This window comes from Pedobacter nyackensis, from assembly GCF_032678475.1.
In the GTDB taxonomy this organism is placed as follows: domain Bacteria; phylum Bacteroidota; class Bacteroidia; order Sphingobacteriales; family Sphingobacteriaceae; genus Pedobacter; species Pedobacter nyackensis_A.
The window spans coordinates 1-115,343 of sequence record NZ_JAVTSF010000002.1; the positions used below are offsets into that span (position 1 = coordinate 1).

The window sequence follows — 115,343 nt, forward strand, 5'->3', positions numbered from 1 at the left end:
ACCAGTTGTTCTTTCTAATGTACCTGTAAACTCATCTGTTCCGATCAGTGCCGGAGCAACAGTATACGTCAGTTCAGGATCAGTCTCACCATATACTTTGGTTTTGGCAGCGGCTGTCACCGTAACCGCTTTAGCCGTAATGCTTAAGTTCGCTGGAACATAAGTCACCGCATAATTGCTGTTCAGTGCCAATGTACCCTGACCAATAGCATGGTTACCAATGTTCTCACCAGTTGTTCTTTCCAAGGTACCTGTAAACTCGTCTGTTCCGATCAGTGCCGGAGCAACAGTATACGTCAGTTCAGGATCAGCTTCGCCGTATACTTTGGTTTTAGCCGCAGCAGTCACCGTAACCGTTTTAGCTGTAATACTTAAGTTTGCTGGAACATAAGTCACCGCATAGTTGCTGTTCAGTGATAGGTTCCCCTGACCAATGGCATGGTTACCAATGTTCTCACCAGTTGTTCTTTCCAAGGTACCTGTAAACTCGTCTGTTCCGATCAGTGCCGGAGCAACAGTATACGTCAGTTCAGGATCAGCTTCGCCGTATACTTTTGTTTTAGCCGCAGCAGTTACCGTAATCGGCTTACTGTTTACAACTAAATCCTGGGTTACAGGAGTAGCTTCATTATATGCTGAATTTCCTGCTTGCGATGCTGTAATCGTTGTTGTTCCTGCAGTCAGAACGGTCACTGTACTTCCCGATACGGTAGCGACATCTGTATTGCTGGACACATAAGTTACAGCTAATTCCGAACTACTCGTTGCAGTCAGGTTAAAAGTAGGAACTCCATATGTTGAAGCTGCTACGGGGGCAAAAGTAATGGTTTGTGCCGCCTTAGGTGTAGCTCCAACATTATCTGACTTTAACCCTTCATTTCCAGCTAAATCTACCGAGGTTACGCGATAAAAATAAGAGGTTCCATTGGACAGTCCCGTATGCGTATAAGTCAAGGTTCCTGCCGGAATAGTCTGTACAGCTACAGTTGGATCATTTGTAGTTCCTGCATAAATGATGTATTTGTCTACATCTGTAGATACACTGGCATCCCATGTAATGACATTCTGCCTATCTCCGGCAGTCGCAATTATCCCTGTTGGAACAACAGGTGCAGTGCTATCAACGTTAACGGTTACCCCTACCGATCCTGCACTTATATTTCCTGCAGCATCACTTGTTTTTGCAGTAATGGTGTGAGGTCCTGTAACCAGCGCCGAAGCCGTCACGGACCAGCTACCGCTGATAAGATCCGCTATGCCAGTTCCCAGGACAATAGTACCATCTTTATATAGTGTAACAGTAGCACCTGCTTCTGCAATACCGGTAAAGGTAGGTGTCGTCACATTAGTGATATTGTCACCTAATATACCTGAATCACTTCCAGCAGCCAAAACTGGTACAGATGGAGCATTCGGAGCTTGCGTATCAATTACAATATTTTTACCTGCTCCTAATGAACCTACAGCTCCAGGTACTGGTAACGTAAGTATAGCGTCTGCCCCATTGCCCCTTATGGTACCGCCATTAAGCATTATTGCATTTATATTAAAATAATCCAGATCAGCACTGCTGTCCCCTGTTTGTATCGTATACCTAAAAGTAAGCGAACCGCTACCGCTGCCTGTACCTGAATAGTCAATTATCCGATCTGTTGTACCGGTTTCCAGTTTAAGTTGTGGTGTACCTGTTACATCTACTGCTGCAGAAAAGTTAACCTGTATGGAAATAATGTCACCTGCCTTAAAAGCACCATTCGGGGTATCTGAAGATACAGATGTCACTCTCGGATAAGCAGGTGCAGTGAACACTGCATCATTGCCATCATTGCCAATGTAAGAAGCTGTTAGCATCGTACCGTTACCTGCCGCTGTTAGCGTAGCTCCTTGAGCCAGACCATTAAATGTACCCGTGATCGCATTTGTTCCATTATTTTTGACGAGGATATAAGGATCTGCGTCACCAGCTGTATAACCATGTGATGCTAAAAGAGATACTCCTGAAACGTTTACATCCCCGTTCACAATTACCTGGTCATACAAGCTACCTGCAGTAATCCCATTAATTTCCACTTCAAGCGCACTGCCGGATACCATTGACAAATTTCCGTTGATAGTTAGCATACCAGGGCCATTACCCGGAGCCAGTTTACCGCCATTGCCCACGGTCAGTGTATTTATTGAACCCGTGCCAAAAATGCTACCAGTCCCTCCTAATATTGCACCACTCCCTACAGTTAAACTGCTACTGCCATTTAATGTACCATCAACTTTTAAAGTTCCCCCTGCTACGGAAGTACTGCCTGTATAGGCATTTATACCCGATAAAGTTAATGTCCCAGTACCTGTTTTATTCAGACTACCTCCATTACCACTTAAACCTCCGGAAAAAAGTGTACTTAAGTTATTTCCACCAGTAGTCAAGGTATAGCTTCCCAGAGCAACACTTCCTCCACCAGCCAGGGAAGCAAGTGTTTCATTAGCCCCCAGCGCGAGTATAGCACCACTCACGACATTAACTACACTCGCATCGGCAATCGCCAATCCACCATTAAGTATGAGCGTTCCGCCGTTAATATTAGTTGAGCCAGTATAAGTATTAGCACCTGAGAGCGTAAAGGTACCAGATCCATTTTTTGTAATACCACTGGTATTGAGCGAAGATATCACCCCTGAAAAAGTTGTACCCGTATTATTGTTGCCTGTTGTTAAACTGTAACCAAGAACCACATTTCCGGCACCTGCAAGAGAACCAATAGTTTCAGAACCGCCTGATAATGTCAGCGTGGCGCCACTAGCTAAGTCCACCAGGCTATTATCACCAATAGAATTACCACCGCTAATACTTAAGCTTCCTGCTGATATTAAGACATTTCCAGTATGTGTATTGATTCCCGTAAGTGTCAAGGTATTGGCACCGGTTTTTGTCAATGTACCTGCACCACTAATTACTCCACTTATCGTAGCATTTGCTGTGGTGCTAATAACCGAATTTCCCGAAAATGTAATGCTGTTATCGATATTGGTATTACTGGTAATTCCCAGCGTGCCTCCATTTAGTATTAAAGTACCCGTGCCCAGGTTAGCGTCTGATGAAATATTCAGACTTCCATTATTTACTGTAACAGGCCCCGAATTGGTATTGGTACCGGAAAGGGTTAAAGCTCCTCCTCCCATTTTAGCAAATGCTCCTCCACCGCTAATTACACCAGATAACGTCACGGCAGCAGGGAATTGTATAAAGCCTCCATTCACACCCAAAGTAATATTATTATCAATAATAGTGCCCACACTACCTACAAATAGGCCACCACCATTCAGGGTTAAAGTACCGGAAGACAGATGGCTATAGCCTGAAATGTTAAGTACACCTCCTACAACATCAATCATTCCCGACATACCGGTCGAATTGCTGGAATTCGTGAGCGCTAAGGTACCCTCTCCCATCTTTCGCAAATTTCCACTACCGGCCAGTGCACTTGAGATTGTTATGGTACCGTTGCTCTTGCTAAGGGTCAGGCTTGTGGATCCAGCTTGTGTAATTATATGATTGGAGATATTGAGATTGCTGGTCAGATCGGCGTTCAGCGTCAAGCTTTCATTTATAGCCAGGTTACCTGCCAGGTTCATCATTCCAGTAAAAGCACTGCTTAAAATAAGGGTCTGGATACCTGTTTGGTTATTAGAAATAGCCACTGCTTCGCTAAAACTAACCCCATCATTTAGGTCTATTGTTGCTACATCAATAGCATTTGTTACGTAAATATCATTTGAGGTTACATTTACATCTGCAACCGTGGTGGAGATACCGTCGCTCAGACTAAAACGAATAGTTGCATTACCCGCGGGAGTGCTATTCTCATACTTAATACTTCGGATAACGTTTTGTACTAAATCCGTTGTAGCATCATTTAAAAAGTTAATATAAAGTAAACCATTGTTGTTGGTAAAGGTGGCAAAATTAATGCTTCCCGATTTGAGATTGTTGCCATCGATGGTAAAACCTGCCCCGGGATTGTTGAAAGAGAAGACATCCGAAGATATAGCAGTAATGGAACGTTGAACAGTCAAACTACTACCAGCCCAATTACCTAAACCACCATTTAAGGCAGATAACTCATCATCAAAAACGGTTGCATTTGCACCTAGATCAAGGGAAATCGAACCGCCAGACAAGGCAACAATATCACCATCCAGGTTACCAATCACTGGGGGAACTACAGCCGCTAAAGTCCTTTGCGTCCCCGTACCTGAATTTGGTCCCGTACCACCTGAATTTACACCTCTAACCCTGAAATAGTAGGGCGTATTGGCACTTAAGCCGTTCACTAACTGTGATAAACCATTTACCACTAAGTCATTGTACAAAGGCAATTTATTGTTAAAGGCGCCATCAGTTGCTACATCCAGCAAATAGGATGCGGCGCCATTAGCGCCAGTCCAATTTACAGTAAATCCTGTTGTAGAAACAGTTGCAGCCGATGGTTGCGAGGGCGAAGGCGGAGGAGTGGTAAAACTTAGTATATTTCCGCGTGTCGTACCCGCGCTGTTGGTGGCGTTTACTCGATAGTAATAGGTATTTCCACCATAGATACTGGTAACATTCGCCGATACAGCAGTATTTCCTGAACCAGCATTAACCGCATTAGCCGACCATTGAGACCCCTCTCCATTATTTACATTAGCGCTATTAACATGGAGATTAAACGTCACAGTCGTTTGTGCACCATTAGCGTTAACCATACCGTTTATGGTCGCGGTATTAGTTGTTACGTTGGTCGCAGCCATAGTACTTACGGTTGGAACGGAAATAGGTACAACAGCGGCCCCTATCACTACATCATCGAAATAATTATAAAGTCCACCAGTACTTCCTTTTTTCCCCGTAATTTCAACACGTGTCACATTACCAAAATTCGCATTTTGTGTAACTGTGTTTATAGTAGTCATACTGTTCAGTGATGCTGCTGGTAAAGCAGGTAAGCTTGCTACCAACGTACTCCCATTATAAGCATTCACATAGATATCAAATCCCATAAAACCGGAGATTCGGAATGAATTTAGAGAAAACGGTGACTGATCGGGAAGCGAAATGATAAGCTTATCATTAGGCAAACCACTCATTACCGACAGGGCCCAAGAGGCACCAGGATAATCCATGGTAAAGTTCCCCATGTCAAATGGATCTGTAGTTGTAGCGGCATTGTTGAAATGGAATCGTACAGACTTCCCTCCTTCTACAAAATCAATAGTCGCGGGAAACTGCTCCTGATAATCAAATCCGGCTGGAGGGGTATTAAAATTTATCGTAGTTTGTCCAAAAACTGCCCCACCTATCAGAAGAAACAAGAAAGTGAAAAATAGTTTGTAGAAGTTTAAAATGAGTAGCTTTTTTTTCATACAGAGGGAGTAAGCGATTTTAGATTTTTGACAAGCGTTTTAATGGAATTGAACAGTTAAATAACCGTGGTCAAATTTACCCAACCTGTTACACCAATAGTTAAATTCGGGGTATACTTTCCTCTAACTATTCAATAGTTGTAAGTAAAAAACTGATAAAACATACAAAAAAACTACATTACGACACTTTCTTAGTTAAGAAGAAGGCTTTTGGCATCAAGCCTGTTTCCTTTTTAAAAGCATTATAAAACGTAGCCAAACTCTTAAAACCAGACTCGTAGGCTATAGCCTCTATGGTCATTTTATCCGACTTCAAAGGATATTGAATTATAAAAAAATCAATCCGATAGCCATTAATCCAATCACGAAAATTTTTCTCGAGGAATTTATTAATTACAAAGGAACAATGATGAACAGGGATATTAATTTCATTAGCCAGATCAACAATTTGAAAATTAGCTTGCAAATATGGCCTTTTACTCTCCATGAAAGATTTCATTAAATCAGCATAGACTGAGACCTGATCAGACATTAGATTCACCTTCTTCGCTGGTGCTTCAGTTTTCGGAAATTCTTTAACCTCTTCCTCAACCTCTTCTTTATCCTCCTCCATATCCACAGCCACAAACAGATAACCGTAAAACAACTTTGGCTGATGCATAATGAACACAACAATAACCAGGAGTACGACACAGTTAAGCATAATAAACAATGCATTGAACAAAGACCCTTCTAAGTCCCATATCAGCAATGGAACGAAGCTTGTTAACTGAAAAAAGGTTGCTGCCCTGACGAAGAAAAGAATCCACTTTTTACCATCAGCACCAACTTTCTCTTGAATAAACTTCGATTTCAATATTGCAACCCAGGTTGCCGTCAGGTAAGCCAGCAATAGAATAGGCCTACCCACATAATAAAACCAGGATGGAAACAATCCACTCCGTTCGGTTATAAAAAGCTGTTTATTCTCTAAAATCTGATCAGCTATAGCACTCCAGTTAACCGGAGGCGAAATAGGCCAGGGCAGTATATGAACAATTGCAAGGAAAAACGGAATAAAATGAAACCATTCAAATTTCCGTAGTTGACTACGCCCGTTAATAAAAGCCGTTACATACAAATAGAAACAAGCAGGAGCAAGGTAATAAACTGGAGTAAAAACCTGGTAAAAGAAAGAATAAACAGTCCTTTCATTAGAACCAACCAGCAGATAGACCAGCACCTGGCCAAATCTGGAAATAAAAATAACTGAGAGTAAACGATTTAATAACCTTACTCCTCGTTTTGCAAAAAACAAGTGCAACGAAAGTAAAAGCAAGAAAAAACAACTAATACTTGAAATAAAGCTCAAAACCCCCATATTTGAAAGCGCAAGATATACGTTTTTATTTTAAATGAATATAAACAATTTATAAATTCAAGCAAAAAACAGATTTTAAACTTAATTTAATCTAACGACTTTTGTACTCAGAGTTAAAGCTCACGATCAATCATTAGCCTATACAAAATGGACCTATTCAGCAACGAAACAAATGCATACAACAACTTATTACCAAACGATGGTACAGTAATTTATTACGGAAAGTTGATGTCATTACAGACCGCCAACGATTACTTTGCCATTTTAATGGAAACTATTGAATGGAAAAACGATGAAGCGATAATTTTTGGCAAACATATATTAACCAGGAGAAAGGTGGCGTGGTATGGAGATAAAGAGTTCGAATATACTTATTCCAACACTACAAAGAAGGCGTTGCCCTGGACTAAAGAGTTGCTGGAATTGAAAGCAATCGCAGAAAAAACACTAGGAGAAACATTTAATTCCTGCCTGCTGAATCTTTACCATACCGGAGAAGAAGGTATGGCCTGGCATAGTGACGGGGAAAAAGACCTGAAAAAGAACGGAGCAATTGGATCTATGAGCTTTGGCGCAGAAAGGAAGTTCGCTTTTAAACATAAACAAAGCAAACAAACGGTATCTTTAATTCTTGAACACGGAAGCCTATTGGTCATGAAAGACGACACACAGACCAATTGGCTGCATAGACTCCCTCCTACCAAACAGAAACACAAACAAAGGATCAACCTGACTTTTAGGACAATTATTGATTAAATATCTTTTCCTCCCGGAGTATACTCTAATACATCTCCCGGTTGGCAATTCAGGGCTTTACAAACGGCATCTAGAGTTTCTATGCGTATAGCTTTAGCCTTGCCCGTTTTTAAAATGGAAAGATTAGACATAGTAATGCCTACCTTTTCACTGAGCTCAGTAAGAGACATCTTACGTCGGGCCAGCATTACATCAATATTTATGATTATCGCCATCTTAAACTGTTAAATCCTGTTCATCTTTCAATTCTTTACCTTTTTTAAAAGCAAAATACAATGCAGCAAAAATAACACTTAAAACCGCAGGCTTCCAGAAAACCGCCCATGCATCTGCACTTAATTTAATATCATCGGTAAAATACTTGTAAAAAATCAACCGCATTAAAAGATTCAACAGAAATACCCCCAGAGGTATCCATAAAAAGCTCAATGCTATTATCTTTAATCTTAGCACATTGCCTTCCGAAAAAGGCGTCCCCCTCGCAATCTCCAGTAAAAATTTGATGAACCCACCAACAATAAAATAGAGAAAAAATAAGAAAAGCAATACCATAAAAACAAGACATACTATATTTAAGACATTAACAATATGGTTACTTGCAGGGATAAGCAGACTTTTAGTCCTTACATCATACCTGAAAGGGATAGCAACATCCACCTCTTTACAATTATACACCTTATGATTTTCACGAGAAGCCTGTTTGAGTTCACAAATCGTCTTTCTTAAATATGGCTTTCCATCTTTAACATAGTACTTAATCGGTTCCGGTCTGCCAACTGTATCTAAAGTCCACCAGTTAAGCTTAATAAAATGTTCTTTAGTCTTAAGCCGATCATCATCAGACATCGAACAGTTTTCGCACCTTTCCAGTGTCAATCCACCTATAAACATAGCCTGAGCAGAGCTCCCCGTTAACATCCCATTTTTCATATTTCGACGCTGTCTTACACTATCTGTCAATTTACGATACTTTTTATGTGGTAAAGTATCCGAGATTAAATCATCTATCGGCTCCAAAGAATTATCAATTGAATACGTAGCACTAGTAAATGAGCCATTTAAATCAATATTGAATGTAGAAGGCCCCGACTTGATCGTAAACGGAAAAAAAATGCTTACTATAAAAAAGACAAACAACAGTGCAAGCAAAATAACAAATATGTTAACGGTCATATTAACAGTCCGGGACTGGGGAAGGTTAAACTTCATAATTATAGATTAAGATCACAAACCTAAACATTATTCAATAATTATTTATTGATTTGCAATAAATAATTATTGAATAATGGAACATTTGGATTAACAATTATGTTTTCCTATTTTTAAATAATCATCCTTACCGCTCCATGGAAATACAATCTGGCTATGCCACGCGCAAGCCTTTTCTTTTTATTATTCTGATCTATCTTATTGCTGGACTGACCTGGCTATATCTAGGCGGCATCCTTATTGGTATAATTGATAAAAGCCATCCTGATACTGACCTTCGTTATTTATATGCCTTCAAAAACGTTTCCTTTATGTTTTTTACAGCTGTGGCGCTATTTTTTCTACTGAGAGCTTATCAAAAACGGCTATTGCGTGCAGAAAGTAATTATTTCAAATTGTTTGAAGCTTCACCGGGAGCAATATATGTAATGGAAAAGCTAAGCTTCAGGTTTCTTGCAGTAAATGACGTGATGGTCAGTAAATATGGATACAGCCGGACTCAGCTACTTAAAATGACCGCAATGGATATCCGGCCTAAACACGAACAAACAAAGCTAAGAAACTACATGAATTCGGATCATGCTGAAGGGCATGAAACGGGGATTTGGCTGCATCAAAAAAGAAATGGAGATGCTTTTTATGTACTGATTTCACATCATTCGATAAAATTCAAAGACAGCGATGCTTATATTGTTATTGCCATCGATATAGACCGGGACATAAGGAATGAACAAAGACTGAAGGAAATAGCCTGGACAAACTCGCATGAGATCAGAAAACCCATCAGTAATATATTAGGGTTAATTGAAATCATGAAAACTGAATCTCCCAATCAACCAACCGATCCAGAGCTACTCAAAATGCTGGTCAGTTCCGCCTATGAACTTGATGGGATCGTAAAAAAGATCAATTCACATGCGGCAGAACTAGATAGAATCTAGTCCTTAGGTTTAGATGTATCTTGCTTGGGCGGACGAGGTCCTCTTTTATAAATAACCAATCCATTTAAGAAATTACGCAAGATCTGATCCCCACATTTTTTAAAATTAGGATGATCATCAGCCCTAAAAATATCCCCAAGCTCACTTTTACTCACTTTAAACTGCACCAATTCCATTATCTTAATGATATCATCATTGGTGAGCGACAACGCTACACGTAGTTTTTTAAAAATATCGTTATTACTCATATTACATTGCTATTTCAATCTTTACCTTCTTGTTCTTTATTCTTTCATTAGACAAAGCGCCTAACACATTTTTCACCATCTTACGTTTTACCGCAACATAAGATGCCTGATCCTTCACCTCAATCAAACCCACATCTTCTTTTTGTAAGCCTCCTTTTTTCAAAAGCAAACCAACAATATCTATTTTGTTTACTTTGTCTTTTTTACCAGCAGCGATATACAAGGTTTGCCATTCGCTATCCTTCGGCAATTTAAAATCACCTTTAAGGCTTTCCGTTTCAATATCAGTTTTCAGAAAAGGATACTTCTCATCATCTGCAATAATCAGATATGCCGTTCCCTTTGCATTCATTCGCGCGGTACGCCCATTGCGGTGTAAAAATGCATCCTCAGTATAAGGCAATTGATAATGAATGATACAGGCCACTTCCGGAATATCCAGGCCTCGGGAAGCGAGATCAGTAGTAATGAGGATTTTGATACTTCCATTTCTGAATTTCAACAAGGCACGTTCCCGCTCATCCTGTTCCATTCCACCGTGAAAAATATCATGCGCAAGATCCTGATCTATTAGCAAGTCACTAATACGATCAACCGTCTCCCGATGGTTACAAAAGATAAGCATATTTGAATTGCCAATCTTACAGATTAGTCTTAACAAAGTACTTAACTTATCTTCAGCAGTGGTCAATACCTTCTTTAATTTTAAATCAGGCACAACTTCAACATGCTGCAAAAAATTGATCTCCACAGGCTTACTAAGTCCCGTAAACTCAGGAATATCTTCCATTGCCGTTGCCGATGTCAGTATTCGCTGTTTTAAGGAAAGTAACTTACGAATGATGTAAGACATATCCTCCTGAAAACCAAATTCCAATGCCTTATCAAATTCATCTAACACCAAAGTAGTGGTCACCGACTCGTCAAAATTATCATGTCTAAGGTGATAGGCTATCCTACCGGGTGTCCCGATCAAAACCGCAGGCGGTTCTTCAAAGTTGTTCCGTTCTATCTTAACCGGATGCCCGCCATAACAGCAATTGACTTTAAAGCCTGTCGACATCTGCCTGAATACCATTTCAATCTGCAATGCCAGCTCCCGGGAAGGAACCAATATCAATGCCTGCACACCCTGAACCTCCTTGCGCAAATTGTTTAATACAGGCAGAAGAAAACCTAAAGTTTTACCAGAGCCTGTTGGCGCTAATAAAACAATATCACTTCCTTTTTTACCAGCAGCCAAAGTATCCAGCTGCATTTGATTAAGGGAGGCAATCTTTAATTTCTCCAGTATCTTTTCTAGCATCATGCTGCAAAGATAGTGGAATTAAGGCATTAAAATTTCAGATACTTCTTTCTAAGAAACTTCAATGAACTGTTTAAGCGAACATCAAGGTTCATCAACATGTGCCCTCTTTCCGAAATCCATGTGGTCATCTTATTGTTTGCACGCTTAATTGGCACATACACACGCTCCTCCATCACCTCCTGATAATCAACAGGAGCCATGCTTCGCTGAAGCAAATAAAATTCATTTAACAATTCTATCTTCATAATGCTTATATTTAGTTAGCGATTCAATTATTTAACGAATAACGCAATGCCTTATTATAACAACTCTGAGTCTAAAGGGTTTCAACATATATCAAATCTGTTGACAACTAATTGATTGTTAGCAATTAAACAACAGTAAGTTAACACTTTTTTAAATTTATCCACCTATTTTTAAGAAACCTGAATACGGGTTGTTTAAATATTAACACCAATAACGTATGACCTGGAAGAAATTTAGCGGCGAAATCATCCACTCGCCCATCTTAGAAGAAGTTGAAAATGCCATTATCAGAGAAAATGACAATGGTTATCGGCTTAAAGTATGCATCGGCACCGACTCACAGGTAAAAGGTGCATTCACAGATTTTGCCACCGTAATTGTTTTGTTACGGGAACATCATGGCGGCTTTATGTACATCCATCAGGAAAGAACCAGTCAGAAAATGAGTATAAAAGAAAGAATGTTGGTTGAAGTACAGAAATCTATCGAAACGGCTTACTCAATTTGCGACCTGTTGGATTTGTACCGTGTTGACCTGGAAGTACACGCAGACATCAACACAAACCCAATGTTTAAATCTAATAAAGCCCTCAATGAAGCAATGGGATATATACTGAGTATGGGCTTCATTTTCAAAGCTAAACCAGAAGCTTTTGCCAGCTCAACCTGCGCAGATAAAATGGTGCATTAACTGGAGCTTTCTTACCATTTTTGTCCGGGACTTACAGGCAAAACCTTAGTTACCGGAGGAACAATTATTTTTTTCATCATCACATCTTTAAAGCGTTCAGCAAAAAGATTAACCTCTCTGGTTGTAGCTTTAACATAACCAGCCCACTCAGCAGCATTTAACTTTCCTGGCTTATTTTCAAGCGGCATGCCCACGGTAGTAAACGGGACAAAATTCCCATATCGATCTCTTTGATAGGGGATAAAATTAAAATCCGTTAACCAAAAACGATATTTACCATCCTTTGTTTCTACGTAAAAATTATAGCGTACTTCTCCAGAAGGACGGCTTAAAACCAACGCAGTTTTATTGATGACCAATTTTCCAGTTGCAGACATCAACGAATCGCTATCAGCCGATTTCGGCTTTAGAGATTTGGCAGACTTATTTAGAAAGCCACTCGCCCTTACCCGCAATGAATCTTTGGATACATCTTTTAACTCCACCACTTCATAATAAATCAGCTTACCCCGATCATCCGTAGCCAAGGGCTTCTCCTGCGCAAATCCGGTTCCTGTCAAAAACAATAAAATAACCAGGGTTAAAAGTTTCATAACATAAAGATAAAAAAAGCCACCGGATATATCCCGGTGGCTCAAGATAATATAATCGAGACTAAAATGCGTAAACAGCAGCCAGAGAGAACTGTGAAGCCGATTTAGTTAGTGTAACACCATCGCTTTTGAAGAAAGACTGTGAAAGATCTTTATCATTATCGAAACGAACTTCAGGAATAAAGGTCAAGCCGCCTGCTTTAATATTTGCAGATAAAGTTCCTGAAAGAATCCCTGCATCGGCACCACCTGCAACCCCTTTAATATTAAAATACTCACCTCTTAAGCCCAGAGAAACAGCTGGTGTAAATGCATACTGAGGATACAATGCACCGCCGGAATAACCGCCGTTATCATTTGACACAGAATAATCAGCTGCATTGATCCCTAATTTAAATTTATCTGTAACCTGGTAACTTCCTGTGAGATCGAAAATCGTTCCTACGCCACCTGCACCTTCCGAATATCCGGAAAGTCCATTCAGATAAACTGTCAGACCTTCAACAGGCGCCAGCATCAACTGACCGCCGACATGAGACACCCCATTGAAATCCTGATAAGTATTCCAGTCATTAAACAAACCCAGCATTAAACTAACTTTATCAGAAAAAGCATAAGTACCTTTGATGCCGGCATTCTGAAAAGGCCCCGCACCAAACAAATATGAGGTTGAGTAGTTAAAATTAGCAACAGGTGAAATCACCTCGTAACCAATGAACGTTCCCATATAACCCGCAGTCATACTAAACTTATCAGAGAAGGCATAGTTCACATAAAGGTTCTGGATATGAAAACTAGAGGCTGAAACATCATCTCCATTAGCAGTAAAGGCATAAGAACCATTAGGAATCGATTGCTCCTGCCCTCGTGGTCCAAAGGACAGCTCTCCAACAAACGATGCTTTACCGGTAGTTTTCTTTAAAGCCAGATCAATCATACCTATTGAGACTGAATTCTGCTCTGAAGCAAAATAAGTTTTAATATTAGGCGCTTTTGCAAAATCATATTTAAAATAAGTATCTACTGATCCTGAAATTTGCAAAGGCGCTTCTGCAGCTTCCTGCGCGTAGGTTGCAGAAGCGATTGTTAACGTGGCTGAGGTTAATAATGATCTTAATTTCATAATCTGGTTTTGGTTTTGGTTTGAGGTTGAGAATTTAGATGGTTAATTGGTTGAACTAATAGGCATTTTCAATTTCCTGGCCGGTTGAAGCCACAATCAAAGTGCCTTGAGTATATTTCTCGTTGTGCTGACTTGCATCAAGTCCTTCTTCTTCTTCTTCAGAAGTTACACGAATTGGCTGTACCAGATTAATAAGTTTGAAGATGACGAATGACATCACAAAACTGAAAATCACTGTAATTACCACACCTTTCAATTGAGTAATAAAGAATGCAGGATTACCATACAACAAACCATCCACACCAGCACCATTCACTGTTTTGGTAGCAAATACCCCAGTCAACAACATCCCTACAATCCCCCCTACACCATGACAAGGGAAAACATCCAAAGTATCATCCAATGAAGTTTTTTGTTTCCATGAAACTGCAAGATTTGAAATAACAGCTGCGATTACGCCAATGAATATAGCTGAAGGAATACTTACAAAGCCAGCACCAGGCGTAATGGCAACCAAACCTACAACGGCTCCGATACAAAACCCTAATACCGAAGGCTTCTTACCTCTCGACACATCAAAGAACATCCATGACAAACCAGCGGCACCAGCGGCAATGTTGGTCGTAATGAAAGCAGAAACAGCTAAGCTATTTGCACCCAATGCAGAACCTGCATTAAAACCAAACCATCCAAACCAAAGCAATCCTGTACCTATTAGTACATAAGGAATGTTGGCAGGAGGTACTTCCTGATGTTCCTGATGACTTTTTCTTCTTTTAAGAACAAGGGCTCCCGCTAAAGCAGCCATACCAGCAGAAATATGCACAACAGTACCACCAGCAAAGTCAAGCACACCCATTTTAAAAAGAAGACCTTCAGGATGCCATGTCCAATGCGCAAGTGGAGAGTACACAAATAAAGAGAACAGCACAATAAATAAGATGTATGAAGTAAAGCGGATACGTTCCGCAACAGCCCCCACAACCAACCCAGGGGTAATGATTGCAAACATCAATTGAAAAACAGCAAATAAAGAAAGTGGAATTGTAGCAGCAAGACTCCATGAAGGGCTTGAATTTACACCTTGAAAGAAGAAAAACGTTGCAGGATTTCCAATAAGGCCTCCAATCGAATCACCAAAGGCCAAACTAAAACTTACAACTACCCACATTACTGAAATTATACCAGCAGCCACCACACTTTTAATCATGGTAGAGAGCACATTTTTGCGATGAACCATACCACCATAGAAAAATGCAAGCCCCGGAGTCATTAAAAACACCAAAGCCGCTGCAATTAATACAAACGCGATATCTGGCGCGCTGTATTTTCCCTCGTCAAAATTAGGAAGCAAGGGAATAAATAGAGCAAGAATTGCAATTATTAATAAAACTGCAAACGGTCCCCACTGTTTAAACAAAACTTTTGCCATAATTTTAGATTTTACTTGTTATAATTATTAGTTTATCTGATTTTTTGATAAATCTATGAATTTATTTCAACAAAAATCAAAATAAACACAAACATTAATACAAAAACACATTAATTTTTATAGAAAAATCACTAAAAACATAAAATATTAATAATTATAGACTTAATATTTTACACATTTCTAATATTACAACCAAAAACATAGTTATTTTTTGATAAAAAAATAAAAATTACACATTTTAAAATAAAAAACAAACAAAACAACAACAAAACAGACAGCAAATAACACGAAATACAGAAAAACACAATAAAAAACAGAAACACTCAGAAAATCCGTACATTTAAGAGATATGAAAGCTTATCATCTCACTTTTTGTCAAAAAATCCCAATTCCTCTGGCTGAAGCCTGGAATTTTTTCTCGTCACCATTAAATCTGGCCAAAATAACGCCAGAAAACATGGCTTTTACCGTTACTTCAGTTATTAATGATCAGCAGAAAATGTATCCGGGAATGATCATTACCTATAAGGTAGCGCCAATAACAGGAGTAAGTCTTGATTGGATGACAGAAATCACCCAGGTAGCCGAAGGAAAGTATTTTATTGACGAACAAAGATTTGGCCCATACAAATTCTGGCACCACCAACACCATTTCAAACCAATAGAAGGCGGGACAGAAATGAATGACATATTAACCTATGGCTTGCCAATGGGCATATTTGGCAGAATAGCCAATACTATATACGTAGCGAAGAAACTACAGGAGATATTTGAATTCAGAAAGAAAAAGATAACTGAGTTATTTGGAACTTATCCGGAGATTAAAAAATAATCTCCGGATAAGGGGATTTTAATGAAAGAAAACAGAAGCATCTACATCTTTAAGACTTCCGGAAGGAGTCTTGTACTGCAACTGTAATGTATAACCACCCCCACCTTCAATGAATAGAAGTTCAAAAGGATGATAACCTTTTTCAAGCGCTATCTGCGCCGTTTTTTCAACCGAAGGATGTAAGCCGTCATTATCGATCAGCAAACGGCTCCCGAACTTCAGCACACTACCGTCATCCGAACGAAGCGCAAATGAATAAACCCCTGTTTCAGCAGCATAAAAATAACCGCTATGACGGGTAGCAAAACTTTCTACTTTTTTCACTACAGGAATTTCAATAGCCTGACTAATACTTACTACACCTAAATCTTTTTCCTGAATTGCATTTACAGTTTTATACGCTACAGGATAATAAGAGAAGTTTAAGCCTTTTTGAGCTGCAGGCAACTGCACCGGCTTCAGATAATTCTGCTGCTCATATTTAATGGTATAAATATCTCCTCTATTTCCATTGGGCCTAAATGCTGCTACTTTAAACTCCACAGGCTTAGTTACCGTCAGATCTTCAGTATAAACCCTGGAACTTAGTGTCGGCAATGTACCATCTGTAGTATATCTTACTGTCAAACCAGCAAGTGGCTTATTGATATGCAATTTACCTTTATCTACAAACACACTTTGCGTAATAAAGCCATCCAGATCAGGGAGACGATAATTAACATTCATGGCATCCAGCAAGGAGAAATGTTTTTGCACCCGCTTCTCAAATCCTGTCCAGTTTTCAGCGCCTTTATACCAGGCCACTTCAGCCATTGCCAACATCCTTGGAAACACCATATACTCCAACCTTCTTTCCGAAGGAATGTACTCAGTCCAAATATTCCCCTGTACACCTATGATAAATTTCCGCTCGTTTTCGGATATATTAAACTGAAACGGATCAAATGAATACACTTTCTTTAATGAGCCTCCATCCTGCTAGGCATCAAAATAGCAATACTCACCCGGGGTCATGATCACATCATTCCCTTTTTCCGCAGCATGCTTAGGCGCCTTAGGTACCCAGGTCCGCCAATACATCATAGTAGCAGTTGAAGAAACCCCACCATCCAAAATTTCATCCCAGCCAATTAGCTTTTTACCCTTACTGTTAAAGAACTTCTCCATTCTGCGCACAAAGTAACTTTGTAGCTCATCCACACTTTTCAACCCTTCCTTGTGCATCAAAGCCTCACACTCCGGTACATTTTTCCAGCTACTTTTTTCGACTTCATCCGCACCCAGATGTATATACTTACTTGGAAACAACGCAGCAATTTCCGTAAAAACATTTTCAGCGAATTCAAAGGTCGTCTCCTTGCAAGGACACAGAGGCTCAGAAAAATCTTTCGCATGTCCACCTTTACCACGAGAGGTTAACCATGGCATCAGATTGGTTGCCGCCATCATATGTCCCGGCATATCGATTTCCGGAACAATCTCTATCCCTTTCGATGTTGCATAAGCAATCAGCCCACGCATCTCTTCCTGAGTATAAAAACCACCATACATTCTTTTACCGTCTATTATTTTGAAATGTTTTTCAGGTATGGCATAATCAGGATTTGTTTTAGAACGAGCGATACATTCAGCATCCTGATCATTCATATTTCTCCATGCTCCTTTTTCTGTTAATTCAGGATATTTCTTGATTTCTATCCTCCAGCCCTGATCATCTGTTAAGTGTAAATGGAATTTATTGAATTTATAATAAGCCATCCGATCAATCATCTTACGAAGGTAAGGCAAATCAAAAAAGTGACGAGATACATCGAGATGAATCCCCCTCCAGGCAAAGCGAGGGGCATCTTCAATTTTCACACAAGGAACAACGATTGACTGCAACATTGCTTTTCGCAAAACAGCTGGTCTGGATGTAAGCCCTTTTGTTCCCATCAATTGCTTCAAACTGGCTACCGCCCAAAAAGCACCCTGTGCAGACGCAGCACTAATTACGATTGTATTTTTCTCTACTGACAACCTGTATCCTTCTTTTACTATGGAAGGATCAAGACTTAACTCAACTGTATTCCGGATAGATTTCCCTTCCCTAAGTTTTGCAGAGATAGATTTTAATTCATTTAAGGCCGGCATTAAGGCTTCCGAATTTTTAGCAAGAACCAACTTTGTAGCGCTAGTCCATTCAAAGGCACCTGCAACAGGTATCAGCTTTACTGGTTGTGGTATAATTGCATAAGTAGGAACTGCCTGCTGTCCGACGGCAGAAAGCACACACAAAGAGAGCACCAAAGTCATCTTTAGTGTCCAGGTCATTACATTATTCATAAAGTTTATATTGTCTTTTTAGGTTCGTATTCAGACCCCTGCACTACTCCTCTGCGCTCTATTTCCTTATCGATATAAGTTTGAATAGCAGATTTATTTAAACCCCAGTTAGGCGCAATCAGCAAATCCCAGTCAGATATACCAAACAAACGTTGAATAACAATATCCGGTCTCAACAAAGGAATCAGTTTACAAAGCAGATCAGTATACTCTTCCAGTGAGAATAGTTTGAAAGGCTCTTTTTTATATTTAACACCCATTATCGAACCTTCAACAATATGAAGGTGGTGGAATTTTACAAATTTAATCTGTGGAAAGCGGTTAATTTCATGAATATAACCTAACATCATCTCTTCTGTTTCCCATGGGAAACCAAAAATAGTGTGCACACAAAGATCTAGTTTACTATTCTCCAGCAATTTCACAGCCTCAACAAACTCTCCATGACTGCAACCTCTGTTAATCTGATTTAAGGTTTCATCATAAATAGACTCCATCCCCATTTCCAGGTCTACATCAAACCTGTCCGTATAGCTTTCCAATAACGCTACCTTTTCTGCATCTATGCAATCAGGCCTTGTACCTACTGAAAAACCAACGACATCTTCGGCGTTGATAGAAAGCGCTTCATCATACATCATCTTCAAATAATGTACGGGCGCATAAGTATTGGTATTTGGCTGAAAATAAACGATGAATTTATCCGCTTTGTAAAAACCTTTACCTCTTTCCATCCCTTGCTCCAACTGCTCACGAATGGTAGGGAGCTTACGGGAAAGTTCAGGAGTAAAGGAATCTACGTTGCAATAAGTACAACCTCCATAACCTTTACTACCGTCCCGGTTAGGGCAGGTAAAACCTCCATCAACAATTACTTTAAACACACGCTGCCCCTGGTACTTTTGTTTAAGGTGCGTACCGTAATTATTATATCCTTTAATACCTAAATCTAACAGAGTTCCCAATTGCTTATTTTTTCTGCAAAAGTAAGGGTTTTTAATTACTTATCTATCCGCATGGCTTCAATTTCACTCATATATCGGGTGAGGGCAACCTTATAAGTCAGATTTTCTGATGCCACACTTGTCAAAAAACCTTTAAAATCGTCCAGATCTCCTACAGTAAAGCCCATTCGCACAAATAGTTCTTTATCAGTCTCCCAATTGTCAAGGTTTACTTTTTTCATAGCCATCTCTTTATAAAGTACCAGTCCTTTTATAAAATCCTTGTAACCAATTGTTTTTTTAAACTCTGCGAAGTATTCAATCAATGTTCTATAGGTAGCAGGCTTCCCAAGTCTAACCTGATCAAGCATAAGACTTCCCAACATTTGTCCTTTAAAAAACACGCTGTCTATGCTTTCGAAATTCCCACAATGTTTAAGTATAGCAATATCCCGCTTCAGCAAACTGTCCTTTTCCGATGTTTTATGCTTTACAAAATAAGGCTCCTTGTCTAACTCCTTTTCACAGTCAATTGTACGCTGGGCATTAACAACAGCACTAAATAAAAAACATATAAAAAAGATCAGGTATCTTAGCATCATAACATTATATTGAACCACAAAGGTACAAGCTTTTGTCCGAGTTTGTATTTAGTTGAACATTAACTTATACTTAACAGGGCGTTAGTAGGGCCTTACTAGGGCAAGGGGGTAAAGCAAGGCCCTACTAACACCCTATTAAGGCCCTACTAACGCCCTAGTAACAGCGAAGGCTTACACCTAGAAAAATTAACCCTAAAGAAATTTTACCCTTTATGAAAAAACTAACATTTACCTTATTATTTACCCTCATTTTTACAGGTATAACGCTCGCCCAGTCAGAAAGTGATGCGAGTAAATATACTATGACTAAATTCCAAATGTTCTACAATTCCGGGCAACCTGACAGCATTTTTAATCTCTTTAGTCCGGAAAGCAAAACGGCATTACCTCTCGATAAAACGAAAGCATTCCTTACTCACCTTAAAAACAACTTCGGATTGATCAAACAAACTCATTTTGTCAATTATCAGGACCAGTTTGCAGTTTATAAGACGGATATGGAAAAAGAGACAATACTACTTAGCCTTCGGACCGCCCCAAACAAAGCAATTACAGGTGTTTATGCAAAACCTTACGAAGTACCTCAGGTACAAAAACCAAATACCACTAAAATGCAATTACCTTTTAAAGGTGAATGGACTGTATTCTGGGGAGGAGACACGAAAGAGCAAAATTATCACGTAGTTGCCAAAATGCAGAAGAATGCGTTTGACATGATCATCACCAATGCTGAAGGAAAAAGTTATAAAACTGACGGTAAAAAGAATGAAGATTATTATGCTTTTGGGCAAAATCTGACTGCTCCATGTGACGCTGAAGTAGTGTTTGCTGTAGACGGAGTAAAGGACAATACACCTGGTGTAATGAACACTCTGCTGACACTCGGCAACACTGTACTTTTAAAAACACAAAACAACGAATACATCTTGTTTGCTCATTTTAAACAGGGCACTGTAAAAGTAAAACAGGGCGAGAAAGTAAAAACAGGGCAGCTTTTAGGTCAATGTGGCAATTCAGGGAATTCTTCAGAAGCACATTTACACTTTCACATTCAGGATGTTGAAGATTTTAACCAGGCAACAGGCATTAAGTGTTTTTTCGACAAGGTTAAAGTGAATGGAGTTGTAAAATCTGACTACTCTCCCGTTAAAGGGGATAAAATTAGTATTCCGCTGAAATAAGTCTATAAACAACAAAACCATGTTTTATATAAAACATGGTTTTGTTGTTTATAATTCAAAAAAGTATAGGAACTAATATTCAGTTCTAATTACGTTTAACTTCAACACGTCTGTTCAACACCCTACCTTCTTCTGTACTATTTGGAGCAGCAGGCTGAGTAGCACCGTGACCTTTTACAGAAAGGTTAGCAGAATTTACACCTGCATTTACCAAATAAAGTTTCACAGAATTAGCCCTGTCAACTGACAACGACATATTATGTGCTGCAGAACCCTCAATAGATGAATGTCCGTTTATTACAAATTTTACTGAAGGATCTTTCTTTATTTCTGTAGCAATCCTGTCTAATACTTCAAAAGATTCAGTTTTCAGTACTCCTGAGTTAAATTCAAACTGAACATTATTAAAGCTGTAATTAGGTTTTTCCGCAACAGGAGCTGGTGCCGGCTTCGGTGCCTCTACTGGTTCAGGCTTTTTTTCTTCAACAGGTGGCGCTGGTCTTTCAACAGGAGTGGGCTTAGCAATAACTTTCTTGGTTTTGCATGATTGTACTGACATAGCAAGCAAACCTATGCCCGCCAACATTAAACTAGTTCTTAAAAATTTCATTTGTTTCTTTGTGTTTTTGTTTGTGCTCGTAATAATATAAAATAGTTTTCAGATCTTAAAAAGAATACCTCATTAAAACGAACTAATTACACAAATAGTGCAGGATATTTAATCTTGTCCAATTTTATAGCTACTTTGAGGTATTTTTTCCAGATTATTTTTGAGAAATTGTCATCAATAGCTTTTGGCCGTACGTAGCTGTTTAATTCCTGTTGGCTAAGTCTCAACACCTTAAAAACGCCTTTGAAAGTCCTCTCAAACACGATTGACACCTAGAAACATCTGAAAGTGTTATATAATGCTATGATTTATCAATTACACCGAAAACAGTGGTTTTCCATTTTATGTAACCAAGTTTGGCGCATTGATCGGCTACCTCGGCCTCTATTCCACCGGGTACATCGTTTACGATTTTCCAGCGGATACTGTATTTACTGTTATAACCTATGTAAATAACAACATCATCAAATAAAGGCTCAACTGTTTCCAGGCCTTTAAGGTGGGTATCCTGCAGCTCTTTGGCAAAGCGTACAAGTCTTTCGTTCATCACTTTTGCCAGTGGAGGTGCGGGCTTAACATCTGGTTCTATAATCGCAAGTACAGTTACAGTCATCGGCTAAAATCTCAGTAATACTACTATTTTTAGCAAAAGTAATTAATATTCGGGAATTAATAAACACTCCATTTGTTTTTCTATACTTCATTTCTAAAAAAAATGTCATCTTATTACTCTTTCTATAAGAATGAATATATAGACGCCATATACATTTCAACAATACTCCCTACAGCAAAAAAAATCGAGTAAATTTGCTGTATGAGTAATTCCGCTTCTTCCAATTCAATTTTCGACAAAGTCTTATCTTTTATTGACTACACCAATCAGAGTATTTTTCTTACCGGAAAAGCCGGAACAGGAAAAACGACATTACTCAAAAAAATTAAAGAAACGAGTTCAAAAAAAATGGCTGTTATCGCTCCTACCGGCGTTGCAGCTATGAATGCGAAAGGCACAACCATAAACTCATTCTTTCAGCTTCCTCCCGGATCATTTTTTCCCGGCGACATTAGTTTAGAGCATCTGCAATCTGGCTTTATTTCCATTCAGTCTATGGTTTCAGATCTTAGCTATAACAGGGAAAAACTGAGCCTTTTTAACGAATTAGAATTACTGGTAATTGACGAGGTGTCTATGGTACGTTGCGATTTACTGGACGTAATCGATGCCATCCTAAGGTCTGTTAGAAAAAATAATGCTCCTTTTGGCGGCGTACAACTACTTCTTATTGGCGATTTATACCAACTGCCACCAGTAACCAAGAGAGAAGACTGGAGCTTTTTGAGCAGGGCCTATCCTTCTCCCTACTTTTTTGATGCGCTTGTAATCAGAAGAAATCCCGTTTTGCAAATAGAGCTAACGACTGTATTTCGCCAGACTGAACCGGAATTCATTAATATATTAAATGACATCAGAAACAATCAGATCAATGAAAATGGGCTTCAATTGCTAAACAAACGATATAACCCCGAGTACAATATTGCTGATGAAATAAGTCCGATCATCATTACCTCACATAATGCAGAAGCCAATACCATCAATAAAGAGAAACTGGATGAACTTCCAGGCACAGCCTACACTTTTGAAGGCGAGATAAGTGGAGAATTCCGGGACCTGGGGCTGCAGGCAGAGCAAAGTCTGACGCTTAAGGAGGGTGCCCAGATCATGTTTATCAAAAATGACACTGGTGAAAACCGTAAGTTTTACAATGGAAAAATTGGAAAGGTCAAGTCTGTAAACGATGGTGAAATCTATATTTCTTTTCCAAACGAGGAAGACTTGTTATTGGAAAAGACTTCCTGGCAGTCGTTTGAATATAAAACAGATACAGAAGAAGCTATTGTTCAACAGCAGGTAGGTGAATTTTCACAATACCCAATTAAACTGGCCTGGGCGGTAACCATTCATAAAAGTCAGGGTTTAACGTTCGACAGCGCCATTATTGATGCCGGTAAATCATTTGTGGCCGGGCAGGTCTACGTAGCCTTAAGTAGGGTAAGAACATTAAATGGTTTGATTTTAAAATCGAAGATCGGTACCGACAGTCTACGATCAAATACAGAAGTCATCAATTACATGAAACCTGTAAAAGAAGAAGAATTGGACAATATTCTGATAGCTGAGCAGGAAAGTTTCATTCTGCAACTGGTGCTAAGCCATTTCTCTTTTAGCCGCATCCATAGCGGATTAGAAACGATGGCATCGAACCCGGAAGTTGTCAAATCAATCCTTCCTGAATTCAAGACATTAGTAGCTCAGCTTAATAAATCCGTTACTGATCTTTTAGGATTGTCTGATCGTTTCCAAAATCAGGTTAAACAACTTCACCAACAAAATGGCTTTAAGGACCAACAAGCACTCCAAGCCAGAATTGAATCAGCATTAACCTATTTCACTAAAGAGCTAAATCTTCAGCTGATCAATCAGCTCAATAAAAACATTAGGGTAAAACCGAAAAACAAAATACAGCAGCAGCTTCAACACCTGATGCAAAAATACAGACAGGTTATAGAAAACCGGATTTCCCTGATGCAATATGGTGCTGGCTTACTTAAGGAACCGATTCATCCTGCAAATTATGTGGCCTGGATCAGTAAACATAAGGCACCTAAAAATGCGAAGCCAAATTCACAAGCCAATGATCAGCCAACCATAAACCTCCAGTTGTTTTAGTGAACTATTAAACTGTTTCTTTTTGTCTGGTCAGGTAATAAACAGGAATCCCGATAAGCACGATAATAAGTCCCGGCCAGGTAAACTGAGGTTTGAACCAGATTAACAAAGAACAAAAACTAATACCAAGAATAATATATAGCGCAGGTAAGAGTGGGTATCCAAATGCTTTGTAAGGGCGCTCGGCATTGGGCAACCTTCTGCGAAGAATAAAAATACCACCGATAGTAAGTACGTAAAATATAACTACAACAAAGGAGATCATATCCAGCAGGTCACCATACTTACCGCTGAGGCAAAGAATCGCAGCAACCAGGCATTGCGCCCATAATGCCCATTCCGGCACACCATGCTTGTTTAATTTCCCTGCATTTTTAAAGAACAAACCATCCTGGGCCATGGTATAATATACCCTTGACCCCGCAAGTATAAGTCCATTGTTACAGCCAAAGGTTGAAATCATAATCATCACGGCAATCAATGCTGTCCCGATACCGCCAAAAATAACTGTAGAAGCTGTTACTGCAACTCTATCTTTTGTTGCATGTGCTATTTCATCCATAGGTAATACCGCAAGATAAACCAGGTTAGCACAGACATAAATAACAGTCACTATAAGCGTTCCCAGAAACAGGCTAAGTCCTATATTCCGTTTCGGATTTTTCATTTCGCCCGCAATAAAGGTTACATTGTTCCAGGCATCACTGCTAAAAACAGAGCCTACCATAGCCGCTGCAATACCACCTAACAGGGCTGTCCCTGCGATTGGCGCTACACTGAATCCTGCGGCAGGGTTACAGCTGTCTACCAATGCTGCCTTTGTGGCTATCCAGGTATTGGCCCAGTTGGCATGCCACACTTCCGGTTTAAACATGACCACTCCGGCTATAATCAAACCAAACAGCGCAAGTAATTTTGTAGAGGTAAAAATATTCTGTATCCACTTCCCTCCTTTTACACCACGGGTATTGGAATAGGTGAGCAATGCTATAACAGCTATTGACATGATCTGTGCAGAGCTCACTGAAAAATAAGTTGGAACATTACAACTATCCAATCCGGTCTGTATTTGAAGCAACTTATTATCTTCACTCAACGCCGGAATAAGGTAAGCCGCGAATTTAGAGAAAGCAACGCCTACAGCGGCTATAGTACCTGTTTGGATTACCGCAAAAAAACTCCAGCCATATAAAAAGGCAATCAGCTTGTTGTAAGACTCTTTTAGATAAACATACTGACCACCAGCTTTGGGATACATGCCACTCAATTCCCCATAACTTATTGCCGCAGTCATAGTCATCAGCCCGGTAATTACCCATACTGCTATCAGCCATCCGGCACTGCCTACATTGCGCACAATATCGGCACTGACAATAAATATACCGGAGCCGATCATTGATCCTACGACCAGCATTGTACCATCTAAAAGGCCAAGCTCCCGTTTAAAAGAGCCATCCTGATTTTCTTTTTCCATTATTTGTTGGTTGGTTTGGTTGGTTTTGTCAGGGACTTTATCATTTAAATCACGGTCAGCAATCACATCCCTTTCCAGAGCTAATATATTTAAAAATCGCTTTGTTGCGTAATGCTGATTTTTTTTATTTAAAATTCCGACTAAAATGGCTCCTCCATATCAATCAAAGCACATCAGTATATATTTTTAAAAAAGGATTGCAATCAATTGATTAAAAATTTGTTAATTACGTTTACACCGTTATTTTTGTTGTAAGCCAGATTGTGATAAACCACATAAACGAACCACTACTTATTACAAAAAGGAAAACCAAACAAAACAAATTAAACAATCTAAACGAGAAGAATTAAAGTATGGAGTTTTTACAAAACAATTTAATTTATCTGATCCCTTTGATGGGCTTAATTGGCATTCTGGTAATGGCCATTAAAAGTGCCTGGGTAAACAAGCAGGATGCTGGCGACAAAAACATGCAGGAGCTTGCCGGGTACATTGCAGATGGGGCCATGGCCTTTTTAAAAGCAGAATGGAGAGTATTGAGTATTTTCGTGGTATTTACCGCAGCCTTACTGGCGTATTCGGGAAGCATTCATGAAATAAATGGTGTAGTCCTGCATTCCAGCTGGATCATTTCCATTGCCTTTATTATTGGTGCTGTATTTTCTGCTACCGCAGGATATATTGGCATGAAGGCCGCCACAAAAGCAAATGTACGTACCACACAAGCTGCGAGAACCAGTTTAAAACAAGCTTTAAAAGTATCCTTTACCGGAGGTACTGTTATGGGACTTGGTGTTGCCGGACTTGCAATTTTAGGTCTGGGCGGTCTGTTCATAGTTTTTCTTCAGATGTTTAATGTTGTGGCTGCAAACAGCACAGAAATGAAAACAGCAATTGAAGTGCTGACAGGTTTCTCGCTGGGTGCAGAATCTATTGCACTTTTCGCACGTGTTGGGGGGGGGATTTATACCAAAGCTGCCGATGTAGGTGCCGATTTAGTAGGTAAAGTTGAAGCAGGTATTCCTGAGGATGATGTGCGTAACCCGGCTACGATTGCCGATAACGTAGGTGACAATGTGGGCGATGTTGCAGGCATGGGTGCCGATTTATTCGGTTCTTATGTAGCGACAATTTTAGCTACAATGGTATTGGGGCAGGAAATTGTTGCCATGGATAACTTTGGCGGCATGTCTCCAATATTACTCCCTATGGTGATCTGTGGAATGGGCATTTTGTTTTCTATTATAGGTACCTGGTTTGTACGTATTAAGGGAGAGGATTCCAATGTTCAAACAGCTTTGAATTTAGGAAACTGGGGTTCTATTGTAATTACAGCTATCGCTTCTTATTTCATAGTGATGTGGATGCTACCTGAACAGCTTCATTTGCGTGGGGTTAATTTCACGAATATAGATGTGTTTTGCGCCATCATTGTAGGCTTAGTGGTTGGTACTTTAATGAGCATCATTACCGAATACTATACTGCCATGGGCAAAGGACCGGTTAATTCAATTATTCAACAATCAGGTACGGGTCATGCGACCAATATTATTGGTGGTTTATCGGTAGGAATGAAATCAACGGTTGCCCCTATCCTCGTTTTAGCTGGTGGTATTATCTTCTCTTACGCCTTTGCGGGTTTATATGGAGTAGCGATTGCTGCTGCTGGTATGATGGCTACTACAGCTATGCAATTGGCTATTGATGCTTTTGGTCCAATTGCGGATAATGCAGGTGGTATTGCCGAAATGAGTCAACTTCCTCCTGAAGTACGCGGACGTACTGATAACCTGGATGCTGTTGGGAATACGACTGCTGCAACAGGTAAAGGATTTGCCATTGCTTCAGCGGCCTTAACTTCATTGGCGCTATTTGCTGCCTTTGTTGGTGTTGCAGGCATTTCGGCCATCGATATTTACAAAGCCCCGGTTTTAGCTGGCTTATTTGTAGGTGCTATGATCCCCTTTATCTTCTCGGCATTGTGTATTGCAGCAGTTGGTAAAGCAGCAATGGACATGGTAACAGAGGTTCGTCGTCAGTTCCGCGAAATCCCCGGAATTATGGAGTATAAAGCTAAGCCTGAATATGAAAAATGTGTAGCCATATCAACTAAAGCTTCCATCCGCGAAATGATGTTACCGGGAGCTATTGCACTATTGGTACCAATCATTGTTGGTTTCGGATTTAAAGGTGTTTTTCCTTCAGTAAGTTCTGCCGAAATACTGGGTGGTTTACTTGCTGGTGTTACCGTTTCGGGCGTATTGATGGGTATATTCCAGTCTAACGCCGGGGGTGCATGGGACAATGCTAAGAAATCATTTGAGAAAGGTGTAGAAATCAATGGTGAAATGCATTACAAAAAATCAGAGCCTCATAAGGCTTCTGTAACCGGTGATACTGTTGGTGATCCTTTTAAAGATACTTCAGGCCCTTCTATGAATATCCTGATTAAGCTGATGTCTATCGTTTCATTGGTTATCGCTCCTTATATTGCGGTAACAGTCTCTACAGACAAGGCAAAAATTAAAGAACCTATTAAAAAAGTAGTGATTGAAAGTGTAAAAACTGCATTAATCAAGCACAAATAGCATACATACTGTTTAAAAATAAAAGGGATTTCTAAAAAGAATCCCTTTTATTTTTAAATATATTTTATTTAGGTTTGACACTATTATGATAAATTCGATTTTATCACAATAGCTAGAAAATAATATTCAATTAAAGAGCATAGTAAAAACTAACTTATTAAACTAAACCACAAATTATGAATTTTAGAAAGTCTATTGACTTACTCACCATGGAAGCAGCTGAGAGCGGTGAGGGAACACTAAAAAGATCACTTGGACCAGTAAATCTGGTGGCCCTGGGTATTGGAGCCATTATTGGAGCTGGCCTTTTCTCTATTACCGGATCAGCAGCAGCAAACAATGCTGGACCGGCCATTACCATTTCTTTTATCATCGCTGCATTAGGCTGTGGTTTTGCAGGATTGTGTTATGCAGAATTTGCATCGATGATCCCTGTTGCGGGTAGTGCTTACACCTACTCTTATGCCACCATGGGCGAATTCGTAGCCTGGGTTATCGGATGGGACCTGGTATTAGAATATGCACTGGGTGCCGCAACAGTTTCTATTAGCTGGAGCAGATATTTAGTCAAATTCCTTGGTTATTACGACCTTCACCTGCCTCCGCAATTCACCATGTCACCTTTTGAACATGCAACCTTATTAGATGGTACTGTAGTTTCAGGTATGCTTAACCTGCCAGCGGTATTTATCATCATAGTGATGTCGTTCGTACTGATTAGAGGAACAAGTGAATCTGCGTTTGTAAACGGCCTTATCGTTGCCATTAAAGTGATTATCGTGTTTATCTTTATTTTCCTTGGATGGAAATACATCGATACAAATAACTATTCTCCATATTTTATACCTGGCGATAAGCCTGGTCACGAAAGTGCATTTACACACGGATGGGGAGGTGTGATACGCGCCGCCGGAATTGTATTCTTTGCCTACATCGGATTTGACGCAGTATCTACTGCAGCCCAGGAAGCAAAAAATCCTAAAAGAGATATGCCAATTGGTATCTTAGTTTCATTATTCATTTGTACTATTCTATACATTCTTTTTGCACACGTAATGACTGGTGTTGCTAACTACGACCTGTTTAAAGGTCAGGATGGTATTGCCCCTGTTGCTGTAGCAATTGACAATATGGGTCTTAAAAATGCTGCCGGAATAGTTGAACCTGCTTACCCATGGTTAAACAAACTAATTATCCTTGCAATTTTAGGTGGTTATGCTTCTGTAATCCTGGTAATGTTACTGGGACAATCAAGAGTATTTTTCTCTATGAGTAAAGATGGATTATTGCCAGCGGTGTTCTCAAAAGTTCACCCTAAATTCAGCACACCTGCAAAAAGTAATCTATTGTTTATGGTGTTTGTGAGTTTATTCGCTGCTTTTGTACCTGCAACTGTTGTAGGTGAAATGACCAGTATTGGTACCTTACTTGCATTTATCCTGGTATGTATTGGTGTGGTTATCCTAAGAAATAGAATGCCGGATCTGCCAAGAGCCTTTAAAGTACCATTGGTTCCTTTAATTCCAATATTGGGTGTAGTGGTTTGCTTGGGTATGATGGTATTTTTACCGTTGGATACCTGGGTTCGCTTATTGGTTTGGATGATTATTGGGGTAAATGTTTACTTGTTCTATGGCATGAAAAACAGTTTGTTATCTGACAATAAACAATCGACCTTAGCCAAGAGCACAAAAACAGTGTCCTATATAGGACTTGCATTAGCTGTGCTTTTAGTTATTGTTGCCATTATACACCATCACATTACTGATGGCAAAGATACAGGCTTGTATTACTTCTCATTGGTTTTTGCCGCTGTACATTTTATAATTTATGCATACAAAGCCGCTACTGCTGCAAACGTAACTCCTAAAGAAATTAGGTAAGCTAAAAATAACATTATAAAAAAACCGCCTTGTACAAGAACAAGGCGGTTTTTTTATGAACACCTGGACGATCTATGCAAATCTTAATTCTTCCCCTACCAAACCATTCTCTCTCAAAATAGCTTTTATCATATCCGCACAAGGTACCGTCGTCATTACTTTAAGCAATTTATCATCAAATGAAAATAGCCAGTTTTGTTTACCAAACAAAAGATTAAAAACTGGTTTCACAGCAATCATATCGATTCTGTTTTGTACTGATGTTTTAAAGATGACCGTGTTCATAGCTTATTAAATTATACCTCAAAGATGGGTAGTATAAACCAACGACAAAACAAGCTATGGTCAGGACGGGTAAAAAAACCGGTGAACGACATTAAATCTTCGGCGAATAAAACTCGTCACTAAACACAACATTTCTTTCTTCTAAAATAACCGCCATAACTGTCCACCCTGCTTTCCAAAAAAATCACCTTCTCTGAAGAGCATTGGAAAATTTTGCCTTTCTTCAAGGCAAAAGGTTCCCGCGATGAAGAGAACGGTTATTTTTTTCCGTTACTTTGCAGAATAAATCTACTGCTATGGAATTTAATTTCAGTCAAATCCTCTCAACGACAATGGTACTATTCGCAATCATTGATATCCTGGGTGCTATTCCTATTGTCATCGAACTTAGAAAAAAAGCAGGACATATCCAGTCGGAGAAGGCAACCATAGTAGCATCTGTATTAATGATCATCTTTTTATTTGCCGGAGAAACCTTATTAAAAATCATAGGCTTAGACGTAGCATCTTTTGCCATTGCCGGCTCTATGGTGATCTTTTTCATTGCAATGGAGATGGTACTTGGCTTGACGATATTCAAGGAAGGAGATGCGCCTGAAACAGTGTCTATCGTACCTTTAGCATTTCCATTGATTGCAGGCGCAGGTACCATGACGACTTTATTATCATTAAAAACGGAATATGCTACACAAAACATTATTGTGGGCATTCTGCTTAATATGATGTTTGTTTACTTTGTATTAAAAAATACTGAGCGTCTGGAAAAGCTTTTTGGTAAATCAGGGCTTAATGTATTGAGGAAAGCATTTGGGATTATTTTGCTGGCTATTGCAATTAAGTTATTCCGGAACAATACCGGTCTGTAGTCATTAGCATATTCTTTTGCTTTCAGTTTGGTTTAATCTTCCTTTTCTATCGGTTTGAGCAAAAGGATAGCAAAATAAAAGCAAAAGCGGACCAAAAGCCGGGCAAAAGAAACTAAGACTTTTTCAGGCGTGCAACGAACATCGTGTCGGCCTTATAGTGATAGCCTTTGATCAGTTCCATTTTCTCCAGTTTTAAAGGCAGGTTTTCCAGCAGATAAGCAATTACATCTTCGTTTTCTTCTTTAAACACAGAACAGGTAATGTAAATCAAGGGCTTATCGGCTTTCAAATACTTAACCACGTTGGTAGCAATGGTGCGTTGTAATCTTGAAAAGTAGCTGATTCTATGCTGTTCAAAGTAATACAACATCTCCGGTGTTCTTCCCCATGTTCCCGATCCAGAGCAAGGTGCATCGAGAATGATCCCATCGAATTCATAGTGATGAAGATCCTGATCATTATTCTGAAGCAGATCTAACACTTTTTTCTGATATTTCTTTAACCCTGCTGCCCGGAAGCGCTCATCCAGATTATTTAAACTATTTTCCCGCACATCGCTAACCAGGAGTTCTACTTTTGGTTCCAGATCATACAACAACAATGATTTTCCACCTGAAGCTGCACAACAATCCCACCATTTATCCCATTGCTGGGGTTGAAAGAACTCACCCGTCTGTTGGGAAGAAAGGTCTTGTACCTGATAAAGCTGTTCAGGGGTTAATACCTTATCCAATTTAGTCCCGTTCGGAACAGCAAGTGTATGTGCACCTATTTTTTCTGCCACTATCCCCTCTTGCTCCAACACGTCGGCTATTTTATCCTGTTGCCCATGAGCAGCCCTGATAAAAAGATCAGGCTGAGTAAAAAAGGATTCGAAAAATTCCTGCTTTTCAATATCAGTAGATAATGCCTCATGAAAGCTAAAAACATCAGTCAACTTAAATGCGGGATAAGCGGATTGAACCAACTTAATCTTCTCAGCAACAGAAAGGCCAACTTTATCTTTTAGCGTCGGCAGATAAGCTTCTATTACCAGGCTTGGACTTTGATTACATAGGAAGTCTGCAATTGCCAGTCGTTGTGATCTGTCTTCCTTAAGCAGTGCTTTACCTAATCTAAAAAAGCTATAGATATACCTTGATGCCCATCGCCTGTCTGAGGACCCCATTTGCTTGTTCCGTTTAAAATAAATAAACAAAAACCGGTGCAATGGTACTGCCCCATCATAGCTGTTAAAGATCTGCTCAAACGTCCTGATCTGGTGTTCTACTCTCATTCTACAATATTTAAAGCAAAGTTCTTATAACGTAACAGCATCAAACTGGTATTAATATATCCCAGCTCATGATCGTGTATAAAATGAAATGAATTATGGAGGCCTTTATAGTTTTCTTTAGTTAGATGCTTCAAATAATCTTCTCCATAAATTGAAAATAATCTACCAAAATAATAGCCAATATCAAATCCCTTAAAGGCATACTCTCCGGGTTCGAAATTGAACAGCAATCTGTATTTTTTGATAAATTTATTTACTTCCGCCCTGGTATAGTCCACCTTATAAGAAGAAGATATAATCGTATTTAAAGCCTGGAGCTGATCTGTATTGTAATTCTGCTTAATCCAGTCAGGATGGCCAAACAATGAGGTATTCAAGCCAGTTTTCTTTAACTTCATCAGTTTATCCAAAGTAGGTATAACGAATTTCTTATCGGATGAACTCACCATAATCACATACTGCTTCCCTTTAACAATCCTGGTTTCCAGGGTAAACACAGATGCATACTCCTGAAAAGTAAAGGGCTTTTTAGTGTTTGCAAAATAGGTCCTTAAAGGTTTTGCGAACACCTCATCATTTGCCCCTTTTGGGTTAATGAGTACAATGACAGTAGTTGCCGGATTATAATTTTTGCTGATATAATTACCTATTTTTTCGGCATGGAGATCGATGTTATTCACAATCGATATCAGATTAGGATTTGCGAACTCAGAAGGTTGCGTAGCAGCCAATGGGTTCACTATCGGGATATTTCGCGATATGGAATAGTTAGTCATGTACTTTAGTCCATCAGGAAACACCGGTCCTACAATCAGATTGCTGCCAACTAACCCACCATTATCAATCAGGGACGAAAGTTGAGAATTGTTATCCTGCGTATCGTATACCTTAAGTTTAAAGTTCTGACCAAGTAACGCGGCCGAATCTACGCCAAGTTTAAAACCCTGGTAAAAATCGATAGCCATCGCTGCTTTTTCTACATCAGCTTTTGTTGCAGCCTTAAGTTTAATCTCATTTAACCGAAAAGGAGCAAGCAGAGAAATATTAGCCTGCTTAAATTTTTCAGCAGGCTTTTCTATTTTCTCGACTTCTTTTATTGGCTCGGGTTTCTTAGCTACAGGCCGTGTTTTTGGGGAACAGGCTGATAACAGTAACGCCGAAAGTACAATGATCCAATACTTATTCCCACTCAATTGTTGCTGGTGGTTTTGAGCTAATATCATATACAACGCGATTAATTCCTTTTACTTTATTAATGATTTCATTAGAAATTTTTGCGAGTACGTTATATGGTAAATGACACCAGTCGGCGGTCATACCGTCAACAGATTCAACAGCGCGAAGTGCTATTGCGTTCTCATAAGTACGCTCATCGCCCATTACGCCCACTGATTGAACCGGAAGGAATATCGCTCCTGCCTGCCATACTTTATCGTATAATCCAGCTTCTTTTAAATTGTTAATGTATATCGCATCAGCTTCCTGAAGTATTGCGACTTTCTCTGCTGTTACTTCACCTAGAATCCTGATGGCCAAACCTGGTCCCGGGAAAGGGTGGCGTCCGATGATAAAGTGTTCCAATCCCAAAGATGTACCTACTCTTCTAACTTCATCCTTAAATAAAGTATTAAGCGGTTCTACAACTTTCAGCTTCATAAAGTCAGGTAAACCACCTACGTTATGGTGAGATTTAATTGTAGCAGATGGACCTTTTACTGAAACTGATTCAATAATATCCGGATAGATTGTACCTTGAGCCAACCATTTTACGTCTTGTACCTGATGCGCTTCGTCATCAAACACTTCAATAAATACTCTTCCGATTGCTTTACGCTTTAACTCCGGATCGCTTACACCAGCCAGCTGACTTAAAAAGCGTTCTTTTGCATCAACGCCTTTGATGTTTAAACCAAGATGTTTGTACTGCTCTAATACGGCCTCATATTCACCTTTACGTAAAAGACCATTGTCAACAAAAATACAGTGTAGGTTAGTACCGATAGCTTTATGCAATAAAATAGCAGCAACACTAGAATCTACACCTCCAGAAAGAGCAAGTACAACTTTGTCATTTCCAAGTTTCTCTTTTAAATCAGCAATTGTAGTTTCTACAAAAGCATATGGTGTCCATTCCTGTTTACATCCGCAAATGTCTACCAGGAAATTCTCCAATAATTGTTTACCATCAGTACTGTGTGTTACCTCCGGGTGAAACTGAATCGCATAAGTTTCCGTACCTTTTACCTGGAAAGCGGCAACCTTTACACTGTCGGTGCTGGCAATCAGTTCGAAGTTTTCAGGAATCTTAGTAATCGTATCACCATGTGACATCCATACTTGTGAATCCAGAGCTATATTTTTGAAAAGTTTATTACCTGAAGCAACAAAATTAAGGTTTGCACGTCCATATTCACGGGTAGATGAAGCCTGAACTTCTCCGCCCATATGTTGCGCTATATATTGTGCACCGTAACAAACCGCTAAAACAGGGTAGTTAAGGTGGAATTTTTCCAAATCTATTTGTGGTGCATCTTCCTGGCGTACAGAGTATGGACTACCTGAGAAAATAATACCTTTTACGTCTGAAGTGATCTCAGGAATATTATTGAAAGGATGAATTTCGCAATAAACGTTTAACTCGCGTACCCGACGTGCAATTAACTGTGTATATTGGGATCCAAAATCGAGAATTATGATTTTTTCTAGCATGGCCAAAGTTAAGAATACTTAATGACTTCCACGCCAAATCTCTTTAAAAAATCAACACCTTCATCACTGGGTAACCCTTTGTAGGCAGCATAGGAGTCTCTGTAATAAACTATCTTAATACCGGAAGACAAAATTAGACGAGCACAGGCAATACAGGGAGAAAGTGTTGTATACAAAGTAGCACCTTCTATTTTCGATCCATTTTTCATTCCATATAAGATAGCGTTCTCCTCCGCATGCAGGGCAAGTGAACAACTACCTTTTGAATCTCTTGCACAGCCATCCTCAGCCCATTCTTCATCACAATTATGCGTACCTGCCGGCGGACCATTGTAGCCAATAGAGATGATACGGGTATCTTTTGTCAAGACTGCCCCAACCTGCGCACGCACACAATGCGAACGGAACGCGAGATCGGTAGCTAAATTCATAAAAATATGGTTAAAACTCGGTTTTACTGTCATGCTATTCATTATTCTGGTGATACTTTTAAAATATCAGCAGCGTTTATTTTTTATATTTATGATAAAAGGATCGATTTTTTTGAGGCTAATTTATGTTTAAAATCGCATATTAGCACAATATATAACGTTAGGTGAATGTTTGAAGCTATATTACAAGGGATTGGTGCAGGGATTTTATTTTCATTTTTAACAGGACCAGTCTTCTTTTCAATGATCAAAACCAGCATTGAAAAAGGATTTAAAGCAGGTTTTTCCTTAGCCGTAGGCGTTATTCTAAGTGACATCATTTTTATCAGCTTAACGATCTTCAGTTCCCAGTTTGTAGACTATAAAGCTGAATATTTCGAATATATAGGAATAGTTGGTGGTTTGTTTTTATTAGGCATCGGCTTTTATTACTTATTTAACACGGTTAAAGTTAACTATGATATTGCCGAGATTGCGAAAGTAAAAAAAAGAGGCTACGTGTTGAAAGGATTTTTAATGTGCCTGTTATCACCTACAACGCTTATGTTCTGGGTTATGGTGGGTGGTATCATTTCTGTACAGCTACATTATGACATGGCTGAAAAGGTTGTTTTTTTTATTATCGCGATGATTACACAGTTAACGGTAGACGGCTTTAAGACATATTACGCGGCTAAATTAAGGTACCGGATTAAAGAAAAAACCATACAGAACCTGAACAGGATTGCGGGAGGAGTTATACTAATATTCGCTATAAGGTTGCTGATTGAGGTATTTTTAAAATCTTACTAGTCAGAAGAGTTTGTAGGTTCCCTGCTACCCCTGAACCCTTTACAAATTTACTTATTAATGCCACTGGAATAGCCAGACTACTGGTGCGGCTTACCCGGGCAATATTTATTCCATAGAAATTTCCATCGATATCATATAAAGGTCCACCACATTCGGTAGGTTTTAATTTAGCATCATGAACCAATACAGACTTAAATCCATCTCGCCTTTCGCTACGTCCGTCCGTAAAACGGTAAGCGATATGTCTTTCATTTAACCTTCTTGGTTTGAGCACTATGTATTTATGATAAGGAACACCAGATCTAACTAACTGAAGACTGAGTGTATCATCAGGATTGTGCTTTGAAATTTCTGCGCTCAAATCTTCCATTTTTAAAACAGGTTTTCCATTAAAGCTATTCAGCTCATCACCTACTTCGAGTTCTGCGACACTGGCAGGGCTACGCGGCATAACCATTGATATCACGACCTTCCCATCTTTTAAGTTGGTATTCACCCCCATATATGCTGCTGTAGGGCCTTTAGCTATAACAAATTGTGTATTCCCTAATACACTTACCACTCCTTCACCCTCAGGTTGGGGAGAGATTAAAAACTTACCTACCTTTACAAAAGTTACCGAATCAAGGCTCACCGTTTTAAGCACTATGCCCCCCTTAATTTTTTCCTGAACCTGAAGTAAGACCAGATCATTATCTTCATCTCGTTTTATTACTTTAGCAGGCCTGACAACACCTTTTTTCACTTCAACAAATGGTTCATTTCCTACCATAGAACTTTTGCTCAGCAAAAAACTCTTTTCTTTCAAGGTCATTTCCGGAACAAGCCCTTTTAAATCCAGCAGGGTACCGAGAATCTGGCAATCAGCACCTTTTACTATGCTTTTGATTACCACGGTATTTTTATCCAGCCGATTTTCTATCCCATTTAGGTTTTGACCTAAATTCATCATAACAGGTTCTGCTTTTAACACGTCTGCATAGCGATCAGCAGCAAAACCTTCAGTTTGCGGTAATGAAGTATAGCTAACAGGTTTAATCAACGAATTCCAGTACTTTCTATATAAATCTACAGGGATTTCAAAATTATCCTCCGGAGAGAGGTTAATTTTACTATGTAATCCGATTACTCTTCCTTTCATATCAAACACAGGCCCTCCCGAATCACCAGGTTCCATCAAACAGGTGGTACGTATAAAACCTTCAGTTGTTTCCGTCTCGGCCACATAGCCTAATCTTACTGTCGGTGTTTTAGCCGCTAAGGTTCCTGGATATGCGATACTGATACATGGCATACCTTTTTTTAAAGAAGAAGACCATCCCATTTCTGCAAATGGCCAGCTACCTTTTTCTTCTATTTTCATTACAGCTGCGTCATTAGAAGCAATCCTACCCAGACCAATTGCCCTAAATTTTGCTCCATCAGGAAAAGTAACTTCGTACAGGTTGTTAGGCTTAACCGCATGTGCCGCAGATAAAATATAGCCATCGGCATCAACCACTACCCCACTAAATGAGCCCCCGGTGGCTTTCTTACGAATTGAATCATAAGGGGTGATATAAACACTAGCTTTATAAACTTGCTGAATAACACTTTGGACGTTATTTTCCAGATTCTTAATAGCTTGATTAGGCTTAGGCACCTGGGAAAACACAGGGGCAGTACATTGTAGGAAAATGAATAAAAACAATAATTTCTTCATCTGTGATTTCGGTTGGTTTTACACCTGTTAGGACATAGGTAATGACAGGAAGTTTAAAATACACTACGTAATATTTTAATTACCTGATAAAAACGTACGTAGGTAAAAAACAAAACCCCGGTTGCAGATAGCAACCGGGGTTTATGCACAGGTAAAAGTACCTGCATTGTACATTTTATTTAGTATGCACGTTGATTATTTCCTTCTTTCCAGTTCACAAAAGCTTTGTTTACTACTTTGTTACCACCTGGAGTTGGATAGTCACCTGAGAAGTACCAGTCGCCGCTATTGTTAGGACATGCCACATGTAGGTTATCTAAAGTCTGATAAATTACTTCTACTTCAGCAACAGTTTCAACGGGAGTAATGATCTTAGCAATCTGAGCAGAAATTTCTTCCTGTGTAAATGGACTATAGATATCTTTTACATGGTTTACGATCTGTTCTTTTGGTAGTAACAGGGATGCTTTACATTTTTGGTAAACTTCCTCAATTACATTTTCCATTCCTCTTGCTTTTAACAATTGGATCGCAGCCTCAAATGCAACGAATTCACCCATCTTAGACATGTCAATACCGTAGCAATCCGGGTAGCGGATTTGAGGTGCTGAAGAAACGATGATGATCTTCTTAGGATGTAACCTGTCTATAATTTTGATAATACTTTGTTTTAAAGTTGTTCCTCTTACAATTGAATCATCAACCGCAACTAAAGTATCTGTATCGTTTTTGATAACGCCATAAGTAGTATCATAGACATGTGCAACCATATCACCCCTGTCTGCATCCTGAGTAATAAATGTTCTCAGTTTTACATCCTTAATGGCCAGCTTTTCAACTCTTGGCGTCATTGAAAGCAATTCTTCAAGTGCTTTATCGTCCAAACTGTCCTTCCGATTAAGCAAGGTGTCTTTTTGTACATTTCTGATATAACTATGCAAACCTTCCACCATTCCATAAAACGACACTTCTGCTGTGTTAGGAATGAAAGAGAATACTGTATTTTTCAAATCGAAGTTTACAGTTTTAAGAATCTGATCACACAATAGCGCACCTAAATGTTTTCTTTCTTTATAAATTTCAGCATCACTTCCTCTCGAAAAGTAAATGCGTTCAAATGAACAAGCTCTTTTTTCCTGAGGCTCTCTAAAAACTTCCTGGGTTACAGTACCGTTCTTCTTAACAATCAGTGCATGTCCTGGTTCGATCTCCTTAACATTCTTAAACTGAATATTAAAAGCAGTTTGAATCGCCGGTCTTTCTGACGCAGCAACTACAATTTCATCATCAGCATAGTAGTATGCCGGACGTATTCCTGAAGGATCGCGAAGTACGAAAGCATCACCGTTCCCAACAATACCTGAAATGGCATATCCACCATCCCAGTTCTTTGCAGAACGACGTAATATTTTAGCGATATCCAGATGCTCTGAGATCTTATGCGTGATCTCTACATTATCCAGACCTTCTTTTTTATATTCATCAAACAATTCCTGATTCTCGTCGTCAAGGAAGTGGCCTATCTTTTCAAGAACAGTAACCGTATCAGCTTTCTCTTTAGGATGCTGACCAAGTTCATACAGTTGTTCTAACAACTCGTCAACATTCGTCATATTGAAGTTACCGGCAATCACAAGATTCCTGGTCATCCAGTTATTCTGACGTAAAAATGGGTGACAGTTTTCAATACTGTTTTTACCGTGTGTACCATACCTTAAATGGCCTAGTAAAACCTCACCAATAAAACTCACATTTTGTTTCAACCACTCTGCATCCTGCATCAATTCAGGAGTTTCGTTTTGAATGTCTACAAATTTACCTTGTACATATCCAAATATATCGGACACGGCGTTTTGCGCCATCGACCTATATCTGCTGATGTAACGGTGACCGGGTTTTACATCCAGTTTAATTGTAGCAATCCCAGCTCCATCCTGTCCACGGTTGTGCTGCTTTTCCATCAAAAGATAAAGCTTGTTTAGTCCGTAAAGTGCAGTCCCGTATTTTTCCTGGTAGTATGAGAGCGGTTTTAAAAGGCGGATAAAGGCAATTCCGCATTCATGTTTTATTGAGTCACTCATTAGTGTGTTTTATTATGAGCTGCAAATTTACCGTTAATAATAATCAGAACCTAGAAAGATATTGTCAAAAAAAACAAACATTTTAGAAATGGCTTAAGGTTGAACCACTGCTGCCCAACCTCCATTTCTTACCATCTTGATGCGAATACTTTCTCCTGAACGCACATTAAATTCTCTCCTCCTGTAATCCATTGCCTGCCGGCCAGCATTGATTCCGTCTTCAAATGACGTGACTTTAAACGTTTCCCCCGTTTTTAGAAAATCAAACTTCAACTCAAATTCACGTTCTCCCATATTGTTCGTCATTCCACCAATAAACCAACGGTCGCCTTTTCGTTTGGCTACAATCGCATACTCCCCGGCTTTAGCCGCCAGTGCTCTTGTTTCATCCCAGGTTGTCGGAACCTGTGTGATAAAATCTGTACAATCCTGATTCCTGTAATACATAGTAGGATTATCGGCCAGCATTTGTAAGCCACTTTCAAAAATAACGAAGAGTGCCATCTGATAAGAACGGGTACCGATACTTGCCGCATTTGGGCGCTGCGCTCCGTAAACCTCAGGTTGCATACTTAACATCGCACCGGGTGTATAATCCATTGCCCCTACAGCATTCCTTATAAATGGTAAAAATACACTATTGTCTGGTATGGCCCCTGCCATCTGTTCCATCCCACGAACACCTTCATAAGAAAGTACATTTGGATACTTATACTCCAGTCCTGCAGGTTTAAAAGAACCATGAAAATCCACAAATAGTTTGTACCTGGCCGCTTCTTTAGCTACACGTTCATAATAATTCACCATCCATTGGTCACTGCGATCCATAAAGTCTATTTTCACTCCCTTCACTCCCCATTCACTGAAAGTTTTGAAAAGATGGAAGTTTTTTTCGACTGTAAGCCAGGTTAGCCATAGGATAATGCCTACTTTTTTTTGCTGACCATATGACAGGAGTGCCTTAAGGTCCACATCAGGATTTGGCTCAAATGGATTCGTGGTATCTTTTGCCCAGCCCTCATCCATAATGATGTATTTAATACCATTCTTAGCCGCAAAATCGATGTAATATTTATAGGTTTCCAGATTATATCCCGATACAAAGTTCACATCGGGACCATATGGTGCAGCATCATTCCACCATTCCCAGCTAACCTGCCCGGGCTGAATCCATGAGGGGTCTTTAATCGTGCTGGCGGCAGCCAGCTTGCCAGTCATCGTATTCGTGAGGAGCTGACCATCGTTTTCCGTAACAACGAAATAGCGCCATGGGAAACTTCTCGTTCCAGCGGTTTTTGCAATATAATCAGCTTCCTTCAGAATCTTTTGGCTCCTGTCTCCGTTTTCACCAAACGCTAATGGTGCTTTAGGAAAAGTCGCGGATACTCCATTTTGACCATTTCCTTTTATAAACATTGCCGGATAGTCTTCCAGATCAGACTCAGAAATGAGTATTTTATATTTTTTGCGTGTGTCGATCAATACAGGCAAGGTCGACATGTGATTTTCGGTCTTCCATATGTTGGAAACAATGGCCGAATAAGGTTCTTCATAGGCAGTACCAAAGCCTCCGGTCTGTTGTACATGCAATAAGTAACTGGACGGAAATTGCAGGAATAGGTTTTCATTTAAAATTTCTACTTGTCCTTTTTTCCCGGTGATAAAACGGTAGGCTACCCCTTCATTATAAACTCTGAATTCCACAGCATAATCACCTGAAAATTCCATACTCAGCAGGTTGTATTCATTTGATATTTTAGAAAACTTAAGTGGGACAACTGGTGCAAGTACATTTTTAAGCGAGGTAATCTTTTGCTTTTTAAGCTTAGGCTCTTCTCCCAAAGTTTGCCCTTTTAATTGCAAGCCAAGTACAGACCTGGCTAAAAGCTGTTCATTTTCGTGGGCAAAGGTGTAGTAGATTTTATCACTCAGTTCAACAGCGAGCTTTAATTTTCCATCAGGGGATTTAACGGAGATATTTTGTGCAGGGGATAATTTAGTAAGGAACAGGAGGCTAAGTGTAAAAATAGTCGGGATAAGGGTTTTATTCATGTTTATTTTAAAAAGTTGAAGTATCTGGAAACTTGAGCGGGCTGTGTAATGACCTGCAGCCCGCTTTGAGAGACCTTACCAATCCAGATTCTGGACCAGTAAATTGTTTTTTAGTATTTCGTCATTTGGTATTGGCCACAAGTAGTCACGCTGTTTAAAAATACGATTGGTAATGATTCTGGTCTGGTAAAATGCATTGCCATCCACGTACATATTCATTCCCCTAACAGGTTCGTTATCTGTTACCATAGAAATTTTCCATCTGCGGCAATCGAAGTAGCGTACACTCTCGAAAGAAAGCTCTACCTGTCTTTCCTTTCGAATTGCCGCTCGCATTGCTATTTGTGAAGCTGGCACAGGGACCTGACCAGGGCCAGCTCCATAGATAGGGATTCCAGCCCTCGACCTGATCAGGTTCAGGTATGTGATGATATTTGGATTGTTAGGATCGTATTCATTCAAGGCCTCCGCGTAGTTGAGATAAACTTCTGCCAGCCGCAACAACATTGATCCACGACTATTGTCATTATTGGTTACGTCTTTACGTACCGTATACCCTGTTGGCGAAATATCAGAAGCACTTTGACTCCTACCAGAATTTCCAGAAAACTCCATTATGGTTACGACTTCCCTATCATTACTCCCCTGGTACAACCAGTAGCTATTGTTATAGGTTACACCTACATAAAATCTGGGTTCCCGGTTTACCCATTGCGCGTAAGTACTTCTGGCTTTAATATCAAATGGTGCCTTAAAATTAACGAAACCTGTTTGCTGATAATTTGACCCATTTTCATTAATGCCAAGACCATTGTCCATAAAATAAGCATCCACCATTTTTTGGGTTACACCCAATGCACCATACCCTTGAACTTCTGTTGTAAACCCTCTGTGCAGCGGTGTTTTATCGTGCCAGCTGAGCACTCCCGAGTTCGAACGTCCAAAGATCCATTCTCTATTCCAATTGACAAGAGATACGTCTTTGCAAGCCAGGTAAGCGGCCATGAAAGGATCGTTATCTGCAACCGTATACAAACTGTAAGTTCCCGGTACAAACTCATCAATAAAAGCTTTTGCTGCGTCGGCAGCAAGCTTCCATTTATTGGAATTGTACTGCTGATTGATCAGCGGGGTACCTGCTTTGTTGACCATTGGTGCCAGATCCGTATTTCCATTAAACAACGGACTGGCACTTAACATCAGTGCCTGGCCCTTATAGGCTTTAACAATACCTTTCGTAATCCGTCCATACTCCTGATTTACAGGAACCCTGGGCAAGTTGATGTATGCAGCATCTAATTCTGCTACGATAAAGTCAATGCATTCATCAAAAGTATTTCTTTCTACCAGTAACTCCGTTAAAGGTGCATCTGGCTCCAGTACTTTATTAATCAGCGGCACTGGTCCATACATCCTAACCAACCAAAAATAATACATCGCTCTCAACGCTCTTGCTTCGGCTTTATACCTAACCTTCAAGGCATCACTAATTTCTACTGAATTGGCAGCATCAATCTTATCTATAAAATCATTGGCACTTCGGATAGACTTATACCAGTCTGTCCAAAAAAATGCAACGTAATAATCTGTTGCTGCCCATGTACTTTTATTCATGTTATTTGAATAATGGAAATCCCAATTGTACATCGCTTCGTCAGAAGAGCTAACCCAGGGGCCTGAATGTCCCCAGCTAACAACACGCTGCATCAGTTCGTTCGGGATATTGGTATAGATATTAGCCAGGTACTTGTCTACATATTCTTTGGATTTAAAGATATCATCTACGGTCAACACATCATCCGGTACCTGATCCAGGTAATCCTTACAGGATTGAGACAGTGCCATACCTATAGTCATCAGGAAGATTATAATTATTCGTTTCATCAGTTTAATTTGTTTTTTTAGTTGTCGGAAAGGGCCTTTGATGGTCCGTTTACTGTCATTTAAAAACTAGCTTGTATCCCCAGAGATATAGTTCTTGTATTTGGATAAGCAGCTCCGTTGTTAGTACCCAATTCGGGGTCCCATAACTTAAATTTGCTCCAGTAAAGAACGTTTATACCTTGCGCATAAATCCTTGCCATCTTTACCCCCATACTTTTAAGGGTACCTGAAGGCAGGTTGTATCCCAGATCCATTGTCTTAAGCCTCAGAAAGTCTATATCTTTTTGCCACCATGTACTGGCAACGGCATTATTTCGATTGGCAGAATTTCCGAATGCCAATCGTGGATAAAGCGGATTTTCCAATGGATTATCTGCTGTCCAGCGATCTGACGCAGCTGCAAACAGGTTACTTCGTTCTCCACCATTGGGATGATTAAAAGGAATAATACCATCGCCACTTAACATACGCTGTGCCCCACCGGTTCCCTGAAAAAAGGCCCCTAAATAAAATCCTTTGTAGCTTACATTAAAACCAAATCCGAAAATCCAGTTTGGAATATCTCCATTTCCAATTTTTGTAATATCCCTGGCATCTACCTTTCCGTCGCTATTCAGATCTTTGTATCTGATGTCTCCTACACGTTGTGCACCCAATGCTGACTGACTTGCATGACTGGTGATTTCTGCTTGTGACTGGAATAATCCATCAGCGACATAGCCAAAGCTAGCGAGGTAATTGTGTCCACGTCGTTCCATGTAAGGAAAAGGCTGTACCGGATCATCATTTTCAATCACTTTATCTTTATTGTAAGAAAATGTTCCATTAAAGGTCCACGAAGTTTGTCCGATTTTGAATGGAGCCAGATCAACGGTACCATCAAAACCCTGGTTATCTATAACACCGAGGTTACCGTATGGATAATTTTGTAAACCAAGATAATTAGGTAAGCTTCTGCGCTGAAGGAAAACGCCTGTACGGTGTTCTTTAAAATAATCAATAGTTACTGATAGTTTTGAATCAAGTGTTTTAAATTCCAATCCCAAATCTTGTTTGTGAGATTTAGACCACGCGACTTTAGCACCGTAATCCTGGATCGCAATCCCTCCATATCCTGCATTGTTAGCCCCGTTACCAAAGTTGTAACCATCTGCACCGTCACTAACAATGGTTAAGAATCCAAATCTTCGCCCCCCACTTCCAGAGCCTACATATCCGTTGGAATAACGAAGTTTGAAAAAAGGCAACACTTTAGTCAGCGGTTCAAAGAATTTCTCACTGGAAAGTACCCATCCTACCCCCATAGAAGGGAAAAAGCCATATCGCTCGCTGGGCGCAAAGTTTTCAGATCCATTGTATCCGAAATTAAATTCAGCAAAATACTTCTCCTTCCAGGAATAAGTAGCACGACCTGCAATTCCCTGAGTACGCACCGGGAGCGAAGAAGTCAGATTATCAGCAAATGCACCAATATTACTTGTTTGATTGTACAAGAGCATCCCACTTACATTATGACTTCCAAAAGCTCGATCGTAATTGATGGCACTCTCTACATAAAATTTTCGGTTGCCATTGTTACCCCGGCCATAGCCCAGTTCGTCGGAACCATTAGCCAATACAACCACATTTAGTTCTCCATTGGCATTATAAGGATTTCCTTTATCAATCCCATACAGGGTCCGCGCTCTTGTTCTGCCGATGGTATGTTCATTCCAGGTATCAAAAGAGAACAATCCACGTGCAGAAAGTCCTTTCAGAAAAAAACCAAGATCCTGATTGATTCCTGCATTGGTATAAATCATACTACTAAAGTTATTGGTATAACCGGTCTGTGTTAATTGCGCGTAAGGATTAGGCTGGTAATCACGTGATGAATTGATGCCCGGTACACGGTTGCCGGGAAGCATAACAGGATAAAGCACCGGATGAGTTTGCATCACGCTGTTAAATGCTTGCTGTGGGCCGATTCCGGGCATATTGGTGTTACTGATATAACCTTGAATTCCTAAAGAGAACCTGGTGGTCTTTGTCCAGTTCATATCTACATTAGAAGTAAAATTATACCTTCGAAAGCGGGTATCAGCCTTATAACTCTGAAGATTATCAGTCCTTAATAAACTTGTTTCATCGTAATAGGCCAATGAAGAATAGTATTGTACACTTTCAGATCCTCCACGTGCACTAAAATTAAAGCGTCTGTTGGAGGACTGCTCTTTAAAAATGGTCTTCATCCAATCTACATTGGGATATAAATTTGGATCTACACCATTCAGGGTTTTATTGATGTAGTCTGGAGAATAATCAGGTTGGGCCCCAACGGCAGCCAATGCTTCATTACGCAGGTTCATATACTGCTCGGCACCTGCCAGTTCTGGTGTTTTCGTGAAAGAAACAAAGCCCTGATTGTAGTTAAAAGTTAAGGAAGGTGTGCCGGCACGCCCTTTTTTCGTGGTAATCAGAATCACACCATTTGCACCCTGCGCGCCATAAACAGCGGTTGAAGTTGCATCTTTTAATATGGTGAAGGAAGCTATATCTTCCGGATCAAAGGCATCGAGGTTTCTGTCCTGTACACCGTCTACAATAATCAGCGGACTAGAATTATTGAGCGAAGTGAAGGTCGAGATTCCGCGAACCCAGACATTTGCGGCATTACTACCAGGTAACCCTGTACGTTGCACACCAATCAGCCCCGCAATTCTACCTGCAAGCGTGGCACTGAGGTTGGCCACCGGCTGTTTGAGATTTTCTACATTAACAGTGGATTGCGCGCCTACCAGACTGATCTTTTTCTGTTGACCATATCCTACAATAGCAACCTCATTCAAGCTGTTGTTCGCTGCCCTAAGTATAACATTGATATCGATGGTATTGGAAATTTTTGTCAGATATTCAACATATCCTACGTAACTGATACTAATAGAATCTCCCCTGTTGGCCATGATGTTAAACTTGCCATTATTATCTGTAGAAACTTTCTGTTGACTGGCTAAATTGGTTACACTTACCCCTGGCAAGGGAAGGTTCAGTTCATCCTTAACAGACCCTGTAATTTTTATTTGACTGCTCTTATCCTGTCCGTAGCTGGGATGTATATATACTACAGACATAAAAAGAACAATAAACAGCAGCAGCTTATAAATTTTAGGTATACTGTCATTCATAAAAACATTGTTTTAGTTGGTTATACATTTGGTTAATTGTTTGGTTCTTTGTTCCAGGTAACTGCAAGGGATATATGAAACATGAACAACTGGTGTTCAATCAGATACAAGCGCCTTACATTTCGTAAAAGTAGGATCAGGCCGCTTTCATTTTGTTAATGAAAACTTAACGAATTGTTAACATCAAAAAACCGCGGCAACATTTTATTATTTTTAGCCAATGAGCGATTTGAAAAAACATCAGGCTATTGCTTTTCTTAGCTTTGTAACACTGGTTGTTGTGTTGTTTTATTTGATCTATAATACCTTTATGTTAAAGGATCACCAGTACCAGTCTATAGAAAAGAACCTGTTGCACGAGGACTTCAAAGCGCTGGCTGAGCATGAAAACATTTATCCGGGTGGTTTTAAAATTGTAAGCAATCATCTGGAGAAAAACATGCATACGCTAGAACGACATTACCAACAGCATAAGGCAATAAGAAATCCATATGCTGATTCTATATTGAAAAATATGTTCCATGAACTCACTATCAACAGTCCAATGGACACGCTTTTCGAAGCCATGAAAAAGAAATACCAGCTCAGTAAAAACCTGGACTACCTACTCACGGTTAACAACATCAAACTACGTTTCGGCCCTGGTGTAGTGACTACCTTATATGATCACCATGAAAATTATTCCTTTTTAAAAAATGACGCGCAAACAAAAAGTGGCTACATCTTAGATGGCCACCTGCAAACCCCCTTAACCCAAAACATAGCATATTCAGTAACTACAGGTTCCTCTTTACAATATTCGTACGACATGACCTTCACCGTTTACGTAGACCACAATAACCGCGACATGGAGGTCCTTAAATCGGCTGTTCCAACATTGATGTTAACTCTTTTTGCGTTAACTACAGTGATGGCCATCTACTACATTACTTTTAAGAACTGGTTGCAACAAAAAAAACTGGCAGAAATGAAGTCGGATTTCATCAATAGCATTACTCATGAATTCCATACCCCCATATCTACAATCATTGTCGCGAACAAAAGTCTTCAGAATGAAAAAGTTCTGCTAAATAAATACCGGGTTAAAGAACTCACTGAAGTGATCTACAGACAGTCTAAACGACTGGAGAAATTATTTGGTCAGGTATTAGACATTACAAAAATTGAGAATGCCAATATAGAAAAAGAAGAGACAGATATCTACGTATTGATTGATCAAATTCTGAAAGCGTATCGCCTTAAAATTGCTGACAAACACGTTCAGCTGGTTATGAATCAGATTCCTTCTGACCGGCATATGGTTTTACTCAATGAGTTCTGGTTTACCACCATGCTGTTCAACATCTTCGACAATGCCATCAAGTACAATGATCACCAGGAGAAACATATTCATATTCATTTTGTCATAAATGATGGAAAACTGCAGCTGATGATTGCCGACAATGGTATAGGAATGGAAGATCAAACTGTTAAAAACATTTTTGATAAATTCTACAGAGCAAACAAGGAAGAAATGCAACATGTAAATGGACTTGGACTTGGACTCTATTATGCACAGCAGTGTGTATATGCACACAATTGGAAAATGCTTGTTAACAGCAAAGTAGGCATAGGTAGCGAATTTATCATCTTTATTTCCTGATTATCATTTAAAAACATGAAGACCAAAATTTTATATATTGAAGACGAAGTTGACCTGGGCAATGTAACCAGGCAGTATCTTGAGCTTATGGATTTTGATGTAGAATGGTGTACATCTGGCAAATCTGCCCTGACTTTATTCAATGCAGATCCTTATGGTTATCAGTTGATGATTATAGACATACAGCTCCCAAACATGAACGGCTTTGAACTTGCAGAGCGCATCCTGCACATTAATGAAGAAGCTTATTTTCTTTTTCTCAGTGCAAGAAAAGAAAAATCGGACCGGTTAAAGGGACTAAAGATTGGTGCTGTAGACTACATCACTAAACCTTTCGACATCGATGAACTGGTACTCCGCATTCAGAACATTATCAAAAGACAGAAACAAACTCCAATGTCTATAATACAAAAATCACAAAGTTCTCCCCTTGTGAACATTGGTGATATGCAATTGAATAAGGACCTGCTAACGCTCACACTGATCAAGGATAAATCAATTGTACTGACACAGCGGGAGGCAGAACTTTTAGAGTATTTGAACAATCATCAAAACATCATTATCAAAAGAGCAGACATACTGATGCAGGTATGGGGCGAAAATGATTATTTCCTTGGCCGTAGCCTCGATGTTTTTATTTCCAGGTTACGTAAACTCCTCCGTTCCTCTTCAAATGTTAAAATTGACAATGTATATGGGGTTGGATTTATATTTTCTGTAAAAGCGATGGATTAATCTAATGATGTATCAGATCCACCCTTGAGGAAACAACTTCATTATCAAAAAAAGTAGAAGCATTGATATCGAAAACCCTTGGATCTCCAGAAGTAAAAAACTGCTGATGGCCTTCTTTTGAAATCCTGCTTTCAATTTCAGGATGATTTTCCAGGTAAAGGGCCAAACTATCGGCCACTATATCATCCTGTGCAAGCAAATTGATATCAGGAGGCAGCATTTCCTTTATTTTTGGTACCAACAGGGGATAATGCGTACAGGCTAAAACAATACAATCTATTTCATCATCCTTAGCCAATAACTCATCCAGATATTTTTTAACAAAGTAATCTGCCCCGGGATTCCGGTGTTCGTCGTTTTCAATAAGCGGAACCCACATTGGACAGCTCTGCTGGGCGACCTTGATTTCGGGAAAAAATTTATTGATTTCCATCAGGTAAGATTCGGAATTTACTGTTCCCCTTGTGCCCATTACACCTACGCTTTTTTTATGGGTATAGTTCCCCACAATTTCTGCTGTTGGTCTGATCACGCCCAATACCCTACGGTCGGGGTATTTGAAAGGCAGTATATTTTGCTGTATAGACCTCAGTGCTTTTGCCGAGGCCGTGTTACAAGCCAGTATAACGAGTGGACAGCCTTGTGCAAACAACCATTCCACGCATTCAAGTGTATATTGGTAAATCGTCTCAAAAGAATGATCTCCGTAAGGTGTACGCGCATTGTCACCAAGATAAATATAATTGTATTGAGGCAATTTCCGGGCAATTGATTTAAACACAGTTAGTCCACCATAACCTGAATCGAAAACACCTATTGACTGTTTATTTTTTACCATAAAAAAACGGGATTGAGCTTTATAACTCAATCCCGCAATTTAAATATTTTTGCTTGCAAAACCTTTGTTCAAAGATCAGAAGCGTTAAAATCTTATTGATTATTTTTTAGGGGCCGCAGCAATACCTAATTTAGCTTTCACAGCATCAGTGATGTCATCACCACCATCCCAGTAAACTAAAGACTGGTTTGCAGTATCAAATACATAAGCGTAACCTTTTTCTTTAGAAACAGCTTTAATTGCATTGTCAGCTTTAACTTGAATAGGGTTAAACAATTCAGCGTTCTTAGCTTCTAATTCTTGTTGTGCTTTAGTTCTAGCTTCAGTAATGCGTTTTTCAAGATCCTGAAGTTCTGCGCCCATAGTTTGTAATTCTTTACCTACTACTTCTTTGTTCGCCTCACTCATTGTTTTCTCTTTGTCCTGAGCAGCTTTAAGCTTTGTCTGATATTCAGAGATCATTTTCTCAATATCCGCTTGTTTCGCTTTCTGAACAGTTTCTAATGTAGTACGGGCTGTTTTAACCTCTGGCATTGCTTCAATAATTTGTGCAGAGTTTAAGTGTGCGAGTTTTTGTTGTGCATTTGCAATGTTAGCAGTAAACAATAATCCTGCTGCTAAAAAAAATGCGTTAATTAACTTTCTCATTCTATTTGTCTTAATAATTGTTTCTAATTTGTGTTTAATATATCTATTTTATTCCTGAATCAGGCTTGTAACCTAATTTTTTAATCACATCATTACTGACGTCATAACCACTGCTGGCATAGATCATCATGGTTGCTTCGCTACTCTTATCGAAAATGAAATCCAGCAATTTGGCTTTAGCAATCTCGGCTACCGCTTTTGTTACACTTTCCTGAATAGGGTTTAACAATTTTGTTCTGGCTTGAAACAACTCTCCCTCAGGTCCAAATATCTTGCGCTGAAACTCTTTCGCCTGCTTTTCCTTTTCTATAATGTCATTCTCTCTCCTTTTGCGCATATCCTCAGTTAACAATACCTGATCTGCCTGATAAGCTTTGTACATTTTATCGATCTCAACAAAGTTGTTGTCGATCTGCTTTTGCCATTGTTGTGACAAAACGTTTAATTGATTCAATGACGACTTATAATCCGGCAAGTGTTTCAGAATGTATTCTGTATCCACATATGCAAACTTCTGTGCAAATGCACCAAAGCTTACGAACAGCAAGATGCAAATTAAAAAATACTTTTTCATTAGTATATGTTTATTTTTTCAGTGGTAATTGTTATTTATTTTTTACTAAAAGCCCTTTGCAGCTTCATGGCTATGAAATTAAGATAGGTTTGCTGAACGCTATCCAACAAACCTATCTTAATTTCATTTAATATTTACTAGTTAAATCCTCCAAGTTGTTGCGCTATACTAAAGTGGAACTGTCCTTTATTAGCATCTGGTGATCCAGGGATCTTATCAAATCCATAACCCCAGTCAATCCCCAACAATCCAAATATCGGTAAAAATATTTTCGCACCAAAACCTGCAGACCGTCTAACATTAAACGGATTAAAGTCAGAAAACTTATCCCAGGTATTACCACCCTCAGCAAATGCTACTAAAAATGCAGTAGCCTGCTGACTTGCAATTACCGGATATCTTACCTCCATTACATATTTAGTGAAAATCGGACTACCAGATTGCTGCGCGATATTAGGGTCTGATCCAACTGGAATTACAGAGTTGTTGGCATATCCGCGCATCGCGATCAACTCAGATCCCTGAAGGAAGTCAAAGCCTTGCATACCATCACCACCCAATTTAAACCTTTCAAATGCAGACTGACCAACAGCGCTGTTATACGAACCAAGGAAACCAAATTGAGCTTGTGCTTTAACAACAAACTTACCTGCTAATCTTTGGAACCATTGCGACTCAAATTTCCATTTGTGGTACTCTGTAAACTTATAACGTTGTTTATCTGAAGCCGTCTCATAATTCACATTGTTCATCAATGAATATGGAGGAGTTGCCTGAACAGTAAACTTAAAGTAAGAACCTCCGGTTGGGAAGATTGGGGAATCCCTGGAATCCCTGCTTAGCTCTTGTGTTAAGTTAAAGTTATAGGAAGTACCTGTGCTGAACAAGAATCCACCATAGTTATTCAGGATATACTGTTGTGCATTAATCGCATGTGTAAGCTGGAAGTAGTTATCCGGGAAGTTCAATCTTCTTCCTAAACTAACCGTAACACCATTTAAACGAATTTTAGAATACTGACTGCTTGAAGGATCAATTGTACCGTAGTAACTTCTTCCACCATTAGATTGTAATGAAGTAAATGCACTTACACCAAAACTGATTGGTTTTTTACCACCTAACCATGGCTCTGAGAAAGAGAAGCTGTACGACTGGTAATACTTACCATTTGTTTGTCCGCGTAAACTTAATTTCTGTCCATCTCCTTTTGGCAAAGGTTTGTAAGCACTTAGGTTAAACAGATTTCTTAACGAGAAGTTATTGAAAGTTAAACCCAATGTACCTATGATGTTACCACCACCAAAACCACCTGATAACTCAATCTGGTCAGACGGTTTTTCCTCTACGTGATATTCAATATCTACGGTTCCGTCGGCAGGATTTGGCTTAGGAACAGGGTTCGTCTTAGACTCATCAAAGTTACCTAACTGACCAATCTCACGAACACTACGGATCAACAGGTCTTTTGAGAATTTCTCTCCTGGTTTTGTACGGATATCACGTAAAACAACGCGGTCATTTGTAATGGTATTTCCAACTACGGTGATTCTGTTATTGGTATATTGAGGACCTTCATAGATTCTCATCTCCATCTGAACTGTATCTCCTGTAATTCTGGTTTGAACCGGATCAACGTTAAAAGTCAAATAACCATCATTCAGATAAATACTTGATACGTCATCACCATTTGCACTTCCTCTTAATTTTTTCTCCAGCTTCTCCTCACTAAATACCTCTCCCTTTTCAATACCTAATGCTCTTTGTAAAAACTCAGTTGTGTACTTCGCATTACCTACCCAGGTGATGTCACCGAAATAATATTTAGGCCCTTCAAATACGTCTATTTTAATACCTACCGCTTTATCACTATACTGATAAATGCTATCTTTCAGAATTACCGCGTCACGGTAACCTTTGTCATGCATTTTAGCAATCAGTTTTACTTTATCTTCATCGTATTTTTCCTTATTGAACTTTCCGGAACCAAAAACTTTATAGAAAGCCTGTTGCTTAGTTTTCTTTAGAAACTTACGCAATTTAGCTGATGAAAATTCTTTGTTCCCAGTGAACTTGATCTCGTGAACTTTAACTTTTCTGCCTTTGTCCACCATTACTTCCAGAATCACATTATTCTCCTGACTAGGATCTGGTTTCGTTTTATATTCAACGTTGGTAAAGAAATACCCTTTACCCAATAAAAACTTCTTAATCGCTGCAGTAGTACTGCTATATAAGTTATCATTAATGATCGCCTTACCAGGTTTCTCACTTAACTTTTCAAGGATATCTGTTTTTTGTGATTTACTAATCCCAGTAAATTCAAATGAACCCAAACGCGGACGCTCAACAACTTCAATATCGAAATACACCGTATCCTCAACAATCTTTACAATATCCAATTGAATATCATCAAACAACCCCTGGGCCCAAAGATTTTTAATTGCATTTGCAGTAGCTTCACCTGGAAGCACTACCCTTTCTCCTGGAGTCAATTTTGAAAGCGTGATAATTACTTCTTTGTCCAGATACTGAGTACCAGTTAAAGTTGTACCTCCAATGATATATTCTTTAGGATTGAAATAATCCAGTTCTAACCCTTTAACTTTTAAAGAAGGAGCTGCAGGATTGGACTGAGGACGGGTAATCTGTGCCATTGTTGGTAAACCAATCAACAACAATAATATAAGTTGGTATATTCTTTTCATTTACAATCTAAAAATCGATGCTAAGTTAATTTAAACACATGTTAAAAAGTGTTAAAAGTAAAATTAGTTGAGTTGTTCACTAATTTTACCGAAGCGGCGTTCGCGTTTTTGGTAGTCTACAATAGCTTCAAAAAGGTCTTCCTGCCTAAAGTCGGGCCAAAGGGTCTCGGTAAAATATAATTCTGTATAGGCCATTTGCCACAACAGAAAATTACTGATCCGATGTTCACCGCTTGTTCTGATCATCAATTCGGGGTCGGGCATATTTATAGTGGTCAATTGAGCAGAGAAATGCTCTTCATTAATATCTTCAACATTTATCGTCCCATCTTTTGCTTGTTGTGCCAATTTCTTCGCAGCTTCAAGAATCTCCCATTTAGCACTATAACTTAAAGCCAGGGTTAAAGTACAACGTGTATTATTCGCCGTTTTATCCATGGCATTCTTCAGGTCATCAATACATTTCTGAGGAAGGGAAGCTATATCTCCGATAGCATTAAGCCGAATGTTGTTCTTGTTAAGTGTTTCCGTTTCCTGGTTAATAGTAGAAATCAACAATTCCATCAACGCATTGACTTCTTCAATAGGTCTGTTCCAGTTTTCGGTTGAAAAAGCATAAACGGTTAGGTACCTGATACCTATTTCCACACAGCCTTCAACAATATCTTTTACCGATAAGACTCCACTTTCATGGCCAAATACCCTGAATTTACCTTGATTTTTGGCCCATCTACCGTTCCCATCCATGATGATGGCGATGTGTTCCGGCAAGCGGGTAGTATCTATTTGTTCTTTAAATCCCATTTATTTTCCGCAAATATGCTTAAAATGTATAACATTTTTGGGACACAAAGGTATAAGATATGCCAATACCTACAAACATATATGTATCTCTTTTTCTAAAATCGCCTCTCTGAATACCTGGGGCACCATATTGACTATGAGATGGATCTGAAAGTTTCTTACGATCAGCTAAATAGCTATCATTTTTCCAGACTGCGGGGTTCGGATATCTGCTACTTACATCATCCAGATAATCAGTGTGAGCAGTCCGGTAACCGATCTGAGAAAACAGCCCCCAATTGTCCTTCAATCTTAGTTTTACCCCTACCCCATAAGGAACAGTCAAAGTATAATTACGGTAGGCCCCACTTTGTCCCTCCGTTTGATAAAATCGTAGATTATATTCTTTATCAGCGTAAACTGCTTTTGGGCTGTAAAACACACCTCCGATACCAGTAAAAATATAAGGCGTAAACCGTTTCGTTCCCCCACCAGCAAAATAATTCAGAAAGTTAAAATCAACTTGAAGGCTCAGCTCATTTAAAGCTGTCTTAAAATTGAGGTTCCGGTCTCTGAACTGGCTATTTTCCGAATCTGCATCATTGGCCTTAATCTTTCCATAGTTATAATGGAGACCAATAGCCCAATAGGCATCAATATTCATTTTCGCATAAGCACCCGCCGAAAAACCACTTATTTTCAGTAATTTATCCTGGTTCAGATCTCCGATATAACCGGCACCACCACCCATTACCCCAAGTTCAAAAGTCTGCGCACAGACATTTAACATCCCAGAAAAGAAGACGATAAAACAAGCCAATTGCCGGATGAAATGCATACTAGTAATTACGGGTATCTATTCCCCAAAGTAGTTTATTCCTTAAAGTAGTCAGATAGCTTTCATTATTAAGCCTGATCAGATTTACGTGAAATTTAGCCTTATTGAGCGTTATTTTCACCGATCTGTCTACCGTTTCCGTTCTCGAATCACATGAAACAAGGAATTTCGCACTTCTTGCTTCTACTTCAAAAGTCAGGGTTACATCATCAGGAACAATTAATGGACGTACATTTAAGTTATGTGGAGCTATGGGAGTGATGACAAAGTTCTGGGAGCTGGGATAGATAATCGGTCCGCCACAACTCAAAGAATACGCTGTTGATCCCGTTGGGGTTGCAATAATCAAACCATCAGCCCAATAAGAGTTGACGAATTCATTATTCATATAAGCATGAATAATCATCATGGCCGAGTTATCTCTTCTGTGAATGGTAATATCATTCAGCGCGAAGTTCTCTTCTCCAAATAGGTCATAAGTCGACTCTAAACTTAAAAGTGTGCGTTTATCAAGTGAGTACTCTTTATTCTTTAAAGCTTCAATAGCGGTTTTGATTTCATCTTTATTGATACTCGCCAAGAAGCCAAGTCTTCCGAAGTTGATTCCGATGACGGGAATTCCAGAGTCACGAACTAAAGCCAAAGTATCCAGTAACGTACCATCACCGCCTAAGCTGATCAATACATCAGCATGTCCAATCAGCTCTGTATGCTGCGTAAAAGCAGTAATATGATCTGGAAGTTTAATCTTATCTTTTATAAAATCCAGGTATTTTTTATAAACGAGTATGGGGGCTTTATATTGATCAAGAACATTAAAAACTTCCTGAACAAATGGCAATACACTATTATTGAATTCCCTACCGTAAATTGCAATCTTCATTTAGCGTCTAGTTTTATCAGTAGATAATTATTTTATTGTGTTTATATTTTTAGACATTCAAATAGTTCATAAATGAATTGAACCGATCTTCTGTTCCATCGTCGGTCTTAGTGCTGTTAAACACTGCCTTAACCTGGTAATTATACCTCTCAAAAGACGCGATAATACCAGACAACTCTGTTTTATTTATCTTCAACGTAACTTCCAGTTTTGTTGAATCAGGGAATGATTGCACATAAGAAGACAAGATCTGGGCATTGTCGGCCTCAACAATCTGTGCCATGTGGGACAAAGAGTTATTTCTGTTACTGATTTCGAGGACAATAATTCCTCCCGGCTCTTTTACCGCAAAGATATCTGCTATATAGCATAACAGATTATTAATAGATATTAATCCAAGATAATTTTTCTTATAATCTAATACAGGAACTACTGATAAATTTAACTGATTTAGTAATCTGACCACATCATAAACATGTGCATCTTCATAAACAAATGGATTTAAGAGTGTAAGCGACAATCCACCAATTTGCGTTTCTACATCCTTCACTTCTATCAACTCATCTTCAGCCAGCAAACCTAGAAACTGACTTTCATTTACGATTGGTAAATGGGAAAGTTTGAACTCAGTCATCCTTTCCATAGCCTTCTGAACAGTGTCAGACGTCCTTAATGGAGGTATAGAATTTGATATGAGTTCGGTTGCCAACATTGTTTATTTCAGTAAAATTCTGTTTAAAAATTTATCAAGGTATCCATTAAAAACTTCAGGGCGTTCCATCATTGGTGCGTGTCCGCATTTGTCTACCCAGTTCAGTTCCGAATTTGGTAAAAGTTCATGAAATTCTTCTGCTACCTCCGGAGGTGTTACTTTATCCTGTTGTCCCCATATGAGTGATACGGGAATAGTGATTCTCGAAAGGTCTTTTGACATATTGTGTCTGATAGCCGATTTAGCCAGAGCAAGGATACGAATCACTCTCGATCGCTCATTTACCGTCTTATAAACCTCATCAACCAGTGACTTGGTTGCTGTAGCCGGGTCATAAAAAGTGAATTCTACTTTTTCACGGATATAATCATAGCTTTCTCTTTTAGGAAAAGATCCGCCGAATGCATTTTCATATAAACCAGAGCTGCCTGTAAGAACCAATGCTTTTACATTCTCCTGATGTGCCAATGTAAATACCAGTCCAACATGCCCCCCCAGGGAGTTCCCTACCAAAACTACCTGATTTAATTTTTTATGCTTTAAAAATTTGTGTACGTATTTCGACAAGCTCCTCACACCAAGAGTAAGGATAGGAAGTTCATATATTGGCAATATTGGTACCAGGATATGATAATTAGCTTTAAAATGGTCAATTACGGGTTCCCAGTTACTGAGCTCTCCCATTAAACCATGAAGTAATACCAGGGTTTCACCTTTTCCGGCTTCTATATATTTAAACCCGCCTTCGTCTATTACTTCGTATGTCATATATATTTTGTGTAATGATTATTGCTACTAAGTTAGTAGAGTAAAATTAATTTAATGTAATTTAATATATTAATTTAAGGAAAATAAATGAATCACTTTAAATATGCAGCATATTTTATGCCAAGTGTTTCTTTACCAATTCAGCGATAAGCTTCCCATCTGCCTTGCCAGTCAGCTCTTTATTGGCCAGCCCCATCACCTTTCCCATATCTTTAACTGAAGTAGCGCCCGATGCTTCGATCAGCTTTACAATTATTGCCTCAATCTCTTCAGCATCTAATTGTTTAGGCATAAATGCACTGATTACAGCAATCTCTTCCTCTTCAACCACACTTAAATCTTCTCTACCTTGTTGTTTATAAATATCCGAAGATTCTTTTCTTTGTTTAATCAGCTTCTGCAATAGCTTCAATTCTGCTTCTTCAGTAATTTCTTCTGCATTACCTTTTTCAGTTTTTGCCAAAAGTAATGCAGCCTTAATTGCTCTTAAACCTCTTAACTTCGCCTGGTCTTTAGCCAGCATAGCTTGTTTTATTTCCTGATCTATTGTGTTTGATATCATTGTTTGAGTTGTGGTTATATATTGTTTGTAATATGTTGTGGATTGTAGGTTATGAGGTATGAGGTACAAACCTTTTAATCTCTTTTAATAATTGTACCTGTTGCCTGTGCCGTTGGCATGATGAGCATATCATTGATATTGACGTGTGCCGGTCTGCTCACCACATACCAAATGGCATCTGCAATATCATCGGCCATCAAAGGATCTACTCCATCATAAACTTTCTTAGCTCTGCCTTCGTCTCCCTTAAAACGAACTTTAGAAAACTCTGTCTCCACCATTCCAGGATGTATTGCTGTAACTTTTATACCATAGGTAAGCAAGTCAATCCGCATACTTTTACTCAAAGCATCAACGGCATGTTTTGTTGCACAATATACATTCCCGTTTGGATACACTTCCTTTCCAGCAATAGAACCTATATTAATGATATGTCCGCTTCTTTCAGCCACCATCCAATTAGAAACTATCTTAGTCGAGTAGAGTAAACCTTTAATATTTGTATCGATCATGGTATCCCAATCGCCTATTTCGCCTCTATGAATCGGATCCAGTCCCTGACTTAAACCAGCATTATTGATTAAAACATTAACTTTTTTCCACTGTACGGGTAATGTTTCCAAAGCATATGACAGATTTTCAAAATCCCTTACGTCGGCAACAATGCACTTCACTTCCACAGCATACTTATCTTCCAGATGTCTTCCGGATTCCTTTAGCCGCTCTTCTCTTCGTCCTACCAGTATTAAATTATATCCTTTTGCAGCAAATAAATGTGCGCATGCTGCTCCTATGCCAGAAGTTGCCCCTGTAATGAGTGCCGTTTTCATATGATATTATTTTTAGCCATACAACATTCGAAAAGGTATGTTTAGCAATTCAAACGTCCATTGTCACCTAGACTACACCTTTTTCGGATGCTTTCTGAGCAAGCAAAGCTATAATTTTTTTACGAGTATAAATGTGTTTTTAACGCGAATACCTTACTCGAAAAACAAACTGAAAGTAACATGACGCAACATCAACTTGTCAATTGGGGCTGAATACGGACTCGGGTCATTCTTTAATACGTTATTTAAAGCATAGGACAGTTTTATTTCCGGTGACATTTTAAAGTATTCGAAATAAAGGTCAACACCAAACCCCGCCTCGCATGATAAGAAGTTCTTTTTATTCTTCAAAAATTTCTCCATCGCAGCAAAAGAATCATCATTACTCCTCTTTTTTGAAGCAATATCCATTGAATACTTTGCTCCACCGATGACATAAGCTCTAAAATTATTTCTTCTGTCTGACTTTAACTTAATTCCAAGCGGGATGTCAATCATAGTCGACTGCACTTTTTTTTCTATAGGAGCCTCCAATCCTGCAAATTCATACGTAGCCAGGCGATCATTAAAAACGAGTGTAGGTGTAAACCTCACGTCTGCGTTCTCACCCAAACGTTTATTCACTACGAAGCCAATACCAAATCCCGGCGAAGATTTAGAAGAAAGCGATTTAAGTTCTCCAGAAACAATCCTTCCGTTTTCATCTATAAATGGTTTTTGCCAATCTATTTTTTTTAAAAACTTAAATTCAGAAGTCAGGTATTGAAAGGTAAAACCGAAATGGATCTCGTCGTCATCTACACCACCTCCCCAGTTTTGGGCAGCAGCAGTTTGTGCGGCCATAAGGCACACCAACAGTACATATAGTTTTGTCCTTTTAATCAATTTTATTTAATTCCTGTGTAAATGGCACATATACCAAAAGTAAGACGAATATCTTTACTCTTTTTAAACCCGACCTTATTCATTAACTTGATAAAATCTTCGCCATCAGGAAATGCTGCAACAGACTCTGGCAAATAAGTATAAGCACTATTGTCTTTAGAAAACATCCTTCCAAAAAATGGGAGTACCTGGTTTGAGTAAAAATTATAGCCTTGTTTAATTGGGAATGCCCTTGGTTTAGAAAATTCTAAAATGACAATCTTACCCTCCGGCTTTAACACACGATACATATCCGCCAGCCCCTTTTCCAGATTTTGATAATTCCGTACGCCAAAGGCTACAGTAATGGCATCGAAATGATTATCGTCAAATTGTAAACCTTCAGAATCTCCCATCTGAACAGAGAAAACATGCTGAAGATTTCGTTCGCTGATTTTTTTTCTTGCCACATCCAACATTCCTTCAGAAATATCTACACCAATGATTTTCTCCGGTTGTAAAATATTTATCGCTTCAAAAGCAAAATCACCTGTTCCGGTAGCCACATCCAGCATAATCCTGGGTTGTATCGCTTTAAGCTCTTTAATCGCCTTTTTTCGCCATAATATATCAATACCCAGGGAAAGAAAATGATTTAAAAAATCATAAGTTCCGGATATATTATTGAACATTGTGGCCACCTGTTCTTTCTTGGTAGCATTCTGAGATTGGTACGGTGTAATGTTTTCGCTCATAGTAAGCAGCAAAGATAAGTATTGTTGAAAACTAATTTTCTACCTTTGTCAAATGATTATAAAATCAGCAACATTTATTTGTAGTAATACGAAGGTTTCGGCCTTACCTACTGCCAACATGCCCGAATATGCATTTATCGGTCGTTCAAACGTAGGCAAATCATCATTGATCAATATGTTGGTTAACCAGCATGGTTTGGCTAAAACCTCGCAAAAGCCAGGAAAAACGCAGCTTATCAACCACTTTTTAATTAATGAGAAGTGGTATATAGTAGATTTACCAGGCTATGGATATGCTAAAGTATCTAAAAGCAGCAGAGAGAAATGGGAGAAATTCATCCGCAATTACATTACCAAGCGTGAAAGCTTGCAATGTGTATTTGTTTTGATCGACAGTAGACTTGAGCCTCAAAAAATTGATCTGGAATTTTGTTGTTGGATGGGAGAAATTCAAATCCCTTTTGCACTTATTTTCACAAAGGCAGATAAACAGTCCACGGTAAAGACAGATCAGAATGTCGCTTTGTTCAAAAAGGCATTAGGTGGATGGTTTGAAGAAATTCCTCCTTATTTTGTAACTTCTGCTGAAAAGGCCCTTGGAAGAGATAAAGTTCTTGACTTTATTGAAGAAGTAAATAAAGATTTTGCCATGCCTGATTTATCGCCCGCTTCTGACTATTAAATTTCTAATTATACATGAAAAAGTATTTTTCATTGGTACTATTTGCACATTCCATTTTTGCGTTACCATTTGCAATGATTGGTTTTTTTCTTGGTGTAACTACTACCGACAATCCTTTTAACTGGCTTAAACTAGTGCTTGTGCTCCTATGCATGGTGTTTGCACGCAATGCTGCAATGGCCTTCAACAGGTACCTGGATAGAAATATAGATGCCAAAAATCCACGCACACAAATGCGCGACATTCCGGCAGGCAAGGTATCAGCCAGTGAAGCTTTAACCTTTGTCATAATCAACTGTATACTTTTTACAGTGACTACCTTTTTCATCAATAGCCTCTGTTTTTATTTATCACCGATAGCCTTGTTTGTGGTGTTATTTTACAGTTATACGAAAAGGTTTACCGCATTGTGTCATCTTGTGCTCGGTCTGGGACTTTCCCTCGCACCAATAGGAGCCTACATAGCTGTAACGGGCATGTTTAACCTGGTTCCAGTACTTTATTCTTTTGCCGTATTGTTTTGGGTAAGCGGCTTCGATATCATTTACGCGCTCCAGGACGAAGATTTTGACAAAGGGGAAAAACTACATTCTATTCCTGCAGCTTTAGGCATAAAAAACGCATTAAACCTGTCGGTCGTTTTGCACATTTTATCCGCAACCTGTGTTATAGTCCCTATCTTTTTCAGTAGTTTTAGCTGGGTTTATTATATTGGTGTTGCCTTTTTCTGTACAATGTTGATTTATCAACACTTACTGGTAAAACCAACTGACATTAGCAAAGTAAACCGTGCTTTTGCCACTACCAATGGTTATGCCTCTGTTGTTTTTGCTATTTGCTTTTTATTGGACGCTTTTTTAAGAACTTATTATAATTTTTAGATCCTATGATCAACCTTACCATACCTAAGAAAACACGAGTTTATATTCCGCAGGATCTACAAATTGAATGGAACAACCTTGAACCCATTTTAAATGAGTTACTGGAACGTCAGATCGATAACGTTAATGAGCTGGAACAATGGCTTAAAGACAAAAGTGAACTTGAAGCTGCTTTAGAAGAAGATTTTGCATGGCGGTACATTAAAATGAGTTGCGATACGGCAAACGAAGAACTGGTTAAAAATTTCCAATATTTTGCAATGGAAATTGAACCTAAGATTTCTCCAATTGCAAACCTCCTGAATCAGAAGTTCAATGACAGTGCTTTTATTGATGAACTGGATCAGGAAAAGTATTTTGTCTATATCAGGGCAATCAGAAAAGCACTTGAAATTTACAGGGATGAAAACGTTGAACTGCTCACCAAATTACAGGTTAGCCAGCAGAAATATCAAGGTATTACCGGCGCAATGAGTGTAACGATAAATAACCAGGAGTATACACTTGAACAAGCTGCCAATTTCATTAAAGATACAGACCGGGCAGTTAGACAGCAGGCATGGGAAACTATACAGCAACGCCGTTTGGCAGACAAAGATGATTTAAACATACTATTCGATGAACTGGTAGCTATGCGCCATCAGGTTGCTTTAAATGCCGGCTTTGAAAACTACCGGGATTACATGTTCCAGGCGCTTGGCAGATTTGACTATACACCTAAAGACTGTTACCATTTCCATGAAGCTATAGAAAAGAAAATCGTTCCAATTCTTAAAGCGCAGGCTGAAAAAAGGGCGGAATTGCTAGGTATCGAAGTTCTAAAACCATGGGATATGGATGTAAGCACTACAGGTAAGCCTGCATTAAAACCATTTAAAAGTGGAGAAGAACTCATTGATAAAACAATAAATTGCTTTAATGCTATTGATCCTAAACTGGGGCATATGCTTTCCATTATGAAGGCCAACCAGCTTTTTGATGTGGAGAGCAGAAAAGGCAAAGCTCCGGGCGGGTACAATTATCCTCTGGCAGAAACTGGTGCACCTTTCATTTTTATGAATTCGGCCAACTCATTTAGGGATCTGACAACAATGGTTCATGAAGGTGGGCATGCTATTCATACTTTCCTGACAGCGAACCTGGAACTGAACGACTTTAAACACTGTCCGTCGGAAGTAGCAGAACTGGCATCTATGAGCATGGAATTGATCTCTATGGACAATTGGCATATCTTTTTTGATAATGAAGAAGACTTGCTCCGTGCTAAGAAAGAACAACTGGCCGACGTACTTAAAACCCTTCCATGGGTAGCCGTAATAGATCAGTACCAACATTGGATTTATACCAATCCGGATCACAATGCAGCTGATCGTGAAAATGCATTCAAACAAATATACAACCGTTTTGGTGCCGGCTTTACCAATTGGGACGGCCTGGAGAAAGAATTCGGCAACACCTGGCAAAAACAGCTTCATCTTTTTGAAGTACCTTTTTATTATATTGAATATGCGATTGCCCAATTAGGAGCCATAGCGATCTGGAAAAACTATAAGGAAAACCCGCAAAAGGCATTACAACAGTACCTGGAGGCGCTCGCACTGGGGTATACCAAGCCAATCAATGAAATTTACGAAACTGCAGGTATTAAGTTCGACTTTAGCCTGGATTATATTGATCAGCTCGCGTCCTTTGTAAAAGAAGAATTAGAGAAATTAGGGTAGTTTACAAACTAAATTTCTAAGTTTGAATAATACCGAACTAACCGAAAAAACTAAATATGTTTCAAAAACTGCTCAGGAAAAAGTCTATTGATAAAATATTGGCGGATGCCGAAAAGGGATATGGTGAACATGGTACATCGTTACACAAGACCCTTGGTGTAAGAGACCTGACAGCTTTTGGCATTGCAGCCATTATTGGTGCAGGTATCTTCAGCACAATAGGCAAGGCCAGTGCTGATGGTGGGCCGGCAGTGATATTTTTGTTCATATTTACAGCTATCGCCTGTAGCTTCGCCGCATTTGCTTATGCAGAATTTGCCTCGATGGTGCCGGTTTCCGGTAGTGCCTATACCTATTCTTATGTTGCATTTGGTGAGCTCGTAGCCTGGATTATAGGTTGGTCATTGATTATGGAATATTCCATAGGAAACATTACTGTTGCCATTTCCTGGTCCGATTATTTTACAGGTCTACTCTCTTCTATACAAATTCCAGCCATGGGCATTAATGGCATTCATGTACCCGATTGGGCAACAATGGACTACCTTTCGGCCTACAATGGACATAAACATGCAGAAGCATTGGTAAATGCTGGAAAAAGCTTTGCGAATTTAGACGACGCCACCAGAATAGCAAATAATGCCTGGATTACTGCCCCAAAAATTGGAGGCTTTCATCTGGTAGCCGATCTACCTGCCTTAGGGATTATCATTTTTATTACCTGGTTAATTTACAGGGGAATGAAAGAGTCCAGAAACGCAAGTAATGCGATGGTGATTGTAAAACTGGCGGTCATTTTATTGGTACTCGCAGTTGGTATATTTTATGTAGATACGTCCAACTGGAATCCTTTTGCCCCGAATGGTGTATCAGGCGTACTAAAAGGTGTTTCTGCAGTATTCTTTGCTTATATTGGTTTTGATGCGATCTCTACAACTGCTGAAGAGTGTAAAAACCCACAACGTGATTTACCACGGGGGATGATGTGGGCCATCATTATCTGTACAATACTCTACGTTGCAATAGCACTAGTCCTTACCGGTATTGTAAATTATAAACTCCTTGCGGTAGGCGATCCACTTGCTTTTGTATTCGATCAGATTGATCTGAAATTGATGAGCGGCATTGTCGCTGTGAGTGCTGTATTTGCCATGGCTAGTGTACTACTAGTGTTTCAAATGGGGCAGCCAAGAATCTGGATGAGTATGAGCCGTGATGGTCTATTGCCCAAATCATTTTCTAAAATACATCCTAAATATAAAACACCTTCTTTTTCTACAATTGTTGTTGGATTTGTAGTAGCCGTTCCTTCCTTATTTATGAACCTCACCATCGTAACCGATCTATGTTCAATTGGAACGTTATTCGCCTTTGTATTGGTTTGTGCCGGTGTATTGGTATTGCAAAACAAACCAGGTGTTAAAAGAGGTAAATTCAAAATACCTTACATAAACTCAAAATATATAATCCCCTTACTATTTGCAGGAATGATAGTAACCGGCTTTACTTTATATGAGAAACAAACAAAAGCCTTTTTATTTAATAGCCCTGCTATTAATGGACCTCTTAAGGTTGTTACCTCTCTAAACGAGATTGAAAGAGGTATTATCAAACAGGAAATTGCCTCCGCTGCAAAAAATGCTGGTATCCAAGCGAAGGATAACATTGATGCAGAAGCTTATTTAAATCAACTCACAGCACAACAATACCAGGATTTCATCGATAACTCAGCTATCCATGCCAGTAAAAAATACGAAACTGGCTGGGAACTGTTCAGGCATAAAATTCCAATGTGGATATTTCTGATTATCAGTATTGTAGTTACCTACTTTTGTATCACAAAGAACTTATCACTTATACCAGTTTTAGGCCTGCTTTGCTGCCTTTACATGATGTGTGAATTGGGCATTTCTAACTGGATAGGTTTTGGCATCTGGTTAATTGTTGGCCTGTTCGTCTACTTCCTATATGGCTATAAACACAGTAAACTTAATGTAGAAAATACTCATAAATAGAAATATTTTTGAGATTTATTATAATATTTAAGATTATATAGTTACATTAGACTGGTGATTTGTTATTGATCACCCAGGCTCTTTTATCTCAATAATAGATAAAATCGAGCCATATTAAGTTGCCCTCCTAATTATCCCTATAGTTGTTTGGTCGGACGACCAAAACAATAAAGGCTCCTCCCCGGAGCCTTATTTGTGTAAGGTTAATTCTGATAAATTATGCTAAATTGCAACTACACACAAATCGAATATAAACCTCAAATCAATCCTAAATTTGAAACCATTACTTCTTTGCCTGGCACTGATGATGCTCCATTTCCATCTCCGGGCACAAATTGACACCAACTTAAAAGAGATCGAAATCAAAGCAGTTAAATCAACTGTTAAAAACAACTCCGACAAACTGATTTACGACGTAGCAACAAGTGTTACGGCCATGGGATCTGATGCCTTAAATGCACTCAGCAAAGTCCCGGGTGTAAAAATTAGCGATGGTCAGGTTGGCATTGCCGGAAAAGGAAATGTAAGGGTGATGATTAACGATCGTTTAGTACAACTAAGCGGAATAGAGTTAACGAGATATCTCAAATCTATTCCCGCAGGACAAATTTCCAGAATTGAGCTCATTAAAAATCCAGGTGCCAATTACGATGCCGAAGGAAATGCCGGATTGATCAATATCATTACCAAAAAAAGCAGCCAGCAAGGCTATGCGGTTAACCTACAGACCAGCGGAAAACGCTGGTTTCATAACCCAGCCAAAGTATACGGGACCAGGAATTTCCAGGGACTAAATGCAGCCGGAGACATCAGTTACAATTCCGAAAAATTAACTGCCCGTGCCAGTGTAAATCTAGACCGGGGCCGACTGCTGGAAGGTTTCCGCACAGATTTCAGCTACCCTAAACAAATCTGGATGCAATCCGATACCGGCGATTATAAATACCGTATGCTGAACTATGAAGCCGGACTAGATTATAAAATAAGCACTAAAACCTCCATTGGCTTCAGTTATACTGGTGGAAAGAATATTTACGATGGTAACGATCATGTGAACAATACGTTTACGAACCCAGGAACTGCCTTACGCGACTCTAGCATTAAAGCCTTTGCTACTTATTATCCGGTTGCCCGCATCAACGCTGTAAACCTGCACAGCATTATAAATTTTGATACAAGTGGAAGAAAACTCATATTGAACGCAGATTATTTTAACCATTATAGGACCGATGTCTCGGATTTTGAGAGCAACAGTTTTAAATCAGATGGCAGCCCTGATCCTTCCGGCAGGACCAGGTTCTACGACACCAATAAACAGCAAATCAGGATCTATACTTTTAAAGCTGATGCCAGCATCCCTACACATTTTGCACAATTTGATTTTGGAGGAAAACTAAGCTTTATTGACAATTACAGCAATGCCTTTTACTACTACAAAACTGCTCAGGATGAGCTGATTTTTAACCCGGGCCTGAGTAATGAGTTTGATTACACAGAAAACACCCAATCGTTGTATGCCAGTATGAACATAGACCACCAGCAATGGAAATATAAAATAGGGCTGCGTTCGGAACTCACACAGACAAAGGGATATTCACATGTGCTAAAACAAAATACCATCAACAACTATTTTAAACTGTTTCCGTCTGTATCAATCAACTATCAGCCCACTGCAGAACAAAGCTTATCTTTTAATTTTGGAAGGCGCATCAACCGGCCTACTTTCTGGAACTTAAACCCGTATAAATCTCTATACACCGCTTATAGCTACGGCCAGGGAAACCCATTCCTGCAACCAGAGTACAATAATAATTTCGAATTGTTACACAGTTATAAGAACATACTCAGCTCTTCCCTCTTTTTTAACATGACCGAAAATGGTTTCAGTAATGTCATCCTTGCAGATGCGAATACCAATATTGTTTATACTACGCCTTTAAACTTTATCAAAACCTATCGCTACGGGATTTCCGAAAACCTGTCGTTACCTCTAGCTTCCTGGCTAGACAATAACAACCAGGTCACTTTTTCGTACACCCAGGCAAAATCTAAGCTGTCTAATATTGAAGGCGTAAATGGATTTGGCTTATACCTGGCGACCAACAATAACATCTTCCTTAACCAGGAGAAAACCTTGGCTGCTGCAGTTAACTTCTGGTACCAGTTCCCTGAGGTAGATCGTATCAGTAGGACAAATGCTTATTACAAACTAGACCTGGGACTTAAAGCAGCCATTCTGAAGAAAAAAGTAGATCTGGCTTTAACCTTAAATGACTTGTTTTTAAGCAGTGCACCAGTCATTACTACTACGGTTAATAACATCAGGCAAAAGTTCACGAACTTCCAGATGAACCGTTATGCCTTACTAAGCCTCAGTTATCGTTTTGGAAACAGCGGGGCTAAATCCAGCGATAAAAACACAGGGAATGCAGAAGAACGTAGCCGGGCGCGTTAGTGAATATTTTACTGGTCTGTCAGAGAACTACCGTTTGTCTTTTAAACAGGCAAACGGTTCAATTCAATATCATCAGGCGTAACAAATATCAATGGAACTTTTTCTACATCAACGTAACTGGAGTCCAATCCAAAACTCCTTTCTTCAGAAAGACTTAAACGTTTCAGGATGAAATAATAGTCCATAATGGTACGCTCATAAAGACTCAGTTTAGAGAACTTAGATAAATGCTTCTCTAAAAGCACAAACCTAAAGTCACCAGCAATCTTATGTTTATTTAACGAAGTATACTGACTGGTGATATCAACTTCACCATTCTTCACGAGCTCTTCAATCACCTTCCTATACAGGAGATTAATGCGTTGCTCTACCCTGAAACCAAGCTTAAAGTCAATCCTGATTAATTTTCCAGGGATTAAAAACTCCACCTTGTAATCCCTTGTAAATGGTTCATCAACTACATCAACATGCACCAACCAGTAAACATCCGCTCTTTTTGGCTCCTTCTGTATGATCGAATAAATGATTTTTGATTCGATCTCTGTTTTGAAATTCGCACTCGTTAAATACACCAGTTGAGAGGAATATTTAGGTACAGAAGTATCTTCACTCAGCTCGCTGATGATCTGATAATAATCCTCAATCTCCACGTATTTAACAAATCTGTTTTTGATTTTTCTGGACACATACCAACTCCACATTACGGTAAACAAAGCTGAACCAATGAGTACTGTTACCCAGCCGCCATGCAGGAATTTCGACATATTACCTACCAGGAAGGTTAACTCCAGCAGCATGTAAATAGCAAGAAATATCCCAATCACATACACCGGCACTTTTTTGCGTTTCATGTATGCGGCGATCAATATAGTCGTTGCTAAGAAGGTAAGGTTAATGGCTAAACCATAAGCCCCCTCCATTGCTCCCGAACTTTTAAATATCAAAACGATAGCGATACAACCTGCCCATAAAATCCAGTTGATGGAAGGCACATAGATCTGTCCTTTCTGATTACTTGGATAATTGATCCTAACTTTTGGCCAAAGATTTAACCTTACTGCTTCAGAAATTAAAGTGAATGACCCTGTAATCATGGCCTGACTGGCGATAACCGCAGCAACGGTTGCCAATGCAACCATAAATAACAGGTAAGGAGTTGGAACGATTTCAAAAAACGGATTTAAGCCTGTATCATAATTACCATGATGCAATATCCAAACACCTTGTCCTAAATAGTTAAGGATAAGCATGGTTTTCACAAAGATCCAGCTGATCCTGATGTTAGAGCGCCCGCAGTGCCCCATATCAGAGTACAAAGCTTCCGCTCCTGTGGTACATAAAAATACTCCTCCCAGAATTAACAGGGCCATAGGGTTATTGACCAACAAATTAAACGCGTAGTAAGGGTTTAAAGCTTTAAAAATGGTAAGATCTTGTACAACGAATAGTAAACCTAATACACCCAGTGCACCAAACCAGAGGAACATAATAGGTCCAAAAAGTTTTCCTACTAAATTTGTTCCAAACTGCTGAATAATAAATAGGCCTGTTATAATCGCCAATACAATCGGTATGACACTAACTGTAGGGAATTTTAACTGGAGACCTTCAATTGCCGAAGTTACCGTGATACTAGGGGTAATGATCCCATCGGCCAGTAAGGCACAACCTCCAACAACAGCCGGAATAACCAGCCATTTGGCATTTTTCCTAACCAGCGAATAAAGAGAGAATATTCCACCCTCACCTTTGTTATCAGCCCTTAAAGTAATCAAAACGTACTTAACGGTAGTTTGAAGTGTTAAAGTCCAGATGATACAGGACAAGGCTCCAAGTACAAGATCGGGAGTCACTTCCTGCCCCCCGCCAACTACTGAATTAAAAATTGCTTTGAGGGTATAAAGCGGCGACGTACCAATATCACCATAAACAATCCCTAAACTGACTAATAAACCACCGGCTGAAAGCGCGTTAAAATTCTTATGACTTGACACTATTTAATAATATGATGTGACACTATTTAATTAAAACAGAGGGCAAAAGTACAGTAAATAAACAAAACTCAGTTCAATAATGTTTAAGAAGAAACAAGAAATGTAAAAAAGTCAAAACGGTATTTAACGGATAAACATGTTAAATATTGTTAAATATGAAAATAGTCATTAAAATCATTGATTTTTTAATTTTATTATTTATATTTTTGGCAGTACCAAACATGAAGATACAACGGAAAATAGTGGCTCTCCTGAATATTTCATGCATCATATGCATGAGTGTTTTGTGCAGCGTTAGTGTTTTTGGTCAAAAAACCGACAGTTTGGCAAGTGCCGCAAGGGCTAAAAAGATCAATAAAACCCCGCAAATCAAAGCGAGTGTACAAACTTACAAACCAAAATATAGTTTTGGATACGTTCAGTATAACGATCTTGTGTCGAACAATAAAACTTCAAATAACCTTAAGCCTGAAAAAATCCTTACGGTTTTAAAAGTATATCCTAATCCTGTAGATGATCAGGTTAATCTGATTCTTCGCATGGACAGAGAGTCGAATCTTTCTGTAAAAATCATGGATTTATTGGGCAATGAAATCGTAACCCTTTCCAATGAACGTATAGCGGCGGGAGAGCAAACAAAAAGTTATACCATACCAAATCGTTTAAACGCCGGCATTTATTTTCTGAAGATCATGTCAGGTAGCGAGACTGTAGTAAAACGAATCTCCGTTTTATAGTCCCCCTTTAATTGTTCCCCATTTATTTCTTTTGTATTTTTGAAACCATTCTGGCCTAAGTCTTGATAGTTTCATCATCATAAAAAAATAAATACATACAAATGAAAATAATTGCCATAGGTCGTAACTATGCCGAACATGCCAGGGAATTAAACAACCCTATCCCGGATAAACCTGTTATCTTTTTAAAGCCTGATACAGCCTTACTTAAAGACAATAAGCCTTTTTATATTCCAGACTTTTCATCAGACATCCATTATGAACTGGAAGTAGTTTTAAAAATATGTAAGGAAGGGAAACATATCGCTGAAAAATTTGCTCATAAATACTATGAAGAAATCGGCTTAGGCATCGATTTTACAGCTCGGGACATCCAGACTGCCCATAAAGCAAAAGGGCTGCCCTGGGAGCTGGCCAAAGCATTTGACCACTCAGCTGCAGTTAGTAACTTTATCCCAAAAACGGATATTGAGAACCTTTATGACTTAGGTTTTGAGTTAAAAATCAACAATGAGACCAGGCAGAATGGCAATACAAAAAACATCTTGTTTTCTTTTGAAAAGATTATAGCCTTCGTTTCGCAATACATCACCTTAAAAAAAGGAGACCTTATTTTCACCGGCACGCCAGAAGGTGTGGGACAGGTTCAGCCCGGGGATAAACTTGAAGCATGGCTGCAAGGACAGCAACTACTTAACTTCGATATAAAATAACTTTGATGATTAAAAAATATATCTTTCTTACAGTTGCATTTCTACTTTCATTACACACTTTTGGACAAGAGATTCTTAGTTCAAGTAAATATCCGCTTGTAGATTTCAGATCACCGCTTGATATAGTTCCTCCTGCCCTAGCAGGCTCATTTGGTGAACTCCGGGCCAATCACTTTCATTCCGGAATGGATTACCGTACCAACCAGCGTGAAGGATACCCTGTTTATGCCATCGCTGATGGTTACATTTCCAGATTAAGGGTTCAAAACAGTGGATTTGGTTTAGCCATATACATTAATCATCCTAATGGTTTTACTTCAGTATACGGGCATCTGCAAAGGTTTGGTGCTAAAATTGCACCACAGGCAAAAGCAATTCAATACCAGAAAAAATCATACGAAATAGACGAATTCCCTAATGCACAGTTTATTCCCGTTCGCAAAGGTGATATCATTGCCTACACCGGAAACTCGGGGAGCTCCGGAGGTCCACACTTACATTTTGAAATCAGAGATACCAAAACTGAAGCAACCATTAACCCACAATTATTTGGACTTGAAATACCAGACAACATCCCACCTATTATTCACGCGATGTATGTGTACCGTCTAAACAACAAACCTTTTAATGAGTTTGTACCTAAACAGTATTTTCAGGTTGTGGGCGGTTCAGGAAATTACAAGCTAAATAAGGTAACAACTATTAATCTTGGCGGTGAAGTAGGCTTCGGCGTGATCACCACTGACAGGCACAATGGTGCATCAGGTACAAATGGTGTTTATTCCATCTCATTGGAACTAGACGGTCAACCTGTTTATACTTCAGCTTTAGAAAAATTCTCTTTTGAAAACAGTAAAGCCATCAACTCTCATATTGATTACCCTACTTATATGAATACCAAAAAAAGTATTCAAAAAAGTTTTGTAGACCCAGGGAACCCGCTGAAGATTTATTTCAACCTGGTAAACAATGGTAAGATTGAATTTAATGATGGGAAACTGCATCGGCTTAAATATATCACTACAGATGGCAAAGGCAATAAGAGCACACTTGCATTTAATGTACAGGCGAATGACAAGGCAACAATTAACACCCCTGAGCCACCAACCGGCAGTCTGAATTTTAGTTATGCCACCCCTAACGAGTTCAACAATGATGAAGTAAAGGTCATCATTCCCAAAGGGAGCTTATACAATGATTTGAACTTCGTTTATAAAAAACTTCCTAAGCCTACTACTAATGCATACTCAGCCATTCATCAGATCCAGAACAATTTAACACCACTCCATACAGGTTTTGAGCTTTGGATTAAGGCTGATAGCGCAGTAAATAAATACAAAGAAAAAGCTTTGATTGTAAACACCGGGAGATCATCACAGGGTGGGTATTTCGAAAATGGTTATGTAAAGGCGAAACCACGCAATTTTGGCAGTTATTTCATCGCCATTGACACCGTGCCTCCTACCGTTACGCCGATTAACATTGCCAATGAAAAATCTATGGCTGGCATCAGTAAAATGTCGTTTAAAATCAGAGATAACCTTTCAGGCATTAAGAGCTTTAATGGCTATATTGACGGCAAATGGATATTGATGGAATTTGACACCAAATCTGCCACCTTATGGCATACTTTCGATGAAGGTACGACTCCTGGAAAACATACACTCGAGATTATTGTTACTGACATGAAAGACAACAACAAAAACTATTCAATTACTTTTTATAAATAGCACTATGAGCGAATTAAAAGAGGGGCAGCAAGCACCGGCCATTTCGGCAAAAGACCAGGATGGCAATACGGTAACTCTTGACCAGTTTAAAGGAAAAACTGTAGTTCTTTATTTTTACCCTAAAGATTCTACTCCGGGATGTACTGCCGAGGCTTGTGATTTCCGGGATAATTATCAGGGTTTAACAGCTAAAGGCATTGTTGTACTTGGTGTAAGTGTTGACGACGAAAAGTCTCATCAGAAGTTTATAACGAAATATAGCTTACCATTTACGCTACTTGCGGATACGGATCAGAAAATTGTGCAGGATTATGGTGTTTGGGGAGAAAAGAACATGTACGGTAAAAAATACATGGGCACGCACAGAACTACATTTATCATTAATGAAGAAGGCAATATTGCCCATATTATTAAAAAAGTTGACACAAAAAATTCTACGGCACAGGTATTGGAATTACTTGGAAAGTAAGAACCAACTGAATTGAACCCAAAATGCGTCCACGTTTCTGTAAAAAGATGTGGACGCATTTTTATTTAATAGGCATATACTTTCGACACATAGACTTTGCTTCCTTCAATTCTAAATTTACATAGGCCTACCATCTCAAGTATATTCAATATTTCAGTCAACTTCATGTCCCTTTTCATTAAACCAGAAAATCTCGCTTCAGGCTTTATTCCTTCATAAACAACCGTCACATCATACCAATAAGAAATTTGACGCATGACGGTTTCGATTGTATCATTATCAAACCTAAAATTCCCACTCTTCCAGGCCAGGGCTTTTTCCCGGTCGGCCATGTAAATTTTCAAAGTATTTTTAAATACAACCGATTCCTCTCCCGGTTTTAAAACTATGCTGTTATTAGCTTTCGATTTTGCGTTAGTTGCTTGAGCTCCTTTTGGCAACACCTGACTCACCTTTACACTGCCTTCAAATAAGGTTGTTTTTATACTGCTATCATAAGTATTGATGTTAAAACGTGTACCCAACACTTCTACTTCTTGTCCGTCACTACTGACCACAAAAGGATGTTCTTTATCTTTGGCCACTTCAAAATAAGCTTCGCCACTTAAGAGCTCAACTTTTCTATGTGTTTGTCCGGCAAAAGATGATGGAAATTTAATTGAAGTTGCAGCATTCAGCCATATTTTTGTGCCATCAGGCAGTACCATTTCGTAGGTACTCCCGCGCGGTGTACTAATGGTTTTTTCACCACCGACAAGTTTGAGTGTGGCACTACTCTTTCCCGGAGCAATCTCAGGGCCTAAATTCACAATGCTCTCCCTATTTCCAGATAGTTGCTGGGAATTATAAAACCAAAATCCTCCACCAACTATCAATAATATAGCAGCCGCAGCAACAATACGCGGCCAAAGTTTAACGACCTTACGATCTGAATAATGTTCCCAGAATTTACTTAGAGATGCAGCTTCCATCCTGGGCAGCTCAGACTCCATACCAGGCCATGCTTTCTGTTCTCGCTGATAGGATTCACAAACAGCGTTATACAACCTAAGTTCAGCAGTGCTGGCCTTACCTTCAGTTATTTTTGTGGCCAATATGACCAGTTCTTCGTTACTCATACTTATGGTTTATACAAATAAGTAACCTTAGTTGGCCCATTATTTACAAGAACGGAAAATATTTTTTCATTAAACAAAGAAATACATCCAGAAGTTCATTTTGCCAAGATTTACTTTTAACTTGTCTAACGCTCTTTTGATCTGCACCGCCACGGTAACTTCAGAAATCCCCAATTTAACAGCGATCTCTTTATTGGTTAGTTGTTCTTCACGACTTAAGCGGAAAATCTCTGCACATTTTTCAGGCAGCTGATGAACAAAACTCGTAATAACCGCTTGAAGTTCCTGTAGCTCCAGGCTTTCTTCATTTAAGCTATAGTCTGCAACATTCAGAGATGAAATCAGAAAGTTTTCACGCACCTTTCCTTTACGTAGGTAATTCGCAACCTGATACTTTACAGCCATTAGAAGGTATCCCTTAATATTATTTACCTGATGTTGCCGCCGATGTTCCCAGAACCAAGCCAGCACATCCTGCACCATATCCCTACAAGCTTCTTTATCTTGGAAAATATTGAAAGCATAACGAACCAGCAAAGCATAATATTGATGGTGAATTTCATTGAAAGCATCATGACTACCTGTTCTAAGTTCTTCAATTAACTCCTGATCAGTAAGTGCGCTGTAAACAATCATATCGCTAAAACTTCATATTTGATTTTATAAATACGAACTTATATAAAAATAACATCAGGAAGGCAAAGGACGACCGATTATTTTAAACAAGGGTATTTATCAGCATATTAATCTTTTCGTACAATTCTTCTGCATGAAAAGGTTTTGAAATGTAATCGTTCATTCCAATAGCCAGGCACTTTTCTCGCTCGCCTTTGATCGTATGGGCGGTCATCGCTACAATTGGGATGTCTTTTTTGTGAGAAGTCATGTTACGAATATGGACAGTAGTTTCGTATCCATCCATTTCAGGCATTTGCAGATCCATCAAAATGATATCAAAATCTGTATGACTATATTTATGGAGCGCTATCTTCCCATTTTCGGCAACAGTGGTCTGATAGCCTCTTTGTTCAAGAAGTTTAATGACCAGCAGCTGATTTATTTTATTGTCTTCAACAATCAATATGCTGACCTCCTTTTCAATTTCCGCCCCTTCAGCCAGACCATGGACTTTATTCTGTGATTTCGTTAAGTCTTTACCAGCATGAGCTTTAAGGAACGGTAGTCTGAAATAGAATTCAGAACCTTCACCAGGCTTACTTTTCAACTGAATCACGCCGTCCTGAAGTGCAATTAAATGTTTAACGATGCTTAAACCGATTCCTGTGCCACCAAACTTACGCTTCATATGATTGGTCCCCTGCTCAAAAGGACTAAAGATCTTTTCCTGCATATCAAGATCAATACCTATACCAGTATCCTGAACACTAAATTCCACAATCACGTGATCATCATGATCGGAAACTAATACTGCAGAAATGAAAACACCACCTTCTTCAGTAAATTTAATTGCGTTTGAAGTCAGACTTAACAAGATCTGAGTAAGCCGTACCGAATCCCCATAAATTACTCCTGGTATCTCCGGATCAATACTATAGCTTATTTCAATTTGCTTTATTTTGGCTTCAGACTCCTTAAGCATAAAAATAGACTGAACGGTGTCTTTCAGATTAAAAGGTGAACAAACAAAACTAATCTCCCCGGCGTCAATATTGACAAAGTCAAGAATGTCATTTAAAGTAGTCAGCAAATGTTCACCAGATTTAATGATCATCTTGACGGAGTCCAAATCTTCCGGATCTTTTAGAGAACGTTGAAGATATCTCCCGAAACCAAGAATCGCGTTCATAGGCGTACGTATCTCGTGGCTCATATTGACAAGAAAATACTGTTTCGCCCTTTCGTAATGCTCTGCTCTCTGCTGTTCTTTCGCCAGACTAATACGAAGTGCGTCAACTTCATTTAGGTTTTGATCTCCCCTGACTATTTCAGCATGACCACTAAGACTATTTGTCCGCTCAATGCGCTCAAAGCTCCTTATAATAGAAACTAACACTAACACCGCCATAGAACCAGCTGATAGTGTAAGAATCGTTACAACTACTTTAGAAAACAAAAATGCGCACAGTCCAGCCACCATCCATAATATGATGGTTCCAAATATAAAATAGAGCTTCTTTGATATAGGAATATCATTCAGGCTCTGACACAATCGGGAAATGAACATAAATGATATTAGTTAAAGGTATTAAACTCCCAGCATTTAATAATGAGTGATAAAATTAGTCAATACACTGTCTAATAGACCTATTCATTTTGTTCAACTACCAGAATATAGCCTATAAAACACAAAAGGAGCAGCCTGTTAAAGCTGCTCCTTTTGTGTTTTATATTGAAAAAACTGACTAGACTTTCCTTCCTACTTTGTGTCCTAATACGGCATAGTACCAGATAAACAAATAACAAGGAACCATAATCCAATAAGCGTGCTGAGGGTTTACAGTATCAGCCAGGTAACCATACAATAACGGGATAATCGCACCACCTGCTATACCCATAATCAATAAAGAAGCACCTGTTTTTGTAAAACGTCCTAACCCAGCTATTGCCAATGGCCAGATAGCAGGCCACATTAATGAATTGGCTAAACCTAACAATGAAATGAACAATACAGATATATAACCTTCTGTAAGAATAGCTGCTATAGATAAAATCACACCTAAAATGGCAGACATTTTTAACGCTGTTTGTTGCGTGAAGTATTTAGGAATACATAAAATACCAACTATATATCCAACAATCATACTAATCAGCGTGTAAGTTGTAAAGAACTTAGCTGTAGACAAGGCAATCCCTTGAGAAGATCCGTAACTGATTACGGTATCACCAGCCATTACTTCCACACCAACATATAAGAATAAAGTTGCAACACCCAGCAATAAGTGAGGGAACTGTACAATGCTTGTTTTATTGCTGTTCGCTAATGCAACATCATCATCTTCCTTATCTGTATCAATCTCCGGAAGGCTTGAAAAATATACCAATACAGAAAGTACTGCTAATGAAGCGATAATAGCTACATAAGGGAAAATAACCTTATGAGCAAGCAGATCCAGCTCCTGTGCTTTTTCTACAAGATTCATATTCGCTATTCTTGCGGTTACGCCATCTGCATCTTTCAAAGTTACTGCACCCAGTATTATCGGAGCAATTGCACCTGCAACCTTATTACAGATACCCATGATACTGATACGTTTTGCAGCACTTTCTGGAGGACCCAAAATAGTAATGTAAGGATTTGATGCGGATTGCAATACTGTTAAACCAGTTCCTTGTATGAAAAGACCTAAAAGGAAAAGTGAATAAGTACGAGTAAGTGCCGCTGGAATAAATATTAGGGCACCAACCGCCATGATAACCAAGCCGACTGCCATCCCCTTCTTAAACCCTGTTTTCTTTAACACCCAGGCCGAAGGTAACGCCATTACTATATAAGCTATATAAAAAGCAAAGGCTACCAGGTAGGATTCAAAATTGGTTAGCTCACATGCAATTTTTAAATAAGGTATGAGCACTGAATTAAGCCAGGTGACGAAGCCGAATACAAAGAACAAAGCTCCTATAATAATAATAGGACTTGAGGATTTTTTTGTTGTCATGGTTATTTAATGATTTAGTTTAAGGTTTTAATTAGGTACTATTCTTACTTCTTTAACTATTTTAAAAACTTCAAGCTCTAAAAATATAAATTTTCATTGAATTACGTGCTTAATTAACTTTTTTCACGCAAACGTTTGTTTAATTTTTTCTATTACGGTCAACTTTGCCTTAAATGTTACCCCCAAAGTATTTTTAATTACATTTGCTTTATTAATCAACAACCCCAATTAATGAAACATAAAATAAATGAATTAGAGGATATCGCCGCTCAGGTAAGAAGGGATATTGTTAGAATGGTACATGCCTGCCAATCGGGTCACCCGGGAGGATCATTAGGATGTGCAGATTTTATGACTGCATTGTATTTTGAAATCATGAACCACAATACTGATTTCAAGATGGATGGAAAAGGCGAAGACTTGTTTTTTCTTTCGAACGGACACATCTCACCGGTTTTTTACAGCGTTTTAGCCAGATCAGGTTATTTTGAAGTAAGCGAACTGGCGACTTTCAGAAAACTTAATTCAAGGTTACAAGGTCACCCTACTACCCACGAAGGTCTTCCTGGTATCAGGATTGCTTCCGGATCTTTAGGCCAGGGGCTATCTGTAGCCATCGGTGCGGCTCAGGCTAAAAAGTTAAACAAAGATCACTCTACAGTATTTGTTTTACTTGGAGATGGTGAATTACAAGAGGGACAAAATTGGGAAGCGATTATGTATGCGCCCCATAATAAGGTAGACAACCTGATTGCTTCTGTTGATTATAACGGACAGCAGATTGATGGTCCGACTGAAAAGGTGTTATCACTGGAAAACCTTCAAGCTAAATTTGAAGCTTTCGGATGGCACGTAATCAACTCGGATGGTAATGATATGGATGCTATCGTTAAAGCATTACATTATGCAAAATCATTAACAGGCAAAGGAAAACCAGTTTTAAACTTAATGAGTACCCAAATGGGTTATGGTGTTGATTTCATGATGGGATCGCACAAATGGCATGGTGTAGCACCTAATGATGAACAGCTTGCCGCAGCTCTAGCTCAATTAAGTAGTACCCTTAAAGATTATTAAGCATGAAGAAGTATACATATACTGAAAAAAAAGATACACGTTCCGGTTTTGGTGCCGGATTGCTTGAAGCAGGAAAAAAGAACCCTGAAGTAGTGGCATTATGTGCTGACCTTGTAGGTTCTTTGAAAATGGACGCCTTTATTAAAGAATTCCCTGAACGTTTTTTCCAGATTGGAATTGCTGAAGCCAACATGATTGGTATTGCAGCAGGTTTAACTATTGGTGGCAAAATACCTTTTACAGGAACTTTTGCTAATTTCTCTACCGGCAGGGTTTATGATCAGATTCGTCAATCTGTAGCTTACTCAGATAAAAACGTAAAAATCTGTGCCTCACATGCAGGTTTAACCCTGGGTGAAGATGGTGCAACTCACCAGATCCTGGAAGATATAGGTCTAATGAAAATGTTGCCTGGTATGACTGTAATTAACACTTGTGATTACAACCAAACTAAAGCTGCAACAATAGCCATTGCTGAACATCATGGCCCCGTATACCTGCGTTTCGGTCGCCCGGTAATTCCTGTTTTTACTGATCCTGATCAAAAATTCGAAATCGGTAAAGCTTGGATGGTAAACGAAGGTAAAGATGTAACCATCATTGCTACAGGCCATATGGTTTGGAAAGCAATTGAAGCTGGTGAAAAACTTGCGGAATTAGGTATTGATGCTGAAATTATTAATATCCATACCATTAAACCTTTGGATGAAGAAGCAGTCTTGAAATCAGTAAAGAAAACTGGCTGTGTAGTTACTTGCGAAGAACATAACAAATATGGCGGACTAGGCGAAAGTGTTGCGAGGTTACTTTCAACAGAATTACCAACCCCTCAGGAATTTGTTGCTGTAAACGACAGTTTTGGAGAAAGCGGTACGCCAGATCAATTGATGACTAAGTACGGACTGGACAGCGTTAACATTGTTGAAGCTGCCCAAAAGGTGATGAAAAGAGCCAAATCTTAAGATCAGGGACAAACGAACAAAGACTAAGAACAATAGCATAAAACAATAAATGAAGCAGGTTGAAGATTCAGAGATTTTAGAGAAATTCTCAAATATAAAAACTCGGGATGAAGCCTTTAACCTGCTTCTTACTAAGTACCAGCAGAAAATCTACTGGCACATCAGGCGTTTGGTAATTGACCATGATGATGCTGATGACCTGGTACAGGATACATTTATCAAAGTATGGAAAAACCTTGATAAATTTCGCAGCGACGCCCAGCTTTATACTTGGATATATCGCATCGCGACCAATGAATCAATTACTTTTCTAAACAAAAAGAAACAAAGGAATAATACACCTATAGACGAAGTTTCGTCCGAACTGGCAGAGACGTTAATTGCTTCTTCTCACTTTAATGGCGACAAAGTTCAGCTAAAACTCCAGCAAGCACTACTTACGCTTCCTGAAAAGCAACGTTTGATCTTTAACATGAAATACTTTGACGATTTGAAATACGATGAAATAGCAGAAATTACAGGAACCAGTGTTGGGGCTTTAAAGGCTTCTTTTCACATCGCTGTAAAGAAAGTTGAAACTTTTATGTTAAATGAAGACATTACCTTTTAAACCTTTTGGGATTTAATGCATCAATATACTTGTAATGGATAATAATTTAGAAAATAACGACTGGAAAAAGGAAGCACCTACATTGGCGGCTTTGCCTGTAGACCATTCTTTTTCTGTACCTGAAGGATATTTTGAACATTTACCCCTTCAGATTACCAATGCCATATACCTGGAAAAGTTAAAAGCTAAGGTAGCTGATACTGACTTTAGTACTCCTGAAGGTTATTTCGAAGAACTAGGTGGGCAGATCAATGCTGAAATACTTACTGAACGGTTAAAAGTTATCGCACCCCTTGCTGAACAAAACACAGCTGTCCCGGCTAATTATTTTGAGAAGCTGCAGGCAAATATCCTGTCTAAAACGGTTGATGAACCTGTTAAGTCGCAACCAACAAAGATTGTTAGCTTATGGCATTCCAATATATTAAAATATGCTTCAGCTGCTTGTTTTGTAATACTAAGTGCTGCTGGCTTGTATTTTTATGCACAAAATCATCCAGGTACCAGGTTTGCCTATACCGATTCCTCTACTGAACAAATGTTATACGATATAGATGAACAGGTTATTATTGATCATATTGAAGCTAACGGTTTACAAGAACCTAAACCAGCAGCTAAAGATGTAGCATTAGAAAACTATATCCTTAACAATTACTCTCAGAGTGACATTGCATTAAATTTATAAATACATAAAATGAAACAGTTAATTATCGCTATGCTCTTTTTAATTCCTATTGTGACTATGGCACAAAGGCCTGGCGAACGCAGTGATGAAATTGAATCGTATAAAATTGCTTATTTAACTCAGAAACTTGAGCTTTCGCCCGAAGAAGCAAAGGTTTTCTGGCCAATTTATAATGATTGGCAAAGGGAACAAACCAACTTGCGTAAAGAACGTATGCAAATGATCAGCTTCAGGAAAATCACTGAAATTGAAGAATTATCGGACACGCAGGTTCAAACATTAATTCTAAATGATTTCAGTTATAAACAGCGTGAACTGAACCTTGATAAAAAATATTATTATAAGTTAAGTTCTAACCTACCAATCAAAGTAGTAGGTAAATTTTACCGCGCTCAGGAAGCTTTTAAAAGAGAACTACTAGCTAAATACAGAAACAACAGCGGCGGGCAACGGAATTAATTCGTATTTTTGGCCATGCTTACACAACGCCAATTATTTCTACAACACAACGCCCAGACTACTCTTGAACCTCTTCTTTTAGAATTCAACAAGGCCAATGGCATGTATCTCTATGATAGCCAAGGCAAAAGATATATGGATTTAATTGCCGGCATTGGTGTAAGCAATGTTGGACACTGTCATCCATCGGTAGTTGCCGCCGTTCAGGAACAAGCTGCCAGTTATATGCACATTATGGTGTATGGTGAGTTTGTTCAAAGCCCGCAGGTTAACTTTGCAAAAGCACTTGCAGATGTGTTACCCCCCAGCTTAAACTGCACATATTTCGTAAATTCGGGAGCTGAAGCAGTTGAAGGAGCCATGAAACTGGCTAAAAGATACACACATCGCGCTGAAATTATTTCCTGTTATAATTCTTATCATGGCAGTACCCAGGGCGCGCTTAGTTTGATGGGAAATGAAGAATTTAAGCAAGCATACAGGCCTCTGTTACCAGGCGTTAAATTTATCCATTACGGTGTGCTTCCAGATCTGGAATTCATTACCGAAAAAACCGCAGCTGTATTTGTAGAAACGGTACAGGGTGAAGCGGGGATCAGGATAGCCGATAAGGCCTATTTTGAAGCGTTAAGAAAAAAATGTACTGAAACAGGTGCATTATTGGTATTTGATGAGATACAATGCGGTTTTGGCCGTACTGGAAAAATGTTTGGCTTTGAACATTTCAACATCGTTCCCGACATACTTTTACTGGCGAAAGGAATTGGAGGAGGCATGCCAATCGGGGCTTTCATCAGCTCTCGTGAGATCATGATTACTTTGGCTACAAATCCTATCCTTGGACATATTACCACCTTTGGCGGTCACCCGGTAAGCTGCGCTGCTGGTTTGGCTACCTTACAAACTATAGTCAATGAAAATATAGTAGATGGGGTAACTGAAAAAGGCTTGCTCTTCAAAAAACTACTTCAGCATCCGGCCATTAAAGAAGTTCGTGGTATTGGTTTGATGATGGCTATCGTTTTTGAAAATTTCGAAATGAATAAAAAGGTTATCGACGCATGTATTGCCGATGGGGTAATCAGCGACTGGTTTCTGCATTGTAGCAATGCGATGCGCCTCGCACCGCCACTTATTATTACTGAAGAGGAAATTGAATGGGCTTGTGCGGTTATCCTAAAGAACGTAAATACAATAATAGCTTAGCGTCCTACTGTTAAATATTAATTCATTTTTTGTCGTTTTATCAGATAGGCTTGTAGTATCGGGTGAAAGCCTTTTGCAATATCCGCATCAATCATATCTATTTTGTACTGTGTACATTTTAACTGGATAATTTGTCGGTATGCTTCCATTTTGGTAAGGTAAGCATCCTTAACTTTTGAAGTATGCGTTTTCAAGACAGCACCAGTTTCCATGTCAATAAACTGATACGGGCGGTTCTCAAAGTTAAATTCAACTTCTTTTGCTTTATCTGTTACATTAAAAATAACGACTTCATGCTTATTGAATTTGAGGTGCTGAAGGGCCGAGAATAAATCGTCAATATGTTTTTCATCCTGGACCGTACTTAACATATCACTAAAAACAACCACCAGAGAACGCTTATGAATCAATTCCGCAATCTGATGTAGAGCCTGCTCCAGGTTAGTCTGTACATTTAACTGTTCCGTTTTCAAAATCTCTTCCAGCTTAGAGAAAAGAAACTTCTGATGAGTGGTGGTAGATTTTGCAGGTGTATTTAAGATCAGGTGATCGGTAAAAAGGCTAAGTCCAAATGCATCGCGCTGCCTTTTTAGCAGATAAATTAAAGACGCAACTGCTTGTACCGAAAAATTAAGCTTGTTATAAGCTTTCAAGGGAAAATACATGGAAGAAGAGACGTCGATAATAAACTGACAACGCAGGTTAGTTTCTTCTTCATATCGCTTGCTAAATAGCTTATCTGTACGCGCATAAAGCTTCCAGTCTATGTTTTTAACATTATCCCCTATATTGTAAAGCCGATGTTCCGCAAATTCAACAGAAAAACCATGAAATGGGCTTTTATGCAAACCGGTAATAAACCCCTCAACTACCTGCCGGGCAAGCAACTCCAGGTTAGCATTAACATGTAGACTTTGTTCATCAATGGGCGACTGCATAGTGTAAATATAAAAAAAGCGTTCATAATGTTATGAACGCTTTTTTTTTGGAATGATATTAAGTTATTATAACTGTTTATCTAATTTCTGAGCAAGTACTGATTTAGGCACAGCACCAACTTGTTTATCTACTACTTCACCGTTTTTAAAGTACAATAAAGCCGGGATGTTACGGATACCAAACTGAGTAGAAATTTGAGGGTTGTTATCAACGTTCACTTTTCCAACGATTGCTTTTCCTTCGTATTCTTTTGAAATTTCGTCTACAACAGGACCTACCATGCGACATGGACCACACCATTCTGCCCAAAAGTCAACTAAAACGGGTTTATCTGATTTTAACACAACTTCCTCGAAGTTAGCATCTGTGATTTCTAAAGCCATAATTCTATTTTTTTATAATTAGTTCTCTTACTTAGCTTGCCGGAGCATGATCCATTTAAAATCGTATAACCCCTGCAGACTACAAATATATAATCAATTGTAATGCCATCAAGCCAGCTAATGCCATTATGACATTAGTTCAACTTAGCACTTACCTGTAAAGCATCCAATTGGGCCAGGAAATCGTTCGTAGGATTGATTTTCATCGACTTTGAAGGTAATTTAACTACTACATTTTGCTCCCTGTCGTACACATCAAAAAGCAATTGGCAGTTCTGCTGCTCTGTAGTCGCTTTATTATTTTCCAGAATAGCCAACACCTGACTCATAAAGTCATCATTCACACGCTCTATTGGAACTTGTATCGTTACACTTTTAGCAAGTTTATCTCTTAATTCCGACATCAGGTTGATAGAAGTAATTTTAAACTCCCAGTCACCTTCTTTTCTAAAACGCTCTCCAACTCTTCCACGGATCTGAAGAAAATACCCATCCGTCAAGAATTGTTTGAATTTGATAAAGTCATCTCCAAATAATGCCAGTTCACTGGTGTCGTCATAATCTTCAAATACCATGGTACCAAAAGGTTTACCTGTCTTTGTCATACGTTGTGCAGCTACTACAACAAGTCCTCCAACTACCAACTCACGGTTCTTTATGGTTTCAAATTCAGCAAGCACCTCCTCATTTGTATCCCCAGTCCTTATCTTGTTCACCAAAGCCAGGTGTCGTACTTTATGCTGGCAAAACTCTTTAAGTTCCAGCTTATAGTTATCTAACGGGTGTCCTGACAAAAAGATACCAATTGCATCCTTTTCATATTTGAGCCGGTCTATTAAGCTCCACTCCGGAGCAACCGGCAAGGCAGGCTCGAGAATCAGGTCTGCCACAGAACCACCGAACAAAGAGGATTGTGATGACGATTCATTATTCTGAAAATCATTGGCATATTTTATAACCTTTTCTATCCCATTTAATTTATCGTTAATCCCAACAAAGAAATACTGTGCCCTATGATTTCCGAAACAATCAAAAGCCCCGCTATATACAAAACTCTCGTAAGCCTTTTTATTTACTGTACGTGTGTTAGACCTTCTGGCAAAATCATAAAGATCTTTATACAATCCTTTTTCGGCGCGGTCTTCTATAATACTTTCTACCGCTTTCTCTCCTACACCCTTAACACCCGACAAGCCAAAACGAACTTCCCCCTGGCTATTTACAGAGAATTTTGTACCAGACTCGTTTACATCAGGACCAAGAACCTGAACCCCCATTTGCTTGCATTCTTCCATAAAGAAGGCTACCTGCTTAATGTCATTCATGTTATTTGATAACACGGCAGCCATATATTCTGCCGGAAAGTGCGCTTTTAAATAGGCTGTCTGATAAGCAATCCAGGCATAACAGGTAGAGTGGGATTTATTAAAAGCATAAGATGCAAATGCCTCCCAATCTTTCCAGATCTTTTCCAAAACAGATGCATCATGGCCTTTTTCTGCAGCCTGCTTCACAAACTTAGGCTTCATTTTATCCAGTACATCCTTCTGTTTCTTACCCATCGCCTTACGCAAAACATCGGCCTCACCTTTGGTAAAGCCTGCAAGCTTCTGCGACAAAAGCATCACCTGTTCCTGGTATACGGTAATTCCGTAAGTTTCTTTCAGATATTCTTCACAAGCATCTAAATCGTATTTGATCTCTTCCTCACCATTTTTTCTACGTACGAAACTGGGAATATATTCCAGCGGACCTGGACGATACAAAGCGTTCATCGCAATTAAATCGGCAAATACTGTAGGCTTTAACTCCTTCATGTATTTCTGCATTCCCGTACTCTCATATTGGAAGATACCAATGGTCTCACCTCTTTGGAAAAGCTCGTAGGTTTTTTCATCATCAATCGGGAAATTATCCGGATCGAGATCTATATCATGTCTAAATTTAACAAGTTTAACAGTATCCTTAATCAGGGTCAAAGTTTTTAACCCCAGAAAGTCCATTTTTAACAAGCCAGCACTTTCAACCACCGAGTTGTCAAACTGTGTTACATAGAGATCAGAATCTTTTGCGACTGAAACAGGAACAAAATTAGTAATATCACTTGGTGTAATGATTACCCCGCAAGCGTGAATACCAGTATTCCTTAAAGAACCTTCCAGGATTTGGGCCTGTTCCAGCGTTTTCGCACCTAGATCTTTTGCGTCTGCCAGATTTTTAAGCTCCAGTACCTTTTCATATTCATCTGCACGTAAGGCTTCTTTTAAGTTCTTTTCATCAAGCGTGAAGATCTTGGCCAGCTTCATGTTTGGAATAAGCTTCGCAATCTTTTCAGCCTCAAATAAAGGTAAATCAAGTACACGCGCCGTATCCTTTACTGATGATTTGGCTGCCATGGTACCATAGGTGATAATTTGGGCCACCTGATTGGCACCGTACTTTTTGATTACATAATCCATTACCCTACCACGGCCTTCATCATCAAAATCGATATCAATATCGGGCATGGATACACGGTCAGGATTCAGGAAACGCTCAAAAAGGAGATCATACTTAATCGGGTCAATATTTGTAATACCCAAACAATAAGCCACAGCCGATCCTGCTGCGGACCCCCTTCCCGGTCCAACAGATACATCCAGGTTCCTGGCCTCCGCAATAAAATCCTGTACAATCAGAAAATATCCCGGATATCCTGTTTTTTCAATAGTTTGCAGCTCAAAATCAAGTCGTTCAACAATATCCGGCGTAATTTCTCCGTATCGTTTTTTGGCACCTACATATGTTAGATGTCTTAGGAATTTATTTTCCCCTCTTTTACCTCCATCTTCTTCATCTTCTTTGACCAGAAATTCGTCAGAGATATCAAATTTAGGTAAGAGGACTTCACGTGCGAGTTTATAGATTTCAATCTTATCAACAATTTCCTGAATGTTCAGAATCGCCTCTGGCAAATCTGCAAACAGATTTTTCATTTCCTCAGACGACTTAAAATAGTACTCCTGATTAGGCAAACCAAATCTAAAACCTCTACCCCGTCCTATTGGAGTAGCCTGCTTTTCACCATCTTTAACACACAATAAAATATCGTGTGCGTTGGCATCTTTTTTATTGATGTAATAGGTGTTATTGGTGGCAATTAGCTTAACGTCATGTTTTTTGGCCAATGTAACCAGGGAAGCATTTACGATGTCTTCGTCTTCCTGGCTATGGCGCATCAGCTCGATATAAAAATCTTCACCAAACTGATCTTTCCACCACAATAATGCTTCCTCGGCTTGTTTTTCACCAAGGTTCAACAATTTACTGGAAATCTCTCCATACAAGTTACCAGACAATACTATAACATCATCTTTATATTGCTCTATAACAGCTTTATCTATCCTTGGGATGTAATAAAAGCCTTTGGTATAAGCGATGGACGACATTTTAGCCAGGTTATGGTAACCAGCTTTATTTTTAGCCAGTAAGACCACCTGGTAACCGTTATCTTTCCTGCTTTTATCCAGATGATTTTCACATACGAAGAATTCACAACCTACAATAGGCTTTATAATGGTCTCTTCAGGTGTTTTCCCTTCATCAATAGCCGCCTGATTTCTGGCTTCGACACCCTTATTATGATTAAGTACCTGCGCCACAAAGTGGAAAGCCCCCATCATATTAGCATGATCAGTCATCGCTACCGCAGGCATTTTAAAGCCAGCTGTTGCTTTAATAAGAGAAGGGATGTTAATGGTAGACTGCAGTACAGAAAACTGCGTATGATTATGTAAATGCGCAAAATTAGCCGCAGCTAATTCACGCTTATTCTCATTTAATGTAGACTTAGAAACCTTAGGCGCTTCAGTTTGTTGTAACCGCTTCCTGATTTCATCTGATGCAGATTTAAGGTTAACGTGATTTAAGCCGACACGTTCAAATACCTGCGGAGTATTTTCTTTATAACGTTGAATGTATGCCTGATCGGCCTGAAGCTGATCTAATCTGAAAACTTCTAACCTGATTAATTGTAAAAAGCAACGGGTCGTAGCTTCCACATCGGCAGTAGCATTGTGCGCTTCAGAAAAAGGCTCACCAAAAAGATACTGGTGAAGTTCCGTTAAGGTAGGCAGTTTAAATCGACCACCGCGACCGCCGGGAAGTTTAAGCAACTCAGCCGTGGTTTCAGTACAGGTATCCAATACAGGCATTTGCGCCATCGGACTGTCAACACCCAGTCGGTGAAACTCGCAACCCATGATATTGACGTCAAAACCAATATTCTGGCCTACTACAAACTTGGCTTTGGATAAAGCAATATTAAACTTTTCTAAAACCTCGCTAAGTGGCACCCCCTGTTCGGCGGCAAGTTCTGTAGAGATTCCGTGGATACGTTCAGCATCGTATGGAATATTAAATCCATCAGGTGTTACCAGGTAATCCTGGTGTTCGATAAGATTACCAAGCTCATCGTGTAATTGCCATGCAATCTGAATACACCTAGGCCAATTGTCTGTATCAGTAATTGGCGCATTCCAATTGCGTGGTAAACCTGTGGTTTCGGTATCAAATATTAAATACATAGCTGGTAATTATTCTCCCTTTCTGAAATGAAAATGGTTGCCCAAAAATACGGATTTTTAGCTGCCTTTGATCAATGGAATTGTAATTTTAAGCGTGTTCCTTTTCAGGCTCCTGATGCACAGCCTTATGCTCCTGAAACACAAGTTTACTGGTATCGTACCCCTTCTTACTGCATCGATTAATGATCTCATTAAGCAGTTCTTTTGCCATTTCCGGCTTTCGCGACATGATATAAAGCCTTTCATGTTTAGGATGTCCTACAACCACATAGGAATAATCTTCGGCCAATTCAATTACCCAATAATCAACTTTAAAGGGCCAGACCAGCTGTGCTTTAAAAACTGCATTGCCAGTTCCTCTTACTACAAAAAGCTTAGACCTGATATACTTCCGTTTTTGCTCTCCAACAATATTGTAAGTAGTAAACACAGCATAGTAACCATCTGGGTGAATAACATAGGTTTCGACTTTTTGTCGCCAATGCTTATCCATAAATGTTGGGATGGAATACAACGAATACCACTTTCCAGCATATGCCATAATATCAACTCGTTGTACTGGTTGGTTGTCCATAATATGTCTCCGATTATCTAGTATTTGGCAAATGTAAATTCTTTATCATAAAACCCCTAACCAAGAATAAAGTTTTCAAAAGCATTTTTTAAACTCATGTTATTTTATAACTTCGACAGAGGTAACGTACATAAAAAAAATATTTATGAAGATAACAGTTGTAGGTGCAGGCGCCGTAGGTGCTACTTGTGCAGATAATATTGCCAGAAAAGAATTAGCTGAAGAACTTATTTTACTGGACATCAAAGAAGGTTTTGCTGAAGGCAAATCTATTGATATGATGCAAACAGCCGCTTTATTGGGCTTCGACACAAAAATTAAAGGTGTTACCAACGACTATGCCAGTACAGCTGACTCTGAAGTAGTTGTCATTACTTCGGGATTACCACGCAAACCCGGCATGACCCGTGAAGAATTGATCGGAACCAACGCCAATATCGTGAAAGGTGTTACCGAGAACATTTTAAAATATTCGCCGAACACTATTATCATTGTGGTTTCAAACCCAATGGATACCATGAACTACCTTACTTTAAAAACATCAGGACTACCTAAAAATCGGATCCTGGGTATGGGTGGTGCTTTGGATTCTTCAAGATTTAAATATTACCTCAGCCTTGAATTGGGCTGTTCACCTGCCGATCTTAATGCGGTGGTGATTGGCGGTCATGGCGATACAACAATGATCCCTTTGATTAACCATGCAACATGGAACAGCATTCCGGTTACCCAGCTATTAAGCAAAGAGCAACAAGACAAAGTAGTAAAAGCAACTATGGTTGGTGGTGCTACGTTAACTGGCTTAATTGGTACTTCTGCATGGTATGCACCTGGAGCAGGTACCGCAGCAATGGTTGAAAGTATTGTACGTGATGAGAAAAAATTAATCTCCTCAGGTGTTTACCTGGATGGTGAATACGGGCAAAAAGATATATCACTGGTTGTCCCTGTTATCATTGGCAAAAACGGTGTGGAAAGAATTCTTGATTTTAAACTTAGCGATGAAGAACAAGCCGAGTTTAACAAAAGTGCTGATGCCGTACGTAATATGAACGCGGTGTTAACCGACATGAAACTGATTTAAGACGACAAAAGAATTACAACATATTAATGAGAACAATTTCTGTTCCGCTTACCTTAATAAATTTACAAGACGATGGTTTCCACCTTTTGGTGGAAATTGTTGTTTTTGGGCAAAAGCTATTGGCTGTTGTCGATACCGGAGCTTCCAGATCTGTTTTTGACAAGTCCTTTATCGAAACCCATGTTAAAAACATCGAGAACACCGAAGAAACACATGCAACCACACTATTCACAACTTCAAGTACCCTACAGGCAACTATCCCTAAAGTTAAAATAGGTGCCCTCATCTTAAGGGATTACGAAGCTGTAGCGCTGGATCTCGAAGCGGTAAACCAGGCCTACCAAGGCCTTGGCCATCCTCCAATCGCTGCAATTATTGGCGGCGACCTTCTCCTTAAATACAATGCTATCATTAACTATAAAAAAATGAAGCTGTACTTATACAAATAACAGCCCAACCAATAGCATGCTAACAACGCCTACTCATTGACAACCCTACAACATAAAATAAAAAATACACCTATAACAAAACAGGGCCGCTAAATTAGCGGCCCTGTTTTGTTATGTTTCTAAAATAAAAATCACCTTTTCAGAGGAGGCCTCAGGCGCTTTTGCTTTTTCAACAAAAGATGCCAGACTCCGAAGAAAACGGTTATTTTTATCCGTTATTTTTATCTATTAATTTTCACTACGCATCAATCTTAGCATACTTCGCATTTCTTTCGATAAACTCTCTACGAGGCGCAACCTCATCTCCCATTAACATAGAGAATGTATGATCACACTCAGCAGCGTTTTCAATCGTTGCCTGCATCAAAGTACGAGTAGCCGGGTTCAATGTAGTATCCCAAAGCTGCTCAGCGTTCATCTCACCCAAACCTTTATAGCGTTGGATGTGTACACTTTCTTCCTTACCGGCACCTTTTAAGCGCTGTACAGCAGCATCACGCTGCTTATCATTCCAACAATATTCAAACTCTTTACCTTTTTTCACCTGGTACAAAGGCGGCGCAGCTATGTAAACATAACCAGCTTCAATAAGCGCTTTCATATACCTGAAGAAGAAAGTTAAGATAAGCGTAGTGATGTGTGAACCATCAATATCAGCATCCGTCATGATCACAATCTTGTGGTAACGAAGCTTAGTTAAATTTAACGCTTTATCATCTTCCGGTGTTCCTATACTTACACCAAGTGCTGTAAACATATTTTTGATCTCATCATTTTCATAGATCTTATGTTCCATTGCTTTCTCAACGTTCAGGATTTTACCTTTCAAAGGAAGGATAGCCTGGAAATTACGATCACGGCCCTGCTTGGCTGTACCACCCGCAGAGTCTCCCTCCACCAGGTACAACTCACATTTTTCCGGATCACTGTCAGAACAATCAGCAAGCTTACCAGGTAAGCCTGAGCCACCCATAACACTTTTACGTTGTACCATTTCGCGGGCCTTACGAGCTGCCGCACGAGCTGTTGCTGCCAGGATAACCTTATTAACGATCATCTTGGCTTCTTTAGGATACTCTTCAAGGTAAATACCCAAAGCCTCACCTACTGCAATATCCACAGCCCCCATTACCTCAGAGTTACCTAATTTGGTTTTAGTTTGTCCTTCAAACTGAGGCTCCTGAACTTTAACAGATACTACTGCGGTCAGACCTTCTCTAAAGTCATCACCTGTAATCTCAAATTTTACGTTTTTAAGTAATCCGGATTTATCAGCATAAGCTTTCAAAGTTCTGGTTAAACCTCTTCTAAAACCGGCAATGTGTGTACCACCTTCATGCGTATTGATGTTGTTAACATAAGAGTGTACATTTTCAGAGTAACTATCATTATACTGTAAAGCAAGCTCTACCGGTATACCGTTTTTAATACCCTCTACATAAATTGGTTCAGGAATTAATGACGGACGTGTACCATCCAGAAACTGAACAAATTCTTTCAATCCGCCTTCTGAATGAAAAAGCTCTGAAAGGAACTCGCCATTTTCAAGTGTTTCCCGCTCATCAGTTAATGTAAGCTTAATCCCTTTATTCAGGAAAGAAAGCTCTCTTAACCTTGAAGCCAGTGTATCATAGCGATATTCTGTAGTTTGTGTAAAGATCGTTTCATCAGGTTTAAATGTTACAATCGTACCACGTTTATCGGTATCACCAATAGATTTAACATCATACAATGGCTTACCGATATTATACTCCTGTACCCATATCTTACCTTCGCGGTGAACTTCAGCTCTTAAATGTGTAGATAATGCGTTAACGCAACTCACCCCCACACCGTGCAAACCACCTGATACCTTGTAAGTATCTTTATCAAATTTACCACCGGCATGCAGTACGGTCATTACAATTTCCAATGCCGATTTCTGCTCCTTGGTATTGATCCCGGTAGGGATACCACGACCATTATCTTCAACCCTGATAGAGTTGTCTTTTAAAATATTTACGTAAATGGTATCAGCATGACCTGCCAATGCCTCATCAATTGAGTTGTCTACTACCTCATATACAAGGTGATGCAAACCTTTAATTCCAGTATCGCCTATATACATCGAAGGGCGCTTACGCACCGCTTCCAAACCTTCTAATACCTGTATATTATCTGCCGAATAATTTGACTTTGGATCTTTTTCTTCGCTCATATTTTTTTATAAAACAATAAGATTCAAATTTAACCAATTATGGTCAATTTAAGGCAAATGTGGATAACTATTAGGCTTGGAAAATTATATTTTTTATCTAAGTTTGCTAAAGTTACCTAAAGGTGACCAAAGCTCAATTTATAAGGATGAAAAAAACAACATTAGGCGGCATTGCCACCGCAGTAGCCATCGTTTCCGTTATGGCATCTTGCCAGAATAAAGAGGATAAAGGCGCTACGGTTAAGAAAACAGATTCGACCACAGTTTCAAGCAGTGAAAAAATTGTTTATGTAAACTCGGATTCCCTGTTAACAAAATACCAGTACTTTAAAGACTTAAAAGTAAAGCTGGAAGGTAAATCTAAGGTAGCTCAAACTGACCTTGCTTCAAAACAGCAGGCATTCCAACGTGAAGTTGCCCAGTATCAGCAACAGGCCAATACCCTTCCTGCTGATCAAAGAGCATCAACTGAAGAAAGACTGGCCCGTAAACAACAGGAATTACAAGCTTACACCCAAAATGCAGGTGCTGCAATTCAGAATGAGCAAGCTGCAGAAAATGAAAAACTGTACGATAAAGTTGCAGACTATTTAAAAGAATACGCAAAGAAAAAAGGTTATAAAATGGTACTAGGTTACTCAAAAGGAAACGGTACAATTTTATTTGCTGATGAAAGTTTAGATGTAACCAGCGAAGTAATTGTTGGATTAAACGAAGCTTACAAAAAATAACATTTATTCATACGATTTTAAAATGCCCCGCTTAACGGGGCATTTTTTTTATGCAATTTTTATATTCTGAGCATGCATTAGCAAGAAAAAAATCATTTCCCCATATTACCTGATGAATTAACCAGTCCAATCATGGTATCTATCTCACTGACCACCCCGTCTGCGGATCCAGAGAATCCAACAACCTTAAATCTAATCTTTCCATTTCCATCTATGATAAATTTAGTAGGAATTCCCGGCACGTCATAGGCACTGACAAGGTCAAATTTATTCGGATCTTGCTTACTTTTCGTGTCGTATAGAACATTGAATGTATATTTTTTATCTGCAATAAACTTCTTCACCAATTCCTCCCTGTTGGGTTCAGTCTGACGGGTATTGATAAATAAAAACACAACATTAGGGTTATCTGCATACTTACTTACAGCCTTTTGCATTCCTGGAAATGATGCTACACAAGGGCCACACCATGTAGCCCAGTAGTCCAGAATTACGGTTTTACCTTTTAAACTAGCCAGACTTACCGTTTCTCCCTTAAGATTGAGCAAAGAAAAATCAGGAGCCGGGATATCAATCATCTTCTTTACCCAGTCTGCATGCTCCTTTTCTTTAACAGCACGCTCCAAAGCCACTATATAAGTTTCAAACGGCATGCTCATCCCTTTTGCTGCATATAAAGATTTTAACCGGTCTCTCATCGCAGCTGTCCCTTTCCCTTCTCTAAGAAAACGTTCAGCTTCAACAAACGCCTTTTCCTTATTGCCCGACAAGTCCAAATACATCACATACCGGGTGTTCCCTTCCGCATCGCTATACTCACCTGCTTTCTCCTGATATATGACAGCTTCAGCATCATTCCCCAGATTATGTAAGATCAATGCATAGGTGTCAGCAAACATTGCATACCCACGTAGTAAGCTATTCTGATAACTCTCTTTACTATCAAAATATATGGGATATTCATCATCCTTTGCCGCCTCCAAAAGATCCAGGGACAATTTGGAAATTTTAGCAGCATATGTTGAATTTTCATTCTTTTCAGCCAGTGGCCAGGCTATTGAATTGTAGATTCCCGCACGACTCCCCTTGTTTATTATTTTTTCAGCATAAAAGTCAAACTTTTCATAATTACCTGCTTCCCCATACATAGATGCTAGACGTTCATAAAGTGGAGACAACTTTTTCGTATCAGCAATGCTATCGCCATAGCCATATTTCTTTTTGAGTTGTGTTACTTTTACCTCAAACGCTATCGGATCTCTTTCGGTAAAGATCGCTCCAAAATCCAATGACCATGCATATTTTCCAGTCGGAAACTTTGTCAGTAACACTTTCTTAACTGAATCTGCTTTGGCTTGATCTTTTAGCACTAGATATAGGTTCATCGTCTCCGAAATCGACTGCTCGTCCGACGTTTTGGATAATTTCGCTATTTGATTCAGCAGCAACAGACGACCTCCAACAGGATCAGTGTTATAGGAACATACAAAATAGCGATACTCGTGCTGTCCTTTTTTCAACGCTGGCATCAGATCAAAAGCTTGTTTATACAATAGTGCTGCTTTGGCTTGATCAGGCTTCATTCTTAAATTAAGACCATAAGTATCCAGTAACATAGCCTCACTTAAATAAGTATATGGCGTTTGCTTGCCCGCTTTAAAAACCAGCGTATAATAACCGTTCGCATTTTCATCTATTTTCCCCTCAGAAGAAAGCTGCAATGCAACCAGGCTGGTACTGTCAGTCGTGGGAATCTCTCCGACGTATGTTGCACCAATTTTTGTCATTTTGACTTCCGATACTTTTTGCCTGGTGTTATGAAATACATAAGCATAACACTGAACATTTCCCCCACCTGTCACCTTGGTGCCCGTCGGATCATAAGTAAATCTGATCACACTACCTGCTTCCGGCTTAGGGTCAGCAAACTTCACATTTTGGGCATACACGAAAGCTGGAGCAGCGAAAAGCAGACCAACAACAACTTGTTTAAATAATTTCATCATCAAGAAGTTAAGATTAAAAATGTATAACTAAATATATAGTTTTCCTTTCACATAAGAAACAATTATCAAAAAAAAAGATCTAATGGAATAACTGTAATTTTGTTTAGGATGAGGTATGAAGAAAAAATAAGAATTGAACTTGAATTTTGGAAAAGAGAGATGATGCAGAAACCTTCCTTTCTAAACAAGGCTACACATAATATTCAGAAAAAGATCAATAGCTACATCCCCGATAAAGTTCATCAAGCGATTACAGTAGCAATGAAAGGAATGGTAAAAACAGTCTTGTACGGCTCTACTTATACGACCACGACTATACCATCGCAGGAAATGAGCCTGATCCATAGAGAATCTCTTGTACTTCAAAAGATTGACACCTATTGCAAAACCGGTGCCGCAGAAGGAGGCATAACAGGTGCCGGTGGTTTTTTAATGAGTATGGCTGATTTCCCAATTTTAATTGGAATTAAAATGAAACTGCTTTTTGAAATTGCCTCTCTCTATGGTTTCGAGGTAAAAGACTACCGTGAAAGACTATACATTTTATACATATTTCAATTGGCCTTTTCCAGCAAACAAGGTACTACGAAAGTTTTCTTACATATTAAAGATTGGGAAAACAAACTCAAAACACTTCCTGAAAACCCGGAAAACTTCGACTGGTTAACCTTTCAACAGGAATACCGTGATTATATTGATCTGGCCAAATTGGCTCAATTACTCCCTGTAGTAGGTGCCGCTGTCGGTGCCGTAGCAAATTATCAACTGATAAAAAAACTAGGAAAGACTGCCATGCAGGCATACAGACTACGGCTGATTGATCAGCCTAAATTACCAGGCTAGTCTTCTTTATCAAACAGCCCTTCAATCAAATCATCCGTCTCTCTTCTGTCTTTCTTTGTAGGCCTGCCCGTACCACGATCTCTTTTTAAGGTTGGGGCATGAAAAACAGATTTATAAGCATGAGTTTCCTCTTCAGGCGTAATGTCCTTGTATTTGGTAACGGCAATCTTTGATTCAACTCTGTTATACAACAACTCCACAACCTCAATCACTTTCTTTTCTATTCCCTTTGATACCTGATAAACATCTCCGGGCTTTACAATTGCTGAAGGCTTAAGATTCTGTCCCTTAAACTTAACCCGTCCTGCTTTACAAGCCTCTGTAGCTAAACTTCGGGTTTTAAACAACCTTATCGCCCATAAATATTTGTCGATCCTTAATTTCTCCTGTTCACTCATAACATCCCAAAAATAGCGATAATAACAATTTTAAAAACTTTTATATAGGAAAATACACAGAAAAGATCGCTCAATACATAAAATTGATTTATTTTGTCAAAAAATAACATACAATCATGATAGCAGAATTAAAAAAGTTAGTAGAAGCCGCTTGGGAAGACAGAACTTTATTAGAATATAGTGAACATTGCGAAGCAATTGAAACTGTAGTTATGCAGTTAGATAAAGGAGAACTACGTGTTGCAGAACCAATACTGAACTCCTGGGGTATCAATGAATGGATTAAAAAAGCAGTAATACTTTATTTCCCGATCAGACAAATGAAGGAAATAGAAGTTGGCCCTTTTGTTTTCCATGACAAAATGAAGTTAAAAACCAATTACAAAGAAATAGGTGTTAGAGTGGTACCTGGTGCAAGTGCACGTTATGGTGCTTATCTGGCTAAAGGCGTAATTATGATGCCTTCTTATGTAAACATAGGTGCTTACGTGGATGAAGGTACAATGGTAGATACCTGGGCTACTGTAGGCTCATGTGCTCAAATTGGAAAACATGTACATTTAAGTGGTGGTGTTGGTATCGGTGGTGTTTTGGAGCCAATCCAGGCTGCACCAGTAATTATTGAAGACAATTGTTTCCTTGGTTCAAGAGCAATCGTTGTTGAAGGTGTACGTGTTGAAAAAGAAGCTGTTTTAGGCGCAAACGTAGTATTAACAGCATCTACTAAAATCATCGACGTAACTGGTCCTACTCCTGTTGAATATAAAGGTATCGTTCCTGCACGTTCAGTGGTAATTCCTGGCAGCTATGCTAAAAAATTCCCTGCTGGCGAATACCAGGTACCTTGTGCATTGATTATCGGTAAACGTAAAGAATCAACAGATAAAAAAACTTCCCTTAATGATGCATTGAGAGAAAACAATGTAGCAGTATAAGATAATGAATATTGGTTTTGACGGAAAGAGAGCTGCAAATAACCTTACAGGTCTGGGAAATTACAGTCGCTCACTAATTGCACATCTCGCAAAATATTTCCCTCAAAACCAATATTTCGTTTACAGCCCAAAAGTAAAAGATAAGCCGCAAATCAATGCATTCCTGCAAACTGAAGGCATAAGCCTGAAGTTGCCTGAAACAAAAAGTTTACTTTGGCGAAGTCTGGGTATCAAAAACCAATTAAAAAAAGACCATATAGATATTTTTCATGGCTTAAGTCATGAACTTCCAATTGGAATACACAAAACAGGCATTCGTTCTATTGTCACTATCCACGACCTGATTTTTATCAAATTCCCACAGAACTACGGGTTTATTGACCGGTCTATCTATAGGCTAAAAACCAGATACGCCTGCAAACACGCTGATCGTATAATTGCCATTAGCGAACAAACCAAACAGGATATTATACAACTTTTTAAAACTGACCCCAATAAAATAGAGGTTGTTTATCAAAGTTGTGATGACAGTTTTAAATCGCAGGCGAATAACGACACAAAGAAGCTTGTTAAAGAAAAATACGACCTACCTGTCAAATACATTTTAAATGTTGGCACAATTGAAACCAGAAAAAACCTGGTTAACCTGGTAAAAGCGCTACAGCATATTGACCAAAATTATAAACTGGTTGTCATAGGTAAAAAAACCGCATACTATAAACTCGTAGAAAAAGAAATCCAAAAGTTAGGATTGCAAGACCGGGTAGTATTTTTAAAAGACATCCCTTTTACTGATTTGCCTGTTATTTACCAAATGGCTTCGTTATTTGCCTACCCATCGGTATACGAAGGATTCGGCATACCTATTATCGAAGCACTTTATAGCCATGTCCCGGTCGTTGCTGCAACTGGCTCCTGTCTGGAGGAAGCCGGTGGCCCCAATAGCTTGTACGTTCATCCCGATGATCACTTAGCTCTTTCCAAAGTCATAAATGACGTATTGGCAAACCCTTCTTTACAAGCTGACATGAAGGAAAAAGGCTTGGTTTATGTTCAAAAATTTAACAATGAAAACATCAGCAGGCAAATGATGCAGTTATACCATAAAACTTTGGATAAAACTGTAATTTTACCAAATGCTAAGAACAGAAATTGAAAAAGCCCTTACTGTTTTAAAGAATGGTGGTGTGATACTCTACCCTACTGATACAATTTGGGGATTAGGCTGCGACGCTACAAATGAACAAGCGGTAGCAAAAATCAATGAAATTAAAGGCCGTGCTGCTGATAAAAGCTTCATTATTCTTTTAGATACAGATGCAAAACTGCAAAGTTATGTGACTGAAGTGCCAGACGTGGCATATGACCTGATAGAGTATGCAGAAAACCCACTTACCCTGGTATTTCCCGGGGGAAAAAATCTAGCCAGCAATGTTATCAATGCAGATGGAAGCGTAGGAATAAGAATCGCCAAACATGAGTTTTGCCAGCAACTTATTCAGCGTTTCCGCAAACCAATAACCTCTACTTCTGCGAATATATCGGGAGCACCATCTCCTCTTTTCTTCGATGAGATCAGTGATGAGATTAAAGAAGCGGTAGATCATATAGTAGACTGGGAACAAGAACTTCGAATAAGTAAAAAGCCATCGACTATAATGAAATTAGCACCCGGAGGTCAATTTTCCTTTATTAGAAGGTAAGTTTTACTACTTTTGCAATCTCATCAATGGAACAACATTTACAACACCCTGTCTTTAAAGCTCTTGCCGATATTGCACACAAGCATCATATCGAAGCTTATATAATTGGCGGCTATGTGAGAGATATTTTTCTCGAAAGGCCATCAAAAGATATTGATATTGTTGTACTTGGGAATGGTATTGAATTCGCTGAACTTGCAGGCAAACACCTGAAAAGTAAAGTCGCAGTTTTTAAAAACTTCGGCACAGCGATGTTAAAATATCAGGATCTTGAAATAGAATTTGTGGGTGCCAGAAAAGAATCCTATCGTTCCGATTCACGAAAACCTATTGTTGAAAATGGTACGATTGAAGATGATCAGTTAAGAAGAGATTTCACGATCAACGCATTGGCAATCTCACTTAACAAAGAAAACTATGGTCAGCTGATTGATCCATTTAATGGGATCACCGACCTTAACAATAAACTAATCAGGACTCCCCTGGATCCCGAGCTTACCTTTTCCGATGATCCATTGCGCATGATGCGCGGAATCAGATTTGCCAGTCAGCTCAATTTCTCCATCGAAGAACAGGCCTTAACGGCTATAAAAAAGCAAAAAGATAGGATTAACATTGTTTCTAAGGAGCGCATTACCGATGAGCTCAATAAGATCATACTTTCAAAAGTCCCATCCGTTGGATTTAAATACTTGTTTGATACGGGCCTGCTCCACCTGATATTTCCACAAATGGCCAATTTATATGGTGTGGATATTATTAACGGGAAAGGCCATAAGGATAATTTTTACCATACCTTACAAGTACTGGATAACATCTGCGAAACGACTGAAGATCTTTGGTTACGCTGGGCAGCAATTTTACATGATATTGCCAAACCTGCAACCAAACGCTTTGAAGAAGGTCATGGCTGGACTTTTCATGGTCACGAAGATAAAGGTGCCAGGATGGTACCTAAAATATTTGCACATCTTAAACTTCCCTTAAATGAAAAGATGAAGTTTGTGCAAAAAATGGTTCAATTACACCTGCGCCCTATCGTACTTGCACAGGAAGTGGTCACAGATTCAGCAGTTAGAAGGTTACTATTTGATGCAGGAGAAGATATTGAAAGCCTGATGCTGCTCTGCAACGCAGATGTCACCACAAAAAATGAATACAAAGTAAAAAAATACCGCAACAACTTTGAGCTGGTCAAACAAAAGCTTAAGGATGTCGAAGAACGCGACAAGATCAGAAACTGGCAACCTCCGATCTCAGGAAATGATATCATGGAAATATTTGGACTGAGTGCGGGTAAGGAAGTTGGCCTCATCAAAAATGCCATAAGGGAAGCAATTCTGGAAGGCGAAATAACAAACACATACGACAACGCACTGGAATTTATGCTTGAAAAAGCGAAGGAATTTGGTCTTCAACCAATAAAGCGTTAATACAATTATATAAAGTATATTTTATTTTTTAATTTTATACCTAGAAAAGAGGCTAAAATGGCAATTTATAGATTTAGAATAAGTTTCGAAGATTTCGATGAAGTAGTAAGGGAAATAGATATAAAGTCAACCCAGACATTTGAAGATTTACATAAAGCAATTCACCGTTCAACCGGATACTCTGCTGAAAAACCTTCCTCGTTTTTTGTAAGTACTGACAACTGGATAAAAGGAGACGAAATTGCTTACCTGCCTATTCAACGTAAAATAGACAGAGGCGTAGCCTTAATGGAGAATTCTAAGTTGAATAAATTCATCGAAGACCCTCATCAGAAATTTTACTACATCTATAACTTCGACCGCCCTTTCGATTTTCACGTAGAACTGATTAAAATCATATTGGATACTGATCCTAATATTGAATACCCTTTCCTGGTAAAAAGTACAGGTGAAGCCCCTAAAATAATTGACAAAAATAATTTTGGCGCGGTTGCAGTATCTGCTGCTCCAGCTTCTACAGAGTTCGACTTCCTGAATGAAATGGACTTTGTACCTGAAGATACAGAAGAACTTGAAGCCATGGGCGGCAGGGGGATCAATGCAGAAGAAAAGTCTGACGACTCAGAAGAAGAAGAGTCTGATGAAGATGAATTCGCAGACAATGACGGGTTCGAAGACGAAGAATATAAAGAAGATGATTATTAATGCCTGATTATGGCATTAAATAAAACCCTGGTTGTAGTCGTTGGCCCAACAGGAATAGGAAAAACAGCCCTGGCTATTTCAATAGCCAGGCAATTTCAAACTGAAATTATCTCTGCCGATTCCAGGCAGTTTTTTAAAGAAATGGAAATAGGTACAGCCAAACCTTCCACAGAAGAACTTGCTGCCGCTCCCCACCACTTTATAAATTCTCACAGCATTGAAACCCTGTTTAGTACAGGTGATTTTGAAGTACAGGCCATTGCGCTCATGGAACAGCTTTTTAAAAAGCATGATTTATTGGTAATGGTTGGCGGCTCTGGTCTTTATATAGACGCAGTTTGTAAAGGCCTGGATGATCTTCCTGAAATTGATTTAAATATCAGGGAACAGCTAAACGATCAGCTTGCGAATGAGGGCATAGAATCCATTAAAAAACAGCTGAGTGAATATGATCCTGAATACTATCAAAAAGTCGATCAGGCGAACCCTCAGCGTATGATCCGGGGATTAGAAGTGTATTTATCTACTGGTATAAAACTATCGTCACATCTTACCAACAGCAAAAAGACAAGACCATTTAATATCGTAAAAATAGGTCTCAATATGGATCGTACTGCGTTGTACAATCGCATAAACCATCGGGTAGACAAAATGATGGAATCGGGCTTACTCGAAGAAGTTAAAAGTTTACGTTCTTATAGAAAGCTTAACGCCCTGAATACTGTAGGCTACTCCGAATTATTTAATTACCTGGATGGAGAAAGTACTTTAAAAGAAGCTGTAGACCAAATTAAACAAAACACAAGGCGATTTGCCAAACGTCAGCTAACCTGGTTTAGGAGAGATGACAGCACCGCCTGGTTTGAACCCGGACAAGATGATGCCGTCATCAGTTATATCAGTAAGACAACAGACTAAGCCTGTGCGGTTGGTCCGCCAAAATTCATTGGAAAACCAGGAGGCTCTTCCTGTGTTTTTATACGCCCGTTTATAGCTTCATACTTTTCTATATTATCCAGCATAGCAGCCACCAATCTTTTTGCATGCTCAGGTGTTAATATAATCCTCGATTTTACTCTGGCCTTAGGTACACCTGGCATTACGCGGATAAAATCAAGTACAAACTCTGTATTAGAATGCGTAATAATAGCTAGGTTAGAAAATATCCCTTCTGCAATTTCCTCAGAAAGTTCAATATTCAGTTGGTTATCGTTGTTTTGTTCTTCCATAAAACAAACTTAGATAAAATTTCACTATTGATAAGGCAAAAAAAATCCCCCAACTGAAAAGAAGGGGGATTTTTAGAAAAATGTATTTAAATATTAAGCATCTACTTCTTCTTGTTTCGAAGCTAATAATTTATCGTATTCTTCCTGAGAACCTACAATGATACGCTCGTATCCACGTACACCAGTACCTGAAGGGATTAAGTGTCCAACAATTACGTTTTCTTTCAATCCAAGCATGTTATCACGTTTACCGGCAATTGCGGCTTCGTTTAACACTTTTGTAGTTTCCTGGAACGATGCCGCCGAGATGAACGATTTCGTTCCCAATGAAGCACGTGTAATACCTTGCAGCATAGAACTCGCAGTTGCAGGTCTTGCATCACGAACCTCTATTTGTTTCAAATCTTTACGTTTCAATTGAGAATTTTCATCTCTTAATTTACGTAATGAAATGATCTGACCAGGCTTAACAGTATTTGAATCACCAGCTTCAACTACAACTTTTTTGTCATAGATCTCATCATTTTCAATCATGAAGTCCCAACGATCTGCAGAGTTATTCTCTAAGAAAGTAGTATCTCCCGGATCTTCAATGTGAACCTTCTGCATCATCTGGTGAACGATAACCTCAAAGTGTTTATCGTTGATTTTCACACCTTGTAAACGGTAAACCTCTTGGATACCATTTACTAAGTACTCTTGTACAGCAGCAGGCCCTTTAATAGCCAGGATGTCTGCAGGAGAGATTGAACCATCTGATAAAGGCATACCAGCTTTTACAAAGTCATTATCCTGTACAAGGATGTGTTTAGACAATGGAACCAGGTATTTTTTAACTTCTCCGTCTTTCGACTCGATAGTCATCTCACGGTTACCACGTTTCACACCACCTAGTGTTACCACACCATCAATCTCTGTTACTACAGCAGGGTTAGATGGGTTACGTGCTTCGAAAAGTTCAGTTACACGTGGTAAACCACCCGTAATATCCCTTGTTTTTCCAGTTGCACGAGGTATCTTAACCAGGATCTGACCTGTTTGAACCATATCACCTTCATCAATTGCAATGTGGGCACCAACCGGGATGTTATATCCTCTGATCAGTTCGCCTTTCTTGTCAACGATTCTTACTGACGGGTTCTTAGTTTTATCACGTGTATCGATAATTACTTTCTCACGGTGACCAGTTTGCTCATCTGATTCTTCACGGAAGGTAACACCTTCAATGATCGCTTCAAACTCAATCTTACCGGCAAATTCCGAGATAATAACCGCATTGTACGGATCCCAGGAACAAATTCTATCACCTTTAGTGATTTTAGCACCATCCTCAACGTATAAGAATGAACCATAAGGAATATTGTTGGTCATGATTACTTTACCAGTATTTGGCTCAACAATCTTGAACTCACCTGAACGTCCCAATACGATTTGCGTATCACCTTCTTCAGTTTTAGTAGCAACCGTACGAACGTTTTCAAATTCGATCACACCATCAAATTTAGCTGTGATCTGAGATTCTGCAGCGATGTTCGATGCAGTACCCCCAACGTGGAACGTACGTAGCGTTAACTGTGTACCCGGCTCACCGATTGACTGTGCTGCAATTACACCAACAGCCTCTCCTTTTTGAACACGTTTACCAGTTGCAAGGTTACGTCCGTAACACAATGCACAAACACCTCTTTGATTCTCGCAGGTCAATACCGAACGAATTTCAATACCTTCTAACGGAGACTCTTCAATTGCTTTAGCAATATCTTCATCAATATCCTGTCCGGCAGCAACCAGTAATTTTCCATCTAACGGATTAAATACATCGTGCAGAGATATACGACCTAACAATCTGTCATATAATGGTTCAACGATATCCTCGTTATCTTTCAATGCAGTAGTATACATACCTCTCAATGTACCGCAATCCTCAGAATTAACGATCATATCCTGGGCCACATCATGTAAACGACGTGTCAAGTAACCAGCATCGGCTGTTTTCAAGGCCGTATCCGCCAAACCTTTACGAGCACCGTGGGTAGAGATAAAGTACTCTAATACCGACAGTCCTTCTTTAAAGTTTGATAAGATCGGGTTTTCAATAATCTCACCACCTGAACCTGATTTCTGAGGCTTAGCCATCAAACCACGCATACCGCACAGCTGACGAATCTGCTCTTTCGAACCACGGGCTCCAGAGTCCAACATCATATAAACTGAGTTGAAACCCTGGTTATCGCTCGATAACTGGTTCATCACGAATGATGTTAACCTGTTATTGATACGGGTCCAGATATCGATAATTTGATTGTAACGCTCGTTGTTGGTAATGAAACCCATGTTATAGTTATTTCTTACCTCATCAACTTCTGCAGAAGCCTGCTCCAATAGAGCTTGTTTCTCAACAGGGATGTTTACATCCTGTAAGTTAAATGATAAACCACCACGGAATGCCATTTGGAAACCTAATTCCTTAATGTCATCAAGGAACCTTGATGCACGTGCCATACCAGTGATTTTAACAACCTCACCAATGATATCCCTTAAAGATTTCTTAGTAAGCAGCTCATTGATATAACCTACTTCTTCCGGTACCATTTGGTTAAACAATACACGTCCAACAGTAGTTTCAATCAATTTATTTACGATTGTACCATCTTCTAATTTAACATTTACTTTTACTTTAATAAATGCATGAAGATCGATCATCTTCTCATTGTAAGCAATGATTACCTCTTCCGGAGAATAGAAAGAGAAATCCTGACCTTTAACTACACGTTTATCGTCAGTTCTACGGCCTTTAGTAATATAATAAAGACCCAAAACCATATCCTGAGAAGGTACTGTAATAGGCGTACCGTTTGCAGGGTTCAGAATGTTATGTGCTGCAAGCATCAATACCTGCGCTTCAAGGATTGCGGCGTGCCCTAATGGTAAATGTACTGCCATCTGGTCACCGTCAAAATCCGCGTTAAAAGCCGTACACACTAATGGGTGTAACTGGATTGCTTTACCCTCAACCAATTTAGGCTGGAACGACTGGATACCTAATCTGTGCAACGTAGGTGCACGGTTAAGTAATACAGGGTGTCCCTTTAAAACGTTCTCAAGAATATCCCAAACTAATGGATCTTTCCTGTCTACAATTTTCTTTGCAGATTTTACCGTTTTAACGATACCTCTTTCTATCATCTTACGGATGATAAATGGTTTGAACAGCTCAGCTGCCATATCCTTAGGTAAACCGCACTCGTGTAATTTAAGGTTTGGACCTACAACAATTACCGAACGTGCCGAGTAATCCACACGTTTACCTAATAAGTTCTGACGGAAACGACCTTGTTTACCTTTCAAGATATCAGAAAGAGATTTCAAAGCACGGTTACCTTCAGTTTTTACAGCATTTACTTTACGTGAGTTATCGAATAACGAATCTACAGCTTCCTGTAACATACGTTTCTCGTTACGTAAAATCACCTCTGGAGCTTTGATCTCGATCAAACGCTTCAAACGGTTGTTACGGATAATCACACGACGATATAAATCGTTCAAATCTGAAGTAGCGAAACGACCACCTTCTAATGGTACTAAAGGACGTAATTCTGGTGGAATAACCGGAACGATCTTAATGATCATCCACTCAGGGTTATTCTCAATACGAGATCTTGAACCACGGAAAGCCTCAACAACCTGTAAGCGTTTTAAAGCTTCGTTTTTACGTTGTTGTGAAGTTTCGTTAGCAGCCTGGTGACGTAAGTTATAAGATAAAGTATCTAAATCAATACGTTTCAATAAATCTTCTAATGCTTCAGCACCCATTTTGGCGATGAATTTATTAGGATCTTTATCGTCCAGGTATTGGTTTTCTTTAGGTAACTTATCAAGAATATCTAAATATTCTTCTTCAGTTAAGAAATCCATATACTGAATACCTTCCTCGGCCATAAAACCTGGCTGAATTACTACATAACGCTCGTAGTAAATGATCAGATCAAGTCTTTTTGTTGGTAAGCCTAATAAGTATCCAATTTTATTTGGTAAAGAACGGAAATACCAGATATGCGCAACGGGAACCACCAAATTGATGTGTCCCATACGTTCTCTACGTACTTTCTTTTCTGTTACTTCAACACCACAACGGTCACAAACGATACCTTTATAACGGATACGTTTATATTTACCGCAATGACATTCGTAATCTTTTACCGGACCAAAAATACGCTCACAAAACAAACCATCACGCTCGGGTTTGTAAGTACGGTAATTGATAGTCTCAGGTTTTAACACCTCACCACTTGAACGCTCTAAAATAGCCTCCGGCGATGCCAAGCTAATGGTAATCGAGGTGAAATTGCTTTTTAATTTATTATCCTTTTTGTAAGACATAGCTCTTTTGTTTGAAAGTTGAAAAATTTAAAAAGTTGGGATGCTTAGCACCCCAACAAAATAACTTTCAACATTAGTCTAACGTAATATCTAAACCTAATCCACGTAACTCATGTACCAATACGTTAAACGATTCAGGTACACCAGGAGTAGGAAGGTTCTCGCCTTTTACAATCGCCTCATAAGTTTTGGCCCTACCGATCACATCATCTGACTTAACAGTTAATATCTCCTGCAGGATATTGGCAGCACCAAATGCCTCCAATGCCCAAACCTCCATCTCACCAAAACGCTGACCACCGAACTGGGCTTTACCACCCAATGGCTGTTGTGTAATTAATGAGTATGGTCCGATTGAACGGGCGTGCATCTTATCATCAACCATGTGTCCTAATTTCAACATATAGATAATACCTACAGTTGTTGGCTGGTCAAATTTCTCACCCGTTAAACCATTATGTAAGTAGGTTCTACCCGAAGCAGGAACACCAGCTTTAGCGATCCATTCTTCTACCTCGTCATGTTTAGCACCATCAAAAATCGGAGTTGCAAATTTAACACCCAATTCTTTACCGGCCCATGCCAATACAGTTTCATAGATCTGGCCCAAGTTCATACGCGAAGGTACACCCAGTGGGTTCAACACGATATCAACAGGACTTCCGTCTTCAAGGAATGGCATATCTTCATCACGTACGATACGGGCTACAATACCCTTATTACCGTGACGACCCGCCATCTTATCACCTACTTTTAACTTACGTTTTTTAGCAACATAAACTTTAGCCATCTGTACAATACCTGATGGAAGTTCATCACCAACACTGATGGCAAACTTATCACGTTTGTATGCACCCAGTTCTTCGTTTACACGAATACCGTAGTTATGAAGCAATAATTTGATCTGATCATTTTTGTCATCATCAGTAGTCCATTTGTATGGATTGATGTGCGCATACTCAAGATCTGATAAACTCTTCTGTGTAAACTTAGCACCTTTAGGGAACAACAGTTCTTTATAAACGTTGTATACACCCTGAGAGGTTTTACCATTTACAATCTGGAATAATTTATCAACCAATTCATTCTTAAGATTTAAAACGGCCAGATCATATTTCTTATCTAGTTTTTCTATCGCAGATTTTTCTTCCGCTTTAGTAGTTTTCTTAGCCCTTGAGAACAATTTAGTATCAATTACCACACCTCTGATAGATGGAGGAGTTTTCAAAGATGCATCTTTTACATCTCCTGCTTTATCTCCAAATATCGCACGTAGTAATTTCTCTTCTGGTGAAGGATCTGATTCTCCTTTAGGAGTGATCTTACCAATAAGGATATCGCCTTCTTTAACTTCAGCACCGATACGGATAATACCGTTCTCATCTAAATCTTTAGTAGCTTCCTCAGAAACGTTAGGGATATCCGGTGTTAATTCCTCTTCCCCGCGTTTTGTATCACGTACTTCCAATTCAAACTCCTCAATGTGTAATGAAGTAAAGATATCTTCACGAACAATACGTTCGTTGATAACAATCGCATCCTCAAAGTTATATCCTTGCCAAGGCATGAAAGCAACTTTTAAGTTTCTTCCTAATGCCAGCTCACCATTTTCAGTAGCATAACCTTCGCAAAGTACTTGTCCTTTAACAACTTTCTGACCTTTCTGAACGATTGGTTTCAAGTTGATACAAGTATTCTGGTTGGTTTTCTTGAATTTGATTAATTTATAAGTTTTGCTATCACCTTCGAAAGAAACTAAACGATCGCTGTCGTTTCTAACATATTTAATAGTGATTTCATTTGCATCAACATATTCAACAACACCATCACCTTCAGCATTGATCAACGTTCTTGAATCGCGGGCTACGCGACCTTCCAAACCTGTACCAACGATTGGTGCCTCAGGGCGTAACAAAGGTACGGCCTGACGTTGCATGTTCGATCCCATCAAAGCCCTGTTCGCATCATCATGCTCAAGGAAAGGAATCAACGATGCAGCGATTGATGTAATCTGATTAGGCGCCACGTCCATTAAGTCTAATTTCTCAGGCTCAATAACCGGGAAGTCACCCTCATAACGTGCTTTTACACGTGGAGTAGTGAAGTTACCTTTATCGTCATAAGCAGCATTTGCCTGTGCGATCGTTTTACCATCTTCATCTTCAGCAGATAAATAGATAACCGGCTCGTCAACAGCAACAATACCATTCTCAACTTTTTTATATGGAGTTTCAATGAAACCTAAGTTATTGATCTTCGCATGAACGCAAAGAGACGAAATCAAACCAATGTTTGGTCCCTCCGGAGTTTCAATAGTACACAAACGACCGTAGTGCGTATAGTGAACGTCACGAACCTCGAAACCTGCACGCTCACGTGACAGACCACCTGGGCCTAAGGCTGACAGACGACGCTTGTGCGTAATCTCCGCCAGAGGATTCGTTTGATCCATGAACTGCGATAACTGGTTTGTACCAAAGAATGAATTAATAACCGACGATAAAGTACGGGCATTGATCAAATCAGTTGGTGTAAACACCTCGTTGTCACGAATGTTCATACGCTCACGGATGGTACGGGCCATACGTGCTAAACCAACACCAAATTGAGCGTATAATTGCTCACCTACAGTACGAACACGACGATTCGATAAGTGATCAATATCATCCACCTCTTCTTTAGAGTTGATCAGTTTAATCAAATATTTAACAATAGCAATAATATCTGCTTTTGTTAAAACCTTTACATGATCAGGAGTATCCATTTTCAACTTACGGTTGATACGGTATCTACCCACATCACCTAAGTCGTAACGTTTATCCGAGAAGAACAAACGCTCGATAATACCTCTTGCAGTTTCCTCATCAGGTGGTTCTGCGTTACGCAAAGCACGATAGATGTTTTCAACAGCCTCTTTTTCAGAGTTAGAAGTATCCTTTTGTAAAGTATTATATATAATGGTATAATCAGCCTGGCTTGCACCATCATCTTTAGATAAAATGATCGTTTTAACACCAGCGTCAATAATCATATCAATATGGTCATCTTCTAAAACAGTGTCCCTGTCCAGGATCACTTCATTACGATCGATAGAAACTACCTCACCAGTATCTTCATCCACAAAATCCTCAACCCACTTCCTCAATACTCTTGCAGCAAGTTTACGGCCGATGTATTTCTTTAAACCTGACTTGCTAACCTTAACCTCATCAGCAAGATCAAACAACTCAAGGATGTCCTTATCAGAATCGTAACCGATAGCACGTAACAACGTGGTAACAGGGAACTTTTTCTTACGGTCGATATAAGCATACATTACGTTATTTACGTCTGTAGCAAACTCGATCCAGGAACCTTTGAAAGGAATTACACGAGCAGAATATAATTTAGTTCCATTCGTGTGACGGCTTTGGCCGAAGAACACACCTGGAGATCTGTGTAATTGTGATACAATAACACGTTCTGCACCGTTAATCACAAACGTACCTTTAGGAGTCATATAAGGTATGGTTCCTAAATACACATCTTGAATGATGGTTTCAAAATCTTCGTGTTCAGCATCATTACACGAAAGCTTTAATTTAGCTTTCAATGGAACACTATAAGTTAACCCACGGTCGATACACTCAGGTATATCATAACGTGGTGGGTCAATAAAATAATCCAGGAATTCTAAAACAAAAATGTTTCTCGAATCTGTGATTGGGAAATTCTCAGCAAACACTTTAAATAAACCTTCTGTATGACGGTTATCCGAAGTAGTTTCGATCTGAAAAAATTCTCTGAATGATTGCAACTGCACATCTAGAAAATCCGGGTAATCTATGATATGCTTACTACGTGCAAAATTTACTCTTTGGTCGACTTTATTTGCCAATGGACTAAAGTTAATTTAGTTTAAGAATAAACTATTTGTTTGGTTTGCCGTTAAACAATTTCATCAACCAAACTAAATGAAATGTTTATAAACAGGTATAGACTCCGACTATACAGTCGGAGTCTATGTTGAATTTATATTAAAATTAAGTTATTACTTAATTTCAACTACTGCTCCAGCTTCTTCTAATTGTTTTTTCAAAGCTTCTGCTTCGTCTTTAGCAACACCAGCTTTTAATTCTTTTGGTGCACCGTCAACTAAGTCTTTAGCTTCTTTCAAACCTAAACCAGTTAAGTCTTTAACCAATTTAACAACTGCTAATTTCTGACCACCAGCTTCTTTTAATATAACATCAAAAGTAGATTTCTCTTCAGCAGCAGGAGCAGCGTCACCGCCACCAACTGCAACAGCAACTGCAGCAGCAGCTGGTTCAATACCATACTCATCTTTTAAGATTTGAGCTAATTCGTTAACTTCTTTAACTGTTAAGTTTACCAATTGCTCAGCAAACGCTTTTAAATCTGCCATTTTTATAGATTTTTAAAAATTTACGTAATAATAATTATTTAATATGAACTTATTAAGGTGTTCTTAACCTTCTCTCTCTTGAAGAGTTTTAACAATTCCTGCAATTTTGTTACCGCCAGACTGTAATGCCGAAATAACGTTTTTAGCTGGTGATTGTAATAATCCAATGATATCTCCAATAAGCTCTTCTCTTGATTTCAAGCTCACTAAAGTATCTAATTGGTTATCACCAATAAATACTGTTGAATCGATATATGCAGCTTTAAGCTGAGGTTTATCAGATCCTTTTCTCAAGGCTTTGATCAGCTTAGCTGGACCGTTACCTACTGTTGAGAATAATAATGCTGACTGGCCTTTAAGCGCAACAAAGATTTCTGATGCATCGCCTTCTAATCCTTCAATCGCTTTTCTGATTAAAGTATTTTTAGCAACCTGCATTTCAATCCCGCTTTCGAAACATTTACGACGGATACTGTTTATTTTCTCAACAGATAAGCTTGATGTATCGGCAATGTAAAAATTACCGAATTCCTGCATCTTCACTTGAAGAGCCGAAACGACTTCGTGTTTTTCTTCTCTGTTCATAATTAGATCCCCGCTACTGATTTAGTTTCGATTGCAATTCCAGGACTCATAGTTGAAGAAACATGAATGCTCTTAAAATAAGTTCCTTTTGCAGCAGATGGTTTTAACTTAGAAATTACTTGAAGAACTTCTAAAGCATTTTCATATATTTTTTCTGCTGGGAATGATACTTTTCCTACTGAAGCGTGTATAATACCACTTTTGTCAACTTTAAAATCAATCTTACCGCCTTTTACATCAGTAACTGCTTTACCAACTTCGTTAGTTACAGTACCTGACTTAGGGTTTGGCATAAGGTTACGTGGACCTAAAACGCGGCCCAGTTTACCTACTTTTGCCATACAAGCAGGAGTAGTGATAATAATGTCAACATCAGTCCATCCACCTTCAATCTTGGCTACATATTCATCCAAACCTACAAAATCTGCACCTGCCGCTTTAGCCTCTTCTTCCTTATCAGGAGTACAAAGAACTAATACACGTACAGTTTTACCTGTACCGTGTGGTAAAGTAGCAATACCACGTACCATTTGATTGGCTTTACGTGGATCTACGCCTAAAGCTACATCGATATCAACCGATGCATCAAATTTAGTTGTAGTAATCTCTTTTACCAAAGCAGCCGCATCCTTTAAAGAATACGTTTTACCAGATTCTAGTTTAGCATGTGCCTTTTTTTGATTTTTTGTTAATTTAGCCACTGTTGTAAACTGTTTTTTGTTAATTAATTTGTCCAAGGTGCATCACCGCTAACGGTGATTCCCATACTGCGTGCTGTACCGGCAACCATACTCATTGCCGATTCGATAGTAAATGC

Annotated in this window: 95 protein-coding genes and 1 pseudogene (1 of these 96 running past the window's edge); 37 read left to right on the forward strand and 59 right to left on the reverse strand. The window is 39.1% G+C overall.

Annotated elements, in window-relative coordinates:
• Both R2Q84_RS07610 and R2Q84_RS07615 read right to left on the reverse strand, forming a co-directional pair.
• Nucleotides 1-5,397: beta strand repeat-containing protein (locus tag R2Q84_RS07610; RefSeq protein WP_316815953.1), on the reverse strand; the 5,397-nt coding region annotated here is incomplete at its 3' end.
• 178 nt (nt 5,398-5,575) lie between these two features.
• Complete coding sequence (locus tag R2Q84_RS07615; RefSeq protein ID WP_316815954.1) at nt 5,576-6,694, reverse strand: helix-turn-helix domain-containing protein; 1,119 nt, start codon at nt 6,692-6,694, stop codon at nt 5,576-5,578.
• A gap of 210 nt (nt 6,695-6,904) precedes the next feature.
• On the opposite strand from R2Q84_RS07615, the gene R2Q84_RS07620 reads away from it, so the two are divergent.
• Nucleotides 6,905-7,513, forward strand: coding sequence for an alpha-ketoglutarate-dependent dioxygenase AlkB family protein (locus tag R2Q84_RS07620; RefSeq protein ID WP_316815955.1), 609 nt, complete (start codon nt 6,905-6,907; stop codon nt 7,511-7,513).
• On the opposite strand, the gene R2Q84_RS07625 is transcribed toward R2Q84_RS07620, so the two are convergent.
• Nucleotides 7,510-7,728 carry a helix-turn-helix transcriptional regulator gene (locus R2Q84_RS07625; RefSeq protein ID WP_316815956.1) on the reverse strand — a complete coding sequence of 73 codons (219 nt, stop codon included), beginning with the start codon at nt 7,726-7,728 and terminating at the stop codon, nt 7,510-7,512. The two genes, R2Q84_RS07620 and R2Q84_RS07625, sit on opposite strands and share 4 nt — an antisense overlap.
• A 1-nt stretch (nt 7,729) precedes the next feature.
• A complete protein-coding gene (locus tag R2Q84_RS07630) occupies nt 7,730-8,722 on the reverse strand; it encodes a DUF2975 domain-containing protein (protein WP_316815957.1) in 993 nt (330 codons plus the stop codon).
• Nucleotides 8,723-8,859: 137 nt separating this feature from the next.
• On the opposite strand from R2Q84_RS07630, the gene R2Q84_RS07635 reads away from it, so the two are divergent.
• Nucleotides 8,860-9,663: a PAS domain S-box protein gene (locus R2Q84_RS07635; protein ID WP_316815958.1), complete on the forward strand. Its 804-nt coding sequence runs from the start codon at nt 8,860-8,862 to the stop codon at nt 9,661-9,663.
• Here R2Q84_RS07635 and R2Q84_RS07640 read toward each other — a convergent pair.
• The 3 genes from R2Q84_RS07640 to R2Q84_RS07650 are packed head-to-tail and all read right to left on the reverse strand — an operon-like array spanning nt 9,660 to nt 11,465.
• Complete coding sequence (locus R2Q84_RS07640) at nt 9,660-9,911, reverse strand: DUF1456 family protein (protein ID WP_316815959.1); 252 nt, start codon at nt 9,909-9,911, stop codon at nt 9,660-9,662. The genes R2Q84_RS07635 and R2Q84_RS07640 overlap by 4 nt on opposite strands.
• 1 nt (nt 9,912) lies before the next feature.
• The gene (locus R2Q84_RS07645) at nt 9,913-11,220 is read right to left on the reverse strand and encodes a DEAD/DEAH box helicase (protein ID WP_316815960.1); all 1,308 of its coding nucleotides are present in this window, start codon (nt 11,218-11,220) and stop codon (nt 9,913-9,915) included.
• A 26-nt stretch (nt 11,221-11,246) separates the two neighbouring features.
• Complete coding sequence (locus tag R2Q84_RS07650) at nt 11,247-11,465, reverse strand: hypothetical protein (RefSeq protein WP_316815961.1); 219 nt, start codon at nt 11,463-11,465, stop codon at nt 11,247-11,249.
• Nucleotides 11,466-11,683: 218 nt separating this feature from the next.
• Here R2Q84_RS07650 and R2Q84_RS07655 point away from each other — a divergent pair, with 218 nt between their 5' ends.
• Nucleotides 11,684-12,157: a ribonuclease H-like YkuK family protein gene (locus R2Q84_RS07655; RefSeq protein ID WP_316815962.1), complete on the forward strand. Its 474-nt coding sequence runs from the start codon at nt 11,684-11,686 to the stop codon at nt 12,155-12,157.
• A gap of 11 nt (nt 12,158-12,168) precedes the next feature.
• Here the strand turns inward: R2Q84_RS07655 and R2Q84_RS07660 are convergent, their stop codons facing one another.
• The 3 genes from R2Q84_RS07660 to R2Q84_RS07670 all read right to left on the reverse strand — a co-directional run bounded on the left by R2Q84_RS07660 (nt 12,169) and on the right by R2Q84_RS07670 (nt 15,305).
• Nucleotides 12,169-12,750, reverse strand: a complete 582-nt coding sequence (locus tag R2Q84_RS07660; RefSeq protein WP_316815963.1) for a DUF4468 domain-containing protein — start codon at nt 12,748-12,750, stop codon at nt 12,169-12,171.
• A 61-nt stretch (nt 12,751-12,811) separates the two neighbouring features.
• Nucleotides 12,812-13,873 (reverse strand): porin, encoded by a 1,062-nt coding sequence (locus R2Q84_RS07665; protein WP_316815964.1) that lies wholly within the window; start codon nt 13,871-13,873, stop codon nt 12,812-12,814.
• 55 nt (nt 13,874-13,928) lie between these two features.
• Nucleotides 13,929-15,305 (reverse strand): ammonium transporter, encoded by a 1,377-nt coding sequence (locus R2Q84_RS07670; protein WP_316815965.1) that lies wholly within the window; start codon nt 15,303-15,305, stop codon nt 13,929-13,931.
• A 349-nt stretch (nt 15,306-15,654) separates the two neighbouring features.
• On the opposite strand from R2Q84_RS07670, the gene R2Q84_RS07675 reads away from it, so the two are divergent.
• On the forward strand, nt 15,655-16,137 hold the full coding sequence (locus R2Q84_RS07675) for an SRPBCC family protein (RefSeq protein ID WP_316815966.1): 483 nt from the start codon (nt 15,655-15,657) through the stop codon (nt 16,135-16,137).
• An 18-nt stretch (nt 16,138-16,155) separates the two neighbouring features.
• Here the strand turns inward: R2Q84_RS07675 and R2Q84_RS07680 are convergent, their stop codons facing one another.
• The 4 genes and pseudogenes from R2Q84_RS07680 to R2Q84_RS07695 all read right to left on the reverse strand — a co-directional run bounded on the left by R2Q84_RS07680 (nt 16,156) and on the right by R2Q84_RS07695 (nt 20,008).
• Nucleotides 16,156-16,959, reverse strand: a complete 804-nt coding sequence (locus R2Q84_RS07680; protein ID WP_316816581.1) for a chitobiase/beta-hexosaminidase C-terminal domain-containing protein — start codon at nt 16,957-16,959, stop codon at nt 16,156-16,158.
• Nucleotides 16,942-18,462 (reverse strand): annotated as a pseudogene (locus R2Q84_RS07685) (beta-N-acetylhexosaminidase); the annotation flags it as partial. The gene R2Q84_RS07680 and the pseudogene R2Q84_RS07685, both read right to left, overlap by 18 nt.
• 5 nt (nt 18,463-18,467) lie before the next feature.
• Complete coding sequence (locus R2Q84_RS07690; RefSeq protein ID WP_316815967.1) at nt 18,468-19,427, reverse strand: TIGR01212 family radical SAM protein; 960 nt, start codon at nt 19,425-19,427, stop codon at nt 18,468-18,470.
• Nucleotides 19,428-19,462: 35 nt separating this feature from the next.
• Nucleotides 19,463-20,008 carry a hypothetical protein gene (locus R2Q84_RS07695; RefSeq protein WP_316815968.1) on the reverse strand — a complete coding sequence of 182 codons (546 nt, stop codon included), beginning with the start codon at nt 20,006-20,008 and terminating at the stop codon, nt 19,463-19,465.
• Nucleotides 20,009-20,220: 212 nt separating this feature from the next.
• Between R2Q84_RS07695 and R2Q84_RS07700 the strand changes: the two genes are divergently transcribed.
• A complete protein-coding gene (locus R2Q84_RS07700) occupies nt 20,221-21,189 on the forward strand; it encodes a peptidoglycan DD-metalloendopeptidase family protein (RefSeq protein ID WP_316815969.1) in 969 nt (322 codons plus the stop codon).
• Nucleotides 21,190-21,274: 85 nt separating this feature from the next.
• On the opposite strand, the gene R2Q84_RS07705 is transcribed toward R2Q84_RS07700, so the two are convergent.
• A complete protein-coding gene (locus tag R2Q84_RS07705; protein WP_316815970.1) occupies nt 21,275-21,799 on the reverse strand; it encodes an OmpA family protein in 525 nt (174 codons plus the stop codon).
• Between the two features lie 301 nt (nt 21,800-22,100).
• Nucleotides 22,101-22,412 (reverse strand): hypothetical protein, encoded by a 312-nt coding sequence (locus R2Q84_RS07710; RefSeq protein ID WP_316815971.1) that lies wholly within the window; start codon nt 22,410-22,412, stop codon nt 22,101-22,103.
• 201 nt (nt 22,413-22,613) lie between these two features.
• Here R2Q84_RS07710 and R2Q84_RS07715 point away from each other — a divergent pair, with 201 nt between their 5' ends.
• Entirely contained in the window at nt 22,614-24,527 is a 1,914-nt protein-coding gene (locus R2Q84_RS07715) for an ATP-dependent RecD-like DNA helicase (protein ID WP_316815972.1), read from the forward strand.
• 7 nt (nt 24,528-24,534) lie between these two features.
• Here R2Q84_RS07715 and R2Q84_RS07720 read toward each other — a convergent pair whose 3' ends face one another.
• Nucleotides 24,535-26,001: an APC family permease gene (locus tag R2Q84_RS07720; protein ID WP_316815973.1), complete on the reverse strand. Its 1,467-nt coding sequence runs from the start codon at nt 25,999-26,001 to the stop codon at nt 24,535-24,537.
• Between the two features lie 353 nt (nt 26,002-26,354).
• On the opposite strand from R2Q84_RS07720, the gene R2Q84_RS07725 reads away from it, so the two are divergent.
• Both R2Q84_RS07725 and R2Q84_RS07730 read left to right on the forward strand, forming a co-directional pair.
• Nucleotides 26,355-28,589, forward strand: coding sequence for a sodium-translocating pyrophosphatase (locus R2Q84_RS07725; protein ID WP_316815974.1), 2,235 nt, complete (start codon nt 26,355-26,357; stop codon nt 28,587-28,589).
• Nucleotides 28,590-28,765: 176 nt separating this feature from the next.
• Nucleotides 28,766-30,472, forward strand: a complete 1,707-nt coding sequence (locus tag R2Q84_RS07730) for an amino acid permease (protein ID WP_316815975.1) — start codon at nt 28,766-28,768, stop codon at nt 30,470-30,472.
• A gap of 72 nt (nt 30,473-30,544) precedes the next feature.
• Here the strand turns inward: R2Q84_RS07730 and R2Q84_RS07735 are convergent, their stop codons facing one another.
• Nucleotides 30,545-30,757, reverse strand: coding sequence for a hypothetical protein (locus tag R2Q84_RS07735; RefSeq protein WP_316815976.1), 213 nt, complete (start codon nt 30,755-30,757; stop codon nt 30,545-30,547).
• A 296-nt stretch (nt 30,758-31,053) separates the two neighbouring features.
• Between R2Q84_RS07735 and R2Q84_RS07740 the strand changes: the two genes are divergently transcribed.
• Nucleotides 31,054-31,623, forward strand: coding sequence for a MarC family protein (locus R2Q84_RS07740; protein WP_316815977.1), 570 nt, complete (start codon nt 31,054-31,056; stop codon nt 31,621-31,623).
• Nucleotides 31,624-31,735: 112 nt separating this feature from the next.
• On the opposite strand, the gene R2Q84_RS07745 is transcribed toward R2Q84_RS07740, so the two are convergent.
• The 4 genes from R2Q84_RS07745 to R2Q84_RS07760 are packed head-to-tail and all read right to left on the reverse strand — an operon-like array spanning nt 31,736 to nt 36,039.
• Nucleotides 31,736-32,899 carry an RsmB/NOP family class I SAM-dependent RNA methyltransferase gene (locus R2Q84_RS07745; protein WP_316815978.1) on the reverse strand — a complete coding sequence of 388 codons (1,164 nt, stop codon included), beginning with the start codon at nt 32,897-32,899 and terminating at the stop codon, nt 31,736-31,738.
• Entirely contained in the window at nt 32,896-34,122 is a 1,227-nt protein-coding gene (locus R2Q84_RS07750; RefSeq protein WP_316815979.1) for an ABC transporter substrate-binding protein, read from the reverse strand. Before R2Q84_RS07750 ends, R2Q84_RS07745 begins: the two co-directional genes overlap by 4 nt.
• Nucleotides 34,079-35,608 carry a glutamine-hydrolyzing GMP synthase gene (gene guaA / locus R2Q84_RS07755; protein WP_316815980.1) on the reverse strand — a complete coding sequence of 510 codons (1,530 nt, stop codon included), beginning with the start codon at nt 35,606-35,608 and terminating at the stop codon, nt 34,079-34,081. Before guaA ends, R2Q84_RS07750 begins: the two co-directional genes overlap by 44 nt.
• Before the next feature lie 8 nt (nt 35,609-35,616).
• On the reverse strand, nt 35,617-36,039 hold the full coding sequence (locus tag R2Q84_RS07760) for a dCMP deaminase family protein (RefSeq protein ID WP_316815981.1): 423 nt from the start codon (nt 36,037-36,039) through the stop codon (nt 35,617-35,619).
• 168 nt (nt 36,040-36,207) lie between these two features.
• On the opposite strand from R2Q84_RS07760, the gene R2Q84_RS07765 reads away from it, so the two are divergent.
• Nucleotides 36,208-36,831, forward strand: a complete 624-nt coding sequence (locus tag R2Q84_RS07765) for a LysE family translocator (protein WP_316815982.1) — start codon at nt 36,208-36,210, stop codon at nt 36,829-36,831.
• On the opposite strand, the gene R2Q84_RS07770 is transcribed toward R2Q84_RS07765, so the two are convergent.
• The 5 genes from R2Q84_RS07770 to R2Q84_RS07790 form a co-directional block, all read right to left on the reverse strand.
• Nucleotides 36,791-38,533: a trypsin-like peptidase domain-containing protein gene (locus R2Q84_RS07770; protein ID WP_316815983.1), complete on the reverse strand. Its 1,743-nt coding sequence runs from the start codon at nt 38,531-38,533 to the stop codon at nt 36,791-36,793. The genes R2Q84_RS07765 and R2Q84_RS07770 overlap by 41 nt on opposite strands.
• 179 nt (nt 38,534-38,712) lie before the next feature.
• Nucleotides 38,713-40,614, reverse strand: a complete 1,902-nt coding sequence (locus tag R2Q84_RS07775; RefSeq protein WP_316815984.1) for a class II glutamine amidotransferase — start codon at nt 40,612-40,614, stop codon at nt 38,713-38,715.
• Between the two features lie 93 nt (nt 40,615-40,707).
• The gene (locus R2Q84_RS07780) at nt 40,708-42,666 is read right to left on the reverse strand and encodes a glycoside hydrolase family 97 protein (RefSeq protein WP_316815985.1); all 1,959 of its coding nucleotides are present in this window, start codon (nt 42,664-42,666) and stop codon (nt 40,708-40,710) included.
• 75 nt (nt 42,667-42,741) lie between these two features.
• On the reverse strand, nt 42,742-44,550 hold the full coding sequence (locus R2Q84_RS07785; RefSeq protein ID WP_316815986.1) for a RagB/SusD family nutrient uptake outer membrane protein: 1,809 nt from the start codon (nt 44,548-44,550) through the stop codon (nt 42,742-42,744).
• Between the two features lie 59 nt (nt 44,551-44,609).
• The gene (locus tag R2Q84_RS07790; RefSeq protein ID WP_316815987.1) at nt 44,610-47,714 is read right to left on the reverse strand and encodes a TonB-dependent receptor; all 3,105 of its coding nucleotides are present in this window, start codon (nt 47,712-47,714) and stop codon (nt 44,610-44,612) included.
• Between the two features lie 220 nt (nt 47,715-47,934).
• Here R2Q84_RS07790 and R2Q84_RS07795 point away from each other — a divergent pair, with 220 nt between their 5' ends.
• Complete coding sequence (locus R2Q84_RS07795) at nt 47,935-49,356, forward strand: HAMP domain-containing sensor histidine kinase (RefSeq protein WP_316815988.1); 1,422 nt, start codon at nt 47,935-47,937, stop codon at nt 49,354-49,356.
• Nucleotides 49,357-49,371: 15 nt separating this feature from the next.
• Nucleotides 49,372-50,091: a response regulator transcription factor gene (locus R2Q84_RS07800; RefSeq protein ID WP_316815989.1), complete on the forward strand. Its 720-nt coding sequence runs from the start codon at nt 49,372-49,374 to the stop codon at nt 50,089-50,091.
• A gap of 1 nt (nt 50,092) precedes the next feature.
• On the opposite strand, the gene murI is transcribed toward R2Q84_RS07800, so the two are convergent.
• The 13 genes from murI to ubiE form a co-directional block, all read right to left on the reverse strand.
• On the reverse strand, nt 50,093-50,929 hold the full coding sequence (gene murI, locus R2Q84_RS07805) for a glutamate racemase (protein ID WP_316815990.1): 837 nt from the start codon (nt 50,927-50,929) through the stop codon (nt 50,093-50,095).
• 99 nt (nt 50,930-51,028) lie between these two features.
• Entirely contained in the window at nt 51,029-51,577 is a 549-nt protein-coding gene (locus R2Q84_RS07810; protein ID WP_316815991.1) for an OmpH family outer membrane protein, read from the reverse strand.
• Nucleotides 51,578-51,620: 43 nt separating this feature from the next.
• Nucleotides 51,621-52,151: an OmpH family outer membrane protein gene (locus tag R2Q84_RS07815; protein WP_316815992.1), complete on the reverse strand. Its 531-nt coding sequence runs from the start codon at nt 52,149-52,151 to the stop codon at nt 51,621-51,623.
• 137 nt (nt 52,152-52,288) lie between these two features.
• Nucleotides 52,289-54,856 carry an outer membrane protein assembly factor BamA gene (gene bamA, locus R2Q84_RS07820; protein ID WP_316815993.1) on the reverse strand — a complete coding sequence of 856 codons (2,568 nt, stop codon included), beginning with the start codon at nt 54,854-54,856 and terminating at the stop codon, nt 52,289-52,291.
• Nucleotides 54,857-54,919: 63 nt separating this feature from the next.
• The gene (locus R2Q84_RS07825) at nt 54,920-55,660 is read right to left on the reverse strand and encodes an isoprenyl transferase (RefSeq protein WP_316815994.1); all 741 of its coding nucleotides are present in this window, start codon (nt 55,658-55,660) and stop codon (nt 54,920-54,922) included.
• A gap of 19 nt (nt 55,661-55,679) precedes the next feature.
• A complete protein-coding gene (locus R2Q84_RS07830) occupies nt 55,680-56,477 on the reverse strand; it encodes a DUF6089 family protein (protein WP_316815995.1) in 798 nt (265 codons plus the stop codon).
• Nucleotide 56,478: 1 nt separating this feature from the next.
• The gene (locus R2Q84_RS07835) at nt 56,479-57,360 is read right to left on the reverse strand and encodes an NAD kinase (RefSeq protein ID WP_316815996.1); all 882 of its coding nucleotides are present in this window, start codon (nt 57,358-57,360) and stop codon (nt 56,479-56,481) included.
• 49 nt (nt 57,361-57,409) lie between these two features.
• Entirely contained in the window at nt 57,410-58,072 is a 663-nt protein-coding gene (locus R2Q84_RS07840) for a CBS domain-containing protein (protein ID WP_316815997.1), read from the reverse strand.
• Nucleotides 58,073-58,075: 3 nt separating this feature from the next.
• Nucleotides 58,076-58,840, reverse strand: coding sequence for an alpha/beta hydrolase (locus R2Q84_RS07845; RefSeq protein ID WP_316815998.1), 765 nt, complete (start codon nt 58,838-58,840; stop codon nt 58,076-58,078).
• A 115-nt stretch (nt 58,841-58,955) separates the two neighbouring features.
• Entirely contained in the window at nt 58,956-59,402 is a 447-nt protein-coding gene (locus tag R2Q84_RS07850) for a GatB/YqeY domain-containing protein (RefSeq protein ID WP_316815999.1), read from the reverse strand.
• Between the two features lie 74 nt (nt 59,403-59,476).
• Nucleotides 59,477-60,232, reverse strand: coding sequence for an SDR family NAD(P)-dependent oxidoreductase (locus R2Q84_RS07855; protein ID WP_316816000.1), 756 nt, complete (start codon nt 60,230-60,232; stop codon nt 59,477-59,479).
• Between the two features lie 153 nt (nt 60,233-60,385).
• Nucleotides 60,386-61,075 (reverse strand): outer membrane beta-barrel protein, encoded by a 690-nt coding sequence (locus tag R2Q84_RS07860; protein ID WP_316816001.1) that lies wholly within the window; start codon nt 61,073-61,075, stop codon nt 60,386-60,388.
• Nucleotides 61,076-61,119: 44 nt separating this feature from the next.
• Nucleotides 61,120-61,851 carry a bifunctional demethylmenaquinone methyltransferase/2-methoxy-6-polyprenyl-1,4-benzoquinol methylase UbiE gene (gene ubiE, locus R2Q84_RS07865; RefSeq protein WP_316816002.1) on the reverse strand — a complete coding sequence of 244 codons (732 nt, stop codon included), beginning with the start codon at nt 61,849-61,851 and terminating at the stop codon, nt 61,120-61,122.
• Between the two features lie 52 nt (nt 61,852-61,903).
• On the opposite strand from ubiE, the gene yihA reads away from it, so the two are divergent.
• The 5 genes from yihA (at nt 61,904) to R2Q84_RS07890 (ending at nt 69,605) form a co-directional block, all read left to right on the forward strand.
• On the forward strand, nt 61,904-62,533 hold the full coding sequence (yihA, locus tag R2Q84_RS07870) for a ribosome biogenesis GTP-binding protein YihA/YsxC (protein WP_316816003.1): 630 nt from the start codon (nt 61,904-61,906) through the stop codon (nt 62,531-62,533).
• A gap of 14 nt (nt 62,534-62,547) precedes the next feature.
• Nucleotides 62,548-63,414, forward strand: a complete 867-nt coding sequence (locus tag R2Q84_RS07875) for a UbiA-like polyprenyltransferase (RefSeq protein ID WP_316816004.1) — start codon at nt 62,548-62,550, stop codon at nt 63,412-63,414.
• 5 nt (nt 63,415-63,419) lie between these two features.
• On the forward strand, nt 63,420-65,135 hold the full coding sequence (locus R2Q84_RS07880) for a M3 family oligoendopeptidase (RefSeq protein WP_316816005.1): 1,716 nt from the start codon (nt 63,420-63,422) through the stop codon (nt 65,133-65,135).
• Nucleotides 65,136-65,191: 56 nt separating this feature from the next.
• Nucleotides 65,192-67,150, forward strand: a complete 1,959-nt coding sequence (locus tag R2Q84_RS07885; RefSeq protein WP_316816006.1) for an amino acid permease — start codon at nt 65,192-65,194, stop codon at nt 67,148-67,150.
• Nucleotides 67,151-67,424: 274 nt separating this feature from the next.
• Entirely contained in the window at nt 67,425-69,605 is a 2,181-nt protein-coding gene (locus R2Q84_RS07890; protein WP_316816007.1) for a TonB-dependent receptor domain-containing protein, read from the forward strand.
• A gap of 41 nt (nt 69,606-69,646) precedes the next feature.
• Here the strand turns inward: R2Q84_RS07890 and R2Q84_RS07895 are convergent, their stop codons facing one another.
• Entirely contained in the window at nt 69,647-71,599 is a 1,953-nt protein-coding gene (locus R2Q84_RS07895) for a KUP/HAK/KT family potassium transporter (protein ID WP_316816008.1), read from the reverse strand.
• Between the two features lie 275 nt (nt 71,600-71,874).
• Here R2Q84_RS07895 and R2Q84_RS07900 point away from each other — a divergent pair, with 275 nt between their 5' ends.
• The 4 genes from R2Q84_RS07900 (at nt 71,875) to bcp (ending at nt 75,248) form a co-directional block, all read left to right on the forward strand.
• Nucleotides 71,875-72,336: a T9SS type A sorting domain-containing protein gene (locus R2Q84_RS07900; RefSeq protein WP_316816009.1), complete on the forward strand. Its 462-nt coding sequence runs from the start codon at nt 71,875-71,877 to the stop codon at nt 72,334-72,336.
• A gap of 101 nt (nt 72,337-72,437) precedes the next feature.
• On the forward strand, nt 72,438-73,049 hold the full coding sequence (locus tag R2Q84_RS07905; RefSeq protein ID WP_316816010.1) for a fumarylacetoacetate hydrolase family protein: 612 nt from the start codon (nt 72,438-72,440) through the stop codon (nt 73,047-73,049).
• Nucleotides 73,050-73,054: 5 nt separating this feature from the next.
• Complete coding sequence (locus tag R2Q84_RS07910) at nt 73,055-74,779, forward strand: M23 family metallopeptidase (RefSeq protein ID WP_316816011.1); 1,725 nt, start codon at nt 73,055-73,057, stop codon at nt 74,777-74,779.
• Nucleotides 74,780-74,783: 4 nt separating this feature from the next.
• A complete protein-coding gene (bcp, locus tag R2Q84_RS07915; protein WP_316816012.1) occupies nt 74,784-75,248 on the forward strand; it encodes a thioredoxin-dependent thiol peroxidase in 465 nt (154 codons plus the stop codon).
• A gap of 65 nt (nt 75,249-75,313) precedes the next feature.
• Here the strand turns inward: bcp and R2Q84_RS07920 are convergent, their stop codons facing one another.
• From R2Q84_RS07920 to R2Q84_RS07935, 4 genes are all read right to left on the reverse strand, one after another.
• Nucleotides 75,314-76,366 (reverse strand): FecR family protein, encoded by a 1,053-nt coding sequence (locus R2Q84_RS07920; protein ID WP_316816013.1) that lies wholly within the window; start codon nt 76,364-76,366, stop codon nt 75,314-75,316.
• Nucleotides 76,367-76,435: 69 nt separating this feature from the next.
• On the reverse strand, nt 76,436-77,002 hold the full coding sequence (locus R2Q84_RS07925) for an RNA polymerase sigma-70 factor (RefSeq protein WP_316816014.1): 567 nt from the start codon (nt 77,000-77,002) through the stop codon (nt 76,436-76,438).
• Between the two features lie 82 nt (nt 77,003-77,084).
• Nucleotides 77,085-78,551, reverse strand: a complete 1,467-nt coding sequence (locus R2Q84_RS07930; RefSeq protein WP_316816015.1) for a response regulator — start codon at nt 78,549-78,551, stop codon at nt 77,085-77,087.
• Between the two features lie 178 nt (nt 78,552-78,729).
• Complete coding sequence (locus R2Q84_RS07935) at nt 78,730-79,983, reverse strand: sugar MFS transporter (RefSeq protein ID WP_316816016.1); 1,254 nt, start codon at nt 79,981-79,983, stop codon at nt 78,730-78,732.
• A 210-nt stretch (nt 79,984-80,193) separates the two neighbouring features.
• On the opposite strand from R2Q84_RS07935, the gene R2Q84_RS07940 reads away from it, so the two are divergent.
• The 6 genes from R2Q84_RS07940 to R2Q84_RS07965 are packed head-to-tail and all read left to right on the forward strand — an operon-like array spanning nt 80,194 to nt 84,982.
• Entirely contained in the window at nt 80,194-81,060 is an 867-nt protein-coding gene (locus R2Q84_RS07940) for a transketolase (protein WP_316816582.1), read from the forward strand.
• 2 nt (nt 81,061-81,062) lie between these two features.
• The gene (locus R2Q84_RS07945; protein WP_316816017.1) at nt 81,063-82,022 is read left to right on the forward strand and encodes a transketolase family protein; all 960 of its coding nucleotides are present in this window, start codon (nt 81,063-81,065) and stop codon (nt 82,020-82,022) included.
• A 49-nt stretch (nt 82,023-82,071) separates the two neighbouring features.
• Nucleotides 82,072-82,632, forward strand: coding sequence for an RNA polymerase sigma factor (locus R2Q84_RS07950; protein ID WP_316816018.1), 561 nt, complete (start codon nt 82,072-82,074; stop codon nt 82,630-82,632).
• Nucleotides 82,633-82,666: 34 nt separating this feature from the next.
• Nucleotides 82,667-83,317: a hypothetical protein gene (locus R2Q84_RS07955; RefSeq protein ID WP_316816019.1), complete on the forward strand. Its 651-nt coding sequence runs from the start codon at nt 82,667-82,669 to the stop codon at nt 83,315-83,317.
• 9 nt (nt 83,318-83,326) lie between these two features.
• Complete coding sequence (locus R2Q84_RS07960) at nt 83,327-83,776, forward strand: hypothetical protein (protein WP_316816020.1); 450 nt, start codon at nt 83,327-83,329, stop codon at nt 83,774-83,776.
• Between the two features lie 15 nt (nt 83,777-83,791).
• Entirely contained in the window at nt 83,792-84,982 is a 1,191-nt protein-coding gene (locus R2Q84_RS07965) for an aspartate aminotransferase family protein (protein WP_316816021.1), read from the forward strand.
• A gap of 17 nt (nt 84,983-84,999) precedes the next feature.
• Here the strand turns inward: R2Q84_RS07965 and R2Q84_RS07970 are convergent, their stop codons facing one another.
• The 4 genes from R2Q84_RS07970 to R2Q84_RS07985 all read right to left on the reverse strand — a co-directional run bounded on the left by R2Q84_RS07970 (nt 85,000) and on the right by R2Q84_RS07985 (nt 91,443).
• Nucleotides 85,000-85,920, reverse strand: coding sequence for a DUF58 domain-containing protein (locus R2Q84_RS07970; RefSeq protein ID WP_316816022.1), 921 nt, complete (start codon nt 85,918-85,920; stop codon nt 85,000-85,002).
• Nucleotides 85,921-85,986: 66 nt separating this feature from the next.
• Entirely contained in the window at nt 85,987-86,304 is a 318-nt protein-coding gene (trxA, locus tag R2Q84_RS07975; protein WP_316816023.1) for a thioredoxin, read from the reverse strand.
• 134 nt (nt 86,305-86,438) lie between these two features.
• A complete protein-coding gene (gene dnaE, locus R2Q84_RS07980) occupies nt 86,439-90,869 on the reverse strand; it encodes a DNA polymerase III subunit alpha (RefSeq protein ID WP_316816024.1) in 4,431 nt (1,476 codons plus the stop codon).
• Nucleotides 90,870-90,957: 88 nt separating this feature from the next.
• On the reverse strand, nt 90,958-91,443 hold the full coding sequence (locus R2Q84_RS07985; RefSeq protein WP_316816025.1) for a lipocalin family protein: 486 nt from the start codon (nt 91,441-91,443) through the stop codon (nt 90,958-90,960).
• A 145-nt stretch (nt 91,444-91,588) separates the two neighbouring features.
• Here R2Q84_RS07985 and mdh point away from each other — a divergent pair, with 145 nt between their 5' ends.
• Both mdh and R2Q84_RS07995 read left to right on the forward strand, forming a co-directional pair.
• A complete protein-coding gene (gene mdh / locus R2Q84_RS07990; RefSeq protein ID WP_316816026.1) occupies nt 91,589-92,527 on the forward strand; it encodes a malate dehydrogenase in 939 nt (312 codons plus the stop codon).
• A 26-nt stretch (nt 92,528-92,553) separates the two neighbouring features.
• Entirely contained in the window at nt 92,554-92,976 is a 423-nt protein-coding gene (locus R2Q84_RS07995) for an aspartyl protease family protein (protein ID WP_316816027.1), read from the forward strand.
• A gap of 238 nt (nt 92,977-93,214) precedes the next feature.
• Here the strand turns inward: R2Q84_RS07995 and gyrB are convergent, their stop codons facing one another.
• Nucleotides 93,215-95,173, reverse strand: coding sequence for a DNA topoisomerase (ATP-hydrolyzing) subunit B (gene gyrB / locus R2Q84_RS08000; RefSeq protein ID WP_316816028.1), 1,959 nt, complete (start codon nt 95,171-95,173; stop codon nt 93,215-93,217).
• Between the two features lie 146 nt (nt 95,174-95,319).
• On the opposite strand from gyrB, the gene R2Q84_RS08005 reads away from it, so the two are divergent.
• A complete protein-coding gene (locus tag R2Q84_RS08005; protein ID WP_316816029.1) occupies nt 95,320-95,904 on the forward strand; it encodes an OmpH family outer membrane protein in 585 nt (194 codons plus the stop codon).
• Nucleotides 95,905-95,996: 92 nt separating this feature from the next.
• Here the strand turns inward: R2Q84_RS08005 and R2Q84_RS08010 are convergent, their stop codons facing one another.
• Nucleotides 95,997-97,910, reverse strand: coding sequence for a TlpA disulfide reductase family protein (locus R2Q84_RS08010; protein WP_316816030.1), 1,914 nt, complete (start codon nt 97,908-97,910; stop codon nt 95,997-95,999).
• 108 nt (nt 97,911-98,018) lie between these two features.
• On the opposite strand from R2Q84_RS08010, the gene R2Q84_RS08015 reads away from it, so the two are divergent.
• Nucleotides 98,019-98,753: an EcsC family protein gene (locus tag R2Q84_RS08015; protein ID WP_316816031.1), complete on the forward strand. Its 735-nt coding sequence runs from the start codon at nt 98,019-98,021 to the stop codon at nt 98,751-98,753.
• Here R2Q84_RS08015 and R2Q84_RS08020 read toward each other — a convergent pair.
• The gene (locus R2Q84_RS08020) at nt 98,750-99,151 is read right to left on the reverse strand and encodes an RNA-binding S4 domain-containing protein (RefSeq protein ID WP_316816032.1); all 402 of its coding nucleotides are present in this window, start codon (nt 99,149-99,151) and stop codon (nt 98,750-98,752) included. The genes R2Q84_RS08015 and R2Q84_RS08020 overlap by 4 nt on opposite strands.
• A gap of 116 nt (nt 99,152-99,267) precedes the next feature.
• On the opposite strand from R2Q84_RS08020, the gene R2Q84_RS08025 reads away from it, so the two are divergent.
• Genes R2Q84_RS08025 through miaA form a run of 6 tightly spaced genes read left to right on the forward strand, consistent with a single transcriptional unit; the run spans nt 99,268 to nt 104,845 of the window.
• The gene (locus tag R2Q84_RS08025; protein ID WP_410478411.1) at nt 99,268-100,086 is read left to right on the forward strand and encodes a 2,3,4,5-tetrahydropyridine-2,6-dicarboxylate N-succinyltransferase; all 819 of its coding nucleotides are present in this window, start codon (nt 99,268-99,270) and stop codon (nt 100,084-100,086) included.
• Between the two features lie 4 nt (nt 100,087-100,090).
• Nucleotides 100,091-101,242 (forward strand): glycosyltransferase family 1 protein, encoded by a 1,152-nt coding sequence (locus R2Q84_RS08030; RefSeq protein WP_316816033.1) that lies wholly within the window; start codon nt 100,091-100,093, stop codon nt 101,240-101,242.
• Nucleotides 101,223-101,789, forward strand: a complete 567-nt coding sequence (locus R2Q84_RS08035; protein ID WP_316816034.1) for an L-threonylcarbamoyladenylate synthase — start codon at nt 101,223-101,225, stop codon at nt 101,787-101,789. Before R2Q84_RS08030 ends, R2Q84_RS08035 begins: the two co-directional genes overlap by 20 nt.
• A 26-nt stretch (nt 101,790-101,815) precedes the next feature.
• Entirely contained in the window at nt 101,816-103,222 is a 1,407-nt protein-coding gene (locus R2Q84_RS08040) for a CCA tRNA nucleotidyltransferase (RefSeq protein WP_316816035.1), read from the forward strand.
• Between the two features lie 57 nt (nt 103,223-103,279).
• Nucleotides 103,280-103,927, forward strand: a complete 648-nt coding sequence (locus R2Q84_RS08045) for an IS1096 element passenger TnpR family protein (protein ID WP_316816036.1) — start codon at nt 103,280-103,282, stop codon at nt 103,925-103,927.
• Nucleotides 103,928-103,936: 9 nt separating this feature from the next.
• Nucleotides 103,937-104,845 (forward strand): tRNA (adenosine(37)-N6)-dimethylallyltransferase MiaA, encoded by a 909-nt coding sequence (gene miaA, locus R2Q84_RS08050; RefSeq protein ID WP_316816037.1) that lies wholly within the window; start codon nt 103,937-103,939, stop codon nt 104,843-104,845.
• Here miaA and R2Q84_RS08055 read toward each other — a convergent pair.
• The 7 genes from R2Q84_RS08055 to rplK form a co-directional block, all read right to left on the reverse strand.
• A complete protein-coding gene (locus R2Q84_RS08055; RefSeq protein WP_316816038.1) occupies nt 104,842-105,156 on the reverse strand; it encodes a DUF3467 domain-containing protein in 315 nt (104 codons plus the stop codon). The genes miaA and R2Q84_RS08055 overlap by 4 nt on opposite strands.
• A 93-nt stretch (nt 105,157-105,249) precedes the next feature.
• Complete coding sequence (rpoC, locus tag R2Q84_RS08060) at nt 105,250-109,536, reverse strand: DNA-directed RNA polymerase subunit beta' (protein WP_316816039.1); 4,287 nt, start codon at nt 109,534-109,536, stop codon at nt 105,250-105,252.
• A gap of 73 nt (nt 109,537-109,609) precedes the next feature.
• On the reverse strand, nt 109,610-113,413 hold the full coding sequence (gene rpoB, locus R2Q84_RS08065) for a DNA-directed RNA polymerase subunit beta (protein ID WP_316816040.1): 3,804 nt from the start codon (nt 113,411-113,413) through the stop codon (nt 109,610-109,612).
• 153 nt (nt 113,414-113,566) lie between these two features.
• The gene (gene rplL / locus R2Q84_RS08070; protein WP_121273945.1) at nt 113,567-113,941 is read right to left on the reverse strand and encodes a 50S ribosomal protein L7/L12; all 375 of its coding nucleotides are present in this window, start codon (nt 113,939-113,941) and stop codon (nt 113,567-113,569) included.
• A gap of 63 nt (nt 113,942-114,004) precedes the next feature.
• Complete coding sequence (gene rplJ / locus R2Q84_RS08075; RefSeq protein WP_068891706.1) at nt 114,005-114,526, reverse strand: 50S ribosomal protein L10; 522 nt, start codon at nt 114,524-114,526, stop codon at nt 114,005-114,007.
• A 2-nt stretch (nt 114,527-114,528) separates the two neighbouring features.
• A complete protein-coding gene (gene rplA, locus R2Q84_RS08080; protein ID WP_012781013.1) occupies nt 114,529-115,227 on the reverse strand; it encodes a 50S ribosomal protein L1 in 699 nt (232 codons plus the stop codon).
• 23 nt (nt 115,228-115,250) lie between these two features.
• Nucleotides 115,251-115,343, reverse strand: partial view of a 50S ribosomal protein L11 gene (gene rplK / locus R2Q84_RS08085; protein WP_073232496.1) — the 3' portion only. 351 nt of this gene lie beyond the right edge of the window; 93 of the gene's 444 nt are visible here — the last part of the coding sequence; the start codon falls outside the window, past its right edge — the gene reads right to left on this strand; its stop codon occupies nt 115,251-115,253.

What these genes read in the sequence shown, in the direction of transcription:
- R2Q84_RS07620 (WP_316815955.1), top strand. Translation starts at nt 6,905, where the DNA reads ATGGACCTATTCAGCAACGAAACAAATGCATACAACAACTTATTACCA.
- R2Q84_RS07625 (WP_316815956.1), bottom strand. Translation starts at nt 7,728, where the DNA reads ATGGCGATAATCATAAATATTGATGTAATGCTGGCCCGACGTAAGATG.
- R2Q84_RS07630 (WP_316815957.1), bottom strand. Translation starts at nt 8,722, where the DNA reads ATGAAGTTTAACCTTCCCCAGTCCCGGACTGTTAATATGACCGTTAAC.
- R2Q84_RS07635 (WP_316815958.1), top strand. Translation starts at nt 8,860, where the DNA reads ATGGAAATACAATCTGGCTATGCCACGCGCAAGCCTTTTCTTTTTATT.
- R2Q84_RS07640 (WP_316815959.1), bottom strand. Translation starts at nt 9,911, where the DNA reads ATGAGTAATAACGATATTTTTAAAAAACTACGTGTAGCGTTGTCGCTC.
- R2Q84_RS07645 (WP_316815960.1), bottom strand. Translation starts at nt 11,220, where the DNA reads ATGATGCTAGAAAAGATACTGGAGAAATTAAAGATTGCCTCCCTTAAT.
- R2Q84_RS07650 (WP_316815961.1), bottom strand. Translation starts at nt 11,465, where the DNA reads ATGAAGATAGAATTGTTAAATGAATTTTATTTGCTTCAGCGAAGCATG.
- R2Q84_RS07655 (WP_316815962.1), top strand. Translation starts at nt 11,684, where the DNA reads ATGACCTGGAAGAAATTTAGCGGCGAAATCATCCACTCGCCCATCTTA.
- R2Q84_RS07660 (WP_316815963.1), bottom strand. Translation starts at nt 12,750, where the DNA reads ATGAAACTTTTAACCCTGGTTATTTTATTGTTTTTGACAGGAACCGGA.
- R2Q84_RS07665 (WP_316815964.1), bottom strand. Translation starts at nt 13,873, where the DNA reads ATGAAATTAAGATCATTATTAACCTCAGCCACGTTAACAATCGCTTCT.
- R2Q84_RS07670 (WP_316815965.1), bottom strand. Translation starts at nt 15,305, where the DNA reads ATGGCAAAAGTTTTGTTTAAACAGTGGGGACCGTTTGCAGTTTTATTA.
- R2Q84_RS07675 (WP_316815966.1), top strand. Translation starts at nt 15,655, where the DNA reads ATGAAAGCTTATCATCTCACTTTTTGTCAAAAAATCCCAATTCCTCTG.
- R2Q84_RS07680 (WP_316816581.1), bottom strand. Translation starts at nt 16,959, where the DNA reads ATGTTGGCAATGGCTGAAGTGGCCTGGTATAAAGGCGCTGAAAACTGG.
- R2Q84_RS07695 (WP_316815968.1), bottom strand. Translation starts at nt 20,008, where the DNA reads ATGATGCTAAGATACCTGATCTTTTTTATATGTTTTTTATTTAGTGCT.
- R2Q84_RS07700 (WP_316815969.1), top strand. Translation starts at nt 20,221, where the DNA reads ATGAAAAAACTAACATTTACCTTATTATTTACCCTCATTTTTACAGGT.
- R2Q84_RS07705 (WP_316815970.1), bottom strand. Translation starts at nt 21,799, where the DNA reads ATGAAATTTTTAAGAACTAGTTTAATGTTGGCGGGCATAGGTTTGCTT.
- R2Q84_RS07710 (WP_316815971.1), bottom strand. Translation starts at nt 22,412, where the DNA reads ATGACTGTAACTGTACTTGCGATTATAGAACCAGATGTTAAGCCCGCA.
- R2Q84_RS07715 (WP_316815972.1), top strand. Translation starts at nt 22,614, where the DNA reads ATGAGTAATTCCGCTTCTTCCAATTCAATTTTCGACAAAGTCTTATCT.
- R2Q84_RS07720 (WP_316815973.1), bottom strand. Translation starts at nt 26,001, where the DNA reads ATGGAAAAAGAAAATCAGGATGGCTCTTTTAAACGGGAGCTTGGCCTT.
- R2Q84_RS07725 (WP_316815974.1), top strand. Translation starts at nt 26,355, where the DNA reads ATGGAGTTTTTACAAAACAATTTAATTTATCTGATCCCTTTGATGGGC.
- R2Q84_RS07730 (WP_316815975.1), top strand. Translation starts at nt 28,766, where the DNA reads ATGAATTTTAGAAAGTCTATTGACTTACTCACCATGGAAGCAGCTGAG.
- R2Q84_RS07735 (WP_316815976.1), bottom strand. Translation starts at nt 30,757, where the DNA reads ATGAACACGGTCATCTTTAAAACATCAGTACAAAACAGAATCGATATG.
- R2Q84_RS07740 (WP_316815977.1), top strand. Translation starts at nt 31,054, where the DNA reads ATGGAATTTAATTTCAGTCAAATCCTCTCAACGACAATGGTACTATTC.
- R2Q84_RS07745 (WP_316815978.1), bottom strand. Translation starts at nt 32,899, where the DNA reads ATGAGAGTAGAACACCAGATCAGGACGTTTGAGCAGATCTTTAACAGC.
- R2Q84_RS07750 (WP_316815979.1), bottom strand. Translation starts at nt 34,122, where the DNA reads ATGATATTAGCTCAAAACCACCAGCAACAATTGAGTGGGAATAAGTAT.
- guaA (WP_316815980.1), bottom strand. Translation starts at nt 35,608, where the DNA reads ATGCTAGAAAAAATCATAATTCTCGATTTTGGATCCCAATATACACAG.
- R2Q84_RS07760 (WP_316815981.1), bottom strand. Translation starts at nt 36,039, where the DNA reads ATGAATTTAGCTACCGATCTCGCGTTCCGTTCGCATTGTGTGCGTGCG.
- R2Q84_RS07765 (WP_316815982.1), top strand. Translation starts at nt 36,208, where the DNA reads ATGTTTGAAGCTATATTACAAGGGATTGGTGCAGGGATTTTATTTTCA.
- R2Q84_RS07770 (WP_316815983.1), bottom strand. Translation starts at nt 38,533, where the DNA reads ATGAAGAAATTATTGTTTTTATTCATTTTCCTACAATGTACTGCCCCT.
- R2Q84_RS07775 (WP_316815984.1), bottom strand. Translation starts at nt 40,614, where the DNA reads ATGAGTGACTCAATAAAACATGAATGCGGAATTGCCTTTATCCGCCTT.
- R2Q84_RS07780 (WP_316815985.1), bottom strand. Translation starts at nt 42,666, where the DNA reads ATGAATAAAACCCTTATCCCGACTATTTTTACACTTAGCCTCCTGTTC.
- R2Q84_RS07785 (WP_316815986.1), bottom strand. Translation starts at nt 44,550, where the DNA reads ATGAAACGAATAATTATAATCTTCCTGATGACTATAGGTATGGCACTG.
- R2Q84_RS07790 (WP_316815987.1), bottom strand. Translation starts at nt 47,714, where the DNA reads ATGAATGACAGTATACCTAAAATTTATAAGCTGCTGCTGTTTATTGTT.
- R2Q84_RS07795 (WP_316815988.1), top strand. Translation starts at nt 47,935, where the DNA reads ATGAGCGATTTGAAAAAACATCAGGCTATTGCTTTTCTTAGCTTTGTA.
- R2Q84_RS07800 (WP_316815989.1), top strand. Translation starts at nt 49,372, where the DNA reads ATGAAGACCAAAATTTTATATATTGAAGACGAAGTTGACCTGGGCAAT.
- murI (WP_316815990.1), bottom strand. Translation starts at nt 50,929, where the DNA reads ATGGTAAAAAATAAACAGTCAATAGGTGTTTTCGATTCAGGTTATGGT.
- R2Q84_RS07810 (WP_316815991.1), bottom strand. Translation starts at nt 51,577, where the DNA reads ATGAGAAAGTTAATTAACGCATTTTTTTTAGCAGCAGGATTATTGTTT.
- R2Q84_RS07815 (WP_316815992.1), bottom strand. Translation starts at nt 52,151, where the DNA reads ATGAAAAAGTATTTTTTAATTTGCATCTTGCTGTTCGTAAGCTTTGGT.
- bamA (WP_316815993.1), bottom strand. Translation starts at nt 54,856, where the DNA reads ATGAAAAGAATATACCAACTTATATTATTGTTGTTGATTGGTTTACCA.
- R2Q84_RS07825 (WP_316815994.1), bottom strand. Translation starts at nt 55,660, where the DNA reads ATGGGATTTAAAGAACAAATAGATACTACCCGCTTGCCGGAACACATC.
- R2Q84_RS07830 (WP_316815995.1), bottom strand. Translation starts at nt 56,477, where the DNA reads ATGCATTTCATCCGGCAATTGGCTTGTTTTATCGTCTTCTTTTCTGGG.
- R2Q84_RS07835 (WP_316815996.1), bottom strand. Translation starts at nt 57,360, where the DNA reads ATGAAGATTGCAATTTACGGTAGGGAATTCAATAATAGTGTATTGCCA.
- R2Q84_RS07840 (WP_316815997.1), bottom strand. Translation starts at nt 58,072, where the DNA reads ATGTTGGCAACCGAACTCATATCAAATTCTATACCTCCATTAAGGACG.
- R2Q84_RS07845 (WP_316815998.1), bottom strand. Translation starts at nt 58,840, where the DNA reads ATGACATACGAAGTAATAGACGAAGGCGGGTTTAAATATATAGAAGCC.
- R2Q84_RS07850 (WP_316815999.1), bottom strand. Translation starts at nt 59,402, where the DNA reads ATGATATCAAACACAATAGATCAGGAAATAAAACAAGCTATGCTGGCT.
- R2Q84_RS07855 (WP_316816000.1), bottom strand. Translation starts at nt 60,232, where the DNA reads ATGAAAACGGCACTCATTACAGGGGCAACTTCTGGCATAGGAGCAGCA.
- R2Q84_RS07860 (WP_316816001.1), bottom strand. Translation starts at nt 61,075, where the DNA reads ATGGCCGCACAAACTGCTGCTGCCCAAAACTGGGGAGGTGGTGTAGAT.
- ubiE (WP_316816002.1), bottom strand. Translation starts at nt 61,851, where the DNA reads ATGAGCGAAAACATTACACCGTACCAATCTCAGAATGCTACCAAGAAA.
- yihA (WP_316816003.1), top strand. Translation starts at nt 61,904, where the DNA reads ATGATTATAAAATCAGCAACATTTATTTGTAGTAATACGAAGGTTTCG.
- R2Q84_RS07875 (WP_316816004.1), top strand. Translation starts at nt 62,548, where the DNA reads ATGAAAAAGTATTTTTCATTGGTACTATTTGCACATTCCATTTTTGCG.
- R2Q84_RS07880 (WP_316816005.1), top strand. Translation starts at nt 63,420, where the DNA reads ATGATCAACCTTACCATACCTAAGAAAACACGAGTTTATATTCCGCAG.
- R2Q84_RS07885 (WP_316816006.1), top strand. Translation starts at nt 65,192, where the DNA reads ATGTTTCAAAAACTGCTCAGGAAAAAGTCTATTGATAAAATATTGGCG.
- R2Q84_RS07900 (WP_316816009.1), top strand. Translation starts at nt 71,875, where the DNA reads ATGAGTGTTTTGTGCAGCGTTAGTGTTTTTGGTCAAAAAACCGACAGT.
- R2Q84_RS07905 (WP_316816010.1), top strand. Translation starts at nt 72,438, where the DNA reads ATGAAAATAATTGCCATAGGTCGTAACTATGCCGAACATGCCAGGGAA.
- R2Q84_RS07910 (WP_316816011.1), top strand. Translation starts at nt 73,055, where the DNA reads ATGATTAAAAAATATATCTTTCTTACAGTTGCATTTCTACTTTCATTA.
- bcp (WP_316816012.1), top strand. Translation starts at nt 74,784, where the DNA reads ATGAGCGAATTAAAAGAGGGGCAGCAAGCACCGGCCATTTCGGCAAAA.
- R2Q84_RS07920 (WP_316816013.1), bottom strand. Translation starts at nt 76,366, where the DNA reads ATGAGTAACGAAGAACTGGTCATATTGGCCACAAAAATAACTGAAGGT.
- R2Q84_RS07925 (WP_316816014.1), bottom strand. Translation starts at nt 77,002, where the DNA reads ATGATTGTTTACAGCGCACTTACTGATCAGGAGTTAATTGAAGAACTT.
- R2Q84_RS07930 (WP_316816015.1), bottom strand. Translation starts at nt 78,551, where the DNA reads ATGTTCATTTCCCGATTGTGTCAGAGCCTGAATGATATTCCTATATCA.
- R2Q84_RS07935 (WP_316816016.1), bottom strand. Translation starts at nt 79,983, where the DNA reads ATGACAACAAAAAAATCCTCAAGTCCTATTATTATTATAGGAGCTTTG.
- R2Q84_RS07945 (WP_316816017.1), top strand. Translation starts at nt 81,063, where the DNA reads ATGAAGAAGTATACATATACTGAAAAAAAAGATACACGTTCCGGTTTT.
- R2Q84_RS07950 (WP_316816018.1), top strand. Translation starts at nt 82,072, where the DNA reads ATGAAGCAGGTTGAAGATTCAGAGATTTTAGAGAAATTCTCAAATATA.
- R2Q84_RS07955 (WP_316816019.1), top strand. Translation starts at nt 82,667, where the DNA reads ATGGATAATAATTTAGAAAATAACGACTGGAAAAAGGAAGCACCTACA.
- R2Q84_RS07960 (WP_316816020.1), top strand. Translation starts at nt 83,327, where the DNA reads ATGAAACAGTTAATTATCGCTATGCTCTTTTTAATTCCTATTGTGACT.
- R2Q84_RS07965 (WP_316816021.1), top strand. Translation starts at nt 83,792, where the DNA reads ATGCTTACACAACGCCAATTATTTCTACAACACAACGCCCAGACTACT.
- R2Q84_RS07970 (WP_316816022.1), bottom strand. Translation starts at nt 85,920, where the DNA reads ATGCAGTCGCCCATTGATGAACAAAGTCTACATGTTAATGCTAACCTG.
- trxA (WP_316816023.1), bottom strand. Translation starts at nt 86,304, where the DNA reads ATGGCTTTAGAAATCACAGATGCTAACTTCGAGGAAGTTGTGTTAAAA.
- dnaE (WP_316816024.1), bottom strand. Translation starts at nt 90,869, where the DNA reads ATGTATTTAATATTTGATACCGAAACCACAGGTTTACCACGCAATTGG.
- R2Q84_RS07985 (WP_316816025.1), bottom strand. Translation starts at nt 91,443, where the DNA reads ATGGACAACCAACCAGTACAACGAGTTGATATTATGGCATATGCTGGA.
- mdh (WP_316816026.1), top strand. Translation starts at nt 91,589, where the DNA reads ATGAAGATAACAGTTGTAGGTGCAGGCGCCGTAGGTGCTACTTGTGCA.
- R2Q84_RS07995 (WP_316816027.1), top strand. Translation starts at nt 92,554, where the DNA reads ATGAGAACAATTTCTGTTCCGCTTACCTTAATAAATTTACAAGACGAT.
- gyrB (WP_316816028.1), bottom strand. Translation starts at nt 95,173, where the DNA reads ATGAGCGAAGAAAAAGATCCAAAGTCAAATTATTCGGCAGATAATATA.
- R2Q84_RS08005 (WP_316816029.1), top strand. Translation starts at nt 95,320, where the DNA reads ATGAAAAAAACAACATTAGGCGGCATTGCCACCGCAGTAGCCATCGTT.
- R2Q84_RS08010 (WP_316816030.1), bottom strand. Translation starts at nt 97,910, where the DNA reads ATGATGAAATTATTTAAACAAGTTGTTGTTGGTCTGCTTTTCGCTGCT.
- R2Q84_RS08015 (WP_316816031.1), top strand. Translation starts at nt 98,019, where the DNA reads ATGAGGTATGAAGAAAAAATAAGAATTGAACTTGAATTTTGGAAAAGA.
- R2Q84_RS08020 (WP_316816032.1), bottom strand. Translation starts at nt 99,151, where the DNA reads ATGAGTGAACAGGAGAAATTAAGGATCGACAAATATTTATGGGCGATA.
- R2Q84_RS08025 (WP_410478411.1), top strand. Translation starts at nt 99,268, where the DNA reads ATGATAGCAGAATTAAAAAAGTTAGTAGAAGCCGCTTGGGAAGACAGA.
- R2Q84_RS08030 (WP_316816033.1), top strand. Translation starts at nt 100,091, where the DNA reads ATGAATATTGGTTTTGACGGAAAGAGAGCTGCAAATAACCTTACAGGT.
- R2Q84_RS08035 (WP_316816034.1), top strand. Translation starts at nt 101,223, where the DNA reads ATGCTAAGAACAGAAATTGAAAAAGCCCTTACTGTTTTAAAGAATGGT.
- R2Q84_RS08040 (WP_316816035.1), top strand. Translation starts at nt 101,816, where the DNA reads ATGGAACAACATTTACAACACCCTGTCTTTAAAGCTCTTGCCGATATT.
- R2Q84_RS08045 (WP_316816036.1), top strand. Translation starts at nt 103,280, where the DNA reads ATGGCAATTTATAGATTTAGAATAAGTTTCGAAGATTTCGATGAAGTA.
- miaA (WP_316816037.1), top strand. Translation starts at nt 103,937, where the DNA reads ATGGCATTAAATAAAACCCTGGTTGTAGTCGTTGGCCCAACAGGAATA.
- R2Q84_RS08055 (WP_316816038.1), bottom strand. Translation starts at nt 105,156, where the DNA reads ATGGAAGAACAAAACAACGATAACCAACTGAATATTGAACTTTCTGAG.
- rpoC (WP_316816039.1), bottom strand. Translation starts at nt 109,536, where the DNA reads ATGTCTTACAAAAAGGATAATAAATTAAAAAGCAATTTCACCTCGATT.
- rplL (WP_121273945.1), bottom strand. Translation starts at nt 113,941, where the DNA reads ATGGCAGATTTAAAAGCGTTTGCTGAGCAATTGGTAAACTTAACAGTT.
- rplJ (WP_068891706.1), bottom strand. Translation starts at nt 114,526, where the DNA reads ATGAACAGAGAAGAAAAACACGAAGTCGTTTCGGCTCTTCAAGTGAAG.